The organism is Allobosea sp. P5_A5 (assembly GCF_056400625.1).
Map to the genome: position 1 here is coordinate 109,791 of NZ_JBFUKY010000008.1, position 111,324 is coordinate 221,114.

Consider the following 111,324-nt stretch of genomic DNA (forward strand, 5'->3'; position numbering starts at 1 on the left):
GCCAGACCGGCCATGTGGACGACATGGTCGACGTCCCGCACGGCGTCGGTCCAGTCGACCGCTCCCGACAAATCGCCGATCAGGACAATCTCCGCCCCTGCCCTCGATGCTTCCGGGCGACGTTGCGCGAGGCGCAAGCGATAGCCTGCAGCCGTCAGAGCTGCCACGACATGGGGGCCGACGAAGCCGGTCGCGCCGGTGAGCAGGACACGTTTCTCAGCCATGAAGCCGACGCGGGCGCGAGAAGCTGCGCAGCAGCCAGGCGGTCAGGATGGCAGCCAGCAGCAGCCCTGTGACCTGAACCCAAAGTCGCGAGTCGAGGATGGTGAGCGCAGCGAGCCCGGCCAGGATGATGTTGAGGCCGGCAATACGCCCGACCACGGCCAGCACACTGAAACCGTTCGTCGTCGCCTGCTGATAGAAATGCGAGCGATGCGCTTCCCAGACCTTCTCACCTCCCGCTAGCCTTCGCAGCAGCGTAAGGGTCGCGTCCGTGATCGCATATAGGGGCAGGATGATCGCGGCCGCGAACGCGCCTGTTCCGGCCAGGCGGTAAAGCAGGTAGGCGCCAAGCAGGCCCAGCGGCAGCGAGCCGACATCGCCGAGGAAAAGCCGCGCCACGGGCCGGTTGAAGGGGGCGAAACCGAGCAGGCCGCCGCAGAGCGCAGCCGCCAGCCAGCCCGTGGCGGGATCGACGACGCCGGCCATGCCGCTCAGCGCGATCATCATGGTCAGGGGGAGGAAGCCGGCAACGGTGACCCAATCGAGCCCGTCGATGAAGTTGACGAGGTTGACGAACCAGACTCCGGCCAGCAGCGCCAGGCCGCGCTCGATCGGCAGCGGCAGCGTATCCGGGAACAGACGCAATTCAGGAGCCGCACGCATCAGGACGAAGCCGACACAAGCGGCCTGCAGAATAAGCCGAAGGCTCGCCGGCAGCGGGCGGATATCGTCCCAGGCGCCAATGAGCGCGAGGACCATGGCCCCGCCAAGGACGACGAGGAGGGAACGCCAGGCTTCCCCTCCGGGTGGAGCGATGAGGAGCACAACGACGAGGCCCAGGATGACGCCCAGGAGCACCGCGATGCCGCCGCCCTGGGGCGTCGGCGTCGTGTGGCTCGAGCGCGCATTGGGTCGCGCCAGCGCGTAACGGATCAGCAGAGGCCGCAACAGAACGCACGACATCGCCGCCGCGGCTGCGGCGACGATGGCGATCGAAAAGGGGAGGAACGAAGGGATCAAGGTGGCCGCACCATAAAGCGGCCGGCTGAAAAACCTAGTGCCCCGCGTACTGTCCCAGGCGGAGACTTACTGCTTGAAGCCGATCAGCACGCCGTCGGCGCCGAGCGAAAGCTGAAGACCCTGACGACGCGTGGTGAGCCGCAGCGTCACGCCCTTGTCGTTCTGGAGCCAGACCGAGCCACGGCCGGCGCGACCGACCGCCCAGCCTTCCTTGAGCTGCACATAGGCGCCGGCGAAATCGGACGTCTGGCGCAGACCGTAGACGGTGCCCGAAGCGACGGTGCGCGAAGCGCCGATGGTCCCGATACCAAGCCCGCCAACCGTGATCGGATAGGCCTTACCGCGATAACGCAGCGTGCCGCCGCCCACTTCGCCCGAGGCGATGAAGCCGGCCTGGACCTGCTCGATCCGCACCGTGCCGGTCGACGGACCGAGCGTCTTCGGCTGCGCGAGAGCGGGGGTCGACAGCATCGCGACAGCGGCAAGCGAAAGGACGGTCTGTTTGAAATTCATCATGGCTTTACTCCTTGCGCCTTGTGCGGCGGCGCACCATCAACCCGCGAAAAGCGATTTCGATCCCCAGGGCCCGAACAATATCCGCCGAAGGTTCCGCGCGGGGCGCACCGAAGCGCGCTGGCGCACGTAGGCGGGCCTGCGCTCAAGCGCCGGAACGGACCGGACACGGCTCCGTTCTTTGCTCGACCCCCTCATGACGGAGCTTCACAATGGCCGATGATCGATCCCATCTCACGCGCCGCAACCTCGTCGGCGCAGCGGGTACCGGGCTGGTGGCGGCCGCGGCGAGCGGCCAGGCCGCCGCGCAGTCCAGCCCTGCGACAGCCCAGCCCTTGACCGACCCGACATCAAAATATCCCCGGCCGCCCTTCGAAAAGCAGTCGCAGCCTTGGCCGGGTATGGCGAGCAAGATGAATCCAAGGCCCGACCATGGCGAGCAGAGCTATAAAGGGTCCGGCCGTCTCGCGGGCCGCCGGGCGCTGATCACCGGCGGCGATTCCGGGATGGGACGTGCCGCTGCGATCGCCTATGCCCGCGAGGGAGCGGATGTCGCGATCAACTATCACCCCGACGAGGAGCCGGATGCGCGCGAGGTGGTCGAGCTGATCAGAGCCGCAGGGCGCAAGGCGGTCGCTTTGCCCGGCGATCTGCGCAGCGCGGAATTCTGCGCCAAGCTCGTCGAAGATGCCGTCGCGGCCTTGGGCGGCCTGGACATCGTCGTCAGCAACGCGGCACGTCAGCAGACGAAGGCCTCGGTGCTCGACATCTCCAACGACGAGTTCGATGCCACCATCAAGACGAACATCTACGCGCCGTTCTGGATCATCAAGGCCGCGTTGCCGCACCTGAAGCCGGGCTCATGCATCATCGGCACCACCTCGGAGCAGGCGACGGACCCCTCCGCCGAACTTTATGACTATGCCCAGACCAAAGCCGCGACCACGAGCTATGTGAAGTCGCTGGCCAAGCAACTCGGCCCCAAGGGCATCCGCGTCAACGGCGTCGCGCCCGGTCCGATCTGGACGCCGCTACAGGTCAGCGGAGGCGCAACCCAGGAGAAGCTGCAGAAATTCGGCGGCATGACCGCGCTGGGCCGGCCGGGACAGCCGGCGGAGCTCGCATCAATCTATGTCCAGCTCGCAGCCCCCGATGCCAGCTTCACCACCGGTGGCATCTATGGAGCGAATGGCGGCGGAACGGTCAGCAGCTAAAGCGGGGTCGACCTCTCTGCGACAGTTTCCGCTCGGCAGGCGTCATTTTAAGAAACGAAGGTCATCGCGGGCGAAGCCCGTGATGACGCCGTAACCGGGGCTATAAGGCCCCGCCCGTCGCTGCGAAGGCAGCTATTTCGAGCCGCGCTTCTTTCGATCGTCTTTTTCCGGCTCGGCTGTCGATTTCGTCGATCGGGCGAGGCTCGAAATCGCGAGGGCCGGCTTGCCGGATTTCTCCGAGATGAGCTGATCCTGTTCCGCGATGGCCGTCCGGGCCGGCTCGTCGCCATCGAGCCCGCCGAGAAGCGCGGTCGGGACACGCCGATTCGATGTTCTCGACCCGTCCTCATAGGCCACATCGAACATCGTGAACTCGGTGTCGAGGGCTTTGGATTTGGTGCGTTTCGCCACTGCAGTTCCTTTCTACCCAGCCCGTCCCGTCGACAATCCCGCCACCGGTGCCCGTCGCCGCCGCGACGCTGACCTGGACATGCAAGGAAACGTCGACCCAGCCCGGATCGGCTTGATCAAAATCACGCGGCCTATCGGGGCCGAAATCAGGGTTTCAGCTTGAACGTCCAACTGAAAGACGAGCAAATGCGGAACTTTAAGGAAGAAATTTTGGTGGAGCCAAGCGGGATCGAACCGCTGACCTCCTGCATGCCATGCAGGCGCTCTCCCAGCTGAGCTATGGCCCCACTTGCAACGATCGGTCTGGATTCGATCGTCGATCCGGTTATCGCACCGCCTTGGCGGTGATGTCCGGGCCGCCTTGCGGCGACGCAGCGCTCTATAGGCGGCCCGGACTGAAGACACAAGCGGCGATTGTCGCCTCGTCGTCATCTTTTTGCGAGCTTAAGGCTCAGTTGTCTTCGTCGCCCTCGATCTCGCCGTCGATCAGGTCGGCGACATCGTCATCACCTTCCTCGTCTTCTTCGAGGAAGGTGTCGTCGTCTTCCTCGTCGTCGTCACCGATCTCGTCCTCGACCTCGATGTCGTCCTCGCTGGTGACGACAGCTTCCTTCTCGGTCGCCTCGGCGTCGGCATCCTCCAAGGAGACGAGCTCGACGGCGCCGTCGGCGGCCTCCGTCTCCTCTTCCTCTTCCTGAGGTTTGGGAGCCGGGGCCGGTGCCGCCTTGGCCTGCGGCTCGAACATCGAGAGGGGGTAAGCCTGGCCCGTATAAGGCGAGACGACAGGGTCTTTATTCAAATCGTAGAACTTGCGACCCGTGACCGGGCAAACGCGCTTCGTTCCGAGTTCCGGTTTCGCCACTGCGTCGGACCCTTCAACTATTATGTTCTGAAAAGCAGGCGCGTCCGTTAGTCGGGGCAGACGGCCCTGTCAAATCTTCATTTGCCGATGGGGCCGTCCGCAACGGTTGGAGCCGGGCTTTCCGCATGCATTTGGCAGGCCGCGAAGGGGCATGCTAGGCCGGACGCTTGTCAGCAGCGAGCCCTGTCCAAAGCGCAACGGCCGAGATATCCCACCATCATGACCCCGTTCTCTCCAAGGCGCGCCGCGACGGCACGCCGACCGGCCGCTTCATGGGCGACGCATCGTCGCGCCTCGCCACCCGCACACCGGTCATCGTCGATGACGGCGCGATGATCGCAGCCGGCTTCCCAGGCTTCGCCGCACGTTCGAACGGGCGCGGAGGCCATCTCGCATGAGAGCCGGCGGGATGCGGCCCAACCTCGTCATCGCCGTCGACGGCCCGGCTGCCTCCGGCAAGGGGACGCTGGCGCGCCGGCTGGCCGCGCATTACGGCCTGCCCTATCTCGACACGGGGCTGCTCTATCGCATGGTCGCGCGGGCCATGCTCGATGCCGACCATGACATCCGCGACGCCGATGCCGCCGCCACGATCGTCGGCAGCTTCGACGAGCGCGCTTTTCCTGAAGAGCGGCTGCGCGGGCGCGAGATCGGCGAGGCCGCATCCGTCGTCGCCGCGATGCCGGCGGTGCGCGCCGGCCTGCTCGCCCGCCAGCGGCGCTTCGCGGCCCAGCCGGGCGGAGCCGTGCTGGACGGGCGCGATATCGGCACCGTGATCTGCCCGGAGGCCTCCGCCAAGCTCTTCGTCACCGCGACACCGGAGGTGCGCGCGGCGCGGCGTTTCAAGGAGCTGGTCGGGCGCGGCGAGGCGGTGACGCAAGAGGGTATCCTCGCCGACATCCGGCGACGCGACGCCCGTGATTCCGGCCGCAGCGACGCGCCGCTCAAGGCGGCGGAGGACGCCGTGCCGCTCGACACCTCCGCGCTCGGCGTGGAAGAGGTGCTGGCGGCCGCGATCGGCATCGTCGAAAGCCGGCGGGTCACCTGACCGGCCGCAAAACGCTGCTCGCGATTTTGCTACCACGCGGCCCCTGTAGAGCCGGCGTTTGAGGCTTGGCCTGCGGGCCTGGCCAGCGCACAGTCTCCGTCCCGATGCGATGCGGAGGCGGCGATGCGGCAAAGGCTGTTGGGTCTCTCTTGTCTGGCGGCCGCCGCTATGTGGAGCGCTTCGGCAGCCCTGTCCCAGACGACCGGGGGGGCATCCGAGGAGGTCGACGTCGCGCTCATCCTCGCGGTCGACATCTCCTATTCGATGGACCCCGACGAACTCGCCTTGCAGCGCAACGGCTATATCGAGGCGTTCCGCTCCAAGGAATTGCAGGACGCGATCGGCAAGGGCGCCATCGGCAAGATCGCCGTGGCCTATGTGGAATGGGCCGGCAGTGGCCTCCAGCACATCGTGCGGCCCTGGAAGATCATCGACGGCCCTGCCGCCGCCAACGCCTTTGCCGAGGAGCTGGCCGAGGCGCCGACCCGGCGTGGCCGGCGCACCTCGATCTCGGCGGCGATCGATCTCGGCGTGAAACTCTTCGAGGAGGCGAACGTCACGGCGGCGCGGCGCGTGATCGACATCTCCGGCGACGGCGCCAACAATGACGGCCGCCCCGTCACGGCCGCGCGCGATGAGGCCGGGGCCAAGGGCATCGCCATCAACGGCCTGCCGGTGATGCTGAAGCAGGGCGGATATTTCGATATCGACAACCTCGACGTCTACTACAAGGACTGCGTCGTCACGGGCATCGGCGCCTTCGTCATCCCGATCCGCGAGAAGCACCAGTTCGTCGATGCGACGCGGACGAAGCTCGTGCGCGAGATCGCCGAAATCCCGCCCGATGCGACGATCCAGAAGGCGCAGGCCGGCAGTTCCGCGACCTGCCTCGCCGGAGAGCGGCAATGGCGCGAGCGGATGGGGAATTGAGGGATTTCGCTTCCCTTCTCCCCTTGCGGGAGACGGTGGCTCGGCGAAGCCGAGACGGATGAGGGGCCGCGCGACCTAACCGTCATTGCAAGGAACGAAGCGACGAAGCAATCCCGAGCGGCCGTGCTCTACGCCCCTGGATTGCTTCGCTGCGCTCGCAATGACGGGAAGCACGGCGCGACCCCTCATCCGCCTGCCGGCACCTTCTCCCGCAAGGGGAGAAGGGATCGCGAGCGCCGCCACGAGTGCTGAGTTACGTCCCGCGCGGCTTGGCCCGTGTCGTCGGCAAGGCGGCCGCCGGATCGTCCGGCCAGAGATGGCGGGGGTAGCGGCCCTTCATCTCGGTCTTCACCGCGGCCCACGAGCCACGCCAGAAACCCGGCAGGTCGCGGGTGATCTGAACCGGCTTGTGACCGGGCGAGAGCAGTTCCAGCACCAGCGGCACGCGGCCCCCCGCCAAGGCCGGATGGACGCCAAGCCCATAAAGCTCCTGCACGCGCACCGCGATCGTCGGACCGGCTTCCGCCGCATAATCCACCGCGAGCGAGGAGCCCGTCGGCGCCGTGAAATGCGTCGGGGCCTCGGTATCGAGCCTGCGCTTCATCTCCCAGGGCAACAGCGACGCCAAGGCGGAATCGAGATCGGAGGCCTGGATCGCCGCGAGCGAGGCGCGACCGAGGATGTGCGGCGCGAGCCAGTGTTCGGGCCCGCCAGCCAAGCCTTCGTCACCAGCCAGACCTTCGTCGGAAAGATCGGGCCAGCCCTGCTCCGTCGCGGCCTTGCGCAAGAACGCGACGCGCTCGCGCAGCTGGTTCTGGCCCTTCGTCCAGGGCAGAAGGCCGACGCCAACTCCGGCGACGCCTTTGGCAAGCGCCTCAGCATTCCCCGGCGTATCGGCGACAGGCAATGGCCGCTCGGAGAGCGACAGGGCGCCGTAACGGCGCACCGCCCGCACCCGCAAGGCGCGCGCCGGCCGATCGAAGCTCGCTTCCTCGCGCTCGTCAATGGCGAACGGCGCGAGACCCTGCCCGACCAGCATCGTAATGTCGGCTTCGGTGATCGCGGCGGCGGCCATGATGCGGGCCTGCTGTGCCGAGCCGGTCATGTCGGCCACGACGAGATAGGGCTCGCGCGCCAGACGCTGCGAGGCTTCCATGATCGCGCCGCGACCGTTGGCGAGGAGATATTGCCCCGAGCCCGGCACGCGCGCCTTGGCAACGCGGTCGGGATAGGCGAAAGCGAGCAGCAGGCCGGGCGACAGGGTTCCGGCGTTCGCCTCGATTTTCGCATGTCGTTCGGCGGTGCGAGCCCAGCCCTCGGCGAGGCGGCGCATGTCGCCGGCGCGGCCGCCACGCTCGCGACCGAGTCGGTCGAGCCGCTCGGTCAAATCGGTCGCATCGCCGCCCAGGCCGCGCTCCACGAGCAGGGCGGCGACCTCGGCCGCCACGCCGGCCTGTCCGAACCGAACAGCGGCCAGCACCATTCGCGCCAGACGCGGCGGCAAGGGCAACGACTGGAGGGCGCGGCCCTCAGACGTGATCCGTCCGTCGCCATCGAGCGCGCCGATAGCCGTGAGCAGCGCCCTTGCCTCTTTCAGAGCCGGCACCGGCGGCGGATCGAGAAAGGCGAGGCTGGTCGGATCGGTGAGGCCCCAGGCCGCACAGTCGAGCAGCAAGGGCGCGAGATCGGCGGAGAGAATTTCCGGGCGAGCGAAGGCCTCGAGCGCGCCGGTCGCGGCCTCCTCCCACAAGCGATAGCAGATGCCCGGCTCGGTGCGCCCGGCGCGGCCCCGGCGCTGATCGGCGGCGGCACGACTGACGCGGCGCGTTTCCAAGCGGGTGATGCCGATATCGGGCTCGTAGACCGGCACGCGGGCAAGGCCGGAATCGATCACCACCCGCACGCCTTCGATCGTCAGCGAGGTTTCGGCGATGGCGGTGGCGAGCACGACCTTGCGCTTGCCTGCAGGGACCGGCAGCACGGCGCGGTCCTGCTCGCGCTGGTCGAGCGCGCCATAAAGCGGTGCGATTTCCACGGAAGCGTCACGCAGTTTCTCGCGCAAGCGCTCCTCGACGCGGCGGATTTCACCCTGACCGGGCAGGAAGACGAGTTGTGAGCCCAGTTGCTCGTTCAGCGCCAGCAGGATCGTCTCGACGACCTGATCCTCGATGCGCTTCAGCGGGTCGCGGCCGCGATGGCGCGTCTCGACCGGAAAGGCGCGGCCTTCGCTCTCGATCACCGGCGCATCGCCGAGCAGTTTCGCGACGCGGGCTCCATCGAGCGTCGCCGACATCACCAGAATGCGCAGATCCTCGCGCAAGCCGCCTTGCGCGTCGAGCGCCAGCGCGAGCCCGAAATCGGCGTCGAGCGAACGCTCGTGGAACTCGTCGAAGAGTACGGCGGCGATGCCCTCCAGCGCGGGATCGTCGAGGATCATCCGGGCGAAGACGCCTTCGGTCACGACCTCGATCCGGGTCTCGGGCCCGATCTTCGAACCCAGCCGCACGCGAAGCCCGACGGTTTCGCCGACCCGTTCCCCCAGCGTTTGCGCCATGCGGTTCGCGGCGCCGCGCGCGGCGAGCCGGCGCGGCTCCAGCACGATCAGCTTGCCGGCTTTCGTCCAGGGCTCGTCCAGCAGGGCAAGGGGCACGCGCGTGGTCTTGCCGGCCCCGGGCGGGGCGACCAGCACGGCATTCGATCGGGCGCGCAGGCTGGCGGCGAGATCGCCGAGCACGGCGTCGATCGGAAGGGGCGTGTCGAAGGCGCGCATCGCTCCGCGATGTGGCGCAGGCGGGCTTGCGACGCAACCCACTCGCCAGCCTTCGCTCGCCATGCTAACCGCAGGCGCATGACAGATTTGAAGACCGAGACCGGCCAGACCCGCATCCGCAGACGCTTCGAGGCCTGCGCCCGCGAGGGCCGGGCCGCGCTGGTGACCTTCGTGACGGCCGGCGACCCCGATCTCGAAACGTCGAGCGCCATTCTCGCCGCCCTGCCCGGCGCTGGCGCCGACCTGATCGAACTTGGCGTGCCCTTCACCGACCCGATGGCGGACGGCATCCCGGTGCAGCTCGCCGGCCAACGGGCGCTCAAGGCCGGCCAGACCCTGAGGAAGACGCTCGCGATGGTCGAGGCCTTCCGCCAGGCCGGCCACGACACGCCGATCGTGCTGATGGGCTACTACAACCCAATCTATGTCTATGGCGTCGAACGCTTCCTCGTGGATGCGCGCCGCAGCGGCGTGGACGGGCTGATCGTGGTCGACCTGCCTCCTGAGGAGGATGCCGAGCTTTGCCTGCCGGCGCTGGCTGCCGGGATCAGCTTCATCCGGCTGGCGACACCGACCACCGACGACAAGCGCCTGCCCAAGGTGCTGCAGAACACTTCCGGCTTCGTCTATTATGTTTCAGTGACCGGCGTGACCGGCGGCGCCATCGCCGATTACGGCGCGGTCGGCGAAGCGGTAACGCGGATCAAGCGGCATACCGAACTGCCGGTCGCGGTCGGCTTCGGCGTGAAGACAGCGATCGATGCCGAGACCATCGCCAAAAGCGCGGATGGCGTGGTGGTCGGTTCGGCGCTGGTCGAGCGCATCCGCCTCTCGCTCGACGCCGAGGGCAAGGCCACGGAAAAGACCGTTTCGGCTGTCACCTCGCTCGTCGAAGAGTTGGCTTCCGGCGTGCGCAAGGCCGCGAAGGCGGCCTGAAACCCGTTCGAACCGGGCCAGGACGCTTGGCGGAAACGCCGCGACGGCCCATCTCCTGCATGACGGCGCCTCGTGCCGCCGCAACGATCAGGGATATCTGACCGATGAACTGGATTTCCGAAGTCGTCCGGCCGCGCATCAAGACGCTGTTCAAGCGCGAGAGCCCGGAAAATCTTTGGATCAAATGCCCCGATTCCGGGCAGATGGTCTTCCACAAGGACGTCGAGGCCAATGCCTATGTCATCCCCGGCTCGGAACACCACATGCGCGTCACCGCGCCGGAGCGGCTGCGCCTGACCTTCGACGAAGGCAAATGGCTCGACGTCGCGCTGCCGGATGCGCCGACCGATCCGCTGAAGTTTCGCGACGAGAAGCGCTATATCGACCGGCTGAAGGACGCCCGGACCAAGACCGGCGCGCAAGACGCCTTCAAGGTCGGCTATGGCCGGGTCAAGGGCCTGGCGATGACCATCGCGGCGCAGGATTTCCATTTCATGGGCGGTTCGCTCGGCATGGCGGCGGGCGAAGCCTTCATCAAGGGCGCCGAAACCGCTCTTGAAAAGAAAACTCCCTATGTCGTTTTCGCGGCCTCCGGCGGCGCGCGCATGCAGGAAGGCATTCTCTCGCTGATGCAACTGCCGCGCACGACCGTGGCGGTGCGGCGCCTGCGTGCGGCCGGCCTGCCCTATTTCGTCGTGCTGACGAACCCGACGACCGGCGGCGTCACCGCCTCCTACGCCATGCTGGGCGATATCCACATCGCCGAGCCCGGCGCGCTGATCGGCTTTGCCGGACCCCGCGTGATCGAGCAAACCATCCGCGAGAAGCTGCCGGACGGCTTCCAGCGCTCCGAATACCTGAAGGATCACGGCATGGTCGACATGGTCGTCCACCGCCGCGAGATCCCCGAGCTGCTGGCGCGGCTTGGCCGGCTGCTGACGAAGCAGCCTGCGGCGCCCGCCCAGGCCGTGACCGCCGCGGCACCGGTCGAGGCCGTGGCCGAGGCGGTCTGAGCGCCCGCGGGAAGCGCATCATGGGCTCGTCCGACACGCTGCTCGCGCGCTTCATGGCGCTGCATCCCAAGCTGATCGATCTTTCGCTCGGCCGCATCCTGACGCTGCTGGAAAAGCTCGGCGATCCGCAAAAGCGCCTGCCGCCGGTGATCCATGTCGCCGGCACCAACGGCAAGGGCTCGACCATCGCCTTCATGCGGGCGATCCTGGAAGCTGCCGGCCTGTCCGTGCATGTCTACATCTCGCCCCATCTCGTGCGCTTTCACGAACGCATCCGCCTGGGCGCGCCGGGCGGCGGGCATTTCGTCGACGAGGATAAGCTGGTCGCGGCGTTCGAACGCTGCGAGGCGGCCAATGCCGGCGATTCGATCACCTTCTTCGAGATGACCACGGCGGCCGCGATGCTGCTTTTCGCCGAGAACAAGGCCGATGTGCTGCTGCTCGAAGTCGGGCTCGGCGGGCGCTTCGACGCGACCAACATCATCGCTCACCCGGCCTGCACGGTGGTGACACCGGTCTCGCTCGACCATTCCGAATATCTCGGCGACACCGTCACCAAGATCGCAGGCGAAAAGGCCGGCATCTTCAAGCGCGGCGCCCCGGCGGTGATCGCGCCGCAGGAGCCCGAGCAGACGGCGGTGCTGGAAGCCGCGGCCGAGCGGGCCGGCGCATCCAGAATTCTGGTCGGCGCGCAGGATTTCAATGTCCACGAGGCCGGCGGTCGGCTGGTCTATGAGGATCAGGACGCGCTGCTCGACCTGCCCCTGCCACGGCTTTCCGGCCGCCATCAGCACATCAATGCCGGCACCGCGATCGCGGCGCTCAGGGCGGCCGGTTATGGCGCCCTGCCGGCGCGGGTCTTCGAACAGGGCATGCGCAATGCCGACTGGCCGGCGCGGCTGCAGCGGCTTTCGCGCGGGCATCTCGCCGAGCTCGTGCCCGAGCGGGCGGAACTCTGGCTCGATGGCGGGCACAACCCCGATGGCGGGCGCGTGCTGGCCCAGGCGATGGCGGATCTTGCCGACCGCAACCCGGCACCGCTCGTGATGATCGCAGGGCTGCTGTCGACCAAGGACGCCACGGCGACATTGGGGCATTTCAAGGGGCTGGCGCAGGTGCTCCATGCCGTGCCGATCCAGAACTCGCTCGCGGCCCGCCCGGCCGCCGAGGTCGCGGAGGCCGCGCGGGAAGCGGGCCTTGCGGCCGAGGTGTCCGGCTCCGTCGAGCAGGCGCTGCGGACGATCGCGGCACAGGATTGGCCGGTCCCGCCGCGCATCCTGATCTGCGGCTCCTTGTATCTCGCCGGCGAGGTGCTTTCGGCCAACGGCACACCGCCGGTCTGATTATCTTGCCGTCCCGAGGAAGCCGACCTGCCGGAGGAAGGCATCGACCTCTGCGGCCCAGCTCTCGGTCGCGCGGATATAGCGGTGGCCGTCCGCGCCATAAGCGGGCGCGGCCACGAAGCGCGCCCGGCCGCCTGCGCCGGTGAAAGCGCGGTAAAGCCGCTGTGCGAGGTCCGGGCCGAAGAAGCGGTCGTTGACGCTGTAGACCCACAGTTCCGGCACGCGCGAGCCGCGACCGTAGCGCGCAGCGGCAGCGATCAATTCCTCCGGCTTGCAGACATCGTCCGGGCCGCGTGAGCCGCGCCCGCCGGCGAAATTCACGACCCCGACGAGCCCCTTGAGCGGCCGCGACGCCGCCGCGAGCGAACCCCAGCCACCGGCTGACACGCCCATCAGCACGATTCTGCGAGGATCGGCGTCAGGCCGCGATGACACCGCCAGCGCTGCAGCCCGAATGTCTCCGCGCTCGCAAGTCCCGCCTGACCGTAGCGCGCCCCATTGCAGCCGCCGTAATCCTCGGCCCATGGCGAAGGCTGCGGGCCGTAACCGCGCCGGATCGGGGCCCCGACAAGGATGCCGCGTCCGGCAAGGCTCGCGGCCACGCCGCTCAACGTGTTCCGCCCAAAGTCGCGCCGCTCCGCGGCATTGCGGGGGCTGCCATGGGACAGGATGAGAACAGGAAAAGGTCCCGGCCCCGGCGGCACATAGAGATGGACCGGCACCGCTGCGCCGGCCACGCGGACGGACGCTTCCTCGCGTTGCTGGGCATAAGCGGGCCCGCCGATGGGCAGCGACAGGACCGCAAACGCACCCAGCGCCAAGGCGGCTTGGAACATTCGGCGATTGCGGAGGCTGAAGGTAGGCATGGTAAGGCTTCCGCAGGAGACGGCGATGACCAAACAGAATGACACCGGATGGCGCGATGTCGCAAGGATCGGCCAGGGCAGCTGGTATATCGAGCGTGGCGACAAGACAGAGGCTGTCGCGGCGCTGCGGCGCGGGCTCGATCTCGGGCTCAACCATATCGACACTGCCGAGATGTATGGCGATGGTCGCTCCGAGGCGATCATCGGCGAGGCCATCGCCGGACGGCGCGACGAGGTCTTCCTGGTCTCGAAGGTGCTGCCGCATAACGCCTCGAAGGCGGGTGTGCGCGCTGCCTGCGAACGCTCGCTGAAGCATCTGCGCACCGACCGCCTCGACAGCTATCTGCTGCATTGGCGCGGGCCGCATCCGCTGGAAGAGACCTTCGCCGCGTTCGAGGCGCTGAGGCGGGACGGCAAGATCCTGTCCTGGGGCGTCAGCAATTTCGATGAGGACGATCTCGACGAGGCGCTGACGGTCGCAGGCGCAGGCCAGATCGCCTGTAATCAGGTGCTCTACCATCTGGGCGAACGCGCGATCGAGCACGCGGTCATTCCCTGGTGCGAACGCCATGGCGTCGCCGTCACCGCCTACAGCCCCTTCGGACATCATGATTTCCCGGAGGCCGCGAGCGCGCGGGGACGCATCCTCGCGGAGATCGCCAGCGGCCATGGCGCGACGGCGCGGCAGGTCGCGCTCGCCTTCCTGACGCGCCGTCCCTCCGTCTTCGCGATTCCGAAAGCGGCGAGCCTCGCGCATGTCGAGGACAATGCCGGGGCGCTTCAAATCCGTTTGACGGAGGCCGAGACCGCGCGCCTCGACGCCGCCTTCCCGCGCGGGCGAAAGCCAAGCTCCCTGCCGATGATCTGAACGGCTGGAAACCACGATCCGAATCGCTGCTTTACAGCGCGCCGGCGCCGGGCTTTCCTAGAGTCAGGGCGACGGCCGCGAGAGCCTTAGACAACGCCCGCCAAAACAGTGTGTGTTTTCGGAGTTGCGGGCGATGCGTCGTATTCTCGGCCTGATGGCCGTTCTTTTCGTGTCCTTCTGCGGCATCGCCTCGGCGCAGGCCGGCGTCGATGTGAAGGTCGACATCGCCGCACAGCGGATGACCGTGACCACGAGCGAGGGCGAGGTTTACAACTGGGCGATCTCGTCCGGCCGGCAGGGTTTTCGCTCGCCGAACGGGGTCTATCGCCCGACGCGTCTGGAAAAGAACTGGTACTCGCGGAAATATGGCGGCGCGATGCCCTATGCCGTCTTCTTCCGGGGCGGCTACGCGATCCATGGCACGAGTTCGGTCGGGGCGCTCGGCCGCCCGGCCTCGCATGGGTGCATTCGCCTTCACCCGGCCAACGCCGCCAAGTTCTTCGCTCTGGTGAAGAAGCACGGCTCCAGCCAGACCCGCATCGCGCTGAACGGCGCCGCGACGGATAATCTCTCGCGCTTCGCCAAAGCCGCGCAGCCGCGCAAAGCGACGCTGGCCCAGGCTCCCGTCATCGCAGCGGTTGCGACTGTGTTTCGCGGCGAAACCCTGCTCGTCCCCGCCCGAACCGCCCGCGCCCAGATTGTCGGCGGCACGACGGCAAGGACCCAGCTCGTAAAGGCCGAGATCACGAGCGCCAAAATTGCGAAGGTCAATTTCGCCAAAGCCAAGATCGCGAACGCCAAAATCGCGAACACCAAGATCGCCAAGGCCCGATCGCATCGGCATCAGTCGCTCGGCATCGCGCAGCAGCGGCGCGGTGGCGCGGGCTGGGAAGCCGCACGCGGGCAGATCCTGCTTCGCCCTGCTCTGCCGGCCAGTGCCTATGGCTACCAGCCCTATGGCCCCTCGGGGTATGTCTATGGGCCGGGCTGGCGCTAGGGTCTGGCGGAAACGATCATAGCAGCGAAGGCCTGATCCTGATCCAGCCCTCCAAGGTCTCACCCGGTGCAAGCCTGGTCAGGGGCGATGCAGCACGGGCCGCGGCTTCGCTCGGGGCACCGATGGCGTGGCTCTGCGGCTCGACGCAGAGGAAATCCGCGCCCGGCGGCGCCCAGACCACGGGACAGGCGAGATTGGTGCTTGCGGTGAGATCGATCGCAAGCCCGGTGGACGGCGTCTCGATGCGGGCAAGGCCGTCCCAGCCGAGGAAGCTCCAGGCCGTGACCGTCTCGCTGCGAAATCGCGGGTTATCGGCGTAAGGGCCGCCATCGGCGAGCGCCTGCCGGCCCGTGGCGCGGAAGGCTTCGCCGAACATCAGAGCGTCGGTCGCCCGCATCGTCAGGCGCGTGTCGGCGGCGCAGGGGAACCACGGGTGATGGCCGATTCCGTAGGGTAGTGCCCGGTCCGCCTCGTTCGTCACCGCGAACCGAATGGTCATACCGTCGTCGTCGAGACCGATCTCCTGCCGCGCGCGGTAGCGATAAGGGTCCGCCCCGTCCGTTCGCCGATGCTCGAGCAGGGTATGACCCCGGTCATACCGCAGAATCTCCCAGGCCGACTGCCAGCCGAATCCATGGATCGCGCCGCCGGGATCGTTCTTCGGCACCAGAAAGCTCTCGGAGCCGTCGTCGATCAGCTCGCCGAAGGCGCGGTTGGCGAAGGGCAGCATCGCCCAGGTGCCGCCATGGTTGGGCTCCGCCATCGATGGCTCGCGCGGGAGCGGCCTCAGCACAGGACGGTCACGTCCATCCGGACCCCGCCAATCGAGCCGCGCCACGATGCCACCGATCTCCGGCAGGATCGTGGCCTTGAGACCTGCGGCTTCGAGCTCGACCATCGTCCATCCCCATCAACCCGGTCGGCAGCATCAGGCGCAGCGCGTCTCGAAACAAGCGGCCGGGGCCCGCGCCTCCCTTGACCATAAGTGCGGGCGCGGGGACAGTGCCGGCCCTGCCGGAGCCTGCCATGCCCACACCGTTGATCGCACTCGATTGGGGGACCACCCGTGCGCGTGCCTTTCTGATCTCGCCCTCGGGCGAAGTGCTGCAGCGGCGCGTCGCTGACCAGGGTATCCAATCGGTTCCCGATGGTGGTTACCCCGATGCCTTCGAGAGCTTGGCGGGCGATTTCCGGCGCGAGGCCCCCGATGCAGCCATTGTGCTCGCTGGCATGGTCGGAAGCCGCAACGGTTGGGTCGAGGCCTCCTACGTCGCCTGTCCAGCCTCCGCCGAAGCGGTGGCGGCTGCAGCCATCACGGTCGAGCTCAGCGAAGGGACCTCTGCCACGATCGTGCCGGGGTTGAGCTGCGACGAGGGCGCCTTCGACGTGATGCGCGGCGAGGAGACGCTGGTCTTCGGCCTTGGCCTGCGGGACGGGTTGATCTGCCTGCCGGGCACGCATTCGAAATGGGCCGAGATCCGTGACGGCCGCGTCACGCGCTTCGCCAGCTTCATGACCGGCGAGGTCTACGGCCTGCTGCGCAACGATTCGATCCTGGCCAGGCTCGCGCAGGCGCCGGAGGGCGAAGATGCAGCCCGTGGGGCCGAGCGTGGCCGGGCCGCGGCGGGACGCCCTGCCGGCTTGCTGAACAACGCCTTCGCGGCGCGCACCGAAGTGCTGGCCGGCCGCATGGCCGCAGGCGAGGTCGGCCCCTTTCTCTCCGCACTGCTGGTCGGGCAGGAGATCGCCGGGGCGCAGGCGCTTTTCGGGCCAAGCCAGGAGGTTCATCTGGTCGCGGACGGCGCTCTGGCGGAAAGTTATGGCGCGGGCCTTGCGGCGGCCGGCATCGCCGCCATCGTCACCACGCCTGAATCTGCTTTCGTCGCCGGTGTATGCCGCCTGTCGGCGGGGCTCGTCACATGATCCTCGTCTTCGGCTCGATCAATATCGACCTCGTGACGCGGGTCGAGCGCCTGCCTGGCGCCGGCGAAACCGTGATGGGTCCTGATTATGCGATCCACCCCGGCGGCAAGGGCGCTAACCAGGCGCTCGCCGCGCGGCGCGCCGGCGCGGATGTGGTTCTGGTCGGGGCAGTCGGCCGCGATGATTTCGCCGATACGGCGTTGTTGCTGCTGGCTACGGATGGCGTCGCGCTCGACGGGGTCGCACGCGTCGATGCTCCGACGGGCGCGGCCTTCATCGCGATCGACCGCGACGGCGCGAACCAGATCGTGGTGGCGGCGGGCGCCAATGCCCACGCCGATGCGGGCGAGTTCGATCGCCTGGACCTGGGCGAAAACGACATCCTGCTGCTGCAACGGGAAGTGCCGGAGCTGGCCTGCACCGCGGCAGCAGTGGCCGTGAAACGGGCGGGAGGCCGTGTCGTCCTCAACCTTGCGCCGGCTGGCGCTCCGGCCGAGGCGCTTCTGGCGATGCTCGATATCCTGATCGTCAACGAGCATGAGGCCGTCGTGCTGGCAGAAGGTTTCGGCTGGCCGGAGCGCGACCCCGACGCTATCGCACGCAGGATGGACGCCGAACGCGGCATCGTCTGCGTGGCGACGCTGGGCGCAGACGGGGTCGTCGGCTGGGCTGGCGGTGTCAGACGCCGCCTGCCCGCGCCACAGGTCGCGGTCGTCGATACGGTCGCGGCCGGGGATAGTTTCGCCGGTGCCTTCGCCGCAGCGCTTTCCGCCGGGCTGGGCTTTTCGGCGGCATTGCAGCGCGGCCTGGCGGCAGGGTCCCTCGCCTGCACGCAAGCGGGCGCGCAGCCCAGTATTCCGCGCGCCGGGGCGATCGACGCTCTGGTCGGCGAGGCTTTTCTGTAACGCCTTTAAGCCCGGGTTAAGCGTTTGCGCGACGCCTGCGGCTCAGAGCCGCTATGCCGGCATTCTGCGCGCGTCGCGTTCACGATTCATCAGGGCGACACGGCAGAGGATGCCGTTCTCGAAAAGGGAGCCTGTTTGACGTGTCGAACCCGACGAACTGGGCCCTAGGTGTCGCCGGCGCCGCCATCGCGGTGGCGCTGAGCTATACGCACTGGCTGGCGCCGAGGGTCGAAGCGGAGACGCCACAGGCCACGAGACAGGCCCCAGCCACGGCAGCCCCGGGCCAGCGCATGCCCGCGACGCTGGCCGTGGCGGCCAATTATCAAGGCCATTATCTGGTCCACCCGACGGTGGACAATTATCATATCAAGATGATGGTCGACACCGGAGCCAGCGTCGTCGCGCTGACGGAGGAAGATGCGCAGGCGCTCGGCATCACGGCCGGCGCCACCAGCCGAAGGGTCACGCTGAGCACCGCCAACGGCGCGGTCAGCGGGTTTCGAACCGTGCTGAAGGAAATCCGTCTCGGCGAGATCGTCGTGCGCAATGTCGATGCGGTGGTGTTGCCAAAGGGCGCGCTCGGCATCAGCCTGCTCGGCAACTCGTTTTTGGGCAAGCTGACGGGTTACGAGGTCCAGACGGGGCGCATGGTGTTGCGCGGCTGAGCGAGGCGCATTGATCCGAGCGACGCACCAGATTGACTGGCGCGGGACTTGGCCAGTTCTTGACTGCCGACAACGCAATTCTGCCATCCGACAGGTCGCCGACGTAGCGTCAGAAGATGGGACAAGGGTTGGTGCCGACGAGCGAGACCTGCTCGATGCTGAGCGAGCCCTGCGCCTGTGCACCGCGCGGACGGGTGTAGATCGGATCATCACCAAGCGTGAAGCTGCCTGAGATCACATAGCCGGTGATCGGCGTGTAGACGTAGCTCGCCTTCGCCATAATGACCGACGTATTCGGCACGCGCACGCTGTCGGGAACGGTCACGGTGGCACCTCGCGCCAGTGCGACGCTGTTGCGCTGGCTGCTCCAGCAGACACGGGCCACGCCGCTCGCGTCGATAACGATGTTGGTCAGCGACATCTTCGTGCCAGCGCCGGAGTACGGCGCCATGATCATCTGAGACGCATCGAAGATATTGCCCAGATCCGCCGCCGAGACGGACGAGGCTCGCGCAGTCAGGTCCGCCAGCGCCGAGGTCAGCTGGGTCACTTTCCGGCTCGTCATGACCATCGTGGAAACGTCGACCGTGCCGGTATAGGCCACCAGCATGACGGGAAAGACCATCGCGAACTCGACGATGGCAACGCCTTTCCGGTCTCGCCGAAAGGCGCTCAGTCGCTTCGAAAGCTCGCTGGTCAACATGCGGGTTCGCCTCATGGAATATCGTCAACTCCCTGCCGGGGGCGGGGCCGGCGTGCCATTGACGAAAGGCTCCGCGCGGAACGTCACCGTTGACACCAGCGCGCGGTGCCCGGCGCCGATATTGGCCAGCGAGGTCGATGCCCAGGACGTCAGGAAAAGCTGATAATCGAGCACCGCCCGGGCCACGATGATCTGGCCCGGCTGAGGCTGGTTATAGCTGAAGCCATTGGTGTTGAGGGCCCCACCGGATACCGCGCTGCCCGTACCGGCCGTCGCATTCGCGAAGCTTGTGAAGACTTTGACGTCGACACTGAGCTTCGAGCAATCGATCAGCCCAATCGGTGCCAGCGCACAGATGTCGTTTCGGAACGCCTGCGCATTCACGGCGGGATTGGTCGACGTATACCGGCTCACCGCCTGACCGGTCAGAAGACGCCGCGACACCTGACTCAGCGATTCCTCGAGAATCTGGCTTGTCCAAAACATCAGCGCTGTTTCGAAGATGGCGAAGAGCAGCGCAATGAACGGGACCGCGACTAACCCGAATTCGACAGCGGTAGCGCCCTGCTCCGACCGCCGGAAGCGGCGCAGGAGAGGGTTTGGCCAACGGCTGACCGCGTCTGACCGCTCCTGACGAAAAGAAGTTGAACTCATGACGCGAGAACCCGTCCGAACCCGGAGCGCATGCACCGTTCGACAAGAGATACCGCGAAAGGATTGCCGATCGGTTATGCCGAGGCGAGGCAGAGCGGGTCGTCAGATATACCGGAGGTTTACCAACTTGCGCCTCGCAGGCGCGTTTGCTTGTAAGGCTATCGCCCGCTCACGCTCGGGTCACGCTTACTTCGGAACACCCGTCGACATCGCGTTGCGGCTCGATGCCTGGGCCGCGGTTTCGCCGAAATACTTCTGCCCATCACCGAGCTGGATGGAAGGCCGGCATTCCGGGCTGCAGGAGTAGCTCTCGCGGTCCATGCCCCGCTGCACGGTGACGACCGAATCCGAGGCCGAGCTCACCCGCACGAGCGATTCCGCAAGCAGCGTGCCGGAACTGTCCAGGGCGATCAGGTTCGTGACGCCGAAGCTCTTGCCCGTTACGATCATCACGCCGTTGCGCTGCACGGTGACATCGGCGATCGCGGGGTTGCCGACGATAACCGTCTGCGCCTTTTCCGGCAGCCGGACCACCTTGGCATGATCGACCAGGACGATGACACTATCGATGCTTGTTGATTGGGGAGCGGCGATCGCCGCGCCGGCGACCAGCGACAAGAGCGCCAGACCGATCAGCGACGACAGGACCGAACGTGCATCCAATACGGTCCGGACAGTGTCCATGGCGGCGCCTCGAAGCTTGTGACACCGCCATGGAAGCGCAAAATGATGAATCAAACGCTAAATCATGCCGAACTGGCAATTTGAGTAAGGCCCGAAGATCGGTTCGTAGGGGAAGGACGCCTCGGTCAACCCATAGAGGGTTCCGCTCCATAGAAGCAATGCGCCAGCTCGCAGCGCGATTGCAAATAGATTAACCAATTAATTCTGGTTTAAATTTTGAATATCGCCCGTATTACTATATTGATACACATCAATCGAACGTTAACCACAGGATAAACCCCGTTGGCTTTCCGCGAATTCTTCTGTCGATTTAACGGTTCGGCAAGATGGGCTGGGTAATGTCATTTTTGTCGCTGACCGAAGCCGATCCAGAGCGAAGGCAGCCGTCAAACCGTGGTAACAGGAGATCAACATGACCAACGTTTTCGCTCGCTTCGTCAAGGATGAGTCCGGCGCCACCGCCATCGAATACGGCCTGATCGCCGCCCTCGTCGCCGTCGTCTGCATCGGCGCACTGACCACGCTCGGCACCAAGCTCAGCGCCATGTTCGCGACGGTTTCCGGCAAGCTCTGAGCTTTCTTTAAAGCCTACGAGACAAGGAGCGCTCCCGAATTATCTGGAGCGCTCCGCTCGTTTTAAAGCCGGGATATCGCGATGTCGTTTTCTCTGCTCGTCATGCTCGTCATTTTTCCGGCCGCAATGGCTTACGCGGCGGTGAGCGATCTCCTGTCGATGACCATTTCGAACCGCATCACGATGGTTCTCATCGCGACGTTTGCATTGTGCTCGGTTTTGCTCGGGCTAAGCTGGGATGCGATCGGCTGGCATCTCGCTGCCGGCGGGACCGTCCTCGTGGTGTGCTTCGGCATGTTCGCCGCGGGCTGGATCGGCGGCGGCGACGCGAAGCTGGCTGCGGCCACCGCTCTCTGGTTCGGTTTCGGGGAGCTGACGTCCTATCTCGCGATCGCCGGCATGGCCGGCGGGTTGCTGACCCTGGCGATCCTTTTGTATCGCGGTCAGCCGCTGCCAGCACTGATCGGACAATGGGATTGGGCTCGCCGCCTGCATTCGCCGAACGAAGGCGTGCCTTACGGCATCGCGCTCGCTTTCTCCGCTTTGGTCATACTGCCCCAGACCGACATCTGGCGCGTGGCAATCGGTGTCTAACGCTGGCGAAACGGCTCTCGTCATTACAACTTATAACTGCCTGTTAACCATAAGTTGACGTTTCCCCGCGACGATCCGGTTCGAGGGCCAGTCCTGACTGGCCAAGGATCGGACATCGATGAGTCCCGCACGCATCATCATCCTGGTTGTCGCGCTGGCCGCAGGCCTCGGCGCAGCGTTTCTCGTTCAGCGGCCGTCCGAGGGGCCGGCTCCCGCGGCCAAGGTTGAGGCGGCACCGACCGTGCCGGTGCTCGTCGCGGCGACCGACATCCCCGTCGGCAATACGGTGACGCCCAACGACATCCGCTGGATCGACTGGCCGCTGGCCAGCGTCCCGAGCGGCATCGTCCGCAAGGACGAGGCGCCCGAAGCCGAAAAGGAACTGACGGGCCAGGTCGCGCGCTACGCGATCCTCGCCGCAGAGCCGATCCGCCGCGAGAAACTGATCAAGACGGACGGAACGGGTTTTCTCTCCGCTGTGCTGCCGTCGGGAATGCGTGGTGTCGCCATCACCACCGACAGCCGGGGCGCAACCACCGCCGGCGGCTTCATCCTGCCCAATGACCGGGTCGACGTCATCAGCACGGTCCGCGAGGACGCGTCCGGCGGCGGACACGGTGAAAGCTACGCCAGCATGACGCTGCTGCGGAACATCCGCGTTCTCGCGATCGGCCAGAACGTGCAGGAGCGCAACGGCGAAAAAGTCGTCGTCGGCGAAACCGCGACGCTCGAGGTCGAGCCGGCGCAAGTCGAAGCCCTCGTCCAAGGCCAGAAGAGCGGGATGCTGTCGCTGGCCCTGCGCAGTCTCAAGGATTCGCAGGAAACGAGCGCTCCAGCCGCCCGCGAGGACAACGCCATGACGCTGGTCCGCTACGGCGTCACCACCAAGAACGTGAAGCCATGAGAAGATCGACCGCCCTTCTCGCGACTGCTGCCGTCCTGTCGCTGTTGGGCGTCGGCGCCAGCGCCCAGACCGCCGGTCCGGCGCCGGTGCTGAACGTCGGCACGAGCGACTACGCGATCTCGCGTAAGCTCGATCTGTCCATCGGCCGGTCGCTGGTCGTCGAACTCCCGCGAGACGCCAAGGAAGTCTTCGTCGCCAATCCGAAGGTCGCCAATGCCGTCGTCCGGACGGCCCGGAAACTTTTCATCATTGGCATCGCAGACGGCGCGACCTCAATGTTCGTGATGGATGGCGATGGCCGGCAGATCACGGCTCTCGAAATCAATGTCGGGCGCGATCTCAATGTCCTTCGCCAGACGCTGCGCACCGCGCTGCCGAACTCGCAAATCGAGATCAAGCCGGCGGGCGATTCCATCCTGCTGCTCGGCAATGTGCCGAATGCCTCGGAGGCGACGCAGGCCGTTGACATCGCCGCCGCCTTCGTCGGCGGCGCGGGGGGAGTATTCAGTTCCGGGAAAGGTGCGGTCATTAATTCGCTGACCATCCGCGATCGCGACCAGGTCATGGTCAAGGTCGTGATCTCGGAGGTGCAGCGCAAGGCGATCAAGCAGCTCGGCATCAACTCGACCGGCGAGTGGAAGCTCGGCAAGTTTTCGCTCACGCCTTCGATCGACAATCCGCTGCCGTTGCAGCCGCAGGCGCTGTCCAGCACTGCGATCACTGCCGGCCTGGGCAACGCGCAGAATTTCACGCTGCGCGCGCTGGAGCGCGCCGGCCTCGCGCGCGTGCTCGCCGAGCCGACGGTGACCGCAATCTCAGGCGAGACGGCGAAATTCACGGCCGGCGGCGAAGTGCCGGTACCGAAAGGCCAGACCTGCTCCTTTGACACTTTCGGCCGGCAGACCTGCCAGGTGCAGCTTGAATACAAGCCGATCGGCGTGACTCTGAATTTCACGCCGATCGTGTTGTCCGATACGAAGATCAGCATCCGGATCGCCACCGAAGTCACCGAGCTCGATTTCGAGAACCAGTTCCGCATCAGCGATTCCACGCAGGCGGGCCTCAACGCTCCGGCCTTCCGCACGCGAAAGTCGGATACGACCGTCGAATTGCCTTCCGGCGGAACGCTGGCGACGGCCGGCCTGATCCAGCGGGTATCGAAGACGTCGTTGAACGGGCTGCCGGGGCTGATGAACCTGCCGATCATCGGCACCCTGTTCCGCTCGCGCGACTATCAGCGCGAGGAGACGGAGCTGATGATCACGGTGACGCCCTACATCGCCAAGCCGATGGCGCCGACGCAGGTCCAGCGGCCCGATGACGGCTTCGTCGAATCGCACGACCCGCAGGCGATCCTGCTCGGGCGCCTCAACAAGATCTATGGCAGCGGCGGCGGCGGCGTTCCCCAGGCCTATAAGGGCCGGGTGGGTTTCATCGCCGACTGATGCAAAGAACGGATACAGCGATGAAGACGGCACGAGCCCGATCGCATTCCCCTTTCTCCTTGCGCGTCGCCCTCGCGATGACGGCCGTCGGGCTGCTCGCGGCCGGCTGCGCCAGCAAGGGGCCCGAGCCCGTCGCTTCGGCGCCGATCGACCTGCGCGAGCGTCATCCTATCGTGCTGCGCGACGCACCGCGCTCGCTCGATGTCTTTATCGGCCGCTCCGGCAGCTCGCTCGATCCGCGTCAACGAGACGATGTCGTCAGCTTCGCGCAGGAGTTCCGGCGCAGCGGCAAGGGCGGCCTGGTCGCCGAAGTGCCCACCGGCGCCCGCCGGGAACTGGCGACGCATGACGCCCTCACGGGCATTCGTGCAGCGCTTGCGCGGGGCGGCGTCTCGCCGGCGGTGCTTTCCGTCAGAACCTATCCCGTGCAGGACCCCCTTCTGGCCTCGCCGATCCGGCTGACCTTTGCCTCGCTTCAGGCTCAACTCCCGCATGAATGCGGTCAATGGCCGCAGGATCTCGGCACTTCGGACTTCAAGTTTTCGGCCTCGAACGAACAATACTGGAATTTCGGCTGTTCGAGCCAGGCGACGCTGGCGGCACAGGTCGCCGACCCGATCGATCTCGTCCGCCCCCGCGACGAAGGCCGGCCGGACATCGTCAAGCGCATGAACGCAATCGCCAAGATCCGTCAGGGTCAGGATCCCTCGACGCAGTACCGCTCGCAGACGCCGCAGATCAGCACGACGGTCGGAGGCGGCTCATGAGCATGGACGGCGATATGACTTCCGGTACAGGCCGGGGCGGTGAGGACCTCATCGCTCCGCTGCCGCGCATCACCCTGCAGGCGTTCTGCGAGACTCCGGCTGTCGCCGCCGCGATGCAGGCAGCGGTGGCCGACCGGCGCATGGACAAAGCCCATGCGCGTGTACAGATGGGCGGGCCGGCGGCAGCCGTGGAAGCGTTCCGTACGGCCCCGACGCCAAACATCATCGTGCTCGAGACCGTGTCCGATGCAGGAACGCTGATCGGCCATCTCGATTCGCTGTCGGATAGTTGCGACCCCGGCACGAAGGTGGTCGTCGTCGGCCACGTCAACGACGTCCAGCTCTATCGGGACCTGATCAAGCGCGGCGTGAGCGAGTATCTGATCGCGCCGCTCGAGACGATCGATGTCCTGCGCACGCTGTCCGAACTCTACACCACACCGGAAGCCCGCAATCTCGGCCGTGTGATCGCTGTCACGGGTGCCAAGGGCGGCGTCGGCGCCTCCACGATCGCGCACAACCTCGCCTGGACCATCGCGCGCAATCTCGATGCCTCCACGGTGATCGTCGATCTCGACGTTGCGTTCGGCACGGCGGGGCTGAACTTCAACCAGGACCCGCCGCAGGGCATCGCCGAGGCCTTGTTCGCGCCGGAGAGGCTGGATTCCAACCTGCTCGATCGCCTGCTCTCCCGCTGCAGCGACAATCTGGCCTTGCTGGCCGCGCCGGCCGTGCTGGACCGAACCGTCGACCTGAACGAGGACGCGCTCGACCAGCTGCTCGACCTCCTGCGAGCCAGCGTACCCTGCATCGTGCTCGACGTGCCCCATCAGTGGACGGCGATGATCCGGCGCACCCTGCTCAATGCCGACGAGTTCGTCGTGGTGGCGGAGCCCGAACTCGCCTCGCTGCGCAACGCCAAGAACCTGCTCGATCTTGCACGGGCCGCGCGTGCGAACGACAGCGGCGCGCGCCTTGTGCTGAACCAGGTCGGCATGCCAAAGCGCCCCGAGATCGCCGCGGCGGAATTTGCCAAGACCCTCGGCGTCGAAGTCGCGAGCTCGATCCCGTTCGACGCCCAGCTTTTCGGGACTGCGGCGAATAACGGCCAGATGATCGCGGAGGTCCAGGCCGGCAGCAAAGCCAACGAGGCTTTCACAGCCATCGCTACCCTGCTGACCGGGCGCGGCGAGGCCAAGCGCAGCAAGCGCAGCCTGTTCGAGCCATTGGTCTCCAAACTGAAGCGTCGCAAGGCGTCATGACCGACCGCATGCGCCCGGGCACCCCCGACCGCGCGGCCAAGCCGCAGCGCAAGCCGCTTCGCGCCGGAGAACCCTGAGATGTTCGGCAAGCGATCAGCCGGCGCAGCCCCGGCCGCGAATCCGCAACCGAGAAAGATCGCCCCGCCTGCCGCCGCCCCGCGCCAGCCGGCAGCGACGATGGTCATCGAGGATCGCAAGGCCGCCCCGGAGTCGAGCCGCTCCGAAGACTACTACCAGATGAAGAGCATGATCTTCGGGGCGCTGATCGAGGCTATCGATCTGTCGCAGCTCGCGAAGCTCGACGCGGAATCCGCGCGCGAGGAAATCCGCGACATCATCAACGAGATCATCTCGCTGAAGAACGTCGTGCTCTCGATCGCCGAGCAGGAAGAACTGCTCGAGGACATCTGCAACGACGTGCTGGGCTATGGGCCGCTGGAGCCCCTGCTGGCGCGCGACGACATCGCCGACATCATGGTCAACGGCGCCAACCGCACCTTCATCGAAACCGGCGGCAAGATCACGCTGACCAACATCCGCTTCCGCGACAACGCGCAGCTGATGAACATCTGCCAGCGCATCGTCAGCCAGGTCGGCCGGCGTGTCGACGAAAGCTCGCCGATCTGCGACGCGCGCCTTGCCGACGGCTCGCGTGTCAACGTGATCGCCCCGCCGCTTTCGATCGACGGGCCGACCCTGACGATCCGAAAGTTTCGAAAAGACAAGCTCACCCTCGACCAGCTGATGAGGTTCGGCGCGATCTCGCCAGCGGGCGCCGAGCTGCTGAAGATCATCGGCCGCGTCCGCTGCAACATCGTCATCTCAGGCGGCACCGGATCCGGCAAGACGACGCTGCTGAACTGCCTCACAAACTACATCGATGAGGACGAGCGCGTCATCACCTGCGAGGACGCGGCCGAATTGCAGCTGCAACAGCCGCATGTCGTGCGCCTGGAGACCCGGCCGCCCAATCTGGAAGGCACCGGCGCGGTGACGATGCGCGACCTCGTCAAAAACTGCCTGCGCATGCGTCCCGAGCGGATCATCGTCGGCGAGGTGCGCGGACCAGAAGCCTTCGACCTGCTGCAGGCGATGAACACCGGCCATGACGGCTCGATGGGCACGCTGCACGCCAACTCGCCGCGCGAGTGCCTGAGCCGTATCGAATCGATGATCACGATGGGCGGCTTCTCGCTGCCGCCGAAGACGCTGCGCGAGATGGTGTGCTCCTCCATCGACATCATCATCCAGGCACAGCGCCTGCGCGACGGCTCCCGCCGGATCACCCACATCACCGAGGTGATGGGCATGGAGGGCGACGTCATCATCACCCAGGACCTGATGACCTACGAGATCGTCGGAGAGGATGCCAACGGCAAGCTGATCGGCCGGCACCGCTCGACCGGCATCGGTCGCCCGCGCTTCTGGGAGCGGGCGCGTTACTACAACGAGGATAAGCGGCTCGCAGCCGCCCTCGACGAGCTCGAGCAGAGCGGTGAGACCGATGCCTAGCGACGCGAGGCCGGCATGAGCATGACTACATTGGCGGTCGCGATCCTGGCGATGCTCGCTGTCGGCGGCATTGCCTATGCCCTGCTGTATCCCTCCCTTAGCGGCGAAAAACGGGCCGAGAAGCGGCGCAAGGACTTCGCCAGCCCAACGGCGGCGCGCGGCGTCGACCGGGAGGAACAGGCGAGGACCAAGCGTGGCCAGATCGCCCAGAGCCTCAAGGAAATCGAGAAGCGCGAGAACGATCGCAGCAAGCTCTCACTCGAAGCGCGCATCGCGCAGGCCGGTCTGCGCTGGACCAGACGAACCTATTATTTCGTTTCCGCAGGCACGGCCGTCGGCACGGCCCTGCTGCTCCTGATCCTCAGCGGTAGCCCGATCCTCGCGGGGGTAGGGTTGTTCATCGGCGCGTTCGGCCTGCCTGCCTGGTTCCTGAAGCGCTGCAAGCTGAAGCGGCTCAAGAAATTCGGCGTCGAGTTTCCCAACGCGCTCGACGTCATTGTCCGTGGCATCAAATCGGGCCTGCCCGTCAACGATTGCCTGCGCATCATTGCGAGCGAGGCCAACGAGCCGGTCAAGGGCGAGTTCCGGCAAATCATCGAGGGGCAGGCGCTAGGCCTGCCGCTTTCGGAAGCGGTCGTGAAACTCAACGAGCGCATGCCCTGCGCCGAAGCGAACTTCTTTGGCATCGTCATCGCCATCCAGCAGAAAACCGGCGGCAACCTCTCGGAAACGCTGGGTAACCTGTCCCGTGTGCTCCGCGAGCGGCGCAAGATGCGCGACAAGATTCAAGCCGTTTCGATGGAGGCCAAGGCGTCGGCCGGCATCATCGGCGCGCTACCGCCCGTGGTCGGGCTTCTCGTCTACCTGACGACGCCGAAATACATCGAGATCCTTTGGCTCACGCAGGCGGGCCAGTTTGGTCTGATCGGCAGCGGCCTGTGGATGCTCATCGGCGTGCTGGTGATGCGCAAGATGATCAACTTCGACATTTGAGGACGCTATGATCTCCCTCGTCGTCGAAAAGGTCACCAATCCGCAGTTCATGCTGGCGCTGCTGGCAGCCGTCGCAGCGATCGCGACCGTGCTGACCATCGCCATCCCCCTGACAGAGGGGCAAAGCCTGCAAAAGCGCATGAAAAGCGTGGCGACGGAGCGCGACAAAATCCGGGCCCGCGAACGCGAGCGCCTCAGCCGCCAGAACGACAGGGTCAGCCTGCGGCAAGAGCCGAAGGCCTATATGCGCCGCGTTGTCGAGCGCTTCAAACTAGGCGACTGGCTCGGCACCGAAAGCGCGAAGCGGCAGCTCGCCATGGCCGGCTATCGCGGGCCCCAATCGGAGGTGACGTTTCTGTTCTTTCGTTTGGCGGCGCCCGTCGGCCTGTTCCTCTTCGCCGTGTTCTACGTCTTCGTGCTGAACGATTTCGGTCTGTCGCTCCAGATCCGGTGCGGGATCGCCATCGGCGCAGCCTATCTCGGCATCAAGGCCCCGGAAATCTTCCTCTCGAACCAGATCGGTAAGCGGCAGGCCTCGATGCGTCAGGCCTTTCCGGATGCGCTCGATCTGCTGCTGATCTGCGTCGAGGCCGGGATGTCGATCGAGCATGCCTTCCGCAAGGTGTCCAGCGAGATCGGCGGCCAGTCGGTGGCGCTGGCGGAGGAGTTGGCGCTCTGCACGGCCGAACTCTCCTTTCTGACCGATCGACGCATTGCCTATGAAAACCTGACGCTGCGCACGGGTCTGGAGAGCGTTAAATCGGTTTCGACAGCTCTGATCCAGGCCGAACGCTACGGCACGCCGATCGGCACAGCGCTGCGCACGCTCTCGCAGGAGAGCCGCGACCAGCGCATGAACCTGGCCGAGAAGAAGGCGGCCGCGCTGCCGCCGAAGCTGACCGTTCCGATGATCCTGTTCTTTTTGCCGGTACTTTTCGTGATCATCCTGACGCCGGCGCTGGTGCAGGTCTTCCATTGGCAATAGCTGCCGCCGGCAGTGTTTCTGCCGGACACGACGAAACCGCGATCAGCGCGAATTTAAACCGTTAGACGGGCTTGAAGGCGCCCGGATCTGCTGAATCGGTTCCGATCAAAGGCGCACGGACTTAAATGGGTCGGGACTCGTTCGGCCGTGGCCGCCGATGCGCCCGAATCCCGTCACGGCCGGAGAAAGCCGTCAGCCCTGATCGGCGTTGACGAGGGGTTGGCTACGCGCAACTGGCGGCCTGGCCGCGGCCGGGCGCTCGCCTGGCTTGGCACCTTTCAGCATGTCCCAGCTATTGGGCTGGCTCACGCTGCGCTTGAGATATGCGATGGTCGCGGCGGCTTCGGCCGGGCTCTGGTCCTGGCGGGCGACCTGCTCGGCATCAGTAAAGCGGCCTTGTAGGCCGAGCACCAGCACCAGGTTCTGGCGTACGCGCGCATCGGCACCGGGCGCCGCGACGGCTTCGCGAAGCACGCGCTCGGCCTCCGGCAGGTGACGGGACAATGCCAGCGACAGGCCGAGATTGGACATCACGGTCGGCTCGTTGGGCACGAGTTTGAGCGCAGCCTGATAGATCTGCTGGGCGCGATCATGTTCGCCGAGCTGGTCCGCGACAGTGCCCTGCGCCGAGAGGACGCGCCAATCGGGACGTTCCGGCGTGTGGGCGCGGGAAAGAACCTCGTCGGCCTCTCGCAGGCGGCCGACATCGGCCAGCGAACGGCCATAGGCGCCGAGCAATTCACGATCGTCCTGGTGGGCCAGCACAGCGCCTTGAAGCACCGCGACGGCCTGGGCATGCTGATCCAGCGCTCGAAGGGCGCGGGCATAGTAGAAGGCCGCGTCGCGATCCTTCCCATCGGCATCGTAGCGCTTGCCCCATTTTTCCCGCTCGGCCTGCCAATCGGCCGGCGCGACCGCCTGCGTCTTCTGGCTGCGCGAGATCGAACCGGTGACGTCGCCCAGGCTACCGCGGCTCTGGCAGCCCGCCAGCGCGACGGCACCGATGCCGATCGCCGCCACGAGGATGGTGCGCGGGATGCTTGCGAAGCGAGGAGCGGGGATCGAGGACACCCGGGCCGACAGCATGAAAGCCGGGGATTTGTGAGCCGAAAGCATGGGCCGGTCGCCTCGCAAACTGCGATATCCGAGGAGCATCGTCTGGTGCCGATGGTGATAAAACGTTAACCCTAACGGATCCTTAACCGGCGCCGGAGGCGCCCCCGCGCTTCCAGGCCATGACCGTGCACCCTCTTCTCTCGGCCTCCACCGACGCCATTCCGATCCATGTCGTTTCGCCCGCCAAATGGCCGGAGCTGTGTCGCAGTCTGCCCCCGGCGCAGGCTGTCTTCGCCGAGGCGCAGGACTTCGCAGGACGCGGAAACCAGCATTGCCTGCTGCCCGACGCCACAGGCACCCTCTCTGCGGTCCTCCTCGGGATCGGCGGGTCCGGCAGGCGACGCGACCCCTTCGTCGCCGCCCGGCTGGCTGCGCAATTGCCGGAAGGCCACTACCGCCTGGCCGGCGAGATCAGCGATCCGGACCTGGCCGTGCTTGGCTGGCTGCTTCAGGGCTATCGTTTCGACAGATACCGTGTCGCTACGCCGCCGCAGGCAAGATTGTCGCCGCCCGATGGTGTCGATGGAATGGAGATTTCTCGTATCGCCAGCTCCGTCGCTCTGGCACGCGACCTGATCAATACCCCGGCCAACGATATGGGCCCGGACGAGATCGAAGCCGCGATCCGCACCCTGGCCGAGGAAACCAGCGCCGAGGTCGTCAGCATCGTCGGAGACGCGCTGCTCGACCGGAACTTTCCGATGATCCATGCGGTCGGGCGTGCGTCGCCGCGTGCACCGCGCCTCATCGACCTGCGCTGGGGCAACCCGGCGCATCCCAAGCTCACCCTCGTCGGCAAGGGCGTGGCCTTCGACACCGGCGGGCTCGACATCAAGCCACCGGCGTCGATGCTCCTGATGAAGAAGGATATGGGCGGCGCGGCGGCGGCGATCGCGGCGGCGCGGATGATCATGCTGGCGAAGCTGCCTGTGCGGCTGCGGCTGCTCGTGCCCGCGGTCGAGAATGCGATCTCGGGCTCTGCCTTCCGTCCAGGCGACGTGCTGGCGAGCCGGAAAGGCATCAGCGTCGAGATCGGCAATACGGATGCCGAAGGCCGCCTCATCCTGGCGGACGCCCTGGCGCTGGCGGACGAGGAAGCGCCGGAGCTGCTGATCGATTTCGCGACCTTGACCGGCGCCGCACGCACGGCGCTCGGGCCCGAACTGCCGCCTTTCTATACACATGACGAAGGCCTGGCCGCCGAGATCGCTCGCATCGGCATGGCCGTGAACGACCCGGTCTGGCGCCTGCCGCTCTGGGCTCCCTATGAAACCATGCTCGATTCGAAGATCGCGCAGGTGAACCATGTCTCGGGCGGTGCCATGGCGGGCTCGGTGACGGCCGCGCTGTTCCTGAACCGTTTCGTCGAACGCACCCTGTCCTATGCCCATTTCGACATCTATGGCTGGAATGCCTCATCCAGGCCCGGCCGGCCGGAGGGTGGCGAGTGCCAGGGAGCGCGGCTGATCTATGCGTTGGCCCGGCAGCTTTACCCCGCCGGTTAAGGCTGCCGGTCGAAGGCGATTGCGCCTGAGCCGAGGCAGGCTAATGATACGGGTCCGTAACGATCAGGACACGTCATCTTTATGCCGTTGGAGATCAGGCCGTCGCATGCCCTGAAATTGTGGCGGCAGGTGCATCTCGACCTTGTTCGCGACGGGCAGGCGGATCTTTCGGCGCGCCAGACCGCGATCCTGCTCACGGTGTATCTGGAACTGCCTCCGCATACGGTGCGTGGGCTGGCGCAGCAACTCGGCGTCACCAAACCCGTCATCACCCGCGCGCTGGACACGCTTGGCAAGCTCGGCCTCCTCACTCGCAAACGCGACGAGGCTGACCGGCGCAACGTGGTGATCCAGCGCACGGTCGCAGGCGCCCTTGCGGTCGAGCGCCTGGCCGATCTCGTGACCGAGCGGGCTCGGGAGATCGGCGGCAGCTGAGGCCTCCCACCGGACGAGACGAAGCGCTATTCTGCGGCCATGACAGCGATTCTCGACCGACGCCTCAATGCCTTCCGAAGCGATCTCGCCGCCAGCCATCTGCGCGGGCAGATCGAAGCTGCGCGCTTCGCCGAGCCCGTCGCGATGCGCGTCGTCGCGCCCGCAGCGCCCCTGCGCCGTGTACCACGGCCGGATGCCGCGCTCGACACCGAGGCGCTGCAAGGTGAACTCGTGCAGGTCTATGAACGCCTTGAAGGCTGGGCCTGGGCACAGCTTTCCGCCGACGGCTATGTCGGCTACCTGCCGGACGACGCCTTGCGGGCGGAGGTTCCCGCGCCGAGCCATCGCGTGGGCGCGTTGCGGACCTTCATCTACCCCGGGCCGTCGATCAAGCTCCCGCCGATCGCGGCGCTTTCGCTCGGCGCCGGCGTTGCCGTCGTGGCGGAACGCGGAGATTTTGTCCTGCTGGCCGATGGCGGCCATGTCTTCGCCCGCCATCTCGCGCCGCTCGACCAGCCTGAGCTGGATTTCGTCGCGGTGGCCGAGCGTTTTCTCGGTGTGCCCTATTTATGGGGCGGCAAGACCAGCCTCGGGCTGGACTGCTCGGGCCTGGTGCAGCTCGCTCTTGCGGCAGCCGGTATTCCCGCGCCCCGCGATTCCGACCAGCTCGAGGGTTCGGTGGGTACATCGGTCGCGCATGACGAGAGCCTTGCCGGTCTGACGCGCGGCGACGTCGTGTTCTGGAAGGGCCATGTCGGCATCCTGACCGATGCCAAGACACTGCTGCACGCCAATGGTCATACGATGGACGTGCATCGCGAACCGCTGGCGGAGGCGCGTGATCGAATCCGGGACAGGAGCTTCGGCGCCATCACCCAGATCCGGCGCTTGAGCTGACAGCGAGGTAGCCCGGCTTCAGGCCAGCTCGCGCTTCGGGAACAGTATCTTCACGCAGGTGCCGGGGCGGGCCTCACCCGGCCGTAGCGGCTCGACCGTCATCGTTGCCCGCATGCTGCGCATCAGGCTCGCAATCACCGTCTGGCCCAGGCCCTTGCTCTTGATGTCCTGGGGCATGCCGACCCCGTCATCTTCGACGCTCATCAGCAGCGCCGGCGCGCCATCCGAATGGACGGGCTCGAAGCGGAGCGTGATGCACCCCGCCATGTCGTCGGGAAAGGCGTGCTTGATCGCGTTGGTGACGAGTTCGTTGACGATCACCACGAAGGACACCGCATCCCGCCCGGGGAGCCGGATCGTCTCCATCTGAAGATCGAGCGCGATCGGCCGGCCTTCCGCAGCCTTGCCGATCTCGGCAAGCAGATCCTCCATATAGGGCCTGGCGTCGATCTCGTCAGTTTCGAGATCGAGCCGCAAACGGCGCTGGCCGGCGGCGATCGCCTGGATGCGCGACTGCGCCTGGACCAGCGCAGCTTTCACCGCAGGCTCCGGGCTCTGCCGGCTCTGAACGTTCAGCAGCGCCGAAACCATGGCGAGGTTGTTGCCGACGCGGTGATTGACGTCGCGCAGCAGCGCCTCCATGCGCAACTGCTCGCTCTCGAGCTGGCGGGTGCGCTCGCTGACGATCCGCTCCAGCTCGGCATTGCTGAGGGCGAGGGCTGCGCTGCGGCGCTGGCGGCTGCGCAGCTGCTGCCAGGCGGCGAAGGCAAGGCCGGCGAGCGCGATCACGATGCCGATGCTGCCCCAGAGCCGGCGGCGCTCCTCGCTGCGGTAAAGCGACAGCAGCCGCGCGTTCTCGACCCTTTGAACATCGAGCACGGTGTCGCGGATCGCATTCATCGCGACGATGCCGGGCCCGTCCCGCACAAAGGAAATGGCTTCGTCACGCCGTCCCGAGCGCTCGAGTTCGATCGTGCGGCCGAGTTCGGCGAGCTTCACCCGCATGTTCTGCCGCAGGCTCTCGACGCGTGATTTCTGCTCGGCGTCGCGAGCGACCAGGGATTCGAGGATATCGAGCTCCGGCCCCGCTTCAGCACTGCCGTCGGCGAAGGGCTGGAGGTATGCGACCTGGCCGGTGAGCAGGAACCCGCGCTGGCCGGTCTCGGCATCGCGAAGGCGCCCCAGGAAGCGTTCGGCGCGCTCACGGATTTCGATGGCGTGCGAGACGAGGTCGGCCGCGATCCGCGCTTCCCGGTTGATCCAGGCGGCGAGCACGATCGCCACCGCGACCACCGCGATGGCGATAATCGTCGCTGTCGCCGAACGGAGCCTGGCGCCGAGCACGGGCAAGGCAACGAGCGGCGACGTTCTGCGGGGTCTCACCTGATCCGACATGGCCACCGTGTTAAACACAGCATGGCCGATTCCCTATGTAAAATGACAGGCCGCAATGTCACGCTGCGGCCTGCTATCTTTCAAGCGTCGAAATCGTCGTCCTGACCGCCGCCTGAAAAAAGCTGACGCCCCAGGATCGTGCCTAGAACGGCAATTCCTCCCAGGGCCGCCACACGCCAGCCGATCCGCGAGGTGACGAGCTTGGCAGCGATGGGCGCGGCGGCAAAAGCAGCGCTTGCCGGGATCGGACGCGAAGGGCGCTTCCGGTTCTTGAGATAGAGCGCCGTCCCGAGCGAGATCGCAGCAGCCACGGCCAGGCCGCCTGCGATCCAAAGGCTCGCCGCGACCGGTCCGAAACGCAGCGCCAGCACCGTATGAAGAGCGCTCAAGGCGTAGCCGATCGCACATAAGCCCAACAGCCCGGTCAGCGCGAACAACCCGTAGATGGTGACGTTGCGCTTGACCGTCCCGGAGATCTCCGAGGCGATATAGGATCCGATCCCCCCGATCATGGGTTCAACGCGCCGAGATGTAGCCGACGAAAAGGCCGACGGCCGCCGCCAGGCCCAGGACCCGCAACGGCCGGTCGCGGATCTCGTCCTCGATCATCTGCTGCAGCTCCGAGGCCTGTTCCTTGGCGACATCGACCATGCGATCAGCATCGACGCCGACCGAACGCAGCCGGTCGCTGACCGTGGCGACCATGTCCTCGGCGCTGCGGACCAGCGTGTCCTCGAGCGCGCTGGCCTGGCCCTTCGCCTGGGTACCGGCACGCTTGGCCTCGGCCTTGACCTCTTCCACGCCGCTTTCGATGTGGTCCTTGGCGCTCTTGGCAGCGGCGGTGGCCTGTTGCTTCGCCGATTCGGTGGTGGCCATGAGGATCGTTTCCTGTCGGTTCGATTGGATTGTGATCGTGTCGAGACAAGGCCCGTGCCGCAAGGGGCCCACCGCCGCAATCGGCTAACGCAGTGAACAGGGTTCGGTTCCGATTGAGGTCGGATCGGACGAAATCGCTTCCGGCCGGTTCAAAGTCGAGCAGGCCCTTCGCTTGCGGCGCCGAGGCCATGGAATGCTAAGCGGTGGCGGGCTCGGACTCGGCCTCCTCCTTCGCCTTTTCGAGACGGTAATGGGCGAACTCTTCCTGCGCCACCATTCCGACGATGACGATCGGCGTGGCCAGCACCGCGCCGATCGGGCCCCACAGCCAAAGCCAGAAGATGAAGCCGATAAAGACCAAGAAGGGCGAGATCGTTAGACGGGAGCCGACGAACATCGGCGTCACCACATTTCCCTCGATCAGATGCAGGCCGTAATAGGCCGCCGCCGGCCAGAGTGCCGCTAGCAGCGAGGGCGCATCCAGCAAGGCCCCCGCAAAAAACATGACGGCGACGATCACCGGGCCGATGAAGGCAAGGAAGTTCAGCAGAAACGCCAGCGCACCCCAAAAGATCGGAAAGGGCATGCCCGCGAACCAGGCGATCAGGGTGGCCAGCACGCCCATGCCGAAATTGATCACCGTCACCAGCGCAAAATAGCGCGCGACCCGCTCCTCGATCTGTTCAAAGAAGGAGCCTGCCGATTTGCGGGCGCTGCGACCCAGGCACAAACGCAGGATGCGCGCCTTGAGGTGGCGCCGCGTCGCAAGCCAGAAATAGATGGTCGCGACGAACAGCAGCAGGCCTCCTGCGGCGGCCGAGGATGACATGGCGATGTCCATCAGCGGATTGCCTTGCTGGACGCTGATGTCCCCGCCATGCCCCGTCATCCCGGCAAGGCCGCGCTGGAACTGTTCCACGAAGGCGAAGACGCCCGACAGCTTGGTCTTCAGAGCCGTCGCCATGGCCGGACCCTGGTCGCTCCATGCCGCGACGGGCACAGCCAGAACGCCGATCGCGATCATCAGGACAGCGATGAAAAGCAGCACCACGAGCGCCGCGGCGAGATGCTGGGGCACGCGGTGACGGACCATCCAATCGACCAGCGGGCCGAGAACCAGGCCAAAGATCACGCCTGCGGTCACCGGAATGGCGATGACCTTCATCATGGAAAGCGCGGCGGTGAAAAGGATGACGAAGATACCGACGATCGCGTAGCGCAGGATCAGATCGTGCTCGTAGGGCGTGACATCGCCGCTCGCCTGTTCCTCGACGTTGTCGGGCGTCGCCATATAGCGTGGAAACGGCCGCCAGGCCGAGGAGGTGAGCATATGGCGTGATCCCGGCGCGCTATCCGCGCTTAGTGCGCGTCCGGCATGGAACGCGCACAGGTTGCAGCGGTTCCACCAACGTCAATGAGCCTCGTCCCAATTGCCGGCGGCGCGCGCCTCGACGGCCAGCGGAACACGCAATTGCACCGCCGGATGCGGGGCCTCGACCATGACGCGCGTGATCACGGGCAGCGTCTTCTCTACCTCGTCATCGGGCACCTCGAAGACGAGCTCGTCATGAACCTGCAGCAGCATACGGGCGTTGAGCCGCTCGGCTTCCAGCGCGGCGTCCATGCGCGTCATGGCACGGCGGATGATGTCGGCGGCGGAACCCTGGATCGGCGCATTGATCGCCTGTCGTTCGACGAAGGCGCGCTCGGACGGGTTCCGGGACGAGACCGCCGGAAAATGACAGACGCGGCCGAACAGCGTGGTGACCTTTCCATGCGCGCGGACATAGGTTTTGGTCTGGTCCATGTAGTCGCGGATGCCGGGGAAGCGCTCGAAATACTTGCGGATATAGGCGCCAGCCTCCTCCCGCCCGATGCCGAGCTGGTTGGCAAGGCCAAAGGCGGAGATGCCGTAGATGATGCCGAAATTGATCGCTTTGGCCCGCCTGCGCACCTCGCTCGGCATGCCCTGCACCGGCACGCCGAACATCTCGGACGCCGTCATCGCATGAATATCGATCCCCTCCGCAAAGGCCTGCCGAAGTTGGGGGATCTCGGCGATATGGGCGAGAAGGCGCAGCTCGATCTGGCTGTAGTCGGCCGAGACGAGCTTGAAGCCCTTCTCGGGCACGAAGGCGGTCCTGATCTTGCGGCCGGCCTCGGTGCGGATGGGGATGTTCTGCAGGTTCGGCTCGGATGACGAGAGCCGCCCCGTCGTGGTCGCCGCGAGCGCAAACGAGGTGTGGAGCCGATTGGTCTGCGGGTTCACATAGGTCGGCAGCGAATCGGTATAGGTCGATTTCAGCTTGGACAGCTGGCGCCATTCCAGAATCTTCGACGGCAGCGGATGACCCTGCTCGGCCAGCTCCTCCAGCACGCCAGCGCCTGTCGCCCATTGGCCGGTCGCGGTCTTCTTGGCGCCGGCCAGCCCCATCCGGCCGAAGAGAATGTCGCCGAGCTGCTTGGGACTGCCGATCGTGAATTTCTCTCCGGCCGTCTCGTAAATCTCGTCCTCCAGCCGGGCGAGCACCTGCGCGAAATCGCCGGAAAGCCGCGAGAGGATCTGCCGATCGATGGCGATGCCACGCCGCTCCATCCGGGCCAAAACCTCGATCAGCGGCCGTTCGAGGGTCTCGTAGACGGTCGTCTTGCGCTCGGCGACAAGGCGCGGCTTGAGGGCCTTCCAAAGCCGCAGCGTGATGTCGGCGTCCTCGGCGGCAAAATCGGCCGCCTTGTCGAGCGACACCTTGTCGAAGCTGAGCTGTGCCTTGCCGGTGCCGACGATCTGGGCATAGGGGATCGTCTCATGCCCGAGATGGAGCTCCGCGAGCCTCTCGAGGCCATGGGCATTGGTGCCGGCATCAAGCGCGTAGGACATCAACATCGTGTCTTCGATCGCGCGAAGCGGCAGCCCGTGCCGCTCCAGCACGAGGAGATCCGACTTCAGGTTGTGGCCGATCTTCAGGACGCCGGGATCGCCGAGAAGCGGCTTCAGGGCCGCGGCGGCCTGGGCAAGCGGTATCTGCTCCGGCTGCAGACCGTCGTCGAAAAGACCGCCGCTGCCCGCCCGGTGCTGGAGCGGGATGTAGCACGCCTTGTTGGGGGCGACCGCCAGCGAAAGGCCGACGAGATCCGCCTGCATCGGATCGAGCGAATTCGCCCGGATCTTCAGGGCAACCTGGCCGGTTTCATAACCCCAGCCGATCCAGCGTTCGAGATCGGCGAGCGTGCGCACGCATTCGTAGCCGGAGCGGTCGACCTTGCTTGAGGTAGCCTCGTTCTTCCGCGTCGCGGCAAGATGAGCCGGCGCCATCCAGCCGCCTTCGCCGCCGGCAGCCTCGGCCAACGTCGCGCCGGCCGAGGGCGCGACCGAAGCGATGTCGGAGACCGCATCCTCGATCGCGTCGGCGCCGGCATAAAGCGCCTTCAGCTCGGCAGCTCGCGACCCACCCGGCGCCAGCACAGGGTCGGCCTCGATCGCGCCGATATCGGCCTCATAGGCCTCGGCGACGCGCTTTGTGATGGTGGTGAACTCCATCGCCTTGAGGAAGGCGACGAGCCTGGCGGGGTCGGGCTGGTCCAGCGTGAGATGTTCCAGCGGTGTCTCGACCTTTACGTCATCGACCAGCGTGACGAGCTTGTGCGAGATGCGGACCTTCTCGACGACGTCGGGATTGGTCAGGGTTTCGCGGCGTTTGGGCTGCTTGATCTCGCCCGCGCGGGCCAGCAGCGTTTCGAGGTCGCCATATTCGCCGATGAGCTGGGCCGCCGTCTTGATGCCGATGCCGGGCGCGCCGGGAACGTTGTCGGTGGCGTCGCCCGCCAGCGCCTGCACATCCGTGACCTTATTTGGCATCACGCCGAAATATTCGACGACCTCGGGCTCTCCGATGCGGCGCTCGGCGCGGAAGCCCGCGCCCTTCTTCTGGTCGCCGGAGGCCGGGTCGTACATCGCGACGCCGGGCCCCACGAGCTGCATCAGATCCTTGTCGGCGGAGACGATCAGCACATCCGCGCCGGCCTCGCGGGCCTGTTTCGCATAGGTCGCGATCAGATCGTCGGCCTCATAGACATCCTGCTCCACCGGGATCAGCCCGAAGGCCCGCACAGCCTCCCGCATCAGCGGGAATTGCGGAATGAGATCGGCCGGCGGATCGGAGCGGTTGCCCTTGTAGGCGGGATAGATCGCCTTGCGGAACGAGTTCTCCGACTTGTCGAAGATGATCGCGAGATGTGTCGGCCTGACGCCGAGCACGCCCTCGCGCACGAACTGGAACAGCTTCGTCGCGAACAGCCGCACCGCACCTGAGGGAAGTCCGTCAGACCGGACGTTATATTTCCGGTCCTGATTGATCGACTGGAAATAGGCCCGAAAGATGAAGTTCGAGCCGTCGACCAGAAACAGGTGGTCGCCGGGTTTCAGCGCGGGGGCGGAGGCTTTGTCGCTCATGGCGGGGACCATATTCGCGCAGGCGCGGGCGGTCCATGGGCGAGACTGAGATGGTGCGCGCCAAGCTGTCAGGAATGGCAATTCGCGTTCGGGGGGGTGCGAGGAACCCTCTCCCGGAGGGAGAGGGCAGGGTGAGGGGTCGGCCGTTGGACGCCTGTCTGTAACCTCACCGCTGCTGCGGTGAGGAAGTGCCTCACTGGTCCGAGGCCCGACACCTCACCCCTGCCCCTCTCCTTACAGGAGAGGGGTTATGTCGCGGTTCGTGTGCTTACGCCGTGATCGTGTCGATCGCCGCCAGCTCTTCTTTGGTCAATGCCCAGTCGGCCGCCTTGACGTTCGCGGCGATCTGCTCGGGCTTGGTCGCGCCGGCGATGACGCTTGAGACCACCGGCTGGGCCGCCAGCCACGAAAAGGCGAGTTCGACGAGGCTGTGGCCGCGCTGCTCGGCGAAGGCGCTCAAGCCCTCGATGCGCCGCCAATTGTCCTCGCTGAAGATTTGGCCGGCACGTTCCGGCAGCTTCGACAGCCGGGCGCCTTCCGGCATCGCCGCACCGCGCTTGTACTTGCCCGTGAGGGCTCCGTTGGCGAGCGGGAAATACGGCAGCAGGCCCATGCCATAATGGGCCAAGGCGGGGATCAGGTCCTTTTCCGCGCCGCGCTTCAGCAGGCTGTATTCGTCCTGCGCCGAGGCGAAGCCGCCGAGCCCCAGGTCGCGGGCCGTCCACTGCGCATCGGCGACCTGCCAGGCGACCATGTTGGAGCAGCCGACATAACGAACCTTGCCCTGGGTGACGAGATCTTCCAGTGCACGCAAGGTCTCGTCGATCGGCGTCAGCGGGTCCGGCGTGTGGAACTGGTAGAGGTCGAGCCAGTCGGTCTTCAGCCGCGTCAGCGATTCCTCGACGGCGTTCATGATGTAGCGGCGCGAGCCCCCCTGGCCGCCATGAAACATCTTCATGCCGAATTTGGAGGCGAGCACGATGTCCTTGCGCCGGTCTCCGAGAACCTGCCCGAGCGCCGTCTCGGACCCGGCCTTCTCGCCATAGATGTCGGCGGTATCGAACAGCGTGATGCCATGCTCGATGGCGGCATCGACAACCTTGCGCGTCGCCTCCAGATCGATGCGCCCGCCGAAATTATTGCAGCCGAGGCCGACGAGGGAAACGCGCAGGCCCGAGCGGCCGAGATTACGGGTTTGCATGGTGATGGTCCTTCCCTGAACAGGCGCGCAGAGCACCAGAGCCGGCGCGGCAGGGCAATCGCCGCAGCCGTCAATCGCGGGCTGCGCCCAGCGCAGGCCGGAAGCAAAAATGCCCGGGCGTGAGCCCGGGCATCGGTATCAGGCCACGTCGGCCTTCATCTTCTGCGAGCGCTTGCGCTCGTTGGGGTCGAGGACGCCCTTGCGCAGGCGGATCGACTTCGGCGTGACCTCGACGAGTTCGTCGTCGTCGATCCAGGCCAGCGAGCGCTCCAGCGTCATCCGGATCGGCGGGGTCAGGCGCACGGCCTCGTCCTTCGAGGTGGTGCGAATGTTGGTTAGCTTCTTGCCCTTGAGCACGTTCACTTCAAGGTCGTTCTCGCGGGTGTGCTCGCCGACGATCATGCCCTGATAGACCTTCCAACCGGGCTCGATCATCATCGGGCCGCGATCCTCGAGGTTCCAGAGCGCGTAGGCCACGGCCTCGCCGGTTTCCATCGCGATCAGCACGCCGTTGCGGCGCCCGCCGATCTCGCCCTTGTAGGGGAGATAGGCATGGAACAGCCGGTTCATGATCGCGGTGCCGCGCGTGTCGGTCAGCAGTTCGCCCTGGTAGCCGATGAGGCCACGCGTCGGGGCGTGGAAGACCAGCCGCAGGCGATTGCCGCCGGAGGGACGCATCTCCAGCATGTCGGCCTTGCGCTCCGACATCTTCTGCACGACGACGCCGGAATGCTCCTCGTCGACGTCGATGATGACCTCCTCGATCGGCTCCAGAAGCTGGCCGGCCTCGTCGCGGCGCAGCACGACGCGGGGACGCGACACACCGAGCTCGAAGCCCTCGCGGCGCATCTGCTCGATCAGGATGGCAAGCTGCAATTCGCCGCGGCCCGAGACGATGTAGCTGTCCTTGTCCTTGGCTTCCTCGATCTTCAGCGCAACGTTGCCCTCAGCCTCCTTCAGGAGACGGTCGCGGATGACGCGGGTGGTGACCTTGTCGCCCTCGGTGCCCGCCAGCGGGGAATCATTGACCATGAAGGTCATCGACACCGTCGGCGGATCGATCGGCTGGGCCTTGATCGGGGTCTCGACCGATGGATCGCAGAAAGTGTCCGCGACCGAACCCTTCACCAGGCCGGCGATGGAGACGATGTCGCCGGGAATGGCCTCTTCGATCGGCGTACGCTCGAGGCCGCGGAAGGCCAGGATCTTGGTGATGCGGCCGCTCTCGACCACGCTGCCGTCACCCGAAAGAACCTTGATTGTCTGGTTCGGCTTGGCCGAGCCCGACACGACGCGGCCGGTGATGATGCGGCCGAGATAGGGATTGGCCTCGAGCAGCGTGCCCAGCATGCGGAACGGGCCATCCTCGACGGTCGGCTCGGGCACATGCGAGAGGATGAGGTCGTACATCGGAGCGAGGCCCTGGTCCTGCGGGCCGGCCGGATCATGCGCCATCCAGCCCTGCTTGCCCGAACCGTAGAGGATCGGGAAGTCGAGCTGCTCGTCGGTGGCATCGAGCGCGGCGAAGAGGTCAAACACCTCGTTGATGACTTCGGTGGTACGGGCGTCGGGCTTGTCGACCTTGTTGATCGCGACGATGGGCTTCAGGCCCAGCTTCAGCGCCTTGGAGACCACGAACTTGGTCTGCGGCATCGGGCCTTCGGCGGCGTCTACCAGCACGATGGCGGAATCGACCATGTTCAGGATGCGCTCGACCTCGCCGCCGAAATCGGCGTGGCCGGGGGTGTCGACGATGTTGATGCGCGTATCCTTCCAGACGACCGATGTCGCCTTGGCCAGGATGGTGATGCCGCGCTCCTTCTCCAGCTCGTTGGAGTCCATCACGCGCTCGATGACGCGCTGGTTGTCGCGGTAGGTGCCGGACTGTTGCAGCAGCTTGTCGACGAGCGTGGTCTTGCCGTGGTCGACGTGGGCGATGATGGCGATGTTGCGCATGGACATGCGGGAGGGGCCTTGCCTTCAAGGCCACGGGCCGGTCAAGGGTCGATGCCCTGCCGGCGCAGCCTGTTTCACGTGAATCTGGAATTCGCTGCGCTGCACATAGACGTTGCGGGGCCATTGGGCAACCGCAGCCTGTCCCAAAGGTGAATGCGCGTCAGATCTCGGCCATCACGCGCTGCCTTTCGGCGACCGCGCGGCCCACCTGATCGATCGCCAGGCGATAGGCGGCGAGCGCGGCGGCGTCGAGGTCGCCCTTGGCGTAGTCCGCCAGCACGCGGCTGAGGATGGTGTCGGCGTCGCGCCCCAGCCGCATCAGTTCGGCCTCGTCTTCGCAGGCGCGGATGATGCCGAGCAGCGTCAACAATTCGTCGAGCCCTTCCATCGCGCGCTTGCGCCGGTTGGCGCTCTCGCGCCCCAGCAATGCCGCCCCGCCGGTGCCGACGCCGGACAGGACCATCGCGCCGATATAAAACCAGTCGCCATAGCGGTCGAAGAAGCTTTCTTGCTCCCCGTCGATATAGGCGGCGGCGCCGGAATGGACCGGCAGCGGCGCGTCCTTGTCCGTCGAGGGCGTCTCCAGCGCCGCGATGGCCGGCACCTCCGTCGCCAGCGTCAGGCGCAAATCGAGGATGTCCTTGGTTAATTCACCGACGAGATTGTCGTCGAGGCTTTGCGCGGCGACCAGCCGGGATGTGATCGAGATCGTCGGCAGGCTTTCGGCCGGGCGAGGCGGGTCGCCACCCAGCGCGCCGCGCACGATCTCGCCGGATTCGATCGCGCGGTAATGGGCGGCCAACGCATCGGCCTCGCGGATCGGGATCAGGACGGGGTCCTCGCCCCAGGCAGAGCGCAGCCGCTTCAGCCCGTCATTGTTGGTGTGCGAGCCGACGGCGTTGATCGAGAAGAAGGCGTCAATCCGCTTGTCGCGCGCGGCCTGGACGATCTCGTCCTGATTCAACCCGATGATCTCCAGTTCGTCGGCGCCGACCTCATATTGCGCGAGAACCCGCTTGAGCAGCGCGATATTCCCGACCGGATTGCGGGAGACGCCGACCTTGCGGCCGCGCAGATCGGCGATGCGGCCGATCGTCGTGTCCTTGGTGGTGATGAAGAACGGATAGCTGCGGCGGGTGATCAAGACGGTGTCGGCCGTGGAGGGGGCCGCGATATCCGGCCGCAGCATCGCCAGCTCGGCCTGCCCTTCGTCGACTTTTCTGGCGCTGTCCTCGGAGCCTTCCGTCAAGACCAGCCGCAGCCGAACCGAGGCCTTGTCGCGGTTGAGGCCCTGGACGAAGGCCGCCGCCATGCGCGCATCTTCCGAGCCGAGCGGGCCGACCGCAAGCCGCAGCGTGCGCGGCTGGGTGAAGATGTAGAAGGCCGTCGCGGCGAGGCCGGTCAGGGCCAGCAGACCTGCCAGCGCCAGAAAACCACGACGTCCCATGCGCAATGTTTAACCCTCCGTCAGCCCGCCACCATGACGTCGCCCGCAACGATGTCGCAAGTGCGACAGGAACGGCAGCCTCATGCTAAGAGCGCCCATGATGAAAGGTTCCGCTGCGGTGATGATCAAGATCTGCGGTCTCTCGACGCCCGAGACGATGGAAGCCGCGCTGGAGGCCGGCGCCGACATGGTCGGTCTCGTCTTCCATCCCAGGAGCCCCCGTGTCGTCACCATGAAGCGCGCGATCGAACTTGCCGCGATGGCGCGCGGCAAGGCCGAGATCGTCGCGCTGGTCGTGGATTTCGATGAAGGGCAGGCGGCGGAACTGGTCGAGCAACTGGCTCCGGACTGGCTTCAGCTGCACGGCGGAGAGTCCCCGACGCTGGTCCATGCAATCAGCATCGCGGCCGGCCGGCCGGTGATGAAGGCGCTCGGCGTCGCGACTTCGGCCGATCTGGAGCGCATCGGGCCCTATGCCGCCGTCGCCGACCGCATCCTGCTCGATGCCAAACCGCCGAAGGACGCGGCCTATCCCGGCGGCCATGGCCGGCCCTTCGACTGGACGCTGCTAGCCGGCCTCGACCCCGCGCTCGCCTTCATGCTATCGGGCGGGCTTGACCCCGCGAATGTCACCGAGGCGATCCATGTGACCCGACCGGCCGGCATCGACGTATCATCGGGCGTCGAAAGCGCGCCGGGCGTCAAGGATCCGGCCCGGATCGTGGAATTCATCGCGGCGGCCCGAAAGGCCGCGGCGGATATGCAGGAAGGTTCGAGCGCATGAACGCCCCCTCTCATCCGAACAGCTATCGCAACGGCCCGGACGAGAACGGTCGCTTCGGACTGTTCGGCGGCCGCTTCGTCGCCGAGACGCTGATGCCGCTGATTCTCGAGCTGGAACAGGCCTACAACGCCGCCAAGGCCGACCCGGCCTACCACGCCGAGATGTCGAACGGGTTGAAGCACTATGTCGGCCGCCCCTCGCCGCTCTATTTCGCCGAGCGCCTGACCGAGTATTTCCAGAAGCAGGCGGCAGCCTCCGGCCTGTCGGGCGGCGCGAAGATCTACCTCAAGCGCGAGGAGCTGAACCACACCGGCTCGCACAAGGTGAACAATGTGCTCGGCCAGATTTTGCTGGCGCGGCGCATGGGCAAGAAGCGCATCATCGCCGAGACCGGCGCGGGCCAGCATGGCGTCGCCACCGCGACGCTCTGCGCGCGCTACGGGCTGGAATGCATCGTCTATATGGGCGCGGTCGATGTCGCCCGACAGGCGCCGAACGTGTTCCGCATGCAGATGCTGGGCGCGACCGTCGTGCCGGTCGAATCCGGCACCAAGACGCTCAAGGACGCGATGAACGAGGCGCTGCGCGACTGGGTGACCAATGTAGGCACGACCTTCTACTGCATCGGCACGGTCGCGGGCCCGCACCCCTATCCGGCGATGGTGCGCGACTTCCAGTCGATCATCGGCACCGAGACCAAGGCGCAGATGCTGGAAATGGAAGGCCGCCTGCCGGATTCGCTGATCGCCTGCATCGGCGGCGGCTCCAATGCGATGGGGCTGTTCCACCCCTTCCTCGACGACCCGTCCGTCGAAATCTATGGCGTCGAGGCGGCCGGCCATGGCGTACCGAGCGGGCTGCATGCGGCTTCGCTGACCGGCGGCAGGCCCGGCGTGCTGCATGGCAACCGCACATTTCTGCTGATGGATGAGGATGGGCAGATCGCCGATGCGCATTCGATCTCGGCCGGTCTCGACTATCCCGGCATCGGCCCGGAGCATTCCTGGCTGCACGATATCGGTCGGGCGACCTACCTCTCCGCCACCGACGAGGAGGCGCTCGAGGCGTTCCAGCTGATCTCGAAGCTGGAGGGGATCATTCCGGCGCTGGAACCTGCCCATGCGCTGGCCCGCGTCGCCGAACTGGCCCCGCAGAAGCCGCGGGACCATTTGATGGTGGTCAACCTGTCCGGCCGCGGTGACAAGGACATCCCGCAAGTCGCGGAAATCCTGGCCGGGCGCTGAAAGCCGCCCGTCCTCTCCGCTTAAAGCCTTACTCGACTCCTGCGTGCAATTCGGCAAGTCTCGCCTTTCGGGCGGTATCTGCCCGGGATGTGGCGTGGAGCTTGAACGGGTTTGGCGGTCGCGGACGGCAGCGAGGCGGTCGAGAGGCGTGGTGAGGCGGTCGGCCTGCCCGCCGAGATCGCGTTCCTTCAGCGCCATGGCATTGCACCGGCCGCTCTTCACGACGCCGCAAGGCGGGCGGCGCGCCATGGCAGCTCCCCGCTCGCCGAAGCCTATGCGCTGCGGATCATCGACGAGCAATGGTACTACCGCGCCTTCGCGGCAGAGCATGACCTGCCCTATTGCGAGGACGGCTTCCGGCTCGCCTCAGGCGGAGACCATGTCGCGATCCTGCGGGCCGGTGTGGCTCCCTGCACGGGGAGTAGGGCCGGGCACTACCGCTTCATGCTCGCGCCGGAAGGGCCTGCGCTGCGGCGGATGATCGAGGCTGGGCCGCGCGGACGCCGCGACATCGCGGTGACCACGCCGCGCCGCTTCGCCGAGGCGCTGCGTGTCGCTAATGCGAGCGATGTGGCGCAGCACGCCGCCAATCTCGACGAGCCCGGCCTTGCCCGCGACAGCGCCCGCCTGCCTGCAAGCCGAGGGCAGAGGGTCACGGCGGGGATCGGGGTGGCAGCCGCAGCCTTCGGCGGCGTTTTCGCGCCGCTGGAAGCCTTCTTCACGCTGGCATTTTTGCTTGGCCCGATCTTTCTCGGGCTGATCCTGCTGCGTCTCGCCGCCGCAATCGAGCCCAAGGCCGACGACCTCTGGCAGACGCATCGATGGCGCCTCGACGATGCCCGACTGCCGGTCTACACGGTCGCGGTCCCGCTCTATCGCGAGCTGCGTGTCCTCGAGCAAATGCTGCGTGGGCTCGCGGCGCTGGACTATCCCGCCGCAAAGCTCGACATCCGCCTCCTGATCGAGGCCGACGACAGCGGCATGCGCGCAGCCCTCGCGGAGATCCGGCTGCCGGCGCATATCGGGGTGACGATCGTCCCGCCGGGGGCGCCACGCACCAAGCCGCGCGCGCTCAATCTCGCCTTGCGCGAGGCGCGTGGCACGCTTTTCACCATTTTCGACGCGGAAGACATTCCCGACCCGCAGCAGTTGCGGCTCGCCGCCGCCCGTTTCCAGCGCGCGCCAAAGGAGCTCGCCTGCCTGCAGGCACGGCTGGTCATCGACCACACCGGCGAAGGGCTGCTGCCGGCGCTGTTCGCGCTCGAATATGCCGGGCTCTTCGAAGTGCTGAACCCGGGCCTCCTGAAATCGGGCCTGCCGATCATGCTCGGCGGCACCTCGAACCATTTCCGCACCGATGCTCTGCGCGCGATCGGCGGCTGGGATGCCTGGAACGTCACCGAAGATGCCGATCTCGGCATCCGGCTGGTGCGGGCCGGCTACCGCATGGGCGACCTGCCGTCGGACACACGGGAAGAGGCGCCGGTCACCGTCAAGGCCTGGCTCAAACAGCGCTCGCGCTGGATCAAGGGCTACATGCAGACGGTGATGACGCATTCGCGGGCGCCGGTCGCGTTGCTGCGCGAGGCGGGCTTTCCCGCGACCTTCGCCTTCGCCGCGCTCATCATCGGGACGATCGTGACGGCGCTCGGCTTCCCGGTCTTCGCACTGGCCGCTCTTTGCGCCTGCTGGGAAGGCTCGCTTTTCATGCCGGCCGACAACTGGGGCACCCTGACCTTGGCCTTCGCCACCGCCATTTGGCTGCTGGGAGTTGTCGCGCTCTTCGCGCCGCCGGCGATCGGCGCGCTACGCCGAGGCGATCACGACCTGCTGCTGCTCGTGCCGCTGCTGCCGCTTTACTACGGGCTGGTCTCGATCGCGGCCTGGATGGCCCTTTACGAGTTCTTCACCCGGCGTTTCGCCTGGAACAAGACGGAGCACGGTCTCGCGCGGCGGCTGGCTTCGGCACCCGCGCCAGAGATCACGAGTGGCGCAGCCACTCCGCCGCGGCCTGCTCCGGTGGCTGTTCGATATTGAAGGCGCCGACGAAGCTGCCGTCCTTGTCCATCAGATAAACCAGCGCCGTATGGTCCATGGTGTAGTCGCCGTCCTTGAGCGGCACTTTTTTGGCATAGGCCCGGTAGGCCTTGATCACCGCATCGATCGCCGGCCGGTCACCGCTCAATCCGACGATGCGCGGATCGAAGGAGCCGAGATAGCTCTTCATCGTCTCAGGCGTATCGCGCTCGGGATCGACCGTGATGAAGAGCGCCTTGAGCGTCTTTGCCTTGTCGCTGTCGCCGGCTGCGCGCATCGCTTCCGAGATTTCAAAGAGCTTGGTCGGGCAGATGTCGGGGCAATGGGTGAAGCCGAAGAAGACCAGGAAGGGCGAGCCGCGCAGATCGGTGTCCGAGAGCGGCTTGCCCTCCTGCGTCGTCAGCGTGAACGGCCCGCCGACGCTGGCCGTGCCGGTGCTGGTCGTCCGTGCACCGGGCGAGAAGGTCAGGATCGCAGCCGCCGCCAGCGCGAGCGCACCGACCAGGAAGACGACGAGAGGCAGGACGAGGCGGCGGTTCACAAGCGTTCTTCCGGTCTTGAGGCTTGGATGCAATTCTCAGGGCTTAAAAACATCGGCGGTTAAAAACACGCGACGATGGAGGCGATCAACCCATCGGTGAAGAGCCGGCTGCCTTCGCGCCACCACAGCAGCAATCCGGCCAGCAACAGGGCCAGCGCCCCGCCGACAAGCAGCAGGATGCCGCCACGGCTCGCGGCGACTTCATCCGATCCGGAACGGGGTTCGACCTCGGCCATGCCAACAGAATAGCCGCGAAGCGGCGGCGCCGAAAGCGGGCTGGGTGACGCAGGCAAAGTGCCCACGCCTCAAGCGATGAAGTGCTTCGAGAGCTTGAGGGCCTGGCCCTGATAGTTCGATTTCAGCCCCGCTCCGTAGAGCGCTTCCGGCCGGGCCGCCATCGCCTCGTAGACCAGCCGGCCGACGATCTGGCCATCCTCGATGACGAAAGGCACGTCGCGCGAGCGCACCTCCAGCACGGCGCGAGCGCCGCGCCCGCCTGCTGCGGCATGGCCGAAGCCGGGGTCGAAGAAGCCGGCATAATGCACCCGGAACTCGCCGACCAGCGCGTCGAACGGGGTCATCTCCGCGGCATAATCCGGCGGAACATGGACAGCCTCCTTGGAGGCGAGAATGTAGAACTGGCCGGGGTCGAGGATCATCGCGCCCGAGCGATCGTCGGGGATCGGCTCCCAGAACTCGGAGGCCCGGTAGGCTCCGACGCGATCGACATCGATCAGCCCGGTATGGTGCTTGCCGCGATAGCCGAGCAGGCCGCCGAAGCCGGACAAGTCCACACTGACGGCGACACCGCCCTGAAAAGAGGGTTCGGCGGCCGAGACCAGGGTCTCGCGGAGGTGAACTTCGCCAAGCGCGCGGTCGTCCAGCCGGGTTTCCCCGGCCCGAAAGCGGATCTGCGACAGGCGCGAGCCACTGCGCACCAGCACCGGGAAGGTGCGCGGCGAGATCTCGATATAGAGCGGGCCGTCATAGCCGTCCTCGACGAGGTCGAACTCACGGGCCCGGTCCGTGATGACCCGGGTGAAAACGTCGAGCCGTCCGGTCGAACTCTTGGGGTTGGCTGCGGCGCGCAGGCCTTTCGGCAGCTTCAGGCCTTCCATCAGCTCGGCGACATAGACGCAGCCGGTTTCGAGCACCGCGCCGCGGGTCAGGTCGATCTCGTGGAGCGAAAGGTCCTCGATGCGGCTGCGCACCGTGCGTCCGGGGCCCGGCAGAAAGCTCGCCCGCACGCGATAGGCTCGCGCGCCCAGCCGCAAATCGAGGCTCGCGGGCTGGATCTGGCCTTCGGCCGGGGGCTGGGCAAGCCGGATCGCACCCTGCCCGGCAAGGGCGCGGATGGCGCTGTCTGGTTGGATGCCGGGCTTGAAAGGCAGCATGCGAGGTCCGCGAGGAAGACAGTCCTTGCTAGCGAAGGCTGTGGCAAAGGCCAAGCCAAGGCGGGGGATGAGTACCCTGGCTTGCGGCGTTGTCCACGCCCGATTGGCACGGCGAACCCATTGACGGGCCAGCAGCGGCCTCCATAACTGGCATATGGCGGATCGAGGAACACCGAAAAAGCCCGAGGCGGCGGAGCCGATGTACCGTGCCGAAACGCATGGCGTGCGGGTGACGGCCGAACCGCGCTTCATGGAAAGCGAATCCTCCCCGCGCCAGGACCGCTATTTCTGGGCTTATGCGATCGAGATCGTGAACCTCTCGGAACAGACGCTGACGCTGAAGACGCGTCACTGGACGATCACGGATGGGCGCGGTCAGGTCCATGAGGTTCGCGGCGAAGGCGTGGTCGGCCAGCAGCCGGTGCTCCGGCCGGGCGAGAGCTTCAACTATACGTCCGGCTGTCCGCTGGCGACGCCGCACGGTTCGATGCAAGGCGCCTACACGATGCGCGACGAGCGCGGCGCAAGTCTCGAGGTCGCGGTGCCGCTGTTTCCGCTCGATTCCCCTCATGTGAAGAAGGTCCTGCATTGACTGCCGCCTCTGCCATTTCGACTGTCGGGCAGCGCTACGCGCCGCTCGACATGCTCGCCCGGCTCGTCGCCTTCGACACGGTGAGCCAGAAATCCAACCTGGAGCTGATCGATTTCGTCCAGGACTACCTTGCCGGCTGGGGTGTCGCCGCGCAGCGCTTTCCGAATGCCGCGGGCGACAAGGCGGCTCTCTTTGCCACCATCGGCCCGCAGGACAAAGGCGGCGTCGTGCTGTCCGGCCATACCGACGTGGTGCCTGTCGAGGGGCAGGCCTGGAGCCGCGACCCGTTCACGTTGCATGTCGAGAACGGGCGCGCCTATGGCCGGGGCGCCGTCGACATGAAGGGCTTCGTTGCGCTCGCGCTCGCTTTGGTGCCGGATTTCCTGGCAGCCGGCCTCAAGACGCCGATCCACCTGTTCTTCTCCTATGATGAGGAGGTGACCTGCCTCGGCGTGGTCGACGGCATCGCCGCGATGGGCAAGACGCTGCCGTTGCCTCTCGCCGTGATCGTGGGCGAACCGACATCGCTCGATATCGCCGATGCGCATAAGGGTATCCGCACCTTCCTGACCCGCGTCAGTGGTTTTGCCGCCCATTCCTCCAAGCCCCATCTCGGCGCCAGCGCGGTCCATGCCGGGGCGCTGCTGGCAGCCGAACTCGACGCGATGCAGGAGGAGGCGAAGGAGCGGCCGGACGAGAGCGGACGGTTCGATCCGCCTTACGACACCGTCCATGTCGGCAAGTTTCATGGCGGCATCGCCCGCAACATCCTGGCCGACAAAACGGAGCTCTCCTGGGAAATCCGCACCCTGCCGGGCTCCGATCCCGAAGCCGGGCCGGCGCGCTTCGCCGCCAGGGTCGAGACGGTGCTGGCGCGCATGCGCCAGACCGCGCCCTCCTCCACGATCGAGACGGTGATGACCTCGGATGTGCCGGGGCTCGCGCCCGATCCGGGCTCGCCGGCCGAGCGCCTCGCCATGCGGTTGTCGGGCCGCAACGACACGATCGCCGTCGCCTATGCGACGGAGGCCGGGCACTTCCAGCGCGCGGGCCTGCCGACGGTGGTCTGCGGGCCGGGCTCGATCGACCAGGCGCACCAGCCGGACGAGTACATCACGCTGGAACAGCTCGAGGCCGGCGAGGCCTTCATGAGGAAGCTGATGGCGGAGTGCCGCGGGTAAGCATCGCTTGACGGATGGGCGCGGGGAACCCTCTCCCATAGGGAGAGGGCAGGGTGAGGGGTCGGGCGTCGGACGCTTCGGTTGAGACCTAACCGTGCGATGAGTTACTTGGCGAACTGGTCGAGGGGCCGACACCTCACCCCTGCCCCTCTCCTTACAGGAGAGGGGTTCCCGTCGCGGTTCCGGCGCCTCTACGCCGGCCCGTCTTCGACCTCGGCCGGGTCGAAGGAGTAGCGCCGCGAGCAGAATTCGCAGGTGACGCCGAGCTTGCCGTCATCGGCGATCATGGCGTGGCGGTCATCCTGCGAAAAGCCGCGCAGCATCGTGAGCACGCGCTCGCGCGAACAGCGGCAGGCCTCATGCACCGCGACCGGCTCGAACACCCGCGCCCCGCGCTCGTGGAACAGCCGGTAAAGCAGCCGCTCGCTCTCCAGCATCGGGTCGAGAAGCTCGTGATCCTCGACCGTCTCGACGAGCGAGCGCGCCTCCGTCCAGGCGTCATCCTCCAGCCCCCCAGGATCGCGGCCGGCCAGGATCTCGTGGCCTTCCGGCGCATCGCCCGGATGAATGTCGGCGGCGCGCAGACGGTCGGCCGAATGCGGCATGAACTGGACCAGAATGCCGCCCGCCCGCCATTGCGACTTGCCACCGGTCGTCACCGTCCCCACGCCCAGACGCACCCGCGTCGGAATTTGCTCGGACTGACGGAAATATTCGTGCGCCGCCTCCTCCAGGCTCTGGCGCTGGAGCGGAACGATGCCCTGGTAGCGCGTCGTCGCCGAGCCCTGGTCGATCGTCATGGCGAGATGGCCCTCGCCGAGAAGATCGCCGGTCGAGACCTTGTCGAGCGCGATCGCCTCCAGCAGCTTGGCCTCGTCGATATGCGCCACGGCGCGGAAATTATCGGGTGCCTGGAAATCGACGACCATCATCGAGATCGGCCCGTCGCTCTTGGTCTGGAGCTGGAAGCGGCCCTCGAATTTCAGCGCCGTGCCGAGGAGCACGGTCAGCGCCGCCGCCTCGCCGACAACGCGAGAAACCGGCTCGGGGTAACCGTGGCGGTAGAGGATCGTGTCGATGGCCGGCCCCAGCCGGACGACGCGTCCGCGCACGTCGAGATCCGGCACCGCGAAGGGAACGACCTTGTCGTCGAGGGCGGTGTCGCTGGTTTGATCGGCCATCAGGCCGCCACCCCGCCGAAGCACCACGCCAGAATGCCCTTTTGAGCGTGCAGGCGGTTTTCGGCCTCGTCGAACACGGCCGATTGCGGGCCGTCCATGATCTCGTCCGTCACCTCTTCGCCGCGCGAAGCCGGCAGGCAGTGCATGAAGATCGCGTCCTTTTCGGCGCGGTCCATCAACCGCTCGTCGACCTGGTAGGGCCGCAGCAGATTGTGACGGGTGCCCTCGTCGTCGCCCATCGAGACCCAGCAATCGGTGATGACGCAATCGGCGCCCTCGACCGCTTCCTCGGGCCGGGTGGTGAGCGAGAGCTTCGCGCCCTGCGTCTTGGCCCACTGGATCAGTGCCGGCGGCGGCGCCAGCTCCTCGGGCGTGGCGATCGCCAGCTCGAAATCGAGCCGGCCGGCCGCATGCACCCAGGAGGTCAGCACGTTGTTGGTGTCGCCGGTCCAGGCGATGCGCTTGCCTTTGATCGAGCCCTTGCGCTCCTCGAAGGTCATCACGTCGGCCATGACCTGGCAGGGATGCTGGCGCTTGGTGAGGCCGTTGATGACCGGGACGGAGGCGTATTTCGCCATCTCGACCACGGCGTCGTGGTCTAGCATGCGGATCATGATCGCATCGACATAGCGCGACAGCACACGGGCGGTGTCCGCGATGGTTTCGCGCTCGCCCAGTTCGATCTCGCGGCCCGTGACCATCATCGGCGAGCCGCCGAGTTCGCGGATGCCGACATCGAAGGAAACGCGGGTCCGCAGCGAGGGCTGCTCGAACACCATGGCGATGACCTTGCCGTCGAGCAGGCGGTCGCCGGCGGCTGCGGGCGTGCGGCGTCGCGACTTCATCTCCTCGCCCGCGCGCAGGATGGCGCGCAGTTCGGTTCCGGAGAAATCGGACAGGTCGAGGAAATGGCGCGTCACGGGCGCTTCCTTCGCTTCGCTTGGAGGGAGATTATTCGACGGCCGGCCGCTTGAGCCCAGCCTCGACGGCGCTCGCAGCCTTGTCGAGGCGGGAGAGCGCCTCGGCCACGTCAGCCTCCGAGATGATCAGCGGTGGCAACAATCGCACGACATTGTCGCCGGCGCCGACCACGAGAATGCCCTGCGCGCGCGCCTCGGTGACGAATTCGGTGTTGAGCGTGTGCAGCTTGAGGCCAAGCATCAGGCCCTCGCCGCGGATTTCCTCGATGATTTCGGGATGCTTGTCCTTGAGTTCAGCGAGCGACTGCTTCAACCGCAGCGCGATCTGGCCGACGCGGTCGATGAAGCCCGGCTCCAGAACGATATCGAGCACGGCATTGCCGACCGCCATGGCAAGCGGATTGCCACCGAAGGTGGTGCCGTGGGTGCCGAGCGTCATGCCCGCAGCTGCCTCTTCCGTCGCGAGGCAGGCGCCCATCGGGAAGCCGCCGCCGATGCCCTTGGCAATCGACATGATGTCCGGCGTCACGCCGTAATGCTCATGCGAAAAGAACTTTCCCGTGCGGCCGACGCCGGTCTGGATCTCGTCGAAGATCAGCATCAGGTCGTTTTCGTCGCAAAGCTCGCGCAGCAGCTTGAGGAAGCGGCCGGGCACGGTGCGCAGGCCGCCTTCGCCCTGGATCGGCTCGATCATCAACGCCGCCGTATCGGGGCCGATCGCGGCGCGCAGCGCCTTCTCGTCGTCGAAGGGCACCTGATCGAAGCCATCGACCTTCGGGCCGAAGCCGTCGATATATTTCTGCTGGCCGCCGGCGGCGATCGTCGCCAGCGTCCGACCGTGAAAGGCACCTTCGAAGGTGATGATATGGTAGCGCTCGGGATGGCCCTTCGCGGCCTGGTATTTCCGCGCCATCTTGATGGCGCACTCATTCGCCTCGGCGCCGGAATTGGTGAAGAACACGCGCTCCGCGAAGGTCGCCTCGCAGAGACGGCGAGCCAGCCGCTCGCCGTCCGGCGCACCATACAGGTTCGAGGTGTGCCAGATCTTGCCGGCCTGCTCGGTCAGCGTCTTGACGAGATGGGGATGGGCGTGGCCCAGCGCATTGACGGCGATGCCGGCGCCGAAGTCGAGATAGCGCGTACCGTCAGCCGTGATCGCCCAAGGACCCTCGCCGCGCTCGAAAGCGACGGGGGCGCGGGCATAGGTCGGCAGCAGCACGGAATCGGTCTTGGAAACAGAAGCAGTTTTGGAAACAGAAGCGGAGGCCATGGAGCTCAGATCCTCGCGAAGGGACGGGTGAGAACGGATAAGCGCTGGGGTCGAGAACGCGATCCGGGTTTGATGCTGCAAGCTGCAGCCAAGTTGCGACCCGGCGACGACGTTATCGTCGCACCCAGTTCCCGACCTCTCGTCGCGCCGTCATCCGCATGGTCCAGGCCCTAATCCGCGAAATCGTCGTGATCCGCAAAACATAAGCGCCGCCCGAGAGGGCGGCGTCACCTTGTGGATAAATATGCGGACTCAGGCGGGCGCTGTCAATTCAGGGCCGGGCGCCACGGCCTTAACGAAGTGTTGCCGAAAAGATTCTCTTGCCTGCTGAACCGGCATTGGCCTGGGGAAAAGCCGATTTCTGATTCGGCGACTCTTGTCGGGGAGTCACTGCCCCTTGTATGGTCCCCCTCGTCAGATACGACATTTCGTGCGGCGTCCCCAGTTCGGTCTGTTGCGGCAGCAACGGTTTTTGTCCCTGCGACAGAAGCCGCGACTTCGGATTCCGAGACGAAGCACCCGCGAGACGGCTTCCCTGAAGCCGTCCGAACAGACAGGTGATGCGGATGAACGAAGCCGGAGCATGGACGGAGGAGCGGGTCGAACGGCTCAAGAAGCTCTGGAGCGATGGTCTGAGCGCAAGCCAGATCGCCGCCGAACTCGGCAGCGTCACGCGCAATGCGGTGATCGGCAAGGTGCACAGGCTCGGCCTTTCGGGCCGGGCGAAGAGCGCCGCGGCCCCAGCCACTCCGCGTAACGCAGCGCCCCGCAAGGCTGCGCCGCCGCGGGCGCCGAGCCATCCGATGGCCGCACCGGCCCCGACACGCGGCGCCCATGCGCTGGCGCAGGATTTCGAAGCCGAGACCGCGGCCGACGCTCAGCCGAAGCCGGTGCAGGCGACCGAGGATGTCGTGATCCCGTTCTCCGAGCGCGTCACCATCATGGATCTGCGCGAATATATGTGCCGCTGGCCGATGGGGGATCCGACCACCCCGGAATTCCGCTTCTGCGGCGCGCGCTCGCAGACCGGCATGCCCTATTGCACCCACCACTCGCGCATCGCCTACCAGCCGGCGGCCGACCGCCGTCGCGACCGGAGCAAGGCGCGGGCGTAAGCAGGCTGCAGGGGTTTGGATAGAGAAACCGGCCGAAAGGCCGGTTTTTTGTTGCCCGCTCGCACAGCGCGTCATGCTCGGGCTTGACCCGGGCATCTCCGAGATGCTCGGGCTTGACCCGGGCATCTCCGACCGGAAAAGGCAGCGGCTCGTTCTGCGAGAGATTCTCGGGTCTACGCTACGCTTCGCCCGAGAATGACGGCGGAGGTGCATTCGTCATCACAGCCGCCGCCTCTTCTCCAGCGAGCGGCTCCAGCGCGAGAGCGCGAAGCAGATCAGCCAGTAGATCGCCCCTGAAAAGGCATAGGCCTCCATGTTCATGCCGACCCAGTTGGGATCGGCGAGCGAGGCCTGGGCGATGCCGAGCAGATCGAGGATCGAGACCACAAGCACGAGCGTGGTGTTCTTGATGAGTGCGATGAACTCGTTGGTCATCGCCGGCAGCGAGATGCGTAGCGCCTGCGGCAGGACGATGAGGCCGGTCGCCTTCCAATAGGTCAGCCCGAGCGCGGTCGCGGCCTCGCGCTGGCCTTTCGGCAGGGCTTGCAGGCCGCCGCGCACCGCTTCCGCCATATAGGCGGCAATGACGAAGCCGAGCCCGATCACCGCCCGCGCCAGACGGTCGATATCGAGGCCGCCGGGCAGGATCAGCGGCAACAGCAGCGAGGCGAGGAAGATCACGGCGATGATCGGGACGCCGCGCCAGAACTCGATGAAGATGACGCTGACGAGCCTGACGACGCGCAATTCGGATTGTCGTCCGAGCGCGAAGAGGATGCCGAGCGGGATCGCGATCAGGCTGGAATAGACCGAGATGAACAGGGTCAGCATCAACCCGCCCCAGTCACGCGTCTCGACCGGGCGCAGGCCCAACCCACCGCCGATGAGCCAGATGCCGAGCGGCGGCAACACCACCAGCATGGCGATGCTCAAGCCTAGCTTGAGCCGCTGCGGCGCCAAAACGACGGAAGCGATGCCGAGCACGAAGGCGATGCCGGCAAGATCGACGCGCCAACGCTGGTCGACCGGATAAAACCCGTACATGAACTGACCGAAGCGGGCGCGGATGAAGACCCAGCAGGCGCCCCCAGTCGTGCAGTCCGCGCGCGTGGTGCCGCGCCAGGTCGCATCGACAAGCGCCCAGCGGATCAGCGGCGTCGCGACCCATGCGATGGCGAGTGCCAGCACCACGGTCACGAAAGCGGTGAAAGGCGTGGCGAACAGGCGTTCGCGCCAGATCGAAGGCGAGACGGGGCGGCTCATCGCGTCACCAGCGCAATGCGGGCATTGTACCAGTTCATCACCGCGGAAACGGCCAGCCCGATGACGAGATAGACGGCGAGCGTCATGGCGATGATCTCGATCGCCTGGCCGGTGTTGTTCAGCGCCGAGCCCATGAACAGGCTGACGAGGTCGGGATAGGCGATGGCCGCGCCGAAGGACGAGTTCTTCAGCACGTTGAGATATTGGTTGGTCATCGGCGGGATCATCACCCGCATGGCTTGCGGGATGGTCACGAGCCGCAGGATCTGGCCGGGGCGCAGGCCAAGCGCCGCGCCTGCTTCCGTCTGGCCATGAGAAACCGACTGAATGCCGCCGCGCACGATCTCGGCGATGAAGCCGGCCGTGTAGGTCACCAGCGCCGCCAGCAGCGCGACGAATTCCGGAATGACGACGAAGCCGCCGCGATAGTTGAAGCCGCGAAGCGCCGGCACATCCCAGCGTGTCGCCAGCACCGCCCAGGTGAGCGCCAGTAGCGGCACGGCGAGCAAGAGCACCAGCCCGACGCGCAGGGTCGGGCCATGGCGGCCGGTGCGCTCCTGTCGCTTGCGCGCCCATATGGCGAAGACGGTGTAGGCGGCCACGCAGACGAGGATGATCGCCCCAGCGATCCGCAGGCTCTCTGTGCCATCCGGCAGCGGGACGGTCAGGCCGCGATTGTTGAGAAAGGCGACGCCCAAGACGCTCAGGCTCGCGCGCGGGGCCGGCAGCGCGGCGATGACGCCGAAATACCAGAACAGCACGAAGAATAGCAGCGGGATGTTGCGGACGAACTCGATATAGGCGCCGGCAATGGCCGAGACGAGCCAGACCGAGGACAGCCGGGCGACGCCGATAAGGAAGCCAAGCAGCGTCGCCAGCACGACCGCGATGACGCTGACCAGCATGGTGTTGGCGACGCCGACCCAGAACAGGCCGAGGATGTTGTCGGCCTGGGTATAGCCGGTCAGGACGAAGGGCACCTCGATGCCCGAATTGCGCCAGAGGAAGCCGAAGCCCGAGGCGATGCCGGCCTTGACCATGTTCTCCGAGGCATTGCGCACAAAGAAGACGGCGAGCGCGACGAGAAAAACCACGAGCGCGATCTGGTAGATCCAGTCGCGCACGCGCTTGTCGTTGAGGAGGGCGAGAGGGCTGGTCACGGTGCGAGCGTCATCCACATGGCGGTGTCATTCGGGGGCTTCGCGAAGCGAAGAACCCGGAACCCACGACCGGGTGAGTGATGGCGACTGGCTGGACGACCCCGTCGTGGGTTCCGGGTTCACGCCTTCGGCGCGCCCCGGAATGACAGCTTTGCTCTCACTGGAACGGCGGGGTGAAGAGCAGGCCGCCCTTGGTCCAGAGCTGGTTCTGGCCGCGCTCGAGCTTCAGGGCCGAGCCCATGCCCACCGTGCGCTCGTAGCTTTCGCCGTAATTGCCGACCTGCTTGATGGCGTTGAACATCCAGTCGTTGGGCAGGCCCATCATCTCGCCGAAACCGCCTTCGGCGCCGAGCAGGCGGCGAACTTCCGAGTTCTTCGAGCTCGCCTTCATCTCGTCGGCGTTCTTGGCGGTCACGCCCAGCGCCTCGGCAGCGATCGAGCCGTTCAGCACCCAGCGCACGATGAGCTGCCAGCGCTCGTCGCCCCAGCGCGTCACCGGTCCTTGCGGATCGTTCGAGATCGGCTTCGTCAGGATGACGTGGTCGTCGGGCGCCTTGAGCTTGATGCGCTGGCCGGCCAGCGCGCCGACACCGGCGGTGTAAGCGTCGCAGCGGCCTGCATCATAAGCGGCGATGGCGTCGTCGTTCTTCTGGAAATTGGTGATGGTGACCTTGAGGTTGCGCTCGCGGAACCAGTCGGCGGCGTTCTTCTCCTCGGTCGAGCCGGCGGCGACGCAGACCGAGGCGCCGTCGAGACCTTCGGCCTCCTTCACATTCGCGGATTTGCGGACGATGAAGGTCTGGCCCTCATAGAAGTTGATGCCCTGGAAATTCAGCCCCAGCGTCGCGTTGCGCGAGAAGGTGATGGTCGAGTTGCGCGCGAGCACATCGACCTGGCCCGATTGCAGGATCGGCCAGCGCTGCTGCACCGATGTCGGGGTGAACTTGACCTTGGTGGCGTCGCCGAAGATCGCGGCGGCGAGCGACTTGCAGTAGTCCACGTCGAGCCCGGTCCATTCGCCCTTGTCGTTGGCGAAGGAGAAGCCCGGCAGGCCGAGATGCACGCCGCATTCGAGATGGCCACGGGCCTTCACCGCGTCGAGCGTCGGGCTCGGCGCCAGTTGCTGCGCCTGCGCCATCGAGGCACCAGCGGCCAGCACTGCTGCCGCCGCCAAAATTCTCATCGTCATCATCCGTCTCCCCGTCGCCTTTGCGGCTTTTCCGTGTTGAAGCGGCGACTATGCAACAGCCGGGCCGAAAGCGGTAGCCGCCGAAAGGCGGGGGGCCGGATCAGTTTCCGAAGACGGTGTTGAGCTGGCTGCCGACCATGATGAAGGTGGTGCGCTTCGACATTTCCTTGAGATGTACCGCGCCGATATAGGTCATGGCCGAGCGCACCCCGCCCATCAGCTCCAGCATCGTGCCCTCGACCGGGCCGCGATAGGGAACCTCGACGCTTTTGCCCTCGGAGGCGCGGTAGCGGGCGACGCCGCCGGCATATTTCTTCATCGCCGTGTCCGAGGACATGCCGTAGAAGGTCATCGCGACCGGCACGCGCTCCCCGTCCCGTTCCTCGTAGCGGATCTCGCCCTCGCATTCGTCGTGGCCGGCGAGCATGCCGCCCATCATGACGAAATCGGCGCCGCCGCCATAAGCCTTTGCGACATCGCCCGGCACTGTCAGCCCGCCATCGCCGCAGACGAGGCCTTTTAGCCCGTGGGCAGCATCGGCGCATTCGATGATGGCCGAGAGCTGCGGATACCCAACGCCGGTCATCTTGCGGGTGGTGCAGACCGAACCCGGCCCGATGCCGACCTTGACGATGTCGGCTCCCGCCAGGATCAGCGCCTCGGTCATGTCGCCGGTGACGACGTTGCCGGCCATGATCGCGGCGTCGGGAAAGGCGCCTCGGGTCGCTTTCACGGTCTCGACGAATTTCTCGGTGTAGCCATTGGCGACATCGAGGCAGATCTTCCCGATCGGGGATTGCTCATGCACCGCCTTCAGCTTGTCGTGATCGGCCTGCGTGGTGCCCAGCGAATAAAACGTATTTGCCGAGTCCGGTTCGCGGAAGAACGCGATCAGCTCCTCGGCGGCATAGTGTTTGTGCAGGGCGACCATGGCGCCGTGCTTCTGGAGAGCCCGGGCCATCGCCATGGTGCCGACAACGTCCATATTGGCGGCGATAAGCGGAAAACCGGTCCAGTCCCGGCCGGTATGGGCGAAGCGGAAGCTACGGGAGACCTCGACTTGGGCGCGGCTGCCGAGCGTCGAGCGCTTCGGGCGGATCAGCACGTCGCGGAAGTCGAGCTTCGGATCGTTCTCGATGCGCATGGCGGGCTCCGGGTCGAGAATCACGGATCGGCACGCCAGCCAGCGTGCGCCGATTCTTAGACCCGTGCCGGGCGGAGTGGCAAATCGCGGCCATAAGGCGCTTGTCGCTCAGGAACCGGTGCGGCCGCCAAGCAGGTATTGCCGCATGACCCGCAGCATGAAGGCGGGGTTTCCGAGGACGTAGCGGCGCCAGAGCCGGCTCGGCTCCAGCCAGAGCCGATAGGCCCACTCCAGCCGTGCCGTGCGGATGAGTTCCGGCGCCCGGCTGACCTCGCCGGCGAAGAAATCGAACAAGGCGCCGACCCCGGCCGCGACGGCGCAATGCTGCGGGCCGAGCTTGGCGGCGATGAAGCGCTCCTGCAAGGGATTGCCGAGCGCGACCAGGAGCAGATCGGGACGGTCCTGCTTCAGTCGATCCAGGATTCCGTCCTCTTCGTCGGCGGCATAGTAGCCGTGAGAGGTAACTACGAAGCGATGCTGCGGATAGCGCTGGGCCAGTTGCTCGACGGCGCGGTCGGCGACACCGGGGCGGCCACCGAGCAGGGCCACATGCAAGTGGCGCCTTTGCGAGGCGAAAAAGGTCGGGAAGAAATCGGTTCCGTTCAGATTGTCGGGAAAGGCCGCGCCATAGAGCAGCCAGCTGCCGATATCGACGCCGATGCCATCCGCCAGAACAAGAAAGGTCGCGAGGCTGCGCTGCAGGGCGGCATCATCGGCCGCCACGTTCACCAGATTGGCGTTGCAGAAGGCAAGCTTGACATGCCCGCCCTCGACGATGGCCTCGTTCAATTCGCCGATCGCCGATCCGCGATTGATCACCGCGATCCCGATGCCGCCAACGGCACGCTTGGCATAGCGCTGCCGCGTTCGGCTGTCGGCCTCACTCGCAATGGGAATCGAAAGGGCGCTCGGCACGTTCGTTTTCGGTCCTGACAGGTGAAACAGGCTCATGACGATGATGACATCGCCAATCCGGCTCCAAGGTCAAGGCGAAGTCAATCGAAAGGTGAACGCCTCCTTTTTGGGATCACCGAAGCCGTATTAAAGCCTGTTTCATGCGTATCCGCAATATCTGTATCGATGCGAAACGATCGCTTCATGGACAATGCCAATCGATGAAATACGGCTCGGCGCGATGTCGCGTATTGAAACATCTTTGGTTTTTTCGATCCGATTCGATACATGGGTATTCTTCAATTTCGCCTGAAATTCATCGATGGTGATTAACCATCCCGGCGGCCGCAACGTTCGGAAGCCCGGTCCCGGTTAACGCGGGAAACCGCCTCCGGCCGCCCGTGCGCATTTTGAAGATTGATCGATGCAGGTCGTTCCGCTCTGATGCTGAAAAGGGCTCGGACTCGATCGAAGCCTGGCCGCAAGGGAGGAAGAGCTTGAACCAGATCGATTTGGGCCGTCGCGTCGCCATCGTGACCGGGGGCGCCCAGGGGATCGGCCGCGCCGTAGCCGAACGTTTCGCCGCCAGCGGCGCCAGCGTCGCGATCTGGGATGTCGATGGCGAGCTTGCGGCGAAAGCGGCGGCGGAGATCGGCCATGGCGTCGTCGGTCGCGCGGTGGACGTTACCGACGCCGCAGCCGTCCAGGCGGAGGCCGACGCGCTCGAGGCCCGGCATGGCAGCATCGATATTCTGGTGACCAGCGCGGGCATCGCCGGGCCCAACCACAAGACCTGGGACTATCCGCTCGAGGATTGGGCGCGGGTGATGCGCCTCAATGTCGACGGAACCCTGCATTGCTGCCGCTCGGTGATCCCCGGCATGGTCAAGCGCAATTACGGCCGGATCGTCCTCGTCGCATCGATAGCCGGCAAGGAGGGCAACCCCAACGCATCCGCCTATTCGGCTTCGAAAGCGGCGGTGATCGCGCTGACGAAATCGCTCGGCAAGGAGCTGGCCGACAAGGACATCGCGGTGAACTGCATCACGCCGGCCGCGGCCCGCACGCGCATCTTCGACCAGATGAGCGAGGAGCATATCGGCTATATGCTGGCAAAGATCCCGCGCGGACGCTTCCTGATGCCGGACGAGGTGGCGGCGATGGTGGCTTTCCTGGCCTCCGCCGAGAACAGCTTCACCACCGCCGGAATCTTCGACCTCTCGGGCGGACGAGCGACCTATTGAGCGTCGCCGCTTCGCTCAGGCGAAGCAGCTTTGCGAAAATCACCGTGCAGTTTCCGACGAGCCATGACCTAATCTTCGTGCCATGACGCAGATGCTTCCTTCCGCCGCCGTTCTCGGCGCCCGCGCCTTTGCGGCGCTCGCCGGGCTCAACCGCTTTTCCGACGAACCGGGCAAGCTGACGCGGCTCTACCTTTCGCCCGCCCATCGACAAGCGGCGGAGTGGGTCAAGGGCGCGATGGAAGTGGCCGGCCTGACCGCTTTCATCGATGCCGCCGGCTCGGTGCAGGGGCGGCGCGAGGGCATCGTCGCGGGCGCGCAAGCCGTGATGATCGGTTCGCATTTCGACACGGTGAAGGATGGCGGGCGCTTCGACGGCAATCTCGGCGTCGTCGCCGGCATTCTCGCTGTGCAGGCGTTGCGCGATGCCGGCATCGCACTGCCCTTCCCGGTCGAGGTCGTCGCCTTCGGCGACGAGGAGAATGTCCGCTTTCCGACGCATCTCTCGACCTCGGAAGCGCTGGCCGGGACCTACGATTCGGCCTGGCTGACGGCACGGGACGAGGACGGCACGACGCTTGGAGAGGCCCTGCGCGCCTTCGGCGGCGATCCCGAAGGCATTCCGGCGCTGGCCCGCCGAGCCGGCTCGCTGCGGGCCTATCTCGAACTTCATATCGAGCAAGGTCCGGTGCTGGAGGCGGAGAACGAGGCGGTCGGGATCGTCACCGCGATCAACGCTCAGGTCCGGGCGCAGGTGAGGGTGACGGGCGAGGCCGGCCATGCGGGCACCGTTCCGATGGCGCTGCGCAAGGATGCGCTGGCGGCGGCGGCGGAAATGACGTTGGCGCTCGAACAGGTTGCCGGTGCCCATGACCTCGCGGTCGGCACCGTCGGCGTCTTCAGGCCCGAGCCCGGCGCGACCAATGTCGTGCCGGGCGCGGTCCAGTTCACCATCGACTTCCGAGCGCCGCGCGACGAAACGCTGGTGGAGATGGAAACCGAGATCCGGAGCCGGTTCGGTGCCATCGCGACACGACGTGGCGTCGGCCTCGAGATCGTGCCGTATGCGCGCGCCGCTGCGGTGCCGATGGACCAAGGGTTGCAAGATGCGTTCGCGGCCGGGATCGCACGCAGCGGCAGCAACCTTTCGGCGCGCCGCCTGCCCTCCGGCGCCGGGCACGACGCGATGGCGATGGCGGCGGTCGCGCCCGTCGCGATGCTGTTCGTGCGCAACGAAAAAGGCATCAGCCACTCGCCGCTGGAAAACATGACGGAGGCCGATGCAGGGCTCGCGATCAAGGTGCTGCTGGAAACCTTGCTGGAACTGGCGGCAGCCGCATCGTAGAAGCGCTCGCGACCGCGACACCGCGCGCCATTCCTTCGCTGGCGCGCAGGGCCTAAAGACGAGCCCGCCGCAGGAGGCTGGCCATGGATTTCGAAACTTTCTTCCGCCGCGAGCTCGACGGACTGCGCAGCGAGGGCCGGTATCGCGTCTTCGCGGATCTGGAACGCCAGGCTGGTCGGTTCCCGCTCGCGACCTATCACGGGGCGGACGGGCCGCGCGACGTCACCGTCTGGTGCTCGAACGATTATCTCGGCATGGGCCAGCACCCCAAGGTGCTCGCGGCGATGCATGCCGCGCTCGACGGCAGCGGCGCCGGGGCCGGCGGCACCCGCAATATCGGCGGCACCAACCATCATCACGTGCTGCTGGAGCGCGAGCTTGCCGATCTTCACGGCAAGGAAGCCGCGCTGATCTTCAATTCCGGCTATGTCTCGAACTGGGCCTCGCTTTCGACGCTCGCCTCCCGCATCCCCGGCTGCATCGTGCTGACCGACGCGCTGAACCACGCCTCGATGATCGAGGGCATCCGCCATTCGCGGACCGACAAGCTGATCTTCGCGCATAACGACCCGGCCGATCTGCGCCGCAAGCTGGCGGGCCTCGACCCTGCCCGACCGAAACTGATCGCCTTCGAATCGGTCTACTCGATGGATGGCGATATCGCGCCGGTCGCGGAGTTCTGCGATATCGCCGAGGAATTCGGCGCGATGACCTATATCGACGAGGTCCATGCCGTCGGGCTGTACGGGCCGCGCGGCGGCGGCATTTCCGAGCGCGAGGGCCTGACGGACAGGCTCACCCTGATCCAGGGCACGCTGGCAAAATCCTATGGCGTGATCGGCGGCTATATCGCCGGCTCGGCGGCGCTCTGCGATTTCATTCGCAGCTTCGCCTCGGGCTTCATCTTTTCCAGCGCGCTTCCGCCGGCGGTCGCGGCCGGCGCGGTCGCGGCCATCCGGCATCTCAAGGAGAGCGCGACCGAGCGGGACCGTCAGCGGGACCGTGTCGCCTCGCTACGCAGGAAGCTCGACGCCGTCGGCATTCCTCATCTGGCGAACCCCAGCCATATCGTGCCCGTGATGGTCGGCGAGGCCAAAGCCTGCAAGGCGATCAGCGACGAGCTTCTGGCGCGCTTCGACATCTATGTGCAGCCGATCAACTACCCGACCGTGYCGCGCGGCACGGAACGGCTGCGGATCACACCCTCGCCGCTGCATTCCGACGCCGATATCGACCGGCTGGTTGCGGCATTGGGCGCGATCTGGGCGCGGGACGGGTTGAAGCGGGCGGCCTGAGGGTCTCGCCCGTCATTGCGAGCGCAGCGAAGCAATCCAGGAAGACTGGGTGACCTGTTTCGGCCAGTCCTTCTGGATTGCTTCGTCGCTTTGCTTCTCGCAATGACGGCATCGACCGCCGGCGAGCAATATTTCAGAGATTGAAGACGCGGTGGGGGACGAACTCCCCGTTCTGAACCGAACCGGTCGAGACCAGCGTGCCGGCGCAGGTCGCATAGGCCGCATCGAGTTCGATCGGGGCGCCGGCGCCCCGCAACAGGGCGCTCTGGCCGCGCTTGAGCCGGTTGGCGGCATCGCGGTGCAGGACGATCTCGGGGATGAGCGTCAGTGCGGCCTTGACCGGCTGAAGTGCCGCCAATGCGCTTTCCGGGCTCTCCCGCAGCGTCTCGACGCTGGCGGCTTCCAAAAGCGTGAAGGGCCCGACGCGCGTGCGGCGCAGATGCGCGACATGGCCGAGGCAACCCAGCGCGAGGCCGAGGTCACGGGCGATGGCGCGGACATAGGTGCCCTTGCCGCATTCGGCTTCGAAGGTGGTGGTGGCACCGTCATGGCTGACGATGGTCAGCGCATCGATCTCGACCGGCCGGGCCTGAAGCTCGACCTCCTCGCCGTCGCGGGCCAGGTCGTAAGCGCGTTCACCGGCGATCTTGATCGCCGAGAATTTCGGCGGCGTCTGCATGATGGTGCCGGTAAAGCGCGGCAGCAGGGCGACGATCGCCGCCGCCTCCGGGCGCTGCTCCGATGTCGCGATCACACGGCCTTCGGTGTCGTCGGTATTGGTCTGCGTGCCCCAGGCGACCGTGAACTGATACGCCTTGCGGCCGTCCATCACGAAAGGCACCGTCTTGGTGGCCTCCCCCAACGCTATCGGCAGCAGGCCCGACGCCAGCGGGTCGAGCGTGCCGGCATGGCCGGCCTTCTTGGCGGAAAAGGCGCGCTTGACCACACTGACCGCATGGGTCGAGGTCATGCCGATCGGCTTGTCCAGCACCACCCAGCCATGGATATCGCGCTTCTTGGGGCGTGGCGCCGGTGCGGCATCCTGCTCCTGAGCGGTCTGCGTCACGTTTTCAGCGGTCATCGTCACGGCGATCGTTTTCAGGGGCTTGGTCTTCCAGGGTCTTGTCGATCTTCAGGCGCTCGACCAGCGTATCGCGGCGGACCTTGTCGGTATCCAGCAGCGCGTCGATGCGCTCGGCCTGGGAAAAGCTCTCATCGGCACGAAACCGGAGATCCGGCGCGTATTTCAGGTTCACGCTGTGGGCGATCTCGCCACGCATGTATTTCTTGTTTGCCTCCAGCGCCTTGAGTACGGCCGGAATATCCTGCCCGCCGAGCGGCATGATGTAGGCGGTGGCGAGCTTGAGATCGGGCGAGAGGCGAACCTCCGGTACAGTCACGACGTGCCGGGCCAGCACATCGTCATGGATATCGCCCCGCGCGAGCATCCCGGCCAGCGCGTGGCGGATGAGCTCGCCGATGCGCAATTGCCGGTGGGACGGACCTGTGGGCTTGGACGGTTTTGCCATGGTGTCTCGTTCTCCGGGATCGGACCGGATCAAACGTCACGGTCGGACAAGGCCGACCATCTCTCAGAAGACAAGGCGCCTCGATCATCGCGCGTCCTTTTGGACGTGGCCACGATGACCGATCTCATTGCAGAAGCGTCGGAGTTATCCGACGCTTCTGCGCGCTCTTCTCGTCACGAGATGGCCGGGACGAGCCCGGCCATGACGTGTTGTTTCGGGAAGCGGAAGCCTTACAGGCTGCGCTTGATCTCTTCGACGCGATAACACTCGATCACGTCGCCGGCGCGCATGTCCTGATAGTTCTCGAAGGACATGCCGCATTCCTGGCCGGCCACGACTTCCTTGGCGTCGTCCTTGAAACGCTTGAGCTGGGAAAGCTTGCCCTCGTGAACCACGACATTGTCGCGGATCAGGCGGACATTCGCGCCGCGCTCGATCGTGCCGTCGGTGACGCGACAGCCGGCGATCTTGCCGACCTTCGAGACCGCGAAGATCTCGAGGATCGTCGCGTTGCCGAGCATGGTCTCGCGCAGGGTCGGAGCCAGCAGGCCCGACATCGCATCCTTCACGTCATCCATCAGGTTGTAGATGATGTTGTAATAGCGGATTTCGACGCCGACCCGCTCCGCCGCCTCGCGCGCTTCCTTATGCGCACGGACGTTGAAGCCGACGACCACCGCGCCCGAAGCCTGGGCGAGCGTGACGTCCGATTCAGTGATCGCGCCGACGCCCGAAGACAGCACGCGAGCACGGACCTCGTCGTTGCCGACCTTCTCGAGCGCTCCGACGATGGCTTCGACCGAACCCTGCACGTCGCCCTTGACGACGAGCGGGAACTCCTTGCGGCCTGCGCCTTCCTTGAGGTCGCGCATCATGTCGGCAAGCGAACGGCCGGCACCCGAGGCCGCACCGCGCACGGCGAGGCGGTCGCGACGCTGGCGCTCGCGGTAGTCGGTAATCTCGCGGGCACGCGCCTCGGACTCGACGACCGCGACGCGGTCACCGGCCTCAGGCGTGCCGTTGAAGCCGAGCACCTCGACCGGCATGGAGGGCGGAGCCTCCTTGAGCTGCGCGCCGGTGTCGCCGATGAGCGCGCGGACGCGGCCCCATTCGGCGCCCGCCACGACGATGTCGCCGGTGCGCAGCGTGCCGCGCTGGACCAGCACGGTCGCGACCGGGCCACGGCCGCGATCGAGCTTGGCTTCGATGACCGTGCCCTCGGAGGGACGCTCCGGGTTGGATTTGAGGTCGAGCAATTCGGCCTGGAGCGCGATCGCCTCGAGCAGCTTGTCGAGGTTGTGTCCGGTCTTAGCGGACACCTCGACTTCGAGCGTCTCGCCGCCGAGAGTTTCGACCTGGATCTCGTATTGCAGAAGCTCGGCGCGCACGCGCTCCGGGCTGGCATCGGTCTTGTCGATCTTGTTGATCGCCACGATCAGCGGCACGCCGGCGGCCTTGGCATGACTGATGGCTTCGGCCGTCTGCGGCATGACGCCGTCATCGGCTGCGACGACCAGCACGACGATGTCCGTCACCTTGGCACCACGGGCGCGCATCGCGGTGAAGGCGGCGTGGCCGGGCGTGTCGATGAAGGTCACCTTGGCGCCAGACGGCGTCATCACCTGATAGGCGCCGATGTGCTGGGTGATGCCGCCGGCCTCGCCGGTGACGACCTTGGTCTTGCGGATCGCATCAAGCAGCGAAGTCTTGCCGTGGTCGACATGGCCCATGATGGTCACGACGGCCGGACGCGAGGTCAGCATCTCATCGGTGTCGGGCGTATCGAACAGACCATCCTCGACGTCCGAATCGGCGACGCGCTTGACGGTATGGCCCATCTCCTCGGCGACGAGCTGGGCGGTGTCGGCATCGATCACGTCGGTGATCTTGTGCATCGCGCCCTGCTTCATCAGCAGGCGGATGACATCGACGCCGCGCTCGGTCATGCGGTTGGCGAGTTCCTGGATGGTGATCGTCTCGGGGATGATCACCTCGCGCATCACCCGCTCCTTCTGAGCGTCGGAGGCGCGATGGCCCGTCATGCGCTGGACGCGCCGACGGAAGGAGGCGACCGAGCGCGTGCGCTCGTCCTCGCCGCCCGTGGCGGTCGAAAGGGTCAGGCGTCCGCGAAGCTTCTCGCCGACACGCGGGGTCTTGGGCGCTGCGGGCGCGGCAGGGCCGCGGCCAGGGCCGGCCCCGACGCTCGGGCGGCGGAATGCGGCCTTGACGTCGACATCGGACCGGTTGCGCGGCGCGCCGGTCGACGGCGCCTGCCGAACTGGACGCGTGATCGCGGGCTCTGACGGAGCCGTGGTGTCGACACGGGGCGTGCGGGGGGTGTCGAGACGCGGCGGACGGGAATCCAGACGCGGCGGGCGAGCGCCCATGTCGCGCACCGGAGGCCGGGGACCACCGAAATCACCGCGCGGTCCAGTAGAGACCGGCCGCTGATAATCGGGGCGACCCTGATCGGGACGGGCATAATCGGAACGCGGCGCCGGGCTGGCGGCCTGCGGGGCGGGCGCCTGTTCGCGCGGGGCGGCGGGACGGGGTGCGGCCGCCTCTTCCGCGCGCTTGCGCTCGTCCGCCTCGGCGCGGCGCTTGAGATCGTCTTCCTGACGGCGACGCTCGTCTTCCTCGCGCTGGCGCGCGGCGACAGCTTCGCGCTCGCGGCGGTCCAGCTCGCCGGCAGCGGCACGCTGGCGCGCCTCGTCCTCCGCGATCCGGCGGGCTTCCGCGTCGCTGCTGCGCGCATCGGTCAAGGCGCGCTGGCGGGCTTCCTTCTCCTCGTTGGACAAGGTCCGCAGCAGCATGCTGTTGGCGGGGCGCGGCGCGGGGGTCGGCGCAGCAGGACGCGGCGTCGGCGCCGGCTGAACCTGAGCGGGCGCAGCGCGGGGGGCGACGGGTTCCTTGACATCATGCCCGGCGACGCGGCGCTTGACCTCGACGACGACCTGCTTGGTGCGCCCATGCGAAAAGCTCTGCCGAACAACGCTCTGCTCGGGCCGCTTCAACGATAGGGTTTTGGGCGGGTTGACGGAGAGTGTCTTGTCGCCCGGGGTCTTGGTATCGGTCATTCCGCGTTCGGTCCTGCCGGTTCGGTCGTATCTTCGGTATCGTTCTGGTCGGATGCGGCGGTATCGTCCGTCCGATAACGGACGAGCCGACGCCAGCGGGAGAGGATACCCTCAGTCGCCGGACCCGGAGCAAGCGCGGCATGTATCACATGTGCCCGCCCCAACGCCAATTCCAAATCCGCCGTCGAGAAAATCGCGACGACGGGCAGTTCCCGGGCCTTGAGCCCTGCGGCCTGGCGGGTGACGGAGAGCCGCCGGACCGCCTGGCCGATCTTGCGCTTGCCGTCATCTGCGCCGTCGCTGGCGGCGATGACCGCCTTGCAACGCCCGCTTTCGATCTGCGCCTCGACCTTGGCAAAGCCGGCCGTCACCAGCCCTGCCTTGTTGGCCATCGACAGGGCCTGCAACGCATCGCGAAGCATCAACCTGTCGATCGTCTCCGGCAGCTCGGGCGGCACCGTCACCTGGGTCTTCAGCGAGCGCTCGAAAGCCTTGCGCTTGATCGCCTCGACCACCGTCTTGCGGCTGAGGCTCGCCCAGACGCCGCGCCCGGGCAGCTTGCGCCGCAGATCGGGAACAAGCGTGCCGTCGGGACCTGCGACGAAGCGGATCAGATCATCGGGCGCCTTGACGGTGCGCGTCACGACGCAACTCCGCTCCGACCCCTCGTTCCGCTCCGCCTTCATCGGGAAGGTCCTAAGGCCCCTGCCGCCTCGTCGGCCTCAGCTTCAGCCTCGACCTCTTCAGTCGGGGCCTCGATCCATCCGGCCTGGACGCGCGCGGCCATGATAATGGCCTCGGCATCCTGACGCGAGAGATCGAAACCGTCGAGATAGCCCGGGTGGCGGGTGGCCTCGCCATCCTTGCGCTCGGTCCAGCCGACGAGATCGTCGGTGGCGCAGCCGGCAAGATCCTCGACGTTCTTCACGTCGTTCTCGCCCAGCGCGACCATCATGGAGGTGGTGATGCCCTCGACTTCGCGCAAGGCGTCCTCGACGCCCAGCGCACGGCGCTTGTCGTCGAATTCGGCCTCGACCGCGGCGAGATAGTCCTGCGCGCGGGTCTGGAGCTCGGTCGCCGTCTCCTCGTCGAAGCCCTCGATCGAGGCCAGTTCGCCGAGATCGACATAAGCGACCTCCTCGACCGTGCGAAAGCCTTCGGAGGCCAGAAGCTGGCCGACCGTCTCATCGACGTTCAGCGCATTCATGAAGATGTCCGTGCGCGAGACGAACTCCTTCTGGCGCCGCTCCGATTCCTCGGCCTCGGTCAGGATGTCGATGTCCCAGCCGGTGAGCTGCGAGGCGAGGCGCACGTTCTGGCCACGACGGCCGATCGCGAGCGAAAGCTGCTCGTCGGGCACCACGACCTCGATCTTGTCGGCCTCCTCGTCGAGCACGACCTTGGCGACTTCTGCCGGCTGCAGCGCGTTGACGACGAAGGTCGCGATATCAGGCGACCACGGGATGATGTCGACCTTCTCGCCCTGCAGCTCACCGACGACAGCCTGCACGCGGGATCCGCGCATGCCGACGCAGGCGCCGACCGGGTCGATCGAGGAATCGCGCGAGATCACAGCGATCTTGGCGCGGGAGCCCGGATCACGCGCGACAGCCTTCACCTCGACGATACCGTCATAGATTTCCGGCACTTCCTGCCCGAAAAGCTTGGCCATGAACTGCGGATGCGTGCGCGACAGGAAGATCTGCGGGCCGCGCGGCTCGCGACGCACGTCATAGACATAAGCGCGGGCACGGTCGCCGACCTTGAAGGTTTCGCGCGGGATCATCTCGTCGCGACGGATGATCGCCTCGCCACGGCCGAGATCGACGAAGACGTTGCCGTATTCGACGCGCTTGACCGCGCCGTTGACGATCTCGCCGATGCGATCCTTGAACTCGTCATACTGACGATCGCGCTCGGCCTCGCGCACTTTCTGCACGATGACCTGCTTGGCCGACTGGGCCGCGATGCGGCCGAAATCGAAGGGCGGCAGCGGATCGGCGATGACGTCGCCGGCCTGAGCCGCCGGATTGTGGCGCTTGGCCTCGTCGACGGTGATCTCGATCGCGGGGTTCTCGACCGTATCGACCACCTGAAGGTGACGGGCGAGCCTGAGCTCACCGGTCTTGGTGTTGATTTCGGCATGCACGTCGGTCTCGGCGCCGTAGCGCGAGCGGGCGGCACGAGCGATGGCGTCCTCCATCGCATCGAGCACGATCTGACGGTCGATCGACTTCTCGCGGGCGACGGCGTCCGCGATCTGCAGCCATTCCAGCCTGTTGGCGGCGACGACCATGGCGCTCACTCCTCTTTCGTACCGGTTTCTTGCGTGTCGGTGTCTTGCGGAGCCGGCCCGGACTTCTTGCCCGGACGGGGACCCAGCGATTTGCCGCGACCTTTTTTGGGGCCGGCGATGTCTTCGGCCGCCGGCATCTCCGGCGGAAGGCCGGATTTGCCGCGGCGCAGCGATTCCGTGACGAGCGCGTCGGTCAACATCAGCCGCGCCTCCTCGATCAGCGCCATCGGGATGGCGACGTCACGCTCTTCTTCGTTCTTGGCGTCGTCGCGCGAGAGCAGCGCGTAGGGCCCGTCGATGCCGCGCAGGATGCCGCGAAAGCGCTTGCGGCCATCCACGAGCTGGCTCATCTCGATCTTGGAGAGATGGCCGGCCCAGCGCTCGAAATCGCTCGCGCGCACCAGCGGCCGGTCGATGCCCGGCGACGATATCTCGAGATGGTAGGCCGCCTGCACGGGGTCGTCGACATCGAGCAGCGGCGAGATCGCCTGGCTGATCGCCTCGCATCCCTCGACATTCATCGTGCCGTCCGGCCGCTCGGCCATGATCTGCACGGTGCAGCCGTTCTGCGCGGAAATACGGACCCGGACCAGCCGGTAGCCGAGATCGGCGATCGCGGGCTCGATGATCGTCGCGACGCGCGCAGCGACACCGCCTTCGACGACGATGCGCGCCTCGGGCTCGGCTGAGGCCGGCGCGGATATCTGTTCTTCGTTCATCGGTTCGTCCATGAGCCGGACCGGCGCGGTGCGAGGCAGGGTCGAGGCCAATAAAAAAGAGCGGGCCGGTGGGCCCGCTCTTGATCACCGGCCTACACCGATACCAGAGCTGTTGTGGCGCTGTGTAATCCGCATCGCCTCAAGATGCAAGCCGGGCGCCCGCCCCCCGCCGGTCGCGCTAACGCGATGGTCATCCTTGCATGCCACCCTGCCTGCCAAGGCGTTGCGTGAGGATGTGGAATGAGTGCGGTCGGCACCCTGTTGCGGGACCTGGAAACGACGATGCGTCACGGCTCCGGGGAGGAGCGCGAGACCATCCTGTCGCGGATGACGGACCTCTTCCTCGCCACGGCTCCGCAGATGGACGAGGATCAGGTCGGCATCTTCGACGTCGTCATCGGGCGCCTTGCGCGGGCGATCGAGCTGCGTGCACGGGTGGAACTCGCCGAGCGACTGGCGCCCGTGCCCAACGCGCCCGGCACAGTCGTGCGTCAGCTCGCGCTGGACGAGATCGCGGTGGCGCGCTCCGTCCTGCTCCGTTCGCCGCGGCTCAGCGATCCCGATCTGGTCGCGATCTCAGCGGCGAAGGGGCGCGACCATATGCTGGCGATCTCGGAGCGGCCCGGCCTCGGCGATTCCGTGACGGATTTCCTGATTCTGCGCGGCGGCCGAATCGTGACCCATTCCGTCGCGGCCAACCAGACCGCCCGCTTTTCGCGCCACGGCATGGGCGTGATGGTGATGCGAGCCGGCCAGGACGACATGCTGCAGGCGACGCTGGGCCAGCGCCAGGATATTCCGGGCGAGCTGGCAGAGCAGCTCATGACGGCCGCCAAGCACGCGGCGCGCCGGCGGCTCAACGAGGATCTGGCGCCGAGCCTGGCCCAGGTGGTGAATGGGGCCGTCGAGCGCGGCGCCGAAGCGGTGGCGGCCGAAAACGCGATGCCGGGTGAGCTCGCGACCGTCAACGCCGTCCTGGCCGAGATGCAGGCCCTGCAGGCGAGCGGCCAGCTCGACGAGGCAAAACTCCAGGCCTTTGCCCGCGAAGGCGCGGGCGATCATGCAACCTGTGCCTTCGCGCTGCTGGCGCAGCTCAGCCTGCCGGCCAGCGAGCAAGTGCTCCTGGGCGCCGACCGCGAGGCGGTTCTGCTCGTGGCACGCGGCCTCGGCTGGTCGTGGGAGACGACGGCGGCGCTGATCTCGCTCCGGCAGGATCTCGGCAAGTCGGACGCCGCGATCGAGCGCGCGAAGCTGAGCTTCCGGAATATCGGCAAAGCCACGGCCGAGCGGGTGCTCGGCTTCCTCAGGATGCGCGACGCAAGGCCGTGAGGTAGCTCGAGGCCCGGCCTTCCCGGACCGCCTTTGCCTCGTAGCGGGTGCGAAGCCACCCCGCATAAGGACGGCGCCAATCATCGGCGCGTTCGTCCGCCCAGTCGAAATCGGGCGAGGCCAGAAGCCGCGCCAGCGTCCAGCCGACATAATCGTCGATGTCGCTGGCGAAGCGGAAGCGACCGCCCGGCCGCAAGGTCCGCGCGAGCAGCTCGAGCGTCCGCTCGGAGACAAAGCGGCGCTTGCGCTGCCGGCGCTTCGGCCAGGGATCGGGATAAAGCAGGTCGATGGCATCGAGGCCGCCGACAGGAAGTCGCGGCAGCATCAGCGCGGCATCCCCGTCCCAGACCCGGATATTGGTCAGCCCTTCGCGTTCGGCCACGGCAAGCAGCTTCGCCATGCCGTTGATGAAAGGCTCAACGCCGATAAAACCGATCTGCGGGCTCTCGCGCATGCGCATCAGCAGATGCTCGCCGCCGCCGAAGCCGATCTCCAGCCTGATCGCCTCGACGGGCTGCGGGAAAAGCCCGCCGAGGTCGGCGATCTCGCCCTCCGGCAACCGCAGGCGCGGCAGGACATGCTCGATCAGATGGCTCTGCCCGTCGCGCAGGGCCTTGCCCTTGCGACGGCCGAAGAAGGCGCGCTCGTCGTGGTCGGGGTCATGGGTCATTGGGGATCGTCTCGCAGGAACCGAAGCCTGTAGCAAAAGGAAAAGGCCGGAGCGATCCGCTCCGGCCTTTTCACATCAGGCGATCTTACTGCCTCAGGCGACGGCCTTCTTGAGCGCGTCGACGAGGTCGGTCTTTTCCCAGGAGAAGGAGCCGTCGCGGCCGGCCTTGCGGCCGAAATGGCCGTAGGCCGAAGTCTTGGCGTAGATCGGCTTGTTGAGGCCGAGATGGTTGCGGATACCGTTCGGCGACAAATCCATGATCTGGCCGAGAACCTCTTCCAGCTTCGCTTCATCGACCTTGCCGGTGCCGTGCAGGTCGACATAGATCGACAGCGGCTTGGCGACGCCGATGGCGTAGGAAAGCTGGATCGTGGCGCGGTCGGCGAGCTTGGCCGCGACGACGTTCTTGGCGAGATAGCGCGCCGCATAGGCCGCCGAACGGTCGACCTTTGTCGGGTCCTTGCCCGAAAAAGCACCGCCGCCATGGGGCGCGGCGCCGCCATAGGTGTCCACGATGATCTTGCGGCCGGTCAGGCCGGCATCGCCATCGGGCCCGCCGATGACGAACTTGCCGGTCGGGTTGATGTGCCAGACGGTCTCCTTCGAGATCCAGCCTTCCGGCAGGGCCTGGCGGATATAGGGCTCGACGATCTTGCGGACATCGGCCGAGGTGAGCTTCTCGTCGAGATGCTGGGTCGAGAGCACGATCTGCGTCACGCCGACAGGCTTGCCGTTCTCGTACCTGATCGTGACCTGGCTCTTGGCGTCGGGTCCGAGCTTGGCAGCGGCGCCCTCCTTGGCGTGGCGGGCCTTGGCCAGCACTTCAAGGATCTTGTGGGCGTAGTAGATCGGCGCCGGCATCAGCTCGGGCGTCTCGCGGCAGGCATAACCGAACATGATGCCCTGGTCGCCAGCGCCTTCATCCTTGTTGCCGGAGGCATCGACGCCCTGGGCGATGTCGGCCGACTGCGCGTGCAGCAGCACCTCGATCTTGCAGTTCTTCCAGTGGAAGCCGTCCTGCTCGTAGCCGATCGCCTTGATCGCCTTGCGCGCGGCCGACTTGACCTTGCTCTTCAGCTTCTTCTCGTCGAGCGAGGTGCGAACCTCGCCGGCGATGACGACGCGGTTGGTGGTCGCAAGCGTCTCGGCCGCGACGCGGACCTTCGACGGCTCGTAGCCGGCCTTGATCGCTTCCTTGAAGAACAGATCGACGATCTCATCCGAGATCCGGTCGCAGACCTTGTCGGGATGGCCTTCGGAAACCGACTCGCTGGTGAAGAGATAGTTCTGGCGTGACACGGTCGACCTCGATCCGACGGGAGAGCGCGGCGGCATGGCGCCGCGCTGAAAACGCGGCACGTCAATGCGGCCGGACACGTTCGCCGTCAAGTCCCAAATTCGTTTATCGGGAAGATCGTTCGGCAACCCGGACGTAAATATGCGGAAATCAGGCTTTTTGCCCGTCTTCCTCTGCCATCGCCTCAATGAGGTCGATCACGCGACGGCGCACGCGGCTGCTCTTAATCCGAATGAAGGCCTTGGTCAGCTGCACGCCTTCGCTCGTGGAGAGGAAGTCCGAGATGTAAGTGGTCGAGGCCGAGTCGGCGAAACCGCCGGTGACCAGATCACCAGTCGGCGCGCCATCGAAAAAGAACGCGACCGGCACGTCCAGCATCTTGGCGATCTGCTGAAGGCGGCTGGCGCTGATGCGGTTCGAGCCTTTTTCGTATTTCTGGACCTGCTGAAAGGTCAAGCCCAGGGCCTCGCCAAGCTTTTCCTGGCTAATCCCTGCAAGCATACGACGCATGCGGACGCGGCTTCCGACATGCCTGTCGATGGGGTTGGGAACTTTTTTGAGAACTGTCACCTGGTCACCTGTGAAAGCCTTCGTCAGGCCAGGAGCCGCAATCCTGGTCGGCGCGGGAGGCGTGATGTATTACAAGTTCAGGACGCGGTCTACCGCCTTGACGTAACGTCCACTACCGACTTGCTCACCGTCGTCTGATGGACGATATGGCCAGAAATAAGACCGACAGCCCGGCAAAGATCGCATCACCCATACGAGCATAGAGCGTCATCGGACCACTTCGCGGCAAGGCGACATCGAGAACGCCCTGCGTCCCGAGCGGCAAGCTGGCGACGACGCGGCCATAGGCATCGACGACGCCCGAGATGCCGGTATTGGCGACGCGCACCAGCGGTAATCCTTCCTCGACGCTGCGCAGCCGGGCCTGGGCGAAATGCTGATGCGGCCCGCTGGTGACGCCGAACCAGCCATCATTGGTGAGATTGAGGAAAAAAGCCGGGCGCGGCCCGGGCGGCGTGACCTCTCCGGGAAAAACTACCTCGTAGCAGATCAAGGGTGCCGCCGGCGGCAGGCCTTTGATCGAAATCGGAGCGTGGCGGGTGCCGGACGAGAAGCCGCCGGGCACCGAAACGAATTGCGAGAGCCCGACGGCCCGGATCAACGTGCCCAAAAAAGGCGGGAGATATTCGCCGAAGGGGACGAGATGAACCTTGTCGTAGCTGGAAAGGATGGCGCCTTCGTCGTTAACCACCTGAATTGAATTGTAGATCGGCGGGCGCCCCTCGCCCGGCAGCGCCTCGCCGGCGCGGGCGGCACCCGTGATCAGCGTGACGTCCGGCGGGAGCGCGGCGGCGATGCGCGACAGCGCGCCCGGCGTGCGGCCTAGCAGGAAGGGAAAGGCCGATTCGGGCCAGATCAGGTGGGTGACGCCCTGCAGACCGGGATTCTCGGGGCTCGTCGCCCGGTCGCTGAGCTCGAGATATTGCTCGAGGATAGCGGGCCCGTTGGCGCCGTTGAACTTGGCATCCAAGGAGAGATTGGGCTGCATCAGGCGAAGCTTGACGCCCGCGACCACCGGAGACGGGGCGGCCGGCACGCGCCAGAACCCGTAGCCGAAGAAGCCGGCGAGCGTCAGCAAGGCCAGGAGCGGGGCCGCCCACCGGGCGGAAACCGTGTCGCCGGTGCCGATCGTCGCCGGCGCGGCGCTGATCGCGACCGCAAACAGGGTCAGCCCATAGAGCCCGAACAGCGAGGCGACCTGCTCGAGATGGATCTCGCCGGTTAGCATCATACCGTAAACATTCCACGGGAAGCCCGTGAACACATGGCCACGCAGCCACTCGCTGAGGCCCAGCATCGCGGCCAGCACCAGAATCCGCGTCGCTCCACGAGGCCAGAACAGACGCGAGCACCCGAAGGCCAGAGCTGGGAAGAAGGCGAGGAAGGCTGGGAGCACCACGACGCCAAGCGGCATCGCCCAGGCGAATTTGTCGGCCTCGACCAGAAAGGCGGCGCCCAGCCACCAGAGTCCGGCGATGAAGAAGCCGAAGCCCCACCACCAGCCGGCAGCGAAGCCGGCGCGGAAGCGCTGACCCGCCGTCGCGCCGACCGCTCCATCGACCAGCCAGATCGCGATCGTCATCGGAACGACCACCACCGGCCACCAATCCAGCGGGGCCAGCGCCAGGGCTCCGCAAGCGCCTGAGGCGAAGGCGATCAGGCGCTTGCGCCATCCCCAGGCGAGAATGACGGCCTCGGCGACGCCGGTCAGGCGCATCAGCCGGGTTCCATCGCCGCTTCCTGCGGCGCCGTCTCGTCCCGGCGCCGGATAGTGAGGCGCTTGACCCGGCGCTGGTCGGAGTCGAGCACCTCGAACGAAAGGCCCTCGGGACCTTCGACGATTTCGCCTTGCGTCGGCACGCGGCCCGCCAGCGTGACGATCAGGCCACCCAGCGTGTCGATGTCGTCGGCCACCTCGTTGCCCGACAGATCGACACCGGTGGCCTTCTTCAGTTCGTCGAGCGTAGCACGGGCATCGGCGGTGAAGCAGTTGTCGCCCGCTGGCATGATCGAAGCCTCGTCCATGTCGTGCTCGTCTTCGATGTCGCCGACCACGATCTCGATCAGATCCTCGATCGAGACGAGCCCATCGGTACCACCGTATTCGTCGATGACGAGAGCGATATGCGTCCGCGTCGCCTGCATCCGCACGAGCAGATCGACCGCCGGCATCGAGGGCGGAACATAGAGCACCGGGCGCAGCAGCTTGGTCGCAGAGAGCAGCTTGTTGAGATCGACCGAGGCGAGATTATGCGGCGTCGACACGACCGCCTCGCCCGCGAGCGCCGCGTTTGCATCGGCGGGCTTGGCCTTTTCGGCGATGTATTCGAGGAAGTCGCGGATATGCACCATGCCGCGGGGATCATCGAGCGAATCGTCGAAGACCGGCAGGCGGGAATGGCCGGCCGTGCGGAAATAGGCGAGGAGCTGGTCCAGCGTGACGTCGGCGGGCACGGCAGCGATATCGGCGCGCGGCACCATCACGTCGCCGACGCGACGCTCGCGCAGGCTCAACACGTTGGTGAGCATGGCGCGTTCCTGCACCGAAAGATCGGTAAGCTCGCCATTCGACCCGGCCAGGGCCTCCACGATATCCTCGCGGGCGGTGCCGCCGCCTCGCACCCCGAGGCGATCCAGGAAATGACTGAGCCAATGGCCGAGGCCACGTCCGCCATTGTCGTTCTGTGATTGTCGACTGTCGTCGCTCATCGTCGTCAATGTTCTGCCAGGGAGGGCGCCGGCACGGCCAGAAGCTCGGCATCGGCATAAGGATCGGCAATGCCGAGATGAGCCAGCGCCGCAACCTCGAGCGCTTCCATGCGCTGGGCCTCGGTTTCGGTCTCGTGATCCTCGCCGAGCAAATGCAGCAGGCCGTGGATCACCAGATGGCGGAAATGGTCGGGAAGGCTCTTGCCTTCGGCCTGCGCCTCGCGCGCGACCGTCTCGTAGGCGACGACGATATCGCCGAGCAACGGACTGCCTTCGATACGCTCGGGCGCTGCCGCGGGAAAGGACAGGACATTGGTCGCCTTGTCGAAGCCGCGCCAGTCGCGGTTGACGATGCGAATGCGGCGGTCGTCGGTCAGCAAAACGCTTAGCTCGGCACCGTCGAGCGGCCGCCTCGGCGCGACGGCGAGCCCGGCCGCAAGGGCCTCGTTCACCAGGGCCCTGAGGGTTTTCAGATCCCCCAACTCCCGCCAGAGACGCGACTGGGCCCGAATGTCGAGAACAAGCTCGGGGCCGACGTCCCTGCGCGATTCTCCGATGCGCGCAGAAGCATTGTTTTCACGCGAACCGGTGCCCGCTTCGCTCGAAAATGCTCCAGTCTTCGCGGGCGGCACTGAGCGCCGCGCGCGAGGTCGATCCGTCATCGCGGCCGCTCCCGCGCCAGCATCCGCTTCAATCCTTCGCTATCGCCCTCGCCCTGCGGCGCGGAGGCCCCTGCGGGGCGACGCATCGCTTCCTCGCGCTCGTCGCGCTCGCGGCGTGCCTGGGACTCATAGGCCATGACGATGCGGCGCACCAGATCGTGGCGCACGACATCGCCTTCCTCGAAGCGGGCATAGCCTATGCCCTCGACATCCTTCAGCAGCTTCACCGCTTCGACGAGGCCGGAGCGCTGGCCCGGGGGCAAGTCGATCTGCGAGGGATCGCCAGTGATGATCATGCGCGAGCCCTCGCCCAGGCGGGTGAGGAACATCTTCATCTGCATCGAGGTGGTGTTCTGCGCCTCGTCGAGCAGGACGACCGCGTTGGACAGCGTGCGGCCGCGCATGAAGGCCAGCGGCGCAATCTCGATCATGCCGGTCTGGAGGCCGCGCTCGACATGGCGCGCTTCCATGAAATCGTTCAAGGCGTCGTAGATCGGCCGGAGATAGGGATCGACCTTCTCGCGCATGTCGCCGGGCAGGAAGCCGAGCCGCTCGCCGGCCTCGACCGCCGGACGCGACAGAATCATGCGCTCGACGACGCCCTGCTCGATCAGCGAGACGGCATGTCCGACCGCCAGCCAGGTCTTTCCGGTGCCGGCCGGCCCCTCGGCCAACGTCAGCTCGTGACGCTTGAGCTGGCGCAGATAGGCGTCCTGTGCCGCGTTGCGGGCCCGGACGGGGCCGCGCTTTCGCGTCACCACCGCGTCAAAGGCCGCCTTGCCGGCGTCGGCCGTCGGGAACAACGAGCGCTGGACGTTGCTCTCCTCGATCGCGCCGTCGACATCACCGAGCGTGACCGGCGCGCTCGCCTTGGCGCGGGCATAAAGCGTCTTCAGCACGCGTCCGGCCTGTTCCGCCGTCTCGCGCGGGCCCTTCACGGTGACATGGTTGCCATTGGGGCTGACGACGACGCCGAGCCGCCGTTCGAGATGGGCGAGATGCTGGTCGTACTGCCCGAAGACGAGGCTGGCGAGACGGTTGTCCTCGAAGGTCAGCGTGACCTCCGTCGCCGGCAAGCTTGCGCCGGCGAGACCTTCGCCACGCGCCGGCGCGGGTTCGCGCCGGGGGTTTCTGTCCGGTCTCGGCGTCATCGAGTCAGCCTGTGCCAAATGCGTCATCTCCCTGACGTGTGTTCCGGCCGGGCAGGAACGACCGGCGGGATCGTCTCTCAGCATAACCGAACGCAACGATTTCAGCCTGATGACAGACCACCATCAGGATCGAGATGGGGGCGAGGACGGGCGCGCTCAAGCCGCCATGTCCTTGCTCGACACATTCTCCTCGGGGACCAGCCGGCCGAACAGGGAATTGGTGCCCGTTCGCTCGATGACGACGCGGACGATGTCGCCGATTCGATGGGTGTCATCTTCGATCTGCACCGCCTGCAGGTAAGGCGACTTGCCGGCGAGCTGGCCAGGATAGCGGCCCGCGCGCTCCAGCAGGATTTCGACCTCGCGGCCGATCATCGCGGTATTGAAGGCCTGACGGTGATGCTCGATGCGAGCCTGCAGCCGGTAGAGCCGCTCGTCCATCACCTCGCGGGGGACCTGCTCGGCCAGATCCGAGGCGGGCGTGCCGGGGCGCGGCGAGTATTTGAAGGAATAGCTCGACGCGAAGCCGACCTCTTCGACAAGGCGCATCGTATCCTCGAAATCGGCATCCCTCTCTCCGGGAAAGCCGACGATGAAATCGGACGAGAGCGCGATATCCGGCCGGGCGTTCCGGATACGCTCGATCAGGCGGCGGTATTCATCGCCGGTATGCTTGCGGTTCATCGCCGCCAGGATGCGGTCGGAGCCCGCCTGCACCGGCAGATGCAGGAAGGGCATCGCCTGAGGCAGATCGCGATGGAGGGCGATCAGCTCGTCATCCATGTCGCGCGGATGGCTCGTGGAGTAGCGGATGCGGGCGATGCCCGGCACTTCGGCGACCCGCCGCATCATCCTGGCCAAGCCCCAGACGGCGCCGTCCGGGCCTTGCCCGTGATAGGCGTTGACGTTCTGCCCGATCAGGGTGACGTCGCGCACGCCGGCCTCGGCGAGGCGCTCAACCTCCGCCATGACCTGCGCGACAGGGCGCGAGAACTCGGCACCGCGCGTATAAGGCACGACGCAGAAGGCACAGAACTTGTCACAGCCTTCCTGCACCGTGACGAAGGCGGATACGCCGCGCGCGCGGATCGCCTGCGGCTTCGGGGCCGGCAAGAAGCCGAACTTGTCCTCGCTCGGCAGATCGGTATCGACGACGCGCCTGGTCGCCGCCTCAGTGAGCAGCTCGGGCAGGCGATGATAGGCCTGCGGGCCGACGACCAGATCGACGGCCGGCTGGCGGCGCTGGATCTCGGCGCCCTCGGCCTGGGCCACGCAGCCGGCGACGACGATGCGGACATCGTGCCCTTCCGCCTTCTGCGCGTTCTTGAGGTCCCGCAGCTTGCCGAGCTCGGTGTAGACCTTCTGCACCGCGCGTTCGCGGATATGGCAGGTGTTCAGGAGGATGAGGTCCGCACCTTCCGGCGACGCCGTCTCCTCGAAGCCCTGTTCGCCCAGGATGTCGGCCATGCGCTGTCCGTCATAGACGTTCATCTGGCAGCCGAAGGACTTGATGTGGACTTTCTTCATCGTCGCGGTCAGGTTCTCCAAACCGTCTGCATACTCCGGTTCGCGCGGCTTGGAAACGGCCGGTCCGCCTCCGACTTAAGGGCAAGCAAGCTGCGCGCCAGCCCGCTCCGCTCTATCCCGCCGGGCGGCCCGCGACGGCGCGGCGCCGTGCGCTGCGCACGCTCGCCTCAGCCTGTCGCGCCGTCTCCTTGCGGGAAGTTGCCTTGCCCATCACGATCGGCGCGCCCCATTCCAGCTCGACATCCACCTTGCCGCTGGCGAGCACATGCCTGAGATGCGGGACGAGTTCGGTGTCGCCGTACCAGGCCAGCGCCGCCCTGTCGGTGCGGCCGCCGGGCAGGCCTTGCGTGCCGGTATAGGTGATCGTCAGCGGGTAGACCGTCACATCTCCACCGGCTTCGTCGATCGCGTGCTGTGCCGCGCCGAGCAGCGAGGAGCGGAAAGGCAGGATGCGGGTGCCGTCGCCGGTCGTGCCTTCGGCGAAGAGCACGATGTCGTCGCCGGCCGCCAGCCGCGCACCCATGACGGCCGCCGTGCCGGCGGTGGCGCCGCGACGCTGCCGGTCGATATAGACGGTGCGTTGCAGGCCCGCGAGCGCGCCGATCACCGGCCAGCCCGCGACCTCGCTCTTCGCTACGAAAGACAGCGTGCGCTCGGCCCCAAGAACGCTGATATCCAGCCAGGAGACGTGGTTGGCGACAATCAGCACGCCCGTGCCAGTCGGCGGCGGCGTCCCCTTCAAGCGCCGGCGGACGCCGAGGCACAGGCAGACGAGGCGGTGAAAGCGGCGCGGCAAGGCGCCGGCCTTGCCCGGTGCGATGCGAACCGCCGCAAGCTGCAACGGCAGAAGCACTAGCGTTCCCAGCACGAGCACTGCGAGCCTGACGATCGCGCCGATCCCGATGCCGCTCAAGGACGACCGGTCCCGACCGCTCGCGGCCGCGATCTCACCGGGCTGCGCTGGCGTCGTGACAGATGGATCGGGCGCGATCGTCACCCGAGATCCAGCCGCATCGCGATCGCGCCTGCGCGCGAGCCGTCGGCCTTGGGATAATAGCCCTTGCGACGGCCGACTTCCCGGAAGCCGAAATGCCGGTAGAGACGTTCCGCCGGCTGGTTTCCGTCCTCGACCTCGAGGAAGACATGCGCAACGCCCTCGGCGGCCAGCCGTGCCAGATGCGCGGCCAGCAAGGCCCGTCCCAGTCCATCGCGGCGGTGAGCCGGCGAGACGACGATGCAGAGAATCTCGCTCTCATCCGCCGCCTTGCGGGACAATACGAAACCGTCCGGCTCCCGTCCGCGCCCGCAAAAGGCGCCATCGGCCACCACAGTCGCATCCGCGATCAACGCCGCGCATTCGCCGGGCTCCCAGCCACGCGCAAACCCGCCCTGATGGTGAAGCGCCGCGACCCGGCCGGCATGGCCGACATCCAGCCGACCGGTCCGAACGGGGCCTGCATGGGGGCGCAGAAGCTTGCGGAGCCAGTCGACGCTGTTCGCCATGCCGCTTGTTGGCATGTGCTGGCGCAGGGTCAACCCTGTTTTGCGAGGGAGGGTCACCGGCGCGGCAACCGCGCCTTGTCCTGCGGCGTCGTTTCCGGCGCCTTGAGGTAAAGCGGGCGCGGCGGGGCACCGTCGGGGTCGGCGATCAGGCCGAGCCGGGCGACCCAGGCAATGTCTGGCGCCCGGGCGGCATCGATCACCAGCGCATCGAGCCCGATCGCCCAGGCCTCGTTGGCGACGGCGAGCGCGGAGGAGCCGACCAGGCTGACTGGTCCGGCGCCGATCGCGCGCGCGGCATCGCGATAGCTCACCTGCCGCAGCGAAACGAGCGGCTTGCCGCCTGAGGTCAGCGCCTGGAACCAGACCTGACCATGGCGGGCATCGAGCGCGGCGGCGACGACCCGGCCCGGTTCGCGCCCGATCAAAGGCGCCGCGCAGGCCGCGACCGTGGTCACGCCCACGGCCGGAATGCCTACCGCGAAGGCGATGGCACGAGCCGCGCTGACGCCGACGCGCAGCCCCGTATAGCTCCCAGGCCCCACGGTGACGGCAACACGACCGAGCGAGCCGAAGCCGCCTTCGACGTGCTTCATCACGCGCTCGACCAGCGGCATCAGGGCTTCGGCATGACCCCGCTCCATCGGCAACTGCTCGCTCGCGAGAGGGTTTTCCGTTCCGGCATCCAGGACGCAGGCCGAGCAGGCGCCGAGCGCGGTGTCTATCGCAAGAATGCGCATCGAGACGAGTTCAACCTACCGAGAAGTCGCGAGGAAACGGCATGTCGTCCCGGGCGAAGGCGTCCGGGACGGTGTATCCAGTCTGACCCTATCAGGTCCGAGCCGGTCAAACCGCCTCGACGTCCTGCACCTCGGGCAGAAAATGGCGCAGTAGATTCTGGATGCCGTGCTTGAGGGTCGCGGTGGAGGAGGGGCATCCGGAGCAGGAGCCCTTCATCGCGAGATAGACGGTGCCGTCGCGATAGCCGCGAAAGGTGATGTCGCCGCCGTCGCCTGCCACCGCCGGGCGAATCCGGGTTTCCAGCAGGTCCTTGATCGTCTCGACCGTCTGGGCGTCGGACGGCTCGAAGAACTCGCCCTCCTCGTTCAACGCCATGTCGGCGCCTTCGGCGAGCACCGGCGCGCCCGACATGAAATGCTCCATGATCGCGCCAAGGATCGCGGGCTTCAGATGGGGCCATTCGACATCGGCCTTGGTCACCGTGATGAAGTCGGAGCCAAGGAAGACGCCGGAGACGCCCGGCACGCCGAAGAGGCGTTGCGCCAGCGGCGAGCGCTCGGCCTCGGCCGATTCCCGCATGTCGAGCGTGCCGCTGCCCATGACGAGACGGCCGGGCAGGAATTTCAAGGTCGCCGGGTTCGGCGTGGCTTCGGTCTGGATGAACATGATTGCCTCCGGTGCCGGCGGTTCAAGGCCGCCGTTCCTGGGTCCGATATAGGCCGCCGGATGGAATCATTCCAGCCGGACAAGAACGGATTGCCGCTCAAGCGAGCGCGTCGATCTCTTCGTCTTCGAGATGGCCCGGCACGATCGCGACCGGAATCGGGAAGCTGGCCGAGGATTTGCCGGCAATCGCGCTGACGAGCGGGCCGGGTCCATCCCGCCCGACCCCCGCTGCGAGAACGAGCAGCGAGATGTCCTCGTCTTCCTCGATCAGCTTCAGGAGTTCGTCGGCCTTATCGCCCGTGCGCACGATCTTTTCCGGCTCCAGTCCGGCAAGCGCACGCACAGCCGCCGCCGCCGCATCGAGTTGCTTTTCGGCTTCGGCCTCCGCTTCGGCCTGCATCACCTCGCCGACGCCGAGCCAGGTCTCGTGCTCGGGCGGGAGCGCCACGCCGAGCAGGACGATGGCCGCGCCGACGCGGGCGCAGCGGCGCGCGGCAAAGCGGACGGCCTTGCCGCACTCGTCGCTGTCATCGACTACGACGAGAAATTTCGCGCGATGGCCCGTCTCGTAGGACCGCCGTCTCTTCACCATGGATGGACCTGCCGCCGCTTCAGGAGCGCGCATGGTGGCCTGCGCCGGGGGCCCGGCGCAAGCCCGTCGCGCAGGTTGGGATCAGCGCCGCACGAAACCGACGATGTCCTTGACCTCGCGCATGATCGGCGCCGCGATCGTTTCGGCACGTCCGGCACCTTCGCCCAGGATCGCGTCGATATGGGCCGGCTCGGCCAGCAAACGACGCATTTCGCCGGCGATAGGCGCGAGCTTCTCGACCGCGAGGTCGACCAGCGCCGCCTTGAACCCAGAGAACTGGCTGCCACCGAACTGCGCCAGCACCGCCTCCTTGGCGGTTCCAGACAGTCCGGCATAAATGCCGACGAGGTTCTCCGCCTCAGGCCGGCCTTCCAGCCCCTTTGGCTCGGAGGGCAGCGCGTCGGCATCGGTCTTCGCCTTGCGGATTTTCTGCGAGATCGCTTCGGCATCGTCCGTCAGGTTGATGCGGGAGTATTCGGACGCATCCGATTTCGACATCTTCTTGGTGCCGTCGCGAAGGCTCATCACGCGCGGCGCCGGCCCCTGGATCATCGGTTCCGGCAGCGGGAAGAAGCCGTGTTCGCCCATCCCGAGGCCAAGCTCCGCGATCTGCGGGCCGAAGTCGTTGTTGAACTTCTGGGCGATGTCGCGGGTGAGCTCGAGATGCTGCTTCTGGTCCTCGCCGACCGGAACATGCGTGGCCTTGTAGAGCAGAATGTCGGCCGCCATCAGGTTCGGATAGGCGTACAGGCCGACCGAAGCGTTCTCTCGGTCCTTACCCGCCTTCTCCTTGAACTGGGTCATGCGGTTCAGCCAGCCCAGGCGGGCGACGCAGTTGAACACCCAGCCGAGTTCGGCATGGCCGGAAACCTGGCTCTGGTTGAAGATGATGCTGCGTTTGGGATCGACACCGGCCGCGATATAGGCGGCCGTGACCTCGCGGATCGCGCGCTTCAGGTCGGCGGGGTCCTGCCACATCGTGATCGCGTGCATATCGACGACGCAGTAGATGCACTCATGCGTCTCCTGCATCGCGACCCAGTTGGTCAGCGCGCCCAGATAATTGCCGAGATGCAGTGTCGAAGTCGGCTGCATTCCTGAGAAAACGCGCTGGTGAAAACCCGACATGGGGCTCGCTCCGTCGTCACGGTGGACAAGAGAAGCGGCGCTTCTGGCTCAAGCCTGCCGCTTGCGCAAGGGGAGAGCGCCGAGGCCACCCAGCGCCCAGCCGAGCCCGCCATAAACAACCGCCCCGCCCAGGCAGACCAGCGCGAGCGCGCCGATCCGGTGCAGCGCCGGCTGATCCGGCGCAAGCGATGGCGCCAACCTCTGCAACAGCAGCAGCAAAGCGCCGACCATGCCGACGCTTGCGGCGAGGCTGGCGACAACAGGCCGCAGATTGCCGGGCGTCGGATGCCAGATCCCGTCGCGCACCAGGCTGACCCCCAGCCAGAGAGCCTGAACCAGAAACGCCAGCGTCGCGGCAAACGCCGCCATTTGCGCCGCATTGCCGGGCTGCGCCAGCAGCAGCCCCGTCAACGCCACGACGATGATGGCGACCCCCCCGGAGAGGAGCGGAAGCCGAGGGAGACGACGGGCGAAATAGACCTGTCCGAAAACCTTGGCAGCCACCGCAAAGGGCAGTCCGTAGCCGAACCCCGCCAGCGCGGCGGCCGTGCGCTGGCGGTCGGCAGGGCCGAAGCGGCCATATTCGAACAAGACCGACACGATCGGATCCGCAAGAGCGACGAGCGCGGCCCCGGCCGGCAGCGCAAGCGCAAGACCCAGCGCCAGCGAGCGACCCAGCATGGCGTCGGGGCCGGCGCGCCCGGCGGCCTCGGCCATGTCCGAGAGCACGACCGTGCCCATCGCCACGCCGACGAAGCCGAGCGGCAGCTGGAAGACGCGGTCGGCGTAATACAGCGCCGAGACCGCGCCCGGCTCGATCGAGGCGATCTGCGTGGCAACGAGCAGAACGAGCTGCGCGGCGGAAGCCGCCAGCAAGGTGGCGCCGCCCGTCTTCACCAGGCGGGTCATGTCGTGCGACCAGCGCAGCGACGGGCGGATCGGGCCGAGGCTGCGCTGGGCTAGCAGGATCATGGCGAGATGGGCAAGGCCTGTCAGACTGACGCCGATGGCCAGCCAGCGCGCCGCGTCCTCAGGCGCGGAGCCGAAGGCGTATAGCGACAGCAGTAGCGCGAGCAGGAGCGCATTCATCAGGGCGGGCGCGAGCGCAGCCACGGTAAATCGCTTCTCGGCATTGAGCAGCGCCGCCAATAGCGCCGCCAGCGTCGTCAGCAGCAGAAAGGGCAGCATCAGCCGGGTGTAGTAGGCCGCGAAGGCCAGCGTCTGCGGCTCGTCGGCAAACCCCCCGGCCAGGCCCAGCACCAGCCAGGGCGCGAAGAGTTCGCCCACCGCGACCACCAGAACGAGCAGGAAGGCGAGGTTGCCGGTCGCCTCCGCCGCGAAGCGGCGGGCATCAGCCAACCCCCGCTCCCGGGCGATTTCGAGATAAAGCGGCACGAAAGGCGCGTTGAGGCCGCCTTCGCCGAGCACGCGGCGGACCAGATTGGGCAGCCGCAGCGCCGCGAGATAGGCATCCGCCACGGGCCCGCCGCCGAGCAGGCGGGCGATCAGCACGTCGCGCGCAAAGCCGAGCAGCCGCGAGCCGACCGTCGCCGCCCCGACGACGGCGGAATCGCGAGCGAGGCGGGACGGCGGATGCTCTGCCGACCCACCCGGCAAAACCATCAGAGAATGAACCGGCTCAGATCGGCGTTCTTCGCGAGATCGCCGATTCGCGCTTCGACATAGGCTGCATCGATCGTCACGCTCTCGCCGGAGCGGTCGGGAGCCGTGAAAGAGATGTCGTCGAGGATGCGCTCGATGACGGTCTGGAGGCGGCGCGCGCCGATATTCTCGACCGTGGAGTTTACATCGACCGCGATGCGCGCGATGGCGTCGATCGCATCCGGCTTGAACTCGATCGTGACCTCCTCGGTCGCCATCAGCGCCACCGATTGCTTGATCAGGCTGGCTTCCGTCTCGGTCAGGATGCGCTTGAAATCCTCGATGTCGAGGGGAGAGAGCTCGACGCGGATCGGCAGGCGGCCCTGCAGTTCCGGCAGCAGGTCGGAGGGGCGCGAAACATGGAAGGCGCCCGACGCGATGAACAGGATGTGGTCGCTCTTGACCGCGCCATGCTTGGTCGCGACCGTGGTGCCCTCGATCAGCGGCAGCAGGTCGCGTTGCACGCCCTCGCGCGAGACATCGGCGCCGCCCTTGCCCTCGCGGGCGCAGATCTTGTCGATTTCGTCGAGGAAGACGATGCCGTTGTTCTCGACCTCGCGGATCGCCGCCTGGATGATGGCGTCCTGATCGATCAGCTTATCGCTTTCCTCGGCCAGAAGCGGGGCATAGGCATCCTTGACCAGCATGCGCCGGGGCTTGCCCTTCTGGCCGAAGGCCTTGCCGAACATGTCGCCGAGGTTGATCGCACCGATCGAGGCGCCGGGCATGCCGGGCACCTCGAACATCGGGGCGCTCGCACTGGCGCCTGCCGCCACCTCGACCTCGATCTCCTTGTCGTCGAGTTCGTTGGCGCGCAGCTTGCGGCGGAAGGAATCGCGGGTCGCCTGACTGGAATTGGCGCCGACGAGGGCATCGAGCACGCGCTCTTCGGCCGCGACATGGGCTTTGGCCGCGACATCCTTGCGGCGGCTTTCCCGGACCAGGGCAATCGCGATCTCAAGCAGGTCTCGCACGATCGATTCGACGTCGCGGCCGACATAACCGACCTCGGTAAACTTGGTCGCCTCCACCTTAACGAAGGGCGCGTTGGCGAGCTTGGCGAGGCGACGCGCGATTTCGGTCTTGCCGCAGCCGGTCGGCCCGATCATCAGGATATTCTTCGGCGAGACCTCTTCACGCAAAGGCCCTTCGAGCTGCTGGCGGCGCCAGCGATTGCGCAGCGCGATGGCGACGGCGCGCTTGGCGTCCTTCTGACCGACGATGAAGCGGTCGAGCTCGGAGACGATCTCGCGGGGGGAGAAGCTGGTCACTGGCGATACCTTATGAGCTTGAACGAACCCGATCCACGCGTTGTCATCCCGGACGCAGCGAAGCGGAGATCCGGGATCCATTCCGGAGCACTTATCTATGAGGTTCCGGAATGGATCCCGGGTCTCCCTCCGGTCGCCCGGGATGACCAGCAGATCCTCCGGCAAAGGACTTGAACGCCGTCACGCCGCGTCCAGCGTCTCGATCACGAGGGAATGGTTGGTATAGACGCAGATATCGCCGGCGATCTTCATCGCCTTGCGCACGATCGTCTCGGCGTCCGGTTCGATATCGATCAGGGCGCGCGCCGCCGAAAGCGCGTAATTGCCACCGGAGCCGATCGCCATCACGGCGCCGTGCTCGGTCATCTCGGGCTCCAGAACGTCGCCGGTGCCGGAGATCAACAGCGAGACCTCCTTGTCGGCGACGAGCAGCATCGCCTCCAGCCGCCGCAGATAGCGGTCGGTGCGCCAGTCCTTCGCCAGCTCGACGCAGGCCCGCAGCAATTGTGTCGGATATTGCTCCAGCTTGCTTTCCAGTCGCTCGAACAAGGTGAAGGCGTCGGCGGTGGCGCCGGCGAAACCGGCGATGACCGCACCCTTGGCAAGGCGGCGGACCTTGCGCGCATTGCCCTTCATGATGGTCTGGCCGAGCGAGACCTGTCCGTCCCCGCCGATGACGACGCGCCCGCTCTTGCGCACCATCAAAATGGTGGTGGCATGCATGACGGGGACTTGGCTTTGTTCAGGCATTGCGAAACCGGCGAGAGAGGACGACTGCGAGCCAAGATGTTCAGGCGCGCGCCCAGTATCAAGGGGAAAGGCCCTGACGTTGCTGCCTGTCGGCAAGCCATCATGCCTTACGAAAGGTGAGGTATTTAATCTTCTTTTTATCGATTGCAGATATTGGTCAGCCAATTGCGTCTCTCTGGTGGAAGACGTGGGGGACCAGGACACATGAAATCGATCCGTCTCAAGATCATGGCGATGCTGGCGATCGTCGCCGGCGGTGCGGTGCTGTGCGCGGTGTTCAGCATTTACACGTTGCTGCAGGCTGATCGCCTGAACAAGAGCGCCAACCTCATGGACGACATCGCGATCGTCACGGAGCGGATCAATTCGAGCATGATCGGCATCGTGGCGGATTCGCGCGGCATCTACATGGCGAAATCCCCTCAGGAGGCGGAGCCTTTCGCCAAGGGCGTCGAGAGCCGCATCGTCGATCTGCGTAAGCAGTCGGCCGAGCTGTTGGACAAGGTGCCGGCCGACGAGCGCGATACTGCCGCCAAGATTGCAGCCACCATCGCGGACTTCATTACCTTCCGCACAGAGACCGTGCGTCTCGGGCGGAGCGTTTCGCCGCAGGCCGCCAACGATCAAGGCAACAACGACGCGAACCGATCGAACCGCAAGGCATTGGGCGACCTGGTCGCAAGCTTTGCCCAAGGCAACATCAAGATCAGCGATGCCTTGGCCGCAGACGCCGACACGTTTACCGCCCGCGCGACCTATATCCTGCCAGCCGCGCTTCTGGTTACGCTGCTGCTGAGCTTCGGCATCGCCCTGACCCTTGCCCAGCGCTTGATCACGCGGCCGATCCTGGCGCTGGCCGGCGTCATGGAGAAGCTGACCGCCGGCGACACGCAGATCGTGGTGCCGCATACCGAGAGTGCCGACGAGATCGGCCAGATGGCTCGTTCGGTTTCGGTGCTGAAAGACGCCACGGCCCAGGTCGCGGTTCTGCAAGAGCAGGAGCGCGCGGCATCCGCGGCGCGTCTGGCGCGGGCGCAGTCGATGGAGGCCGTGGTGTCGGATGTCGGCGAGGTCGTGGCTGCTGCGGCGGCGGGCGATTTCTCGGCGCGGCTTGAGATCCAGGATGCCGACGCGCAGATGCAGAAGCTCGTCGCCGGCATCAACGAGATCAACGCGGTGGTCGACAGCGCGACGACGGAGTTTGCCGGTGCGTTGCAGGCGATCGCGGGCGGGGACCTGACCAACCGGGTGGAGACGGGCTATCGCGGCCGCTTCGCCGATCTGAAGGCGGCGATCAACGAGACCGTGGACCGCTTGTCGGTGACGGTCTCGACGATCCAGGTCACGGCGGGCGATGTCGGGCTGGCGGCGCGCGAGATCAACATGGGCGCCGACGATCTCTCGAAGCGCACCGAGGAGCAGGCGTCGAGCCTGGAGGAGACGGCCGCGACCACCGAGGAGCTTGCGGCGAGCGTGAAGGCCTCGGCGCAAGGCTCGAAGGAGGCCGCGCGCATCGCCGACGATGCGATGCAGATGGCGCAGTCGGGCGGCGTCATCGCCGGCCAGGCGGTCGAGGCGATGGCCCGCATCGAGACCGCCTCGCAGAAGATCTCCGACATCATCCGGGTGATCGACGACATCGCCTTCCAGACCAATCTGCTGGCGCTGAACGCGGCAGTCGAGGCGGCACGCGCTGGCGACGCCGGCAAGGGCTTCGCGGTGGTGGCCTCGGAGGTGCGCACGTTGGCGCAGCGCTCGAGCGACGCGGCCAAGGACATCTCGACGCTGATCTCCTCCTCCAACGTCGAGGTCGAGGAGGGCGTCAAGCTGGTGCGGCAGGCGGGCGAGCAGCTCTCCCACATCCTGCAGGCCTCGCAGAAGGTGGCCGCGACCATCGCCGAGATTTCGGCGGCGTCGGGCGAGCAGGCCAACGGCATCGATGAGATGAGCCAGGCAGTGGCGCATCTCGACGAGATGACGCAGCAGAACGCCGCGCTCGCCGAACAGAGCGCGGCCTCGGCCGGCGCGCTGTCGGGCCGCATCGGCCAGCTCAACGACCTCGTCGCCCAGTTCAGGACCGGACGTGAGGGTCAGCAGGCCTCTTCCCAGCAGGCTTATGCCGCACCGGTGGCCTACGCCGCGGCCGGCGGCATGAGCCGCAGCGCCTCACGCCCGGCGCCGCGCACTGCGGCTCCGGCATCGGCGAAGCCTGCGCGCTCTCCTGCCCCTATGGCCTCGCATGGCAGCGGCGGCGAACCCCAGCGCCTGCGCCAGCTCGCCGAAGCCGCCTTCGCCCAGACCCGCGCCGCCCCCGCCAAACCCGCCCCCCGGCAGGTCGCCAATGGCCGTGCCCAGGACGATGGCTGGGAAGAGTTCTGAGACGGGACACCTTCGACCGGATGAGCCCGGCCATACTTCCTAACGGCGCCGAAAGGCGCCGTTAGCGCGTTCAGGCGACCATCGGGCGTCGATTCGCCCGCTTTCCGGCATCGCGGCCTCTTGAAAAGCGGCGTCTCGCCCCCATTTCGCCGATAGCGCCGCCACAGTCGTGCCTAGCAGGCGCCATCATCGACAGACATCGTTGTGAGACTTCGACGTTGCGGGTGCATCAGCATGCGCAAGCGCCGTCGACCCTGCATCGCCACTCCGGGCGAGACGGGACTCTCCTCATTTCAGGGAGACGAGAGACATGCCAATCAGCCAGGTTCTTCAGGCCTTGGGGCAGTTTGCCTCGGGCTTCACGCCCGCCGCCGCTTCGCCCCGGCCGCTTGAGATCGATTTTGCCGATGTCGGTGCGCCGACCCCGTTCGAACAGGCCGCCATCGGCGCCTGGAAGACCGAGGACGGCAGCATCGTGATCGACCTTTGTCCAAACGGGCAGTTTCGCAAGAAGAAGCCCGCCATCGGGGCCGAACATCTCGGTCGTTATGCCGTGGACCGCTCGAAGCTTTATTTCGAGGGTGAGGCGGGCTGGGTCGCGCTCGGAAAGCTCAAGCGCGGCACGCTCAGCATCGGCGAGAAGCGCTTCCGAAAGGCCTGAAGGCCGGTCGTCCATCAAAAAAACCCCTGCCCCTCGAAAGAGGCAGGGGCTTTTTTTATCGCGGCGAGCTTCAGTATCCGACGGTGAAGCGCCGGCGGCTATGGGCCGGCTTTTCGAGCTCGTCGACCAGCGCGATGGCATAATCCTCGGCCGAGATGGCGCTCTGGCCGTCCGCATCGACAAGGAGCTGATCCGTGCCGAGCCGGAACCGCGCCGTACGCTCGCCCGGCTGGATCAGCGCGGAAGGCGAGAGGTAGGTCCAGTCCAGCGTCTGCTCCTGCTTGAGCAGATCGAGGAACGCACCGCCCTTCTTGGCTTCGTCGTAATAGGCCTGCGGAAAATTCGGCGTATCGACGAGCTGCACGCCCGGCGCCACTTCAAGGCTGCCGGCGCCACCGACAACCAGATAGCGCGGCACGGCGGACTGCTTCACGGCAGCAAGCAAGACCTGCGGATCGCTGGCGGAGAAATGCACGGCGCTGATCGCTGCGTCGTGCCCGGCGATCAGCGCCGCCAGTCCGTCCTTGTCGAAGACGTCGCCCTTTGCAGCGGTGACGGCTGGCAACGCGGCGACCTTCTCCGGGTTGCGGGCAATGGCGGTCACAGTGTGCCCTCGGCTCGACAGCTCGGCGAGGAGGCGCGAGCCGATAAAACCGCTGGCACCGATCAATGCGACTTTCATGATGGAAGCTCCTTCTGTAAGTATCTAACGGATACCTGCAATCCGATGGAGCCTATGTGATCTCGCCGGCTGCCCTCGTAAAGAAGGCACTTTCAGGCGACGTGGTCACGTCCAGGAAACCGACATGTCGAAACCGCCATGCTGAAACGTCCCGATGCTTTTGCCGCGCTGTGCCCGACACGGCGCATTCTCGACCGGATCGGCGATAGCTGGGCCGTGCTGATCCTGATCGCGCTCAATGAGGGCACGTTGCGCTTCAACGAACTGAGGCGGCGCATCGAAAGCATCTCTCAGAAAATGCTGTCGCAGACGCTGAAGAGCCTGGAACGCGACGGGCTCGTCACGCGGCGGGTTTTCGCAACCGTGCCCGTGACGGTCGAATATTCGCTGACCGAGCTGGGGCGGACATTGTCGGCGACCGTCAACCATCTGACGATCTGGGCCGAAGCGCATATCGGCGAGATCGAGACGGCGCAGCGGCGATACGACCGTCGGGACGGAGGTCCAGCCATGAACGACGCGCAGGGGAGCCCGATGCAGGCCACGACGCCCGCACGCTGAGCGGCGGACAGACCGGCTAACCTCCTGCCGGGCTCCACGTCTGCTGGCATTTCCCGCGATTTGGTGTATACGCCCCGCAACCGGCCGGAAACGAGCCGGCTGCGCGACGCTTCCTCGATGAAGCGCTTGCGGACTTCGGACCTTGCTGGACGACATCCCGGCCTGGCCCGCCAGATCAACCTCAGACCGAAGGGACACCCCGATGTCGATCACACCCGAGCGCAAGACCGCTCTGATGCAGGAATACGCCACCAAGCCGAACGACACCGGCTCGCCGGAAGTCCAGTGCGCGGTCCTGACCGAGCGCATCAACAACCTGACCGGCCACTTCAAGACGCATGCGAAGGACAACCATTCGCGCCGCGGCCTGCTGAAGATGGTCTCGCAGCGCCGTTCGCAGCTCGACTATCTGAAGAGCAAGGATGAAGGCCGCTACAAGACCTTGATCGAGCGGCTCGGCATCCGCCGCTAAGCGCCGATCGAAGACAGTTTCCGCCCGGTGCAGCCACGCTCCGGGCGGCTCCTTTTCGGGGCCATGCCGCCTGGCGGCTCGCCCTGTTTCCGCGGCGGCCGCATGGGGCGGCTTCCGTATCACCGGCCGGGCGTCGCAGACGTCCATGGCAGGATCGCCGAGCGCTCGGGCGCCATTCCTTTTCCGAGCGTTCCGCCGTCTTGCCCATGGGCCTGAAGGCGCCGGGCCGGTCGAACCGACCGAAAGACGAAACATCCATGTTCGACATTCAAACCGAAGAACTGATCTGGGGCGGCCGCAAGCTCGTCCTCGAAACCGGCAAGATCGCCCGCCAGGCCGACGCCGCCGTGCTCGCCACCTATGGCGAGACCGTGGTGCTCGCCACCGTCGTCTCGGCCAAATCGCCCAAGGCCGGGATCGATTTCTTCCCGCTGACGGTGAACTATCAGGAAAAGACCTTCGCGGCCGGCCGCATTCCCGGCGGCTATTTCAAGCGCGAGGGACGCCCGAGCGAGAAGGAGACGCTGGTCTCGCGCCTGATCGACCGGCCGATCCGCCCGCTTTTCGTCGAAGGCTATCGCAACGAGACGCAGGTCGTCTGCACCGTGCTGCAGCATGACCTCGAGAACGACCCCGACATCGTCGCGATGGTCGCGACCTCGGCTGCCCTGACCCTGTCGGGCGTGCCCTTCATGGGCCCGATCGGCGCGGCGCGCGTCGGCTATGTCGACGGTGCCTACAAGCTCAATCCGCTGGTTGACGAGATCAAGGGATCGCAGCTCGACCTCGTCGTCGCCGGCACGCCCGACGCCGTCCTGATGGTCGAGTCGGAAGCCAAGCAGCTTTCCGAAGAGATCATGCTCGGCGCCGTGATGTTCGGCCACAAGCACTTCCAGCCGGTGATCGACGCGATCATCCGCCTGGCCGAGAAGGCCGCCAAGGAGCCGCGCGATTACACCCCGGCCGACAACTCCGTCGTGCTCGAGGCCGTGCTCAAGCTGGTCGACAAGGACATCCGCGCCGCCTACCAGATCCGGACCAAGGCCGAGCGCTACAAGGCGCTGGACGCCGCCAAGGCGAAGGTTTCCTCGCTGATCTCGGACACGCCGGACGGCAAGACGACCTTCACCAAGGAGCAGGTCGGCGGCCAGTTCAAGGAGGCGCAGGCCAAGGTCGTGCGCTGGACCATTCTGGACGACGGCGTCCGCATCGACGGCCGCGACCTCAAGACGGTCCGCAAGATCGTCTCGGAAGCCGGCATCCTGCCGCGCACCCATGGCTCGGCACTGTTCACACGCGGCGAGACCCAGGCGCTCGTCGTGACCACGCTCGGCACCGGCGACGACGAGCAGTACATCGACTCGCTGGAAGGCACCTACAAGGAGACCTTCCTGCTTCACTACAACTTCCCTCCCTATTCGGTGGGTGAAGCCGGCCGCATGGGCTCGCCCGGCCGCCGCGAGATCGGCCATGGCAAGCTCGCCTGGCGCGCCATCCGGCCGATGCTGCCGGAAAAGTCGGAGTTCCCCTACACCATCCGCGTCGTCTCGGAGATCACCGAGTCGAACGGCTCCTCCTCGATGGCCACCGTCTGCGGCACCTCGCTGGCGCTGATGGATGCCGGCGTGCCCCTGAAGGCGCCCGTCGCGGGCATCGCGATGGGCCTCATCCTCGAAGGCGAGCGCTTCGCGGTGCTCTCCGACATCCTGGGTGACGAGGACCATCTCGGCGACATGGACTTCAAGGTTGCCGGCACTGCCGAGGGCATCACCTCGCTCCAGATGGACATCAAGATCGCCGGCATCACCGAGGAGATCATGAAGGTCGCCCTCGACCAGGCCAAGGGCGGTCGTGACCACATCCTCGACGAGATGAACAAGGCGCTCTCGACCTCGCGCGGCCAGCTCGGCGAGTATGCCCCGCGCATCGAGACGATGAAGATCCCGGTCGACAAGATCCGGGAAGTCATCGGCTCGGGCGGCAAGGTGATCCGCGAAATCGTCGAGAAGACCGGCGCCAAGGTCAACATCGAGGATGACGGCACCATCAAGATCGCCTCGGCCGACGGCAAGTCGATCGAAGCCGCGATCAAGTGGATCAAGTCGATCGTCTCGGAAGCCGAAGTCGGCATGATCTACGACGGCACGATCGTCAAGATCATGGAGTTCGGCGCCTTCGTGAACTTCTTCGGCGCCAAGGACGGCCTCGTCCACATCTCCGAGCTTGCCGCCAACCGCGTCCAGAAAGTCTCGGACGTCGTCAAGGAAGGCGATAAGGTCAAGGTCAAGTTCCTCGGCCAGGACGAGCGCGGCAAGATCCGCCTCTCGATGAAGGTCGTCGACCAGGCCACCGGCGAGGACCTCACCGAGAAGCTCAAGGCCCAGCGCGACGCCGACAAGTCACGCGAGCGCGGCGCCGCCGAGTGATCGGCCTTCCTGTGATGCTTTAAGCTTCACGTGAAACATGAGACGCCCCGCATCGCAGGATGCGGGGCGTTTTTTATGAGGCGCCGTGATGGTCGGGGCTGGGGCCGCGCATCACGTATTGAAGACAGCTCCGGCATCTGCCTCCTCGATGATTCCCGGATCACCACTTCGCGCGACCCAGAATGGAGCTGACAGCTCTGCCGTTAATGGTCTAGACTTATGCCGTTCCATGGAGATCGGCATGTCGGACCACCGCATCACCTCGCTCGACGACCTCGCTCGTGCCTATCCGAACCCGATGGCGCCGGCTTCGGTCTTCAAGGAGATTGACCATGTCGACGAAAACTATGAGGCGCTGATCGCCGCATCCCCTTTTTTCGTGCTCGCGACGGTCGGTCCGGAGGGGCTGGATTGCTCGCCGCGCGGGGATCTGCCGGGCTTCGTCACGGTAAGGGACGCGAAAACGCTGCTGATTCCCGACCGAAAAGGTAATAACCGACTGGATTCGCTCAAGAATATCCTGTTCGACGATCGAATCGGAATGCTCTTTCTGATACCGGGCATGGGCGAGACACTGCGCGTGAACGGACGCGCCGAGCTGTCCTGCGATCCTGAGTTGTGTCAGCGCTTCGCGGTCGACGGCAAGCCGCCGGCGAGCGTCATGGTCGTCCATGTCGAGGCGGTCTACTTCCAGTGCTCGCGGGCGGTGGTGCGCGCCGAGCTTTGGAATCCCGGGCGGCAGATCGACCGGCGCAGCCTGCCCTCGGCCGGCACGATCCTGCGCGACATCACCGCGCGGAATGCGACGGTCGAGACGTTTGATGGGAACGCTTATGACGAGGCCTTGCCGGCGCGGGTCAAGGCGACGCTGTATTGAAAGGGCGGGGGGAACCCCTCTCCTGTAAGGAGAGGGGCAGGGGTGAGGTGTAGGCCCTTGGACCAGCCTAATCTGGTCTCACAGCGTCACTGGTCAGTGGTGCCTCAAGCGTCCAGCGGCCGACCCCTCACCCTGCCCTCTCCCTACGGGAGAGGGTTCCCCGCGTTTTACTCGGCAATCACCGGAGCGACGGCGACGGCTTCACAGCAGCCCTTCGTTCCCGGCCAGCGTCTTCAGGCTGACATCCGGACGGGCACCGAGATGGGAGATGATCTCGGCTGCGGCGAGCGCACCGAGACGCAGCGAATCGCGGGTCTCGCGGTTCGAGGTCAGGCCGTAGAGAAAGCCTGCCGCGAAGAGATCACCCGCACCGGTGGCGTCGACGACGCGCTCGACCGGGAAGATCGGCTCCTCGACGATACCATCCGGCGTCACGGCCAGCGCGCCCTTCTCCGAGCGGGTGATCACGGCTGCGATGTTCTCTGCCCGCAAAGCCGCCAGAGCCGTGTCGAAATCGGCGGTCTGGTACAGGCTCTTCAGCTCGTGCTCGTTGGCGAAGACGAGATCGACCATGCGGTTGCGGACGAGGCCGATGAATTCGTCGCGATAGCGATCGACGCAAAACGAGTCCGACAGAGTGATCGCGACCTTGCCGCCGGCCTTGTGGGCAATCTCGGACGCCTTGCGGAATGCCTCCTTCGCTGCCGGCGGATCCCACAGGTAGCCCTCGAGATAGATGATATCGGCGGCCTCGACGGCCTTCTGATCGACATCGGCGACCGAGAGGCCCTGGCACGCCCCGAGATAGGTGTTCATCGTGCGCTCGCCATCGGGCGTGACGATAATGAAGGAGCGGGCCGTCGCCGCGCCCTCCGTCGCCGCTGCCGTGTCGAAGGCGACGCCGAGCGATGTGAGATCATGGCGATAAAGCCCGCCGAGTTCATCGTTCCTGACCTTGCCGATGAAGGCGCCCCGGCCGCCGAAAGACGCCAGCCCGGCGATGGTGTTGGCGGCCGAGCCACCCGAAATGATCCGGGCCGGGCCCATCGCCGCATAAAGGTGCTCGGCGCGAGGCTCATCGATCAGCATCATCGCGCCCTTGGTCAGCGCCTGCGCAGCGAGGAAATTCTCCTCCGCAGACGCGAGTACGTCGACGATGGCGTTGCCGATGGCGAGGACGTCCGTGCGGGTCTGGGTCATGACAGGTCCGGGATGGGCGGCGCGACGGCCGACAGATGGCTTTCGGCCCTGTCGCATCCGCGCAAAGGCTGGTCAAGCCAAGCGCTCAGCCAGAGGCTCGGCGAGTTTCGGCTTCATCCAAAATGGCGCCGAGGCGCCGCAGTTCATCCGATGCCAGGTTGCCGATCTCGCGCGCYAGCCGGTTCGCCAGAAGCGTAGCCTCCGGGTCGAGGCCGGCCGTGTCCACGGTCACCCGCGGATGAGAGAGATCGGCCAGGCGAACGAGCTCATCAGCCTCGTCCCAGATCACCCCGAGCAGGTGGATGGTGCCCTGGATTAGGGTGAAGGTCGGGCGGCCGCGCTTGCCATGCTCCAGGGCCGAGAGATAGGCCGGCGTCACGCCCAGCCCGTCGGCCATCTGGGCGAGCGTGATGCCACGGCGCTGGCGCAGCTCCCGCACGCGCCGGCCGAAGGGCGTCATGCGCCGAGGCCCTTGTGACGGCGCAGGCGGATGTAAAGTGCGCCGGAGCCGCCATGGCGCTGTTCGGCCTCCTCGAAGCCCAGCACCAGAGGGCGAAGCTCGGCCAGACGAAGCCAATGCGGCACCATGCGGCGCAGCACCCCGCGCTCCTCGCCGAACAGGCCAGGGCCTGCGCCACCCTTGCCGGTCACCACGAGCACGAGGCGCGTGCCCCGGCTCTGCTGCCGGCGCAGGAAGGCATGGAGCGCCAGATGCGCCTCGTCCTGGCGCATGCCGTGGAGGTCGATTGACGCCTCGATATCCTGCTGCCCACGCCTGAGCTGCGTGCGCAGGCGCCGCTCGATCGGAGCCAGCGGCGGTGGGGTCGGCGCCACGGCCTTCGCGGGAGGTGCGGCGACGATAAAGGTTGCGGTTTCGATGATCGCCGTCACCGGCGCGACAAGCGGGGCTTCGGGTTCGATGGGCGTTCGGCCCGGCAACGGCTTGACCGAGCGCGCGACCTGTCGCCAGAGTGCGATATCGGCTTCGCTCAACGTCTTGCCCCGCCGGCTTCGCATCAGCGCGGCCAGAGCACGACGAAGGATGTCGGGTGCCGGATCAGCCCGGCACGGTGGCCCGCGGCCGCGCCCGAGCCGACGAAGAGATCAAGCCTTGCCGGTCCGAGGATCGCGGAGCCGGTGTCCTGCGCAATCATGAGACCGGCGAATGGGGGGTTGTTTCCCTGTCCGTCCGGGATCGTCGTATCGAGCCAGACCGGAAGGCCATAGGGCCAGATCGTGCGGTCGATGGCGATGCTGCGAAGCGGCGTCAGCGGCAAACCGGCCCCGCCGATCGGCCCCGCTTCAAGTGGCAGATCGTCCCGGCGGGCGAAGAAGACAAAAGAGCGATTGAGCCGGATCAGATCCCGCGCGAATACGGCATTGTCCTTCAGCCGGGCCACCAGCCGGTCCATCGTCATCTGTTCGGGCGGGATGGTCTCGCGCTGGCTGAGCACGCGGCCCAGCGAGGTATAAGGCAAGCCGTTGCGGCCGGAATAAACCAGCCGCGTGACCGTGCCATCGGGCAGCCGGACGCGGCCGGACCCCTGGACCTGCAGCACAAAACGGTCGACCGGATCGCGCAGCCAGAGGATTTCGAGGCCTTGCCCCTCAAGGGCGCCATCCTCGATCGCGGCGTGGTCGGGGAAGGGTTCCAGGCCGGTTCCGGTCCGACGCGCGGCGGACAGCGCGGGATCCAGGCCAGGCCAGACATCGTCCAGCTGACGCGTCACCAGGTCGTTCGGCCGCCCGAATAGCGGTGTCGGGAAAGCGTCTGATCGCGTCAGCGAGCCCTCGAATTCAGGCTCGAAATAGCCGGTCATGAAGCCGGTCTCGGCATTCCGCGGGCGAATGCGCCAGAAGCGGAATCGATCCTCGAAGAAACGGCGGCTTACCGCGCTCTCGGGCGGGCCGGCCGCCACAAGCGCCATGGCCTGTGTGCAGGCCGCTTCGAGCAGCGGGGGCGGCGTTACGCCCTGTCGCAAGGGCGGCTCGGCCATGCAGCCCTTGGCAAAGATCGCCAGCGACAGGGATTGATCATCCAGCGTCCAGCCCGGCAAGGCGCCGGGCGAGATTTCTTCGGCACGCGCGCCTGGGGGCAGGGGAAAGGGCGCAGACGCCATGGCCGTCACCGAGGCGAAACAGAAAGACAGAAGCGCCGGCCACCGACCGACGCTCGCATGGTTCACACGCCGGCTTCGGTCGCGACCAGCAGCCAGTTCGGGTCGCGGCTGCCAAGCTGGCGGGAGAAGGTCCAGATGTCGTTGACCTGCGAGACCTGTTCGGCGCTGCCGTCGACGACCGCGCCTTGAGCATCGCGGGTGACGCTGATCAGCTGCGAGACGAATGCGACCGTGACCTGGGCCGTCTTGCCCTTGACCTCGGCACCGGAGAGAGCTGCCTTGTCGATCGAGACAAAATTCGACTCGGCCTTCTCGCCTCGCTTCTCGCGATCGGTGATCGCCTGCTCGAAACCGTCATAGACGTCCTTGGCGAGCAGGCCCTTCAGCGTCTTGCGATCACCGCGCGCAAAGGCCGTGACGATCGTCTCATAGGCCGACTGGGCGCCGACGACGAATTCACGCGGATCGAAAGCGGGCTCCTGCTTGACGATCGCGTCGATCCCGTCGGCCATCGGCGTGCCGGGCGGGGCGATGTCCTTCCAAAGCTCGGCGGAAGGCGGCGGTGCGACCGGATCATTGGCAGCGCCGGGCAGGCGGATGACGTTGTCGCGCTGCTCGCCCTGGCCCTGCTGGTCAGGTCGCACCGGCGGCGTCTCGCGACGGGCGAACGGGTCCTTCGGCGGCTGTTCGTTCCCGGTCTTCTGACCGAGGACGGAACGCAGCTTCCAGGCGACGAAAACGGCCAGAGCCAGGAAGACCAACGTCGTCATGTCGAAGGAATTTTGCATCGAAGGCTGGCCCGCGGCTCCCCGTTATCGGCATCGCTCAGAAGGGCACCCGGTTAAGGCAGGCAACCATCTCGGCGTCATATGGTGTGACTGGCTCGTAACATCCACCCCCGCGCTTGTGAAGGCGACTTCTTGTGCCACCCATCCGTCCATGATAGCCGACGCGCGCGGCGCGCCGGAACGGCGGAGCGCGATCCCGTGCGGCCCGAGGCGGCGCGGGATTTCCCGAGACAGCCTGCCAGGAACAGATCGCACCGATGGCCAACGAACTTCCCAACGGCGATGGCACCGATGCCGCCACTGCGGCTCCCAGCCTCAACGCCCTGATCCAGTACACCAAGGATTTCTCGTTCGAGAACCCGAAGGCGCCGAACGCGCTCTCCCAGCAGGAGGCTCAGCAGGGCCCGCAGATGTCGCTGCAGGTCAATGTCGGCACCACGCCGCTGGGCGACACCGACTACGAGACGGTGCTGAAGCTCGAGGGCAAGGCCGAACTGAATGGCGAGACGCTGTTCGCCTTCGATCTGAGCTATGGCGGCGTCTTCCGCCTGCAGAACATTCCGCAGGAGCACATTCACCCCGTGCTGGTGATCGATTGCGCGCGCCTGCTGTTTCCGTTCGCCCGCCAGATCATTGCCGAGGCGGTGCAGGGCGGTGGTTTCCCGCCCTTCTATGTGCCCTCGATCGATTTCGCGGCGCTCTATCAGCAGAGCATGCAGCCGGTCGGAAACGCCTGAGCCTTTCCGGATGGCAGCGATCGAAGGGGCCCTGCAGGGCCCCTTCTTCGTTTATTGCGTCGAATTGTTGATCTTGCGCAGGGACATCCCGCTCTCCATCTGGACCGCATTACGGCGGACGCCCCGACAGGGACGCCCGCCTTTTCCGTATCCGATGGAGACCTGATGGACGCCCTTATGACGCTTGCCTCCGACCCCACTGTCTGGGCCGCGCTCGGAGCCTTGATCGCCATGGAGGTCGTGCTCGGCATCGACAACCTGATCTTCATCTCCATCCTGACCAACAAGCTGCCGGAGCATCAGCGCTCGAAGGGCCGCAAGATCGGCATCGGCCTGGCGCTGATCCTGCGCCTTGGCCTCCTCAGCACGGTCGCGATCATCGTCAAGCTGACGGCGCCGGTCTTCACTGTCCTCGGCCAGCCCTTCTCCTGGCGCGATCTCATCCTGATCGCGGGCGGCCTCTTCCTGGTCTGGAAAGCGACGAAGGAAATCCATCACAAGGTCGATCCCGCTGCCGGCCCCGACGTGTTCGACGGTGGCCGTGCCGCCGGCGTCACCTTCGGCGGCGTGATCGTGCAGATCCTGATCCTCGATCTGGTGTTCTCGATCGATTCGATCATCACGGCCGTCGGCATGACCGAGCATGTGCCGGTGATGGTGATCGCGGTCATCGTCGCGGTGCTGACGATGCTGCTCGCGGCCGACCCGCTGGCGCATTTCATCGAAAAGAACCCGACGATCGTGATGCTGGCGCTCGGCTTCCTGCTGATGATCGGCGCCATGCTGATCGCGGAAGGCTTCGGCGTGCATGTGCCGAAGGGCTATGTCTACGCGGCGATGGCGTTCTCGGCGTTGGTCGAAGGCCTGAACATGTTGTCGCGCCGCAAGGCCGTCTGAGGGCACATCCCTCTGTCATTCCGGGGCGCGCCATAGGCGCGAACCCGGAATGACAGCGTGTTCGAGGGCTACTGCGCCGCTTCGTCGGTGATGCCGAGATAACCCTTCCAGAGCGGCGCCTTGAGCGCACCGAGGATGAAGGCCTCATGAGCGCGGATCGCGGCCTCGTCGAGCCTAGGGGCCAACGGGCGCACCCGCTGCGGCTTTTCCAGAATCGCAACGGTCGACCCAGGTCGGCCGGCCGACATATCGCTACCCAGGCCGAGCGAAGCCTGCTTGCCGCCAAGCAGTTCGATATAAACCTCGGCGAGGATCTCGGAGTCGAGCAGGGCGCCGTGCCGGTGCCGGGTGCGGCGGCTGTTATCGATGCCATAGCGCGAGCAGAGCGCATCCAGGCTGTTGGACGCGCCCGGATGCTTGCGGCGGGCCATCGACAGCGTATCGACCACACGGGCCTGCGCGATCGGCGGCAGGCCGAGCTTGGCGAATTCCATGTTGATGAAGCCGACATCGAAGGCGGCGTTGTGGATCACCAGCCGGGCATCGGCGATGAAATCGATGAAATCGGCTGCCACCGCCGCAAAGAGCGGCTTGTCGGACAAGAACTGCTCCGAGAGCCCGTGGACGTTGAAGGCTTCCACCGGCATCGAGCGCTGGGGGTTGATGTAGACGTGGAAGGTCCGGCCCGTCGGACAATGGTTGAGCAATTCGACGCAGCCGATCTCGACGATGCGGTCGCCATTGTTCGGCTCCACCCCGGTGGTTTCGGTATCGAGAACGATCTCGCGCATCGGATGTCAGACCTGCTTCAAAGTGCCGTAGACGCCTCTTGTCCTACCAGGACATGGCCGGGCCGGCCGGCGAGCGCGGTCAGGATAGACCCGACCTGCCGCTCCGCGGCCATGAGCCCCCGGCTGGTGTCCACAAGGAAATGGGCAAGGCGGCGCTTCTCGGCATCCGGCATCTGCCGGGCGAGAATAGCCTCGAGCCTTTCGACCGTCATGCCGGGCCGCGCGAGAACGCGTTCCCGCTGGACGTCGGCGGGTGCCGTCACGACCAGCACGGCATCGCAGCGCGCCTGCCCGCCAGTCTCCAGCAAAAGCGGCACATCGATGACGGCCATCGCAACGCCGGCTGCGCGGCAGCGGGCCACGAACTGCTCCTCCGCCTCGCGCACCAACGGGTGGATAATTGCTTCCAGCCGGCGCAGCGCCTCGGGTTTGCCGAGCACAGCGACGGAGAGGCTTGCGCGGTCGACCACGCCATCGATCACCGTACCGGGGAAGGCTGCTTCGATCGGCGCCGCCGCCCAGCCGCGATGCAGCCGGTGGACGGTCGCGTCGGCGTCATGCAGCGGCACGCCGCGATCGACGAAGAACCCGGAGGTCGTCGATTTTCCCATACCGATCGAGCCCGTGAGGCCCAGGACGAAGGTCATTTCCCGTATCCGGCGAATCAGACTCTCAGGATATCCGCTTCTATCGGCGCGCGAAGCGCCGGTGTGACCGCCGGCGTGACGCCGAACCAATGGGCGAAGCCGGGAACGGCCTGGTGCAGCAACATGCCAAGCCCGTCGACGGCGATGCCGCCGCGTTGCTCGGCCTCGATCAGCAAGGCCGTCTTGAGCGGCACATAAACGATATCGTCGACGATCGTGCCCGGTTTCATGAGGGAGAGGTCGAGATCGAGCTGTGGCTGTCCGTTCATGCCCAGCGCCGTGGTGTTGACGATCAGATCGGCCTCGGCCACGGCCCCCGGCGCATCCCGCCATTCGCGCACGATGATGGACTTGCCCAGCGCGGCAGCCAGCTCATCGGCGCGCTCTCGCCCGCGATTGACGACGATGATCCGTTCGACGCCACGCTGGATCAGTCCGTAGCAGATCCCCTTCGCAGCACCGCCGGCCCCGAGCACGAGGGCGGTCGCCGTCCGGTCCTGCCAACCCGGCACACTGGCATCGAGATGACCGATGAAACCCATCACGTCGGTGTTATCAGCTATCAAACGCCCGCCCTCCTGCCAGATCGTATTGACGGCACCGATCGCTCGCCCGGCCGGGCCGATCTCATCGACGAAGGGTATCACCGCTTCCTTGTGCGGAAGCGTGACGTTGCCGCCGGTATAGGCCCCCTCCCTCAATCCCTGCATGAAAGCCGGAATATCGGAGGGCGCCACGTCGATCGCATCATAGGTGCCGCTCAGCCCGTATTGCCGCAGCCAGGCACGGTGGATCATCGGCGAGCGGGAGTGGGCGATTGGGTGTCCGATGACGAAGCAGCGCATTGGGAAAATCCGTTAGTGGATGAGGCAGCCCTGCTGCCGCAGGCTGGACAGCACCAAAAGAAGCGGCAGGCCGAGGATGGTGAAATGGTTGCCGTCGACCCGGTCGAAGAGCTGGGCGCCCAAGCCCTCGATTTGGTAACCGCCGACGCTGGTCAGGACGCTGGGGCCCGCTAACATAAGATAGCGCGCGAGAAAGCCGTCACCAAAGGCGTGCATCGTCAATGTCGCCACGTCCGCCCCTTCGCCGAGCACCCTGCCGGCGCGCGCCAAGGCGAAGGCCGAGTGCAGCGTGTGACTGCGGCCGGCCAGCTCGGTCAATTGCGCAAGAGCCTGAGCCTGGTCCTCGGGCTTGTGGAAGCTCCTGCCTTCGCAGACCAGGGTCTGGTCGGCTGCAAGAACGAGGCGCGTGGGATGCAGCCGGGACGCGGCCTCGGCCTTCGCGGTTGCCAGAGTTCTTGCGACCCGATCTCCGGAGGCACCCTCGCCCTGGAGACGAAGTTCGATCGCGCGCTCATCCACATCCGGTCTCACCACCTCGACCGGGATTCCGGCTGCCACCAGCATATCGCGGCGGATCGTGCTGCCAGAGGCCAGGACCAGCGGCTGGTCCGACAGCCAGAGCGACCTGTCGCTCATGTGGCGATGAACTTCATGCGGTGATCGCGAAGCAGGTCCACGATCGAGGCGGCCGTCTCCTCGATCGACCGACGCGTCACGTCGATCACGGGCCAGCCCCGGCGGGCGCACAGCCTGCGCGACTGGGCGACTTCGTCGGCGACCGAAGCCGGATCGACATAGGAGGTCTCGTCATCGGCGCGCAGCGAAAGCAGGCGGTTCTGGCGGATTTGCACGATGCGGTCAGGGCTCGCCACCAAGCCGACGATCAAGGGCTTCTTGGCCAAGTCGAGTTCGGTCGGTAGCGGCACGCTTGGCACCAGCGGGATATTGGCGGTCTTGATGCCGCGATTGGCAAGGTAGATCGAGGTCGGCGTCTTGGAGGTTCGGCTGATGCCGACGAGGATGACATCGGCGCTTTCAAGGTCGCCGCCGAGCTGCCCGTCATCATGCAGCAAGGTGTAGTTCATCGCGTCGATGCGACGGAAATACTCGGTGTTGAGGACGTGCTGCGCCCCGGGTTTCGTCGTGGATGCCTGCCCGAGATAGGACTGGAACAGCGAGAGAACCGGCTGCAGCACCGACAAGCAAGGGCAGCCCAGCTCTCGGCAGAAGTTCTCGAGCTTTTCCTGCCACTCCGGCTCCACCAGCGTGTAGAGGACGACGCCGGGCGAGGTCTCGATCTCGGCTAGAACCCGGGCAAGCTGTGCCTCCGAGCGCACCAGCGGATAGACGTGCTCGATCGCCGAGACTGTCTCGTATTGGGCGGCAGCGGCACGGCTGACGGCGATCAGCGTCTCACCGGTCGCGTCGGAGACCAGATGCAGGTGAAAATAGTTGCGGGCCACGGCGTCCTCACGGGTGACGGTCCTGCGATCTCTAGCCCGATGCAGCGTGAAAATGAAATGGCGACCGGCGGCCTTCGAAATCGAGTTATCCCGACCCCCCGGGAGAGGTGTGGACAAAACCGGGTTTTCACGGCCGCGGAGCCCGCGCCTGTATAACTGCGCCGATCGATCAACAGGCCCGTCGCTGTGCATGGTAAAGAAAGTGTTTCACGTGAATCATTCCGCGACCAAAACGGCGCGGGCCGGATTCCAATTCGTTAATAAAGTCTTAACCCCCCTGCCAGCCGGTAAACCGAGCGCGACCCGTCGTCTCATGGGCTGTGGAACGGTTGTGGATAGGATTGCGTCCGGGTATCGGACCTATCCAAGAGTCAAAGAAAGAGAATCTTTAAATAGAATCTCTTTGAGAAAGGATTGGGGATGGATCGCCCTTTGGGCTCGGCGACGAGCCAATCATCCCGTTTTCTTCGCACGCTGAATGGTGAGGCTCAGTCGGTTCCTCCGGTCTGGCTGATGCGCCAGGCGGGCCGATACCTTCCGGAATATCGCGAGGTCAGGGCGCGAGCCGGTAGTTTTCTCTCGCTGTGCTATAATCCGGAGCTGGCTGCCGAAGTGACCCTGCAGCCGATCCGGCGCTTTGGCTTCGATGCCGCGATCCTGTTCTCGGACATTCTCGTCGTGCCGCAGGCGCTGGGGCAGAAGCTCTGGTTCGTCGAGGGCGAGGGGCCACGGCTTGAGCCGGTGGCTACCCGCCAAAGGCTCGCCGAGATCGACGATGCGGCAGATAATGCCAAGCTTGCGCCGATCCTGGAGACGGTTGCGCGGGTACGCGGCGCCCTGCCCTCCAATACGGGCTTCATCGGCTTCTGCGGGGCGCCCTGGACGGTTGCGACCTATATGGTCGCCGGGCGCGGGACCCCCGATCAGGGGCCGGCCAAGACATTGTTCGGCGCCGACCCCGATCTGTTTCAGGCCATCATCGACCGCATCGTCGAGGCCTCGATCCGTTATCTCAACGCCCAGGCCTCCGCGGGCGTCGATGTCGTGCAGATTTTCGACAGCTGGGCCGGGTCGCTCGAGCCCGAGGATTTTCAGCGCTGGAGTATTTTACCGACCCGGCGGATTGTCGAGGGCGTGCGCGCTTCACATCCGCAACTGAAGATCATCGGATTTCCGCGAGGGGCCGGCCGGCTTATCCCCGATTACGTGCGGCAGACCGGCGTCGATGCGGTCGGTTTGGAAACCGATATCGATCGCTCATTTGCCGTCGCCGATATCCAG

At 66.2% G+C, this 111,324-nt stretch carries 109 protein-coding genes and 1 tRNA gene (2 of these 110 running past the window's edge); 43 read left to right on the forward strand and 67 right to left on the reverse strand.

Annotated elements, in window-relative coordinates; translation table 11 throughout:
- From AC1DR6_RS16475 to AC1DR6_RS16485, 3 genes are all read right to left on the reverse strand, one after another.
- On the reverse strand, nt 1-224 hold the 5' end (the start) of the coding sequence (locus AC1DR6_RS16475; protein WP_476830327.1) for an NAD-dependent epimerase/dehydratase family protein. Its footprint begins 706 nt before the window's first position; only the first 224 of its 930 coding nucleotides appear in the window; the start codon lies at nt 222-224; its stop codon lies beyond the left edge, outside the window.
- Nucleotides 217-1,239, reverse strand: a complete 1,023-nt coding sequence (locus AC1DR6_RS16480) for an MraY family glycosyltransferase (protein WP_476830456.1) — start codon at nt 1,237-1,239, stop codon at nt 217-219. Before AC1DR6_RS16480 ends, AC1DR6_RS16475 begins: the two co-directional genes overlap by 8 nt.
- 69 nt (nt 1,240-1,308) lie before the next feature.
- Entirely contained in the window at nt 1,309-1,758 is a 450-nt protein-coding gene (locus tag AC1DR6_RS16485) for a hypothetical protein (RefSeq protein WP_476830328.1), read from the reverse strand.
- Between the two features lie 209 nt (nt 1,759-1,967).
- On the opposite strand from AC1DR6_RS16485, the gene AC1DR6_RS16490 reads away from it, so the two are divergent.
- A complete protein-coding gene (locus tag AC1DR6_RS16490; protein WP_476830329.1) occupies nt 1,968-2,969 on the forward strand; it encodes an SDR family oxidoreductase in 1,002 nt (333 codons plus the stop codon).
- Between the two features lie 132 nt (nt 2,970-3,101).
- On the opposite strand, the gene AC1DR6_RS16495 is transcribed toward AC1DR6_RS16490, so the two are convergent.
- The 3 genes from AC1DR6_RS16495 to AC1DR6_RS16505 all read right to left on the reverse strand — a co-directional run bounded on the left by AC1DR6_RS16495 (nt 3,102) and on the right by AC1DR6_RS16505 (nt 4,242).
- Nucleotides 3,102-3,335 carry a hypothetical protein gene (locus AC1DR6_RS16495; RefSeq protein WP_476830457.1) on the reverse strand — a complete coding sequence of 78 codons (234 nt, stop codon included), beginning with the start codon at nt 3,333-3,335 and terminating at the stop codon, nt 3,102-3,104.
- Nucleotides 3,336-3,591: 256 nt separating this feature from the next.
- Nucleotides 3,592-3,667 (reverse strand) — tRNA-Ala (locus tag AC1DR6_RS16500).
- 164 nt (nt 3,668-3,831) lie between these two features.
- On the reverse strand, nt 3,832-4,242 hold the full coding sequence (locus AC1DR6_RS16505) for a TIGR02300 family protein (RefSeq protein ID WP_476830330.1): 411 nt from the start codon (nt 4,240-4,242) through the stop codon (nt 3,832-3,834).
- A 167-nt stretch (nt 4,243-4,409) separates the two neighbouring features.
- Between AC1DR6_RS16505 and AC1DR6_RS16510 the strand changes: the two genes are divergently transcribed.
- The 3 genes from AC1DR6_RS16510 to AC1DR6_RS16520 all read left to right on the forward strand — a co-directional run bounded on the left by AC1DR6_RS16510 (nt 4,410) and on the right by AC1DR6_RS16520 (nt 6,220).
- Nucleotides 4,410-4,640: a hypothetical protein gene (locus AC1DR6_RS16510; protein ID WP_476830331.1), complete on the forward strand. Its 231-nt coding sequence runs from the start codon at nt 4,410-4,412 to the stop codon at nt 4,638-4,640.
- An 11-nt stretch (nt 4,641-4,651) separates the two neighbouring features.
- A complete protein-coding gene (cmk, locus tag AC1DR6_RS16515) occupies nt 4,652-5,290 on the forward strand; it encodes a (d)CMP kinase (protein ID WP_476830332.1) in 639 nt (212 codons plus the stop codon).
- Between the two features lie 123 nt (nt 5,291-5,413).
- Complete coding sequence (locus AC1DR6_RS16520) at nt 5,414-6,220, forward strand: DUF1194 domain-containing protein (protein WP_476830333.1); 807 nt, start codon at nt 5,414-5,416, stop codon at nt 6,218-6,220.
- A 253-nt stretch (nt 6,221-6,473) separates the two neighbouring features.
- Here the strand turns inward: AC1DR6_RS16520 and hrpB are convergent, their stop codons facing one another.
- Nucleotides 6,474-8,990, reverse strand: a complete 2,517-nt coding sequence (gene hrpB / locus AC1DR6_RS16525; protein ID WP_476830334.1) for an ATP-dependent helicase HrpB — start codon at nt 8,988-8,990, stop codon at nt 6,474-6,476.
- Between the two features lie 78 nt (nt 8,991-9,068).
- Between hrpB and trpA the strand changes: the two genes are divergently transcribed.
- The 3 genes from trpA (at nt 9,069) to AC1DR6_RS16540 (ending at nt 12,282) form a co-directional block, all read left to right on the forward strand.
- Nucleotides 9,069-9,926, forward strand: coding sequence for a tryptophan synthase subunit alpha (gene trpA, locus AC1DR6_RS16530; protein ID WP_476830335.1), 858 nt, complete (start codon nt 9,069-9,071; stop codon nt 9,924-9,926).
- A gap of 104 nt (nt 9,927-10,030) precedes the next feature.
- Nucleotides 10,031-10,939 (forward strand): acetyl-CoA carboxylase, carboxyltransferase subunit beta, encoded by a 909-nt coding sequence (gene accD / locus AC1DR6_RS16535; protein WP_476830336.1) that lies wholly within the window; start codon nt 10,031-10,033, stop codon nt 10,937-10,939.
- Between the two features lie 20 nt (nt 10,940-10,959).
- Nucleotides 10,960-12,282 carry a bifunctional folylpolyglutamate synthase/dihydrofolate synthase gene (locus AC1DR6_RS16540; protein WP_476830337.1) on the forward strand — a complete coding sequence of 441 codons (1,323 nt, stop codon included), beginning with the start codon at nt 10,960-10,962 and terminating at the stop codon, nt 12,280-12,282.
- Here AC1DR6_RS16540 and AC1DR6_RS16545 read toward each other — a convergent pair whose 3' ends face one another.
- Both AC1DR6_RS16545 and AC1DR6_RS16550 read right to left on the reverse strand, forming a co-directional pair.
- Complete coding sequence (locus tag AC1DR6_RS16545; protein ID WP_476830338.1) at nt 12,283-12,675, reverse strand: alpha/beta hydrolase; 393 nt, start codon at nt 12,673-12,675, stop codon at nt 12,283-12,285. It abuts the gene before it with no gap.
- On the reverse strand, nt 12,675-13,148 hold the full coding sequence (locus AC1DR6_RS16550; protein WP_476830339.1) for a hypothetical protein: 474 nt from the start codon (nt 13,146-13,148) through the stop codon (nt 12,675-12,677). Before AC1DR6_RS16550 ends, AC1DR6_RS16545 begins: the two co-directional genes overlap by 1 nt.
- Before the next feature lie 25 nt (nt 13,149-13,173).
- Here AC1DR6_RS16550 and AC1DR6_RS16555 point away from each other — a divergent pair, with 25 nt between their 5' ends.
- Both AC1DR6_RS16555 and AC1DR6_RS16560 read left to right on the forward strand, forming a co-directional pair.
- Nucleotides 13,174-14,016 carry an aldo/keto reductase gene (locus AC1DR6_RS16555; RefSeq protein WP_476830340.1) on the forward strand — a complete coding sequence of 281 codons (843 nt, stop codon included), beginning with the start codon at nt 13,174-13,176 and terminating at the stop codon, nt 14,014-14,016.
- Between the two features lie 133 nt (nt 14,017-14,149).
- The gene (locus AC1DR6_RS16560; protein WP_476830341.1) at nt 14,150-15,013 is read left to right on the forward strand and encodes a L,D-transpeptidase family protein; all 864 of its coding nucleotides are present in this window, start codon (nt 14,150-14,152) and stop codon (nt 15,011-15,013) included.
- Nucleotides 15,014-15,029: 16 nt separating this feature from the next.
- On the opposite strand, the gene AC1DR6_RS16565 is transcribed toward AC1DR6_RS16560, so the two are convergent.
- Nucleotides 15,030-15,911: an aldose epimerase family protein gene (locus AC1DR6_RS16565; RefSeq protein ID WP_476830342.1), complete on the reverse strand. Its 882-nt coding sequence runs from the start codon at nt 15,909-15,911 to the stop codon at nt 15,030-15,032.
- Nucleotides 15,912-16,039: 128 nt separating this feature from the next.
- On the opposite strand from AC1DR6_RS16565, the gene AC1DR6_RS16570 reads away from it, so the two are divergent.
- The 3 genes from AC1DR6_RS16570 to AC1DR6_RS16580 all read left to right on the forward strand — a co-directional run bounded on the left by AC1DR6_RS16570 (nt 16,040) and on the right by AC1DR6_RS16580 (nt 18,506).
- Entirely contained in the window at nt 16,040-16,936 is an 897-nt protein-coding gene (locus AC1DR6_RS16570; protein WP_476830343.1) for a 2-dehydro-3-deoxygalactonokinase, read from the forward strand.
- Nucleotides 16,933-17,841 (forward strand): ribokinase, encoded by a 909-nt coding sequence (locus tag AC1DR6_RS16575; RefSeq protein ID WP_476830344.1) that lies wholly within the window; start codon nt 16,933-16,935, stop codon nt 17,839-17,841. Before AC1DR6_RS16570 ends, AC1DR6_RS16575 begins: the two co-directional genes overlap by 4 nt.
- Before the next feature lie 140 nt (nt 17,842-17,981).
- The gene (locus AC1DR6_RS16580) at nt 17,982-18,506 is read left to right on the forward strand and encodes a retropepsin-like aspartic protease family protein (RefSeq protein WP_476830345.1); all 525 of its coding nucleotides are present in this window, start codon (nt 17,982-17,984) and stop codon (nt 18,504-18,506) included.
- Nucleotides 18,507-18,615: 109 nt separating this feature from the next.
- On the opposite strand, the gene AC1DR6_RS16585 is transcribed toward AC1DR6_RS16580, so the two are convergent.
- The 3 genes from AC1DR6_RS16585 to AC1DR6_RS16595 form a co-directional block, all read right to left on the reverse strand.
- Entirely contained in the window at nt 18,616-19,209 is a 594-nt protein-coding gene (locus tag AC1DR6_RS16585) for a TadE/TadG family type IV pilus assembly protein (protein WP_476830346.1), read from the reverse strand.
- A gap of 24 nt (nt 19,210-19,233) precedes the next feature.
- Nucleotides 19,234-19,899: a TadE/TadG family type IV pilus assembly protein gene (locus tag AC1DR6_RS16590; protein WP_476830347.1), complete on the reverse strand. Its 666-nt coding sequence runs from the start codon at nt 19,897-19,899 to the stop codon at nt 19,234-19,236.
- Between the two features lie 150 nt (nt 19,900-20,049).
- A complete protein-coding gene (locus AC1DR6_RS16595; protein WP_476830348.1) occupies nt 20,050-20,547 on the reverse strand; it encodes a pilus assembly protein N-terminal domain-containing protein in 498 nt (165 codons plus the stop codon).
- Between the two features lie 412 nt (nt 20,548-20,959).
- Here AC1DR6_RS16595 and AC1DR6_RS16600 point away from each other — a divergent pair, with 412 nt between their 5' ends.
- The 9 genes from AC1DR6_RS16600 (at nt 20,960) to AC1DR6_RS16640 (ending at nt 29,583) form a co-directional block, all read left to right on the forward strand.
- Nucleotides 20,960-21,121, forward strand: coding sequence for a Flp family type IVb pilin (locus tag AC1DR6_RS16600; protein WP_476830349.1), 162 nt, complete (start codon nt 20,960-20,962; stop codon nt 21,119-21,121).
- Nucleotides 21,122-21,202: 81 nt separating this feature from the next.
- Complete coding sequence (locus AC1DR6_RS16605; RefSeq protein ID WP_476830350.1) at nt 21,203-21,715, forward strand: A24 family peptidase; 513 nt, start codon at nt 21,203-21,205, stop codon at nt 21,713-21,715.
- Nucleotides 21,716-21,833: 118 nt separating this feature from the next.
- Nucleotides 21,834-22,619, forward strand: a complete 786-nt coding sequence (gene cpaB, locus AC1DR6_RS16610) for a Flp pilus assembly protein CpaB (RefSeq protein WP_476830351.1) — start codon at nt 21,834-21,836, stop codon at nt 22,617-22,619.
- Nucleotides 22,616-24,064, forward strand: coding sequence for a type II and III secretion system protein family protein (locus AC1DR6_RS16615; RefSeq protein WP_476830352.1), 1,449 nt, complete (start codon nt 22,616-22,618; stop codon nt 24,062-24,064). The genes cpaB and AC1DR6_RS16615 overlap by 4 nt, the downstream gene beginning before the upstream one ends.
- 20 nt (nt 24,065-24,084) lie before the next feature.
- Nucleotides 24,085-24,831 (forward strand): CpaD family pilus assembly protein, encoded by a 747-nt coding sequence (locus tag AC1DR6_RS16620; protein WP_476830353.1) that lies wholly within the window; start codon nt 24,085-24,087, stop codon nt 24,829-24,831.
- Nucleotides 24,828-26,093, forward strand: a complete 1,266-nt coding sequence (locus tag AC1DR6_RS16625) for a CpaE/TadZ family protein (RefSeq protein ID WP_476830354.1) — start codon at nt 24,828-24,830, stop codon at nt 26,091-26,093. Before AC1DR6_RS16620 ends, AC1DR6_RS16625 begins: the two co-directional genes overlap by 4 nt.
- 78 nt (nt 26,094-26,171) lie before the next feature.
- The gene (locus AC1DR6_RS16630) at nt 26,172-27,605 is read left to right on the forward strand and encodes a CpaF family protein (RefSeq protein ID WP_476830355.1); all 1,434 of its coding nucleotides are present in this window, start codon (nt 26,172-26,174) and stop codon (nt 27,603-27,605) included.
- Nucleotides 27,606-27,620: 15 nt separating this feature from the next.
- Nucleotides 27,621-28,598: a type II secretion system F family protein gene (locus AC1DR6_RS16635; protein ID WP_476830356.1), complete on the forward strand. Its 978-nt coding sequence runs from the start codon at nt 27,621-27,623 to the stop codon at nt 28,596-28,598.
- Nucleotides 28,599-28,605: 7 nt separating this feature from the next.
- Entirely contained in the window at nt 28,606-29,583 is a 978-nt protein-coding gene (locus AC1DR6_RS16640; RefSeq protein WP_476830357.1) for a type II secretion system F family protein, read from the forward strand.
- A 192-nt stretch (nt 29,584-29,775) separates the two neighbouring features.
- Here the strand turns inward: AC1DR6_RS16640 and AC1DR6_RS16645 are convergent, their stop codons facing one another.
- A complete protein-coding gene (locus AC1DR6_RS16645; RefSeq protein WP_476830358.1) occupies nt 29,776-30,699 on the reverse strand; it encodes a tetratricopeptide repeat protein in 924 nt (307 codons plus the stop codon).
- 119 nt (nt 30,700-30,818) lie between these two features.
- Here AC1DR6_RS16645 and AC1DR6_RS16650 point away from each other — a divergent pair, with 119 nt between their 5' ends.
- The 3 genes from AC1DR6_RS16650 to AC1DR6_RS16660 all read left to right on the forward strand — a co-directional run bounded on the left by AC1DR6_RS16650 (nt 30,819) and on the right by AC1DR6_RS16660 (nt 33,536).
- Nucleotides 30,819-32,204, forward strand: coding sequence for a leucyl aminopeptidase family protein (locus AC1DR6_RS16650; protein WP_476830359.1), 1,386 nt, complete (start codon nt 30,819-30,821; stop codon nt 32,202-32,204).
- A gap of 81 nt (nt 32,205-32,285) precedes the next feature.
- Nucleotides 32,286-32,639: a MarR family transcriptional regulator gene (locus AC1DR6_RS16655; protein ID WP_476830360.1), complete on the forward strand. Its 354-nt coding sequence runs from the start codon at nt 32,286-32,288 to the stop codon at nt 32,637-32,639.
- Nucleotides 32,640-32,678: 39 nt separating this feature from the next.
- A complete protein-coding gene (locus AC1DR6_RS16660) occupies nt 32,679-33,536 on the forward strand; it encodes a C40 family peptidase (protein ID WP_476830361.1) in 858 nt (285 codons plus the stop codon).
- Nucleotides 33,537-33,554: 18 nt separating this feature from the next.
- Here AC1DR6_RS16660 and AC1DR6_RS16665 read toward each other — a convergent pair whose 3' ends face one another.
- The 8 genes from AC1DR6_RS16665 to AC1DR6_RS16700 form a co-directional block, all read right to left on the reverse strand.
- Complete coding sequence (locus AC1DR6_RS16665; protein WP_476830362.1) at nt 33,555-34,919, reverse strand: sensor histidine kinase; 1,365 nt, start codon at nt 34,917-34,919, stop codon at nt 33,555-33,557.
- A gap of 92 nt (nt 34,920-35,011) precedes the next feature.
- Nucleotides 35,012-35,443: a hypothetical protein gene (locus AC1DR6_RS16670; protein ID WP_476830363.1), complete on the reverse strand. Its 432-nt coding sequence runs from the start codon at nt 35,441-35,443 to the stop codon at nt 35,012-35,014.
- A gap of 4 nt (nt 35,444-35,447) precedes the next feature.
- Complete coding sequence (locus tag AC1DR6_RS16675) at nt 35,448-35,807, reverse strand: hypothetical protein (RefSeq protein WP_476830364.1); 360 nt, start codon at nt 35,805-35,807, stop codon at nt 35,448-35,450.
- 196 nt (nt 35,808-36,003) lie between these two features.
- Nucleotides 36,004-37,137 carry an AI-2E family transporter gene (locus AC1DR6_RS16680; protein WP_476830365.1) on the reverse strand — a complete coding sequence of 378 codons (1,134 nt, stop codon included), beginning with the start codon at nt 37,135-37,137 and terminating at the stop codon, nt 36,004-36,006.
- An 81-nt stretch (nt 37,138-37,218) separates the two neighbouring features.
- On the reverse strand, nt 37,219-40,257 hold the full coding sequence (gene polA / locus AC1DR6_RS16685) for a DNA polymerase I (RefSeq protein WP_476830366.1): 3,039 nt from the start codon (nt 40,255-40,257) through the stop codon (nt 37,219-37,221).
- Between the two features lie 268 nt (nt 40,258-40,525).
- Nucleotides 40,526-41,458, reverse strand: a complete 933-nt coding sequence (locus tag AC1DR6_RS16690; RefSeq protein WP_476830367.1) for an aldo/keto reductase — start codon at nt 41,456-41,458, stop codon at nt 40,526-40,528.
- Between the two features lie 138 nt (nt 41,459-41,596).
- On the reverse strand, nt 41,597-43,420 hold the full coding sequence (gene typA / locus AC1DR6_RS16695; protein WP_476830368.1) for a translational GTPase TypA: 1,824 nt from the start codon (nt 43,418-43,420) through the stop codon (nt 41,597-41,599).
- Nucleotides 43,421-43,574: 154 nt separating this feature from the next.
- Entirely contained in the window at nt 43,575-44,861 is a 1,287-nt protein-coding gene (locus AC1DR6_RS16700) for a TAXI family TRAP transporter solute-binding subunit (RefSeq protein ID WP_476830369.1), read from the reverse strand.
- A gap of 97 nt (nt 44,862-44,958) precedes the next feature.
- Here AC1DR6_RS16700 and AC1DR6_RS16705 point away from each other — a divergent pair, with 97 nt between their 5' ends.
- The 3 genes from AC1DR6_RS16705 to AC1DR6_RS16715 all read left to right on the forward strand — a co-directional run bounded on the left by AC1DR6_RS16705 (nt 44,959) and on the right by AC1DR6_RS16715 (nt 48,926).
- A complete protein-coding gene (locus AC1DR6_RS16705) occupies nt 44,959-45,645 on the forward strand; it encodes a phosphoribosylanthranilate isomerase (RefSeq protein ID WP_476830370.1) in 687 nt (228 codons plus the stop codon).
- Nucleotides 45,642-46,889: a tryptophan synthase subunit beta gene (trpB, locus tag AC1DR6_RS16710; protein WP_476830371.1), complete on the forward strand. Its 1,248-nt coding sequence runs from the start codon at nt 45,642-45,644 to the stop codon at nt 46,887-46,889. The genes AC1DR6_RS16705 and trpB overlap by 4 nt, the downstream gene beginning before the upstream one ends.
- A 111-nt stretch (nt 46,890-47,000) precedes the next feature.
- Nucleotides 47,001-48,926 (forward strand): glycosyltransferase, encoded by a 1,926-nt coding sequence (locus AC1DR6_RS16715; protein WP_476830372.1) that lies wholly within the window; start codon nt 47,001-47,003, stop codon nt 48,924-48,926.
- On the opposite strand, the gene AC1DR6_RS16720 is transcribed toward AC1DR6_RS16715, so the two are convergent.
- The 3 genes from AC1DR6_RS16720 to AC1DR6_RS16730 all read right to left on the reverse strand — a co-directional run bounded on the left by AC1DR6_RS16720 (nt 48,871) and on the right by AC1DR6_RS16730 (nt 50,861).
- Complete coding sequence (locus AC1DR6_RS16720; protein ID WP_476830373.1) at nt 48,871-49,467, reverse strand: SCO family protein; 597 nt, start codon at nt 49,465-49,467, stop codon at nt 48,871-48,873. The two genes, AC1DR6_RS16715 and AC1DR6_RS16720, sit on opposite strands and share 56 nt — an antisense overlap.
- Nucleotides 49,468-49,526: 59 nt before the next feature.
- The gene (locus AC1DR6_RS16725) at nt 49,527-49,703 is read right to left on the reverse strand and encodes a hypothetical protein (protein ID WP_476830374.1); all 177 of its coding nucleotides are present in this window, start codon (nt 49,701-49,703) and stop codon (nt 49,527-49,529) included.
- 69 nt (nt 49,704-49,772) lie between these two features.
- The gene (locus AC1DR6_RS16730) at nt 49,773-50,861 is read right to left on the reverse strand and encodes a 2'-deoxycytidine 5'-triphosphate deaminase (RefSeq protein WP_476830375.1); all 1,089 of its coding nucleotides are present in this window, start codon (nt 50,859-50,861) and stop codon (nt 49,773-49,775) included.
- A 199-nt stretch (nt 50,862-51,060) separates the two neighbouring features.
- On the opposite strand from AC1DR6_RS16730, the gene apaG reads away from it, so the two are divergent.
- Entirely contained in the window at nt 51,061-51,453 is a 393-nt protein-coding gene (gene apaG / locus AC1DR6_RS16735) for a Co2+/Mg2+ efflux protein ApaG (RefSeq protein WP_476830376.1), read from the forward strand.
- A gap of 14 nt (nt 51,454-51,467) precedes the next feature.
- On the forward strand, nt 51,468-52,634 hold the full coding sequence (gene argE, locus AC1DR6_RS16740; RefSeq protein ID WP_476830458.1) for an acetylornithine deacetylase: 1,167 nt from the start codon (nt 51,468-51,470) through the stop codon (nt 52,632-52,634).
- A gap of 191 nt (nt 52,635-52,825) precedes the next feature.
- Here the strand turns inward: argE and AC1DR6_RS16745 are convergent, their stop codons facing one another.
- From AC1DR6_RS16745 to AC1DR6_RS16755, 3 genes are read right to left on the reverse strand one after another with little or no spacing between them, the layout of a single operon-like run.
- Nucleotides 52,826-53,815, reverse strand: coding sequence for an Hsp33 family molecular chaperone (locus tag AC1DR6_RS16745; RefSeq protein WP_476830377.1), 990 nt, complete (start codon nt 53,813-53,815; stop codon nt 52,826-52,828).
- A complete protein-coding gene (gene argF / locus AC1DR6_RS16750) occupies nt 53,815-54,735 on the reverse strand; it encodes an ornithine carbamoyltransferase (RefSeq protein ID WP_476830378.1) in 921 nt (306 codons plus the stop codon). Before argF ends, AC1DR6_RS16745 begins: the two co-directional genes overlap by 1 nt.
- Before the next feature lie 31 nt (nt 54,736-54,766).
- Nucleotides 54,767-56,005 (reverse strand): acetylornithine transaminase, encoded by a 1,239-nt coding sequence (locus AC1DR6_RS16755; RefSeq protein ID WP_476830379.1) that lies wholly within the window; start codon nt 56,003-56,005, stop codon nt 54,767-54,769.
- A gap of 566 nt (nt 56,006-56,571) precedes the next feature.
- Between AC1DR6_RS16755 and AC1DR6_RS16760 the strand changes: the two genes are divergently transcribed.
- Entirely contained in the window at nt 56,572-57,120 is a 549-nt protein-coding gene (locus tag AC1DR6_RS16760) for a GcrA family cell cycle regulator (protein ID WP_476830380.1), read from the forward strand.
- A gap of 219 nt (nt 57,121-57,339) precedes the next feature.
- On the opposite strand, the gene AC1DR6_RS16765 is transcribed toward AC1DR6_RS16760, so the two are convergent.
- The 5 genes from AC1DR6_RS16765 to AC1DR6_RS16785 all read right to left on the reverse strand — a co-directional run bounded on the left by AC1DR6_RS16765 (nt 57,340) and on the right by AC1DR6_RS16785 (nt 62,791).
- Nucleotides 57,340-58,383, reverse strand: coding sequence for an amino acid ABC transporter permease (locus AC1DR6_RS16765; protein ID WP_476830381.1), 1,044 nt, complete (start codon nt 58,381-58,383; stop codon nt 57,340-57,342).
- Nucleotides 58,380-59,543 (reverse strand): amino acid ABC transporter permease, encoded by a 1,164-nt coding sequence (locus AC1DR6_RS16770; RefSeq protein ID WP_476830382.1) that lies wholly within the window; start codon nt 59,541-59,543, stop codon nt 58,380-58,382. The genes AC1DR6_RS16765 and AC1DR6_RS16770 overlap by 4 nt, the downstream gene beginning before the upstream one ends.
- 157 nt (nt 59,544-59,700) lie before the next feature.
- Nucleotides 59,701-60,732 (reverse strand): amino acid ABC transporter substrate-binding protein, encoded by a 1,032-nt coding sequence (locus AC1DR6_RS16775; RefSeq protein ID WP_476830383.1) that lies wholly within the window; start codon nt 60,730-60,732, stop codon nt 59,701-59,703.
- A gap of 100 nt (nt 60,733-60,832) precedes the next feature.
- Nucleotides 60,833-61,876, reverse strand: a complete 1,044-nt coding sequence (locus AC1DR6_RS16780; protein WP_476830384.1) for a GMP reductase — start codon at nt 61,874-61,876, stop codon at nt 60,833-60,835.
- A gap of 108 nt (nt 61,877-61,984) precedes the next feature.
- The gene (locus AC1DR6_RS16785; protein ID WP_476830385.1) at nt 61,985-62,791 is read right to left on the reverse strand and encodes a WecB/TagA/CpsF family glycosyltransferase; all 807 of its coding nucleotides are present in this window, start codon (nt 62,789-62,791) and stop codon (nt 61,985-61,987) included.
- 476 nt (nt 62,792-63,267) lie between these two features.
- Here AC1DR6_RS16785 and AC1DR6_RS16790 point away from each other — a divergent pair, with 476 nt between their 5' ends.
- From AC1DR6_RS16790 to hemA, 3 genes are all read left to right on the forward strand, one after another.
- Nucleotides 63,268-64,014, forward strand: coding sequence for an SDR family NAD(P)-dependent oxidoreductase (locus tag AC1DR6_RS16790; protein ID WP_476830386.1), 747 nt, complete (start codon nt 63,268-63,270; stop codon nt 64,012-64,014).
- 82 nt (nt 64,015-64,096) lie between these two features.
- Nucleotides 64,097-65,356 (forward strand): allantoate amidohydrolase, encoded by a 1,260-nt coding sequence (locus AC1DR6_RS16795; protein WP_476830387.1) that lies wholly within the window; start codon nt 64,097-64,099, stop codon nt 65,354-65,356.
- 83 nt (nt 65,357-65,439) lie between these two features.
- On the forward strand, nt 65,440-66,651 hold the full coding sequence (hemA, locus tag AC1DR6_RS16800; protein WP_476830388.1) for a 5-aminolevulinate synthase: 1,212 nt from the start codon (nt 65,440-65,442) through the stop codon (nt 66,649-66,651).
- A gap of 133 nt (nt 66,652-66,784) precedes the next feature.
- Here hemA and truB read toward each other — a convergent pair whose 3' ends face one another.
- The 6 genes from truB to rimP all read right to left on the reverse strand — a co-directional run bounded on the left by truB (nt 66,785) and on the right by rimP (nt 74,272).
- On the reverse strand, nt 66,785-67,732 hold the full coding sequence (gene truB, locus AC1DR6_RS16805; RefSeq protein WP_476830389.1) for a tRNA pseudouridine(55) synthase TruB: 948 nt from the start codon (nt 67,730-67,732) through the stop codon (nt 66,785-66,787).
- Nucleotides 67,722-68,180, reverse strand: coding sequence for a 30S ribosome-binding factor RbfA (gene rbfA, locus AC1DR6_RS16810; RefSeq protein ID WP_476830390.1), 459 nt, complete (start codon nt 68,178-68,180; stop codon nt 67,722-67,724). Before rbfA ends, truB begins: the two co-directional genes overlap by 11 nt.
- A 230-nt stretch (nt 68,181-68,410) precedes the next feature.
- Nucleotides 68,411-71,257 (reverse strand): translation initiation factor IF-2, encoded by a 2,847-nt coding sequence (gene infB / locus AC1DR6_RS16815; protein ID WP_476830391.1) that lies wholly within the window; start codon nt 71,255-71,257, stop codon nt 68,411-68,413.
- Entirely contained in the window at nt 71,254-71,943 is a 690-nt protein-coding gene (locus AC1DR6_RS16820; RefSeq protein WP_476830392.1) for an RNA-binding protein, read from the reverse strand. Before AC1DR6_RS16820 ends, infB begins: the two co-directional genes overlap by 4 nt.
- Entirely contained in the window at nt 71,940-73,553 is a 1,614-nt protein-coding gene (nusA, locus tag AC1DR6_RS16825; protein ID WP_476830459.1) for a transcription termination factor NusA, read from the reverse strand. Before nusA ends, AC1DR6_RS16820 begins: the two co-directional genes overlap by 4 nt.
- Nucleotides 73,554-73,558: 5 nt before the next feature.
- A complete protein-coding gene (rimP, locus tag AC1DR6_RS16830) occupies nt 73,559-74,272 on the reverse strand; it encodes a ribosome maturation factor RimP (RefSeq protein WP_476830393.1) in 714 nt (237 codons plus the stop codon).
- A gap of 240 nt (nt 74,273-74,512) precedes the next feature.
- On the opposite strand from rimP, the gene AC1DR6_RS16835 reads away from it, so the two are divergent.
- Nucleotides 74,513-75,601, forward strand: coding sequence for a DUF2336 domain-containing protein (locus AC1DR6_RS16835; RefSeq protein WP_476830394.1), 1,089 nt, complete (start codon nt 74,513-74,515; stop codon nt 75,599-75,601).
- Here the strand turns inward: AC1DR6_RS16835 and trmB are convergent.
- The 17 genes from trmB to hslV all read right to left on the reverse strand — a co-directional run bounded on the left by trmB (nt 75,576) and on the right by hslV (nt 92,497).
- Nucleotides 75,576-76,271, reverse strand: coding sequence for a tRNA (guanine(46)-N(7))-methyltransferase TrmB (gene trmB, locus AC1DR6_RS16840; protein WP_476830395.1), 696 nt, complete (start codon nt 76,269-76,271; stop codon nt 75,576-75,578). The two genes, AC1DR6_RS16835 and trmB, sit on opposite strands and share 26 nt — an antisense overlap.
- Before the next feature lie 93 nt (nt 76,272-76,364).
- Nucleotides 76,365-77,570 (reverse strand): methionine adenosyltransferase, encoded by a 1,206-nt coding sequence (metK, locus tag AC1DR6_RS16845; RefSeq protein ID WP_476830396.1) that lies wholly within the window; start codon nt 77,568-77,570, stop codon nt 76,365-76,367.
- A gap of 148 nt (nt 77,571-77,718) precedes the next feature.
- A complete protein-coding gene (locus AC1DR6_RS16850) occupies nt 77,719-78,138 on the reverse strand; it encodes a helix-turn-helix domain-containing protein (protein WP_476830397.1) in 420 nt (139 codons plus the stop codon).
- Nucleotides 78,139-78,262: 124 nt separating this feature from the next.
- Entirely contained in the window at nt 78,263-79,855 is a 1,593-nt protein-coding gene (gene lnt, locus AC1DR6_RS16855; RefSeq protein ID WP_476830398.1) for an apolipoprotein N-acyltransferase, read from the reverse strand.
- Nucleotides 79,855-80,847 (reverse strand): hemolysin family protein, encoded by a 993-nt coding sequence (locus AC1DR6_RS16860; RefSeq protein ID WP_476830399.1) that lies wholly within the window; start codon nt 80,845-80,847, stop codon nt 79,855-79,857. The genes lnt and AC1DR6_RS16860 overlap by 1 nt, the downstream gene beginning before the upstream one ends.
- A gap of 5 nt (nt 80,848-80,852) precedes the next feature.
- Nucleotides 80,853-81,299, reverse strand: a complete 447-nt coding sequence (ybeY, locus tag AC1DR6_RS16865; RefSeq protein WP_476830400.1) for an rRNA maturation RNase YbeY — start codon at nt 81,297-81,299, stop codon at nt 80,853-80,855.
- A 206-nt stretch (nt 81,300-81,505) separates the two neighbouring features.
- The gene (locus AC1DR6_RS16870; protein ID WP_476830401.1) at nt 81,506-82,660 is read right to left on the reverse strand and encodes a PhoH family protein; all 1,155 of its coding nucleotides are present in this window, start codon (nt 82,658-82,660) and stop codon (nt 81,506-81,508) included.
- A 156-nt stretch (nt 82,661-82,816) separates the two neighbouring features.
- On the reverse strand, nt 82,817-84,187 hold the full coding sequence (gene miaB / locus AC1DR6_RS16875) for a tRNA (N6-isopentenyl adenosine(37)-C2)-methylthiotransferase MiaB (protein WP_476830402.1): 1,371 nt from the start codon (nt 84,185-84,187) through the stop codon (nt 82,817-82,819).
- A 112-nt stretch (nt 84,188-84,299) separates the two neighbouring features.
- Complete coding sequence (locus AC1DR6_RS16880; protein WP_476830403.1) at nt 84,300-85,184, reverse strand: lysophospholipid acyltransferase family protein; 885 nt, start codon at nt 85,182-85,184, stop codon at nt 84,300-84,302.
- Entirely contained in the window at nt 85,181-85,690 is a 510-nt protein-coding gene (locus AC1DR6_RS16885; RefSeq protein ID WP_476830404.1) for a GNAT family N-acetyltransferase, read from the reverse strand. The genes AC1DR6_RS16880 and AC1DR6_RS16885 overlap by 4 nt, the downstream gene beginning before the upstream one ends.
- 53 nt (nt 85,691-85,743) lie before the next feature.
- Nucleotides 85,744-86,427 (reverse strand): tRNA (adenosine(37)-N6)-threonylcarbamoyltransferase complex dimerization subunit type 1 TsaB, encoded by a 684-nt coding sequence (gene tsaB / locus AC1DR6_RS16890; protein ID WP_476830405.1) that lies wholly within the window; start codon nt 86,425-86,427, stop codon nt 85,744-85,746.
- A gap of 106 nt (nt 86,428-86,533) precedes the next feature.
- Nucleotides 86,534-87,094: a NifU family protein gene (locus AC1DR6_RS16895; RefSeq protein ID WP_476830406.1), complete on the reverse strand. Its 561-nt coding sequence runs from the start codon at nt 87,092-87,094 to the stop codon at nt 86,534-86,536.
- Nucleotides 87,095-87,191: 97 nt separating this feature from the next.
- On the reverse strand, nt 87,192-87,686 hold the full coding sequence (locus tag AC1DR6_RS16900; protein ID WP_476830407.1) for a universal stress protein: 495 nt from the start codon (nt 87,684-87,686) through the stop codon (nt 87,192-87,194).
- 81 nt (nt 87,687-87,767) lie between these two features.
- Nucleotides 87,768-88,814, reverse strand: coding sequence for a tryptophan--tRNA ligase (gene trpS / locus AC1DR6_RS16905; protein WP_476830408.1), 1,047 nt, complete (start codon nt 88,812-88,814; stop codon nt 87,768-87,770).
- A gap of 48 nt (nt 88,815-88,862) precedes the next feature.
- On the reverse strand, nt 88,863-90,437 hold the full coding sequence (gene murJ, locus AC1DR6_RS16910; RefSeq protein ID WP_476830409.1) for a murein biosynthesis integral membrane protein MurJ: 1,575 nt from the start codon (nt 90,435-90,437) through the stop codon (nt 88,863-88,865).
- On the reverse strand, nt 90,437-91,747 hold the full coding sequence (gene hslU, locus AC1DR6_RS16915) for an ATP-dependent protease ATPase subunit HslU (protein WP_476830410.1): 1,311 nt from the start codon (nt 91,745-91,747) through the stop codon (nt 90,437-90,439). Before hslU ends, murJ begins: the two co-directional genes overlap by 1 nt.
- Before the next feature lie 180 nt (nt 91,748-91,927).
- Nucleotides 91,928-92,497, reverse strand: a complete 570-nt coding sequence (gene hslV, locus AC1DR6_RS16920) for an ATP-dependent protease subunit HslV (protein WP_476830411.1) — start codon at nt 92,495-92,497, stop codon at nt 91,928-91,930.
- Between the two features lie 204 nt (nt 92,498-92,701).
- On the opposite strand from hslV, the gene AC1DR6_RS16925 reads away from it, so the two are divergent.
- Both AC1DR6_RS16925 and AC1DR6_RS16930 read left to right on the forward strand, forming a co-directional pair.
- On the forward strand, nt 92,702-94,876 hold the full coding sequence (locus tag AC1DR6_RS16925; RefSeq protein ID WP_476830412.1) for a methyl-accepting chemotaxis protein: 2,175 nt from the start codon (nt 92,702-92,704) through the stop codon (nt 94,874-94,876).
- A 310-nt stretch (nt 94,877-95,186) separates the two neighbouring features.
- Nucleotides 95,187-95,537, forward strand: a complete 351-nt coding sequence (locus tag AC1DR6_RS16930; RefSeq protein WP_476830413.1) for an Atu4866 domain-containing protein — start codon at nt 95,187-95,189, stop codon at nt 95,535-95,537.
- Between the two features lie 70 nt (nt 95,538-95,607).
- Here AC1DR6_RS16930 and AC1DR6_RS16935 read toward each other — a convergent pair whose 3' ends face one another.
- Entirely contained in the window at nt 95,608-96,219 is a 612-nt protein-coding gene (locus tag AC1DR6_RS16935) for an NAD(P)-dependent oxidoreductase (RefSeq protein WP_476830414.1), read from the reverse strand.
- A gap of 138 nt (nt 96,220-96,357) precedes the next feature.
- Between AC1DR6_RS16935 and AC1DR6_RS16940 the strand changes: the two genes are divergently transcribed.
- The 4 genes from AC1DR6_RS16940 (at nt 96,358) to AC1DR6_RS16955 (ending at nt 100,555) form a co-directional block, all read left to right on the forward strand.
- A complete protein-coding gene (locus AC1DR6_RS16940) occupies nt 96,358-96,780 on the forward strand; it encodes a winged helix-turn-helix transcriptional regulator (protein WP_476830415.1) in 423 nt (140 codons plus the stop codon).
- A gap of 202 nt (nt 96,781-96,982) precedes the next feature.
- The gene (gene rpsO / locus AC1DR6_RS16945) at nt 96,983-97,252 is read left to right on the forward strand and encodes a 30S ribosomal protein S15 (RefSeq protein ID WP_476830416.1); all 270 of its coding nucleotides are present in this window, start codon (nt 96,983-96,985) and stop codon (nt 97,250-97,252) included.
- 257 nt (nt 97,253-97,509) lie between these two features.
- Nucleotides 97,510-99,678: a polyribonucleotide nucleotidyltransferase gene (gene pnp, locus AC1DR6_RS16950; protein ID WP_476830417.1), complete on the forward strand. Its 2,169-nt coding sequence runs from the start codon at nt 97,510-97,512 to the stop codon at nt 99,676-99,678.
- Nucleotides 99,679-99,919: 241 nt separating this feature from the next.
- A complete protein-coding gene (locus tag AC1DR6_RS16955; protein WP_476830418.1) occupies nt 99,920-100,555 on the forward strand; it encodes a pyridoxamine 5'-phosphate oxidase family protein in 636 nt (211 codons plus the stop codon).
- A 201-nt stretch (nt 100,556-100,756) separates the two neighbouring features.
- On the opposite strand, the gene AC1DR6_RS16960 is transcribed toward AC1DR6_RS16955, so the two are convergent.
- The 5 genes from AC1DR6_RS16960 to AC1DR6_RS16980 form a co-directional block, all read right to left on the reverse strand.
- A complete protein-coding gene (locus AC1DR6_RS16960; RefSeq protein ID WP_476830419.1) occupies nt 100,757-101,755 on the reverse strand; it encodes an adenosine kinase in 999 nt (332 codons plus the stop codon).
- A gap of 85 nt (nt 101,756-101,840) precedes the next feature.
- Nucleotides 101,841-102,215 carry a helix-turn-helix domain-containing protein gene (locus tag AC1DR6_RS16965; protein WP_476830420.1) on the reverse strand — a complete coding sequence of 125 codons (375 nt, stop codon included), beginning with the start codon at nt 102,213-102,215 and terminating at the stop codon, nt 101,841-101,843.
- Complete coding sequence (locus AC1DR6_RS16970) at nt 102,212-102,748, reverse strand: Smr/MutS family protein (RefSeq protein ID WP_476830421.1); 537 nt, start codon at nt 102,746-102,748, stop codon at nt 102,212-102,214. Before AC1DR6_RS16970 ends, AC1DR6_RS16965 begins: the two co-directional genes overlap by 4 nt.
- A 23-nt stretch (nt 102,749-102,771) precedes the next feature.
- Complete coding sequence (mltA, locus tag AC1DR6_RS16975; protein ID WP_476830422.1) at nt 102,772-103,875, reverse strand: murein transglycosylase A; 1,104 nt, start codon at nt 103,873-103,875, stop codon at nt 102,772-102,774.
- 62 nt (nt 103,876-103,937) lie between these two features.
- Entirely contained in the window at nt 103,938-104,663 is a 726-nt protein-coding gene (locus AC1DR6_RS16980; protein WP_476830423.1) for a Tim44/TimA family putative adaptor protein, read from the reverse strand.
- Between the two features lie 257 nt (nt 104,664-104,920).
- Between AC1DR6_RS16980 and secB the strand changes: the two genes are divergently transcribed.
- Both secB and AC1DR6_RS16990 read left to right on the forward strand, forming a co-directional pair.
- On the forward strand, nt 104,921-105,400 hold the full coding sequence (secB, locus tag AC1DR6_RS16985) for a protein-export chaperone SecB (RefSeq protein WP_476830424.1): 480 nt from the start codon (nt 104,921-104,923) through the stop codon (nt 105,398-105,400).
- A 165-nt stretch (nt 105,401-105,565) separates the two neighbouring features.
- The gene (locus tag AC1DR6_RS16990) at nt 105,566-106,297 is read left to right on the forward strand and encodes a TerC family protein (protein WP_476830425.1); all 732 of its coding nucleotides are present in this window, start codon (nt 105,566-105,568) and stop codon (nt 106,295-106,297) included.
- Between the two features lie 68 nt (nt 106,298-106,365).
- On the opposite strand, the gene dnaQ is transcribed toward AC1DR6_RS16990, so the two are convergent.
- Genes dnaQ through AC1DR6_RS17015 form a run of 5 tightly spaced genes read right to left on the reverse strand, consistent with a single transcriptional unit; the run spans nt 106,366 to nt 110,043 of the window.
- Complete coding sequence (gene dnaQ, locus AC1DR6_RS16995) at nt 106,366-107,088, reverse strand: DNA polymerase III subunit epsilon (RefSeq protein WP_476830426.1); 723 nt, start codon at nt 107,086-107,088, stop codon at nt 106,366-106,368.
- Between the two features lie 17 nt (nt 107,089-107,105).
- A complete protein-coding gene (gene coaE, locus AC1DR6_RS17000) occupies nt 107,106-107,735 on the reverse strand; it encodes a dephospho-CoA kinase (RefSeq protein ID WP_476830427.1) in 630 nt (209 codons plus the stop codon).
- Nucleotides 107,736-107,752: 17 nt separating this feature from the next.
- Entirely contained in the window at nt 107,753-108,580 is an 828-nt protein-coding gene (locus AC1DR6_RS17005) for a shikimate dehydrogenase (protein ID WP_476830428.1), read from the reverse strand.
- Nucleotides 108,581-108,592: 12 nt separating this feature from the next.
- Nucleotides 108,593-109,216 carry a Maf family protein gene (locus AC1DR6_RS17010; RefSeq protein WP_476830429.1) on the reverse strand — a complete coding sequence of 208 codons (624 nt, stop codon included), beginning with the start codon at nt 109,214-109,216 and terminating at the stop codon, nt 108,593-108,595.
- Nucleotides 109,213-110,043 (reverse strand): pyruvate, water dikinase regulatory protein, encoded by an 831-nt coding sequence (locus tag AC1DR6_RS17015; protein WP_476830430.1) that lies wholly within the window; start codon nt 110,041-110,043, stop codon nt 109,213-109,215. Before AC1DR6_RS17015 ends, AC1DR6_RS17010 begins: the two co-directional genes overlap by 4 nt.
- A 420-nt stretch (nt 110,044-110,463) precedes the next feature.
- On the opposite strand from AC1DR6_RS17015, the gene hemE reads away from it, so the two are divergent.
- Nucleotides 110,464-111,324 carry the 5' portion of a uroporphyrinogen decarboxylase gene (gene hemE / locus AC1DR6_RS17020; protein WP_476830431.1) on the forward strand. The gene runs 192 nt beyond the window's last position, so 861 of the gene's 1,053 nt are visible here — the first part of the coding sequence; it begins with the start codon at nt 110,464-110,466; its stop codon lies off the right edge, out of view.

Excerpts from the sequence above, each read along its gene's own strand:
- hrpB (WP_476830334.1), bottom strand. The coding sequence starts at position 8,990 with ATGCGCGCCTTCGACACGCCCCTTCCGATCGACGCCGTGCTCGGCGAT.
- AC1DR6_RS16930 (WP_476830413.1), top strand. The coding sequence starts at position 95,187 with ATGCCAATCAGCCAGGTTCTTCAGGCCTTGGGGCAGTTTGCCTCGGGC.
- AC1DR6_RS16675 (WP_476830364.1), bottom strand. The coding sequence starts at position 35,807 with ATGGCCACCACCGAATCGGCGAAGCAACAGGCCACCGCCGCTGCCAAG.
- AC1DR6_RS16630 (WP_476830355.1), top strand. The coding sequence starts at position 26,172 with ATGTTCGGCAAGCGATCAGCCGGCGCAGCCCCGGCCGCGAATCCGCAA.
- AC1DR6_RS16660 (WP_476830361.1), top strand. The coding sequence starts at position 32,679 with ATGACAGCGATTCTCGACCGACGCCTCAATGCCTTCCGAAGCGATCTC.
- murJ (WP_476830409.1), bottom strand. The coding sequence starts at position 90,437 with ATGGTTTTGCCGGGTGGGTCGGCAGAGCATCCGCCGTCCCGCCTCGCT.
- AC1DR6_RS16585 (WP_476830346.1), bottom strand. The coding sequence starts at position 19,209 with ATGTTGACCAGCGAGCTTTCGAAGCGACTGAGCGCCTTTCGGCGAGAC.
- AC1DR6_RS16625 (WP_476830354.1), top strand. The coding sequence starts at position 24,828 with ATGAGCATGGACGGCGATATGACTTCCGGTACAGGCCGGGGCGGTGAG.
- AC1DR6_RS16560 (WP_476830341.1), top strand. The coding sequence starts at position 14,150 with ATGCGTCGTATTCTCGGCCTGATGGCCGTTCTTTTCGTGTCCTTCTGC.
- accD (WP_476830336.1), top strand. The coding sequence starts at position 10,031 with ATGAACTGGATTTCCGAAGTCGTCCGGCCGCGCATCAAGACGCTGTTC.
- lnt (WP_476830398.1), bottom strand. The coding sequence starts at position 79,855 with ATGCGCCTGACCGGCGTCGCCGAGGCCGTCATTCTCGCCTGGGGATGG.
- AC1DR6_RS16570 (WP_476830343.1), top strand. The coding sequence starts at position 16,040 with ATGCCCACACCGTTGATCGCACTCGATTGGGGGACCACCCGTGCGCGT.
- mltA (WP_476830422.1), bottom strand. The coding sequence starts at position 103,875 with ATGGCGTCTGCGCCCTTTCCCCTGCCCCCAGGCGCGCGTGCCGAAGAA.
- miaB (WP_476830402.1), bottom strand. The coding sequence starts at position 84,187 with ATGAAGAAAGTCCACATCAAGTCCTTCGGCTGCCAGATGAACGTCTAT.
- trpB (WP_476830371.1), top strand. The coding sequence starts at position 45,642 with ATGAACGCCCCCTCTCATCCGAACAGCTATCGCAACGGCCCGGACGAG.
- AC1DR6_RS16700 (WP_476830369.1), bottom strand. The coding sequence starts at position 44,861 with ATGGGACGTCGTGGTTTTCTGGCGCTGGCAGGTCTGCTGGCCCTGACC.
- nusA (WP_476830459.1), bottom strand. The coding sequence starts at position 73,553 with ATGGTCGTCGCCGCCAACAGGCTGGAATGGCTGCAGATCGCGGACGCC.
- AC1DR6_RS16895 (WP_476830406.1), bottom strand. The coding sequence starts at position 87,094 with ATGTTCATCCAGACCGAAGCCACGCCGAACCCGGCGACCTTGAAATTC.
- AC1DR6_RS16775 (WP_476830383.1), bottom strand. The coding sequence starts at position 60,732 with ATGACGATGAGAATTTTGGCGGCGGCAGCAGTGCTGGCCGCTGGTGCC.
- AC1DR6_RS16680 (WP_476830365.1), bottom strand. The coding sequence starts at position 37,137 with ATGCTCACCTCCTCGGCCTGGCGGCCGTTTCCACGCTATATGGCGACG.
- tsaB (WP_476830405.1), bottom strand. The coding sequence starts at position 86,427 with ATGCGCATTCTTGCGATAGACACCGCGCTCGGCGCCTGCTCGGCCTGC.
- AC1DR6_RS16870 (WP_476830401.1), bottom strand. The coding sequence starts at position 82,660 with ATGACGCCGAGACCGGACAGAAACCCCCGGCGCGAACCCGCGCCGGCG.
- AC1DR6_RS16795 (WP_476830387.1), top strand. The coding sequence starts at position 64,097 with ATGACGCAGATGCTTCCTTCCGCCGCCGTTCTCGGCGCCCGCGCCTTT.
- AC1DR6_RS16705 (WP_476830370.1), top strand. The coding sequence starts at position 44,959 with ATGATGAAAGGTTCCGCTGCGGTGATGATCAAGATCTGCGGTCTCTCG.
- AC1DR6_RS16540 (WP_476830337.1), top strand. The coding sequence starts at position 10,960 with ATGGGCTCGTCCGACACGCTGCTCGCGCGCTTCATGGCGCTGCATCCC.
- typA (WP_476830368.1), bottom strand. The coding sequence starts at position 43,420 with ATGTCCATGCGCAACATCGCCATCATCGCCCACGTCGACCACGGCAAG.
- hslV (WP_476830411.1), bottom strand. The coding sequence starts at position 92,497 with ATGCCTGAACAAAGCCAAGTCCCCGTCATGCATGCCACCACCATTTTG.
- AC1DR6_RS16885 (WP_476830404.1), bottom strand. The coding sequence starts at position 85,690 with ATGGCGAACAGCGTCGACTGGCTCCGCAAGCTTCTGCGCCCCCATGCA.
- AC1DR6_RS16960 (WP_476830419.1), bottom strand. The coding sequence starts at position 101,755 with ATGACCCAGACCCGCACGGACGTCCTCGCCATCGGCAACGCCATCGTC.
- AC1DR6_RS16550 (WP_476830339.1), bottom strand. The coding sequence starts at position 13,148 with ATGCCTACCTTCAGCCTCCGCAATCGCCGAATGTTCCAAGCCGCCTTG.
- AC1DR6_RS16690 (WP_476830367.1), bottom strand. The coding sequence starts at position 41,458 with ATGCAAACCCGTAATCTCGGCCGCTCGGGCCTGCGCGTTTCCCTCGTC.
- AC1DR6_RS16780 (WP_476830384.1), bottom strand. The coding sequence starts at position 61,876 with ATGCGCATCGAGAACGATCCGAAGCTCGACTTCCGCGACGTGCTGATC.
- trpS (WP_476830408.1), bottom strand. The coding sequence starts at position 88,814 with ATGTCGGGTTTTCACCAGCGCGTTTTCTCAGGAATGCAGCCGACTTCG.
- AC1DR6_RS16655 (WP_476830360.1), top strand. The coding sequence starts at position 32,286 with ATGCCGTTGGAGATCAGGCCGTCGCATGCCCTGAAATTGTGGCGGCAG.
- AC1DR6_RS16640 (WP_476830357.1), top strand. The coding sequence starts at position 28,606 with ATGATCTCCCTCGTCGTCGAAAAGGTCACCAATCCGCAGTTCATGCTG.
- AC1DR6_RS16605 (WP_476830350.1), top strand. The coding sequence starts at position 21,203 with ATGTCGTTTTCTCTGCTCGTCATGCTCGTCATTTTTCCGGCCGCAATG.
- AC1DR6_RS16900 (WP_476830407.1), bottom strand. The coding sequence starts at position 87,686 with ATGGTGAAGAGACGGCGGTCCTACGAGACGGGCCATCGCGCGAAATTT.
- trmB (WP_476830395.1), bottom strand. The coding sequence starts at position 76,271 with ATGACCCATGACCCCGACCACGACGAGCGCGCCTTCTTCGGCCGTCGC.
- AC1DR6_RS16595 (WP_476830348.1), bottom strand. The coding sequence starts at position 20,547 with ATGGACACTGTCCGGACCGTATTGGATGCACGTTCGGTCCTGTCGTCG.
- AC1DR6_RS16925 (WP_476830412.1), top strand. The coding sequence starts at position 92,702 with ATGAAATCGATCCGTCTCAAGATCATGGCGATGCTGGCGATCGTCGCC.
- AC1DR6_RS16490 (WP_476830329.1), top strand. The coding sequence starts at position 1,968 with ATGGCCGATGATCGATCCCATCTCACGCGCCGCAACCTCGTCGGCGCA.
- AC1DR6_RS16820 (WP_476830392.1), bottom strand. The coding sequence starts at position 71,943 with ATGAAGGCGGAGCGGAACGAGGGGTCGGAGCGGAGTTGCGTCGTGACG.
- polA (WP_476830366.1), bottom strand. The coding sequence starts at position 40,257 with ATGAGCGACAAAGCCTCCGCCCCCGCGCTGAAACCCGGCGACCACCTG.
- AC1DR6_RS16955 (WP_476830418.1), top strand. The coding sequence starts at position 99,920 with ATGTCGGACCACCGCATCACCTCGCTCGACGACCTCGCTCGTGCCTAT.
- AC1DR6_RS16565 (WP_476830342.1), bottom strand. The coding sequence starts at position 15,911 with ATGGTCGAGCTCGAAGCCGCAGGTCTCAAGGCCACGATCCTGCCGGAG.
- AC1DR6_RS16575 (WP_476830344.1), top strand. The coding sequence starts at position 16,933 with ATGATCCTCGTCTTCGGCTCGATCAATATCGACCTCGTGACGCGGGTC.
- rbfA (WP_476830390.1), bottom strand. The coding sequence starts at position 68,180 with ATGGCAAAACCGTCCAAGCCCACAGGTCCGTCCCACCGGCAATTGCGC.
- AC1DR6_RS16645 (WP_476830358.1), bottom strand. The coding sequence starts at position 30,699 with ATGCTTTCGGCTCACAAATCCCCGGCTTTCATGCTGTCGGCCCGGGTG.
- AC1DR6_RS16765 (WP_476830381.1), bottom strand. The coding sequence starts at position 58,383 with ATGAGCCGCCCCGTCTCGCCTTCGATCTGGCGCGAACGCCTGTTCGCC.
- coaE (WP_476830427.1), bottom strand. The coding sequence starts at position 107,735 with ATGACCTTCGTCCTGGGCCTCACGGGCTCGATCGGTATGGGAAAATCG.
- AC1DR6_RS17005 (WP_476830428.1), bottom strand. The coding sequence starts at position 108,580 with ATGCGCTGCTTCGTCATCGGACACCCAATCGCCCACTCCCGCTCGCCG.
- AC1DR6_RS16760 (WP_476830380.1), top strand. The coding sequence starts at position 56,572 with ATGAACGAAGCCGGAGCATGGACGGAGGAGCGGGTCGAACGGCTCAAG.
- AC1DR6_RS16990 (WP_476830425.1), top strand. The coding sequence starts at position 105,566 with ATGGACGCCCTTATGACGCTTGCCTCCGACCCCACTGTCTGGGCCGCG.
- AC1DR6_RS16940 (WP_476830415.1), top strand. The coding sequence starts at position 96,358 with ATGCTGAAACGTCCCGATGCTTTTGCCGCGCTGTGCCCGACACGGCGC.
- AC1DR6_RS16835 (WP_476830394.1), top strand. The coding sequence starts at position 74,513 with ATGAGTGCGGTCGGCACCCTGTTGCGGGACCTGGAAACGACGATGCGT.
- AC1DR6_RS16725 (WP_476830374.1), bottom strand. The coding sequence starts at position 49,703 with ATGGCCGAGGTCGAACCCCGTTCCGGATCGGATGAAGTCGCCGCGAGC.
- dnaQ (WP_476830426.1), bottom strand. The coding sequence starts at position 107,088 with ATGCGCGAGATCGTTCTCGATACCGAAACCACCGGGGTGGAGCCGAAC.
- AC1DR6_RS16520 (WP_476830333.1), top strand. The coding sequence starts at position 5,414 with ATGCGGCAAAGGCTGTTGGGTCTCTCTTGTCTGGCGGCCGCCGCTATG.
- apaG (WP_476830376.1), top strand. The coding sequence starts at position 51,061 with ATGTACCGTGCCGAAACGCATGGCGTGCGGGTGACGGCCGAACCGCGC.
- AC1DR6_RS16860 (WP_476830399.1), bottom strand. The coding sequence starts at position 80,847 with ATGAGCGACGACAGTCGACAATCACAGAACGACAATGGCGGACGTGGC.
- trpA (WP_476830335.1), top strand. The coding sequence starts at position 9,069 with ATGACAGATTTGAAGACCGAGACCGGCCAGACCCGCATCCGCAGACGC.
- AC1DR6_RS16555 (WP_476830340.1), top strand. The coding sequence starts at position 13,174 with ATGACCAAACAGAATGACACCGGATGGCGCGATGTCGCAAGGATCGGC.
- rpsO (WP_476830416.1), top strand. The coding sequence starts at position 96,983 with ATGTCGATCACACCCGAGCGCAAGACCGCTCTGATGCAGGAATACGCC.
- AC1DR6_RS16670 (WP_476830363.1), bottom strand. The coding sequence starts at position 35,443 with ATGATCGGGGGGATCGGATCCTATATCGCCTCGGAGATCTCCGGGACG.
- AC1DR6_RS16635 (WP_476830356.1), top strand. The coding sequence starts at position 27,621 with ATGAGCATGACTACATTGGCGGTCGCGATCCTGGCGATGCTCGCTGTC.
- truB (WP_476830389.1), bottom strand. The coding sequence starts at position 67,732 with ATGACCGCTGAAAACGTGACGCAGACCGCTCAGGAGCAGGATGCCGCA.
- AC1DR6_RS16545 (WP_476830338.1), bottom strand. The coding sequence starts at position 12,675 with ATGGGCGTGTCAGCCGGTGGCTGGGGTTCGCTCGCGGCGGCGTCGCGG.
- AC1DR6_RS16495 (WP_476830457.1), bottom strand. The coding sequence starts at position 3,335 with ATGTTCGATGTGGCCTATGAGGACGGGTCGAGAACATCGAATCGGCGT.
- cpaB (WP_476830351.1), top strand. The coding sequence starts at position 21,834 with ATGAGTCCCGCACGCATCATCATCCTGGTTGTCGCGCTGGCCGCAGGC.
- cmk (WP_476830332.1), top strand. The coding sequence starts at position 4,652 with ATGCGGCCCAACCTCGTCATCGCCGTCGACGGCCCGGCTGCCTCCGGC.
- AC1DR6_RS16650 (WP_476830359.1), top strand. The coding sequence starts at position 30,819 with ATGACCGTGCACCCTCTTCTCTCGGCCTCCACCGACGCCATTCCGATC.
- AC1DR6_RS16935 (WP_476830414.1), bottom strand. The coding sequence starts at position 96,219 with ATGAAAGTCGCATTGATCGGTGCCAGCGGTTTTATCGGCTCGCGCCTC.
- AC1DR6_RS16755 (WP_476830379.1), bottom strand. The coding sequence starts at position 56,005 with ATGGCCTCCGCTTCTGTTTCCAAAACTGCTTCTGTTTCCAAGACCGAT.
- AC1DR6_RS16980 (WP_476830423.1), bottom strand. The coding sequence starts at position 104,663 with ATGCAAAATTCCTTCGACATGACGACGTTGGTCTTCCTGGCTCTGGCC.
- secB (WP_476830424.1), top strand. The coding sequence starts at position 104,921 with ATGGCCAACGAACTTCCCAACGGCGATGGCACCGATGCCGCCACTGCG.
- infB (WP_476830391.1), bottom strand. The coding sequence starts at position 71,257 with ATGACCGATACCAAGACCCCGGGCGACAAGACACTCTCCGTCAACCCG.
- AC1DR6_RS16745 (WP_476830377.1), bottom strand. The coding sequence starts at position 53,815 with ATGGCCGATCAAACCAGCGACACCGCCCTCGACGACAAGGTCGTTCCC.
- pnp (WP_476830417.1), top strand. The coding sequence starts at position 97,510 with ATGTTCGACATTCAAACCGAAGAACTGATCTGGGGCGGCCGCAAGCTC.
- AC1DR6_RS16730 (WP_476830375.1), bottom strand. The coding sequence starts at position 50,861 with ATGCTGCCTTTCAAGCCCGGCATCCAACCAGACAGCGCCATCCGCGCC.
- AC1DR6_RS16615 (WP_476830352.1), top strand. The coding sequence starts at position 22,616 with ATGAGAAGATCGACCGCCCTTCTCGCGACTGCTGCCGTCCTGTCGCTG.
- AC1DR6_RS16600 (WP_476830349.1), top strand. The coding sequence starts at position 20,960 with ATGACCAACGTTTTCGCTCGCTTCGTCAAGGATGAGTCCGGCGCCACC.
- AC1DR6_RS17010 (WP_476830429.1), bottom strand. The coding sequence starts at position 109,216 with ATGAGCGACAGGTCGCTCTGGCTGTCGGACCAGCCGCTGGTCCTGGCC.
- AC1DR6_RS16485 (WP_476830328.1), bottom strand. The coding sequence starts at position 1,758 with ATGATGAATTTCAAACAGACCGTCCTTTCGCTTGCCGCTGTCGCGATG.
- rimP (WP_476830393.1), bottom strand. The coding sequence starts at position 74,272 with ATGAACGAAGAACAGATATCCGCGCCGGCCTCAGCCGAGCCCGAGGCG.
- AC1DR6_RS16620 (WP_476830353.1), top strand. The coding sequence starts at position 24,085 with ATGAAGACGGCACGAGCCCGATCGCATTCCCCTTTCTCCTTGCGCGTC.